84 protein-coding genes (1 of these 84 running past the window's edge) are annotated in these 114,805 nt (G+C 50.7%); 34 read left to right on the top strand and 50 right to left on the bottom strand.

The genetic code is table 11. The annotated features are described in order from the left end of the window. Positions 1-174: 174 nt before the first annotated feature. A complete protein-coding gene (gene hisC / locus H6F91_RS14465; RefSeq protein WP_190775411.1) occupies positions 175-1,236 on the top strand; it encodes a histidinol-phosphate transaminase in 1,062 nt (353 codons plus the stop codon). A 204-nt stretch (positions 1,237-1,440) separates the two neighbouring features. On the opposite strand, the gene H6F91_RS14460 is transcribed toward hisC, so the two are convergent. Then, positions 1,441-1,998, bottom strand: a complete 558-nt coding sequence (locus H6F91_RS14460; RefSeq protein WP_190775412.1) for a PadR family transcriptional regulator — start codon at positions 1,996-1,998, stop codon at positions 1,441-1,443. 286 nt (positions 1,999-2,284) lie between these two features. On the opposite strand from H6F91_RS14460, the gene H6F91_RS14455 reads away from it, so the two are divergent. Continuing rightward, entirely contained in the window at positions 2,285-2,665 is a 381-nt protein-coding gene (locus tag H6F91_RS14455) for a DUF4188 domain-containing protein (protein ID WP_347280039.1), read from the top strand. A gap of 92 nt (positions 2,666-2,757) precedes the next feature. Then, on the top strand, positions 2,758-3,672 hold the full coding sequence (locus H6F91_RS14450; RefSeq protein ID WP_190775414.1) for a YihY/virulence factor BrkB family protein: 915 nt from the start codon (positions 2,758-2,760) through the stop codon (positions 3,670-3,672). A gap of 268 nt (positions 3,673-3,940) precedes the next feature. Here H6F91_RS14450 and argC read toward each other — a convergent pair whose 3' ends face one another. Next, positions 3,941-5,005: an N-acetyl-gamma-glutamyl-phosphate reductase gene (gene argC, locus H6F91_RS14445; RefSeq protein WP_190775415.1), complete on the bottom strand. Its 1,065-nt coding sequence runs from the start codon at positions 5,003-5,005 to the stop codon at positions 3,941-3,943. A 326-nt stretch (positions 5,006-5,331) separates the two neighbouring features. On the opposite strand from argC, the gene ribBA reads away from it, so the two are divergent. Further along, the gene (gene ribBA, locus H6F91_RS14440) at positions 5,332-7,077 is read left to right on the top strand and encodes a bifunctional 3,4-dihydroxy-2-butanone-4-phosphate synthase/GTP cyclohydrolase II (protein WP_347280038.1); all 1,746 of its coding nucleotides are present in this window, start codon (positions 5,332-5,334) and stop codon (positions 7,075-7,077) included. Positions 7,078-7,127: 50 nt separating this feature from the next. Here ribBA and H6F91_RS14435 read toward each other — a convergent pair whose 3' ends face one another. Continuing rightward, the gene (locus H6F91_RS14435; RefSeq protein ID WP_190775416.1) at positions 7,128-8,243 is read right to left on the bottom strand and encodes a saccharopine dehydrogenase NADP-binding domain-containing protein; all 1,116 of its coding nucleotides are present in this window, start codon (positions 8,241-8,243) and stop codon (positions 7,128-7,130) included. Positions 8,244-8,696: 453 nt separating this feature from the next. On the opposite strand from H6F91_RS14435, the gene H6F91_RS14430 reads away from it, so the two are divergent. Next, on the top strand, positions 8,697-9,581 hold the full coding sequence (locus H6F91_RS14430; protein WP_190775417.1) for a class II fructose-bisphosphate aldolase: 885 nt from the start codon (positions 8,697-8,699) through the stop codon (positions 9,579-9,581). Positions 9,582-9,809: 228 nt separating this feature from the next. On the opposite strand, the gene H6F91_RS14425 is transcribed toward H6F91_RS14430, so the two are convergent. From H6F91_RS14425 to H6F91_RS14390, 8 genes are all read right to left on the bottom strand, one after another. Beyond that, entirely contained in the window at positions 9,810-10,007 is a 198-nt protein-coding gene (locus H6F91_RS14425; protein WP_190775418.1) for a hypothetical protein, read from the bottom strand. 1,313 nt (positions 10,008-11,320) lie between these two features. Beyond that, positions 11,321-12,634 (bottom strand): S-layer homology domain-containing protein, encoded by a 1,314-nt coding sequence (locus tag H6F91_RS14420; protein ID WP_190775419.1) that lies wholly within the window; start codon positions 12,632-12,634, stop codon positions 11,321-11,323. A 611-nt stretch (positions 12,635-13,245) separates the two neighbouring features. After that, positions 13,246-15,999: a PAS domain S-box protein gene (locus tag H6F91_RS14415; RefSeq protein WP_190789390.1), complete on the bottom strand. Its 2,754-nt coding sequence runs from the start codon at positions 15,997-15,999 to the stop codon at positions 13,246-13,248. Between the two features lie 744 nt (positions 16,000-16,743). Next, complete coding sequence (gene gshA / locus H6F91_RS14410) at positions 16,744-17,895, bottom strand: glutamate--cysteine ligase (protein WP_190775429.1); 1,152 nt, start codon at positions 17,893-17,895, stop codon at positions 16,744-16,746. Between the two features lie 186 nt (positions 17,896-18,081). Then, positions 18,082-18,957 (bottom strand): DUF2993 domain-containing protein, encoded by an 876-nt coding sequence (locus H6F91_RS14405; protein WP_190775421.1) that lies wholly within the window; start codon positions 18,955-18,957, stop codon positions 18,082-18,084. A 112-nt stretch (positions 18,958-19,069) separates the two neighbouring features. Further along, positions 19,070-19,693, bottom strand: coding sequence for a TetR/AcrR family transcriptional regulator (locus H6F91_RS14400; RefSeq protein WP_190775422.1), 624 nt, complete (start codon positions 19,691-19,693; stop codon positions 19,070-19,072). 216 nt (positions 19,694-19,909) lie between these two features. Then, positions 19,910-22,432, bottom strand: coding sequence for a bifunctional diguanylate cyclase/phosphodiesterase (locus H6F91_RS14395; RefSeq protein ID WP_190775423.1), 2,523 nt, complete (start codon positions 22,430-22,432; stop codon positions 19,910-19,912). A 90-nt stretch (positions 22,433-22,522) separates the two neighbouring features. Then, positions 22,523-23,215 (bottom strand): N-acetylmannosamine-6-phosphate 2-epimerase, encoded by a 693-nt coding sequence (locus tag H6F91_RS14390; RefSeq protein WP_190775424.1) that lies wholly within the window; start codon positions 23,213-23,215, stop codon positions 22,523-22,525. Between the two features lie 380 nt (positions 23,216-23,595). Here H6F91_RS14390 and hemL point away from each other — a divergent pair, with 380 nt between their 5' ends. Beyond that, complete coding sequence (hemL, locus tag H6F91_RS14385) at positions 23,596-24,897, top strand: glutamate-1-semialdehyde 2,1-aminomutase (protein ID WP_190775425.1); 1,302 nt, start codon at positions 23,596-23,598, stop codon at positions 24,895-24,897. A 192-nt stretch (positions 24,898-25,089) separates the two neighbouring features. Here hemL and H6F91_RS27945 read toward each other — a convergent pair whose 3' ends face one another. The 12 genes from H6F91_RS27945 to H6F91_RS14325 all read right to left on the bottom strand — a co-directional run bounded on the left by H6F91_RS27945 (position 25,090) and on the right by H6F91_RS14325 (position 41,132). Beyond that, entirely contained in the window at positions 25,090-26,487 is a 1,398-nt protein-coding gene (locus H6F91_RS27945) for a calcium-binding protein (RefSeq protein ID WP_190775426.1), read from the bottom strand. Positions 26,488-26,744: 257 nt separating this feature from the next. Further along, complete coding sequence (locus H6F91_RS14375; RefSeq protein ID WP_190775427.1) at positions 26,745-27,983, bottom strand: S41 family peptidase; 1,239 nt, start codon at positions 27,981-27,983, stop codon at positions 26,745-26,747. Positions 27,984-28,351: 368 nt separating this feature from the next. Further along, positions 28,352-30,292, bottom strand: a complete 1,941-nt coding sequence (locus tag H6F91_RS14370; protein ID WP_347280037.1) for an FAD-dependent oxidoreductase — start codon at positions 30,290-30,292, stop codon at positions 28,352-28,354. 408 nt (positions 30,293-30,700) lie between these two features. Next, positions 30,701-32,263, bottom strand: coding sequence for a PAS domain-containing sensor histidine kinase (locus tag H6F91_RS14365; RefSeq protein WP_190774192.1), 1,563 nt, complete (start codon positions 32,261-32,263; stop codon positions 30,701-30,703). 361 nt (positions 32,264-32,624) lie between these two features. Then, positions 32,625-33,131 (bottom strand): hypothetical protein, encoded by a 507-nt coding sequence (locus tag H6F91_RS14360; RefSeq protein WP_190774191.1) that lies wholly within the window; start codon positions 33,129-33,131, stop codon positions 32,625-32,627. A gap of 238 nt (positions 33,132-33,369) precedes the next feature. Then, the gene (locus H6F91_RS14355; protein WP_190774190.1) at positions 33,370-34,353 is read right to left on the bottom strand and encodes an aromatic ring-hydroxylating dioxygenase subunit alpha; all 984 of its coding nucleotides are present in this window, start codon (positions 34,351-34,353) and stop codon (positions 33,370-33,372) included. Positions 34,354-34,454: 101 nt separating this feature from the next. Next, a complete protein-coding gene (locus H6F91_RS14350) occupies positions 34,455-35,447 on the bottom strand; it encodes an ABC transporter permease (protein ID WP_190789389.1) in 993 nt (330 codons plus the stop codon). Between the two features lie 56 nt (positions 35,448-35,503). Continuing rightward, positions 35,504-36,529 carry an ABC transporter permease gene (locus H6F91_RS14345; RefSeq protein WP_190774188.1) on the bottom strand — a complete coding sequence of 342 codons (1,026 nt, stop codon included), beginning with the start codon at positions 36,527-36,529 and terminating at the stop codon, positions 35,504-35,506. A 127-nt stretch (positions 36,530-36,656) separates the two neighbouring features. After that, a complete protein-coding gene (locus H6F91_RS14340) occupies positions 36,657-38,153 on the bottom strand; it encodes an ATP-binding cassette domain-containing protein (protein ID WP_190774187.1) in 1,497 nt (498 codons plus the stop codon). Between the two features lie 73 nt (positions 38,154-38,226). Beyond that, positions 38,227-39,504, bottom strand: coding sequence for a BMP family ABC transporter substrate-binding protein (locus tag H6F91_RS14335; RefSeq protein ID WP_190774194.1), 1,278 nt, complete (start codon positions 39,502-39,504; stop codon positions 38,227-38,229). A 181-nt stretch (positions 39,505-39,685) separates the two neighbouring features. Next, positions 39,686-40,144 carry a nucleoside deaminase gene (locus H6F91_RS14330; protein WP_190774193.1) on the bottom strand — a complete coding sequence of 153 codons (459 nt, stop codon included), beginning with the start codon at positions 40,142-40,144 and terminating at the stop codon, positions 39,686-39,688. 559 nt (positions 40,145-40,703) lie between these two features. Further along, positions 40,704-41,132 (bottom strand): peptidylprolyl isomerase, encoded by a 429-nt coding sequence (locus H6F91_RS14325; RefSeq protein WP_190774186.1) that lies wholly within the window; start codon positions 41,130-41,132, stop codon positions 40,704-40,706. Between the two features lie 455 nt (positions 41,133-41,587). Here H6F91_RS14325 and H6F91_RS14320 point away from each other — a divergent pair, with 455 nt between their 5' ends. Then, a complete protein-coding gene (locus H6F91_RS14320) occupies positions 41,588-42,352 on the top strand; it encodes a glucose 1-dehydrogenase (RefSeq protein ID WP_190774185.1) in 765 nt (254 codons plus the stop codon). Here H6F91_RS14320 and H6F91_RS14315 read toward each other — a convergent pair. Further along, positions 42,312-43,604, bottom strand: a complete 1,293-nt coding sequence (locus tag H6F91_RS14315) for a glycosyltransferase (RefSeq protein ID WP_190774184.1) — start codon at positions 43,602-43,604, stop codon at positions 42,312-42,314. The genes H6F91_RS14320 and H6F91_RS14315 overlap by 41 nt on opposite strands. A 4-nt stretch (positions 43,605-43,608) precedes the next feature. Then, positions 43,609-44,346: a DUF2993 domain-containing protein gene (locus H6F91_RS14310; protein WP_190774183.1), complete on the bottom strand. Its 738-nt coding sequence runs from the start codon at positions 44,344-44,346 to the stop codon at positions 43,609-43,611. A 465-nt stretch (positions 44,347-44,811) separates the two neighbouring features. Between H6F91_RS14310 and H6F91_RS14305 the strand changes: the two genes are divergently transcribed. After that, positions 44,812-45,984 carry a protein-glutamate O-methyltransferase CheR gene (locus H6F91_RS14305; RefSeq protein WP_190774182.1) on the top strand — a complete coding sequence of 391 codons (1,173 nt, stop codon included), beginning with the start codon at positions 44,812-44,814 and terminating at the stop codon, positions 45,982-45,984. A 54-nt stretch (positions 45,985-46,038) separates the two neighbouring features. Here the strand turns inward: H6F91_RS14305 and H6F91_RS14300 are convergent, their stop codons facing one another. Then, complete coding sequence (locus tag H6F91_RS14300; RefSeq protein WP_190774181.1) at positions 46,039-46,686, bottom strand: chemotaxis protein CheB; 648 nt, start codon at positions 46,684-46,686, stop codon at positions 46,039-46,041. A gap of 223 nt (positions 46,687-46,909) precedes the next feature. On the opposite strand from H6F91_RS14300, the gene H6F91_RS14295 reads away from it, so the two are divergent. Continuing rightward, positions 46,910-47,593, top strand: a complete 684-nt coding sequence (locus tag H6F91_RS14295) for a Crp/Fnr family transcriptional regulator (protein WP_199307828.1) — start codon at positions 46,910-46,912, stop codon at positions 47,591-47,593. 250 nt (positions 47,594-47,843) lie between these two features. Here the strand turns inward: H6F91_RS14295 and H6F91_RS14290 are convergent, their stop codons facing one another. The 8 genes from H6F91_RS14290 to H6F91_RS14255 all read right to left on the bottom strand — a co-directional run bounded on the left by H6F91_RS14290 (position 47,844) and on the right by H6F91_RS14255 (position 60,128). Then, positions 47,844-48,224 (bottom strand): response regulator, encoded by a 381-nt coding sequence (locus tag H6F91_RS14290; RefSeq protein ID WP_190774179.1) that lies wholly within the window; start codon positions 48,222-48,224, stop codon positions 47,844-47,846. Between the two features lie 1,018 nt (positions 48,225-49,242). Beyond that, complete coding sequence (locus tag H6F91_RS14285; RefSeq protein ID WP_190774178.1) at positions 49,243-50,184, bottom strand: MBL fold metallo-hydrolase; 942 nt, start codon at positions 50,182-50,184, stop codon at positions 49,243-49,245. Positions 50,185-50,474: 290 nt separating this feature from the next. Further along, a complete protein-coding gene (locus H6F91_RS14280) occupies positions 50,475-52,094 on the bottom strand; it encodes an NAD(P)/FAD-dependent oxidoreductase (RefSeq protein ID WP_190771500.1) in 1,620 nt (539 codons plus the stop codon). Positions 52,095-52,191: 97 nt separating this feature from the next. Further along, positions 52,192-53,316, bottom strand: coding sequence for a THUMP domain-containing protein (locus H6F91_RS14275; protein ID WP_190771501.1), 1,125 nt, complete (start codon positions 53,314-53,316; stop codon positions 52,192-52,194). A 373-nt stretch (positions 53,317-53,689) separates the two neighbouring features. Then, complete coding sequence (locus H6F91_RS14270) at positions 53,690-56,704, bottom strand: DUF4347 domain-containing protein (protein WP_190771502.1); 3,015 nt, start codon at positions 56,702-56,704, stop codon at positions 53,690-53,692. A 554-nt stretch (positions 56,705-57,258) separates the two neighbouring features. Then, positions 57,259-58,620: a trypsin-like peptidase domain-containing protein gene (locus H6F91_RS14265; protein ID WP_190772413.1), complete on the bottom strand. Its 1,362-nt coding sequence runs from the start codon at positions 58,618-58,620 to the stop codon at positions 57,259-57,261. 293 nt (positions 58,621-58,913) lie between these two features. Next, complete coding sequence (locus tag H6F91_RS14260; protein WP_190772412.1) at positions 58,914-59,483, bottom strand: hypothetical protein; 570 nt, start codon at positions 59,481-59,483, stop codon at positions 58,914-58,916. Positions 59,484-59,702: 219 nt separating this feature from the next. After that, entirely contained in the window at positions 59,703-60,128 is a 426-nt protein-coding gene (locus H6F91_RS14255) for a hypothetical protein (RefSeq protein WP_190772411.1), read from the bottom strand. 360 nt (positions 60,129-60,488) lie between these two features. On the opposite strand from H6F91_RS14255, the gene H6F91_RS14250 reads away from it, so the two are divergent. Together H6F91_RS14250 and H6F91_RS14245 are read left to right on the top strand one after the other, a co-directional pair. Next, complete coding sequence (locus H6F91_RS14250) at positions 60,489-61,928, top strand: bifunctional orotidine-5'-phosphate decarboxylase/orotate phosphoribosyltransferase (RefSeq protein ID WP_190772410.1); 1,440 nt, start codon at positions 60,489-60,491, stop codon at positions 61,926-61,928. A gap of 105 nt (positions 61,929-62,033) precedes the next feature. After that, complete coding sequence (locus H6F91_RS14245; RefSeq protein WP_190772409.1) at positions 62,034-62,492, top strand: hypothetical protein; 459 nt, start codon at positions 62,034-62,036, stop codon at positions 62,490-62,492. 336 nt (positions 62,493-62,828) lie between these two features. On the opposite strand, the gene H6F91_RS14240 is transcribed toward H6F91_RS14245, so the two are convergent. The 3 genes from H6F91_RS14240 to carB form a co-directional block, all read right to left on the bottom strand. Continuing rightward, on the bottom strand, positions 62,829-63,347 hold the full coding sequence (locus H6F91_RS14240) for a DUF6174 domain-containing protein (protein ID WP_190772408.1): 519 nt from the start codon (positions 63,345-63,347) through the stop codon (positions 62,829-62,831). A gap of 383 nt (positions 63,348-63,730) precedes the next feature. Then, positions 63,731-65,194 carry a HEPN domain-containing protein gene (locus H6F91_RS14235; protein ID WP_190772407.1) on the bottom strand — a complete coding sequence of 488 codons (1,464 nt, stop codon included), beginning with the start codon at positions 65,192-65,194 and terminating at the stop codon, positions 63,731-63,733. 272 nt (positions 65,195-65,466) lie between these two features. Continuing rightward, positions 65,467-68,763, bottom strand: a complete 3,297-nt coding sequence (gene carB, locus H6F91_RS14230; RefSeq protein WP_190772406.1) for a carbamoyl-phosphate synthase large subunit — start codon at positions 68,761-68,763, stop codon at positions 65,467-65,469. 275 nt (positions 68,764-69,038) lie between these two features. Here carB and H6F91_RS14225 point away from each other — a divergent pair, with 275 nt between their 5' ends. Beyond that, positions 69,039-69,353 (top strand): DUF3593 domain-containing protein, encoded by a 315-nt coding sequence (locus H6F91_RS14225; protein ID WP_190772405.1) that lies wholly within the window; start codon positions 69,039-69,041, stop codon positions 69,351-69,353. A gap of 133 nt (positions 69,354-69,486) precedes the next feature. On the opposite strand, the gene H6F91_RS14220 is transcribed toward H6F91_RS14225, so the two are convergent. Both H6F91_RS14220 and H6F91_RS14215 read right to left on the bottom strand, forming a co-directional pair. Beyond that, the gene (locus tag H6F91_RS14220; RefSeq protein WP_242035789.1) at positions 69,487-71,115 is read right to left on the bottom strand and encodes a DEAD/DEAH box helicase; all 1,629 of its coding nucleotides are present in this window, start codon (positions 71,113-71,115) and stop codon (positions 69,487-69,489) included. A 357-nt stretch (positions 71,116-71,472) separates the two neighbouring features. Beyond that, a complete protein-coding gene (locus tag H6F91_RS14215) occupies positions 71,473-72,660 on the bottom strand; it encodes a glycosyltransferase family 4 protein (protein ID WP_190772404.1) in 1,188 nt (395 codons plus the stop codon). A 937-nt stretch (positions 72,661-73,597) separates the two neighbouring features. On the opposite strand from H6F91_RS14215, the gene H6F91_RS14210 reads away from it, so the two are divergent. From H6F91_RS14210 to leuS, 9 genes are all read left to right on the top strand, one after another. Continuing rightward, complete coding sequence (locus tag H6F91_RS14210) at positions 73,598-74,800, top strand: histidine kinase (protein WP_242035788.1); 1,203 nt, start codon at positions 73,598-73,600, stop codon at positions 74,798-74,800. A gap of 331 nt (positions 74,801-75,131) precedes the next feature. Next, entirely contained in the window at positions 75,132-75,227 is a 96-nt protein-coding gene (gene psaM / locus H6F91_RS14205) for a photosystem I reaction center subunit XII (protein WP_190772403.1), read from the top strand. A 551-nt stretch (positions 75,228-75,778) separates the two neighbouring features. After that, the gene (locus tag H6F91_RS14200; protein ID WP_190772402.1) at positions 75,779-76,186 is read left to right on the top strand and encodes a hypothetical protein; all 408 of its coding nucleotides are present in this window, start codon (positions 75,779-75,781) and stop codon (positions 76,184-76,186) included. 480 nt (positions 76,187-76,666) lie between these two features. Continuing rightward, positions 76,667-77,443, top strand: coding sequence for a hypothetical protein (locus tag H6F91_RS14195; protein ID WP_190772401.1), 777 nt, complete (start codon positions 76,667-76,669; stop codon positions 77,441-77,443). 450 nt (positions 77,444-77,893) lie between these two features. Next, on the top strand, positions 77,894-78,361 hold the full coding sequence (locus tag H6F91_RS14190; protein ID WP_190772400.1) for a DUF2996 domain-containing protein: 468 nt from the start codon (positions 77,894-77,896) through the stop codon (positions 78,359-78,361). Positions 78,362-78,520: 159 nt separating this feature from the next. Next, positions 78,521-80,350 (top strand): M48 family metalloprotease, encoded by a 1,830-nt coding sequence (locus H6F91_RS14185; protein WP_190772399.1) that lies wholly within the window; start codon positions 78,521-78,523, stop codon positions 80,348-80,350. A 474-nt stretch (positions 80,351-80,824) separates the two neighbouring features. Continuing rightward, positions 80,825-81,901, top strand: a complete 1,077-nt coding sequence (gene acsF / locus H6F91_RS14180) for a magnesium-protoporphyrin IX monomethyl ester (oxidative) cyclase (protein ID WP_190772398.1) — start codon at positions 80,825-80,827, stop codon at positions 81,899-81,901. A 703-nt stretch (positions 81,902-82,604) separates the two neighbouring features. Further along, positions 82,605-84,992 (top strand): GAF domain-containing protein, encoded by a 2,388-nt coding sequence (locus H6F91_RS14175; RefSeq protein ID WP_190772397.1) that lies wholly within the window; start codon positions 82,605-82,607, stop codon positions 84,990-84,992. Positions 84,993-85,143: 151 nt separating this feature from the next. Further along, positions 85,144-87,723: a leucine--tRNA ligase gene (gene leuS, locus H6F91_RS14170; RefSeq protein WP_190772396.1), complete on the top strand. Its 2,580-nt coding sequence runs from the start codon at positions 85,144-85,146 to the stop codon at positions 87,721-87,723. A gap of 155 nt (positions 87,724-87,878) precedes the next feature. Here leuS and H6F91_RS14165 read toward each other — a convergent pair whose 3' ends face one another. Both H6F91_RS14165 and H6F91_RS14160 read right to left on the bottom strand, forming a co-directional pair. Beyond that, entirely contained in the window at positions 87,879-88,313 is a 435-nt protein-coding gene (locus tag H6F91_RS14165) for a heavy metal-responsive transcriptional regulator (protein WP_190772395.1), read from the bottom strand. Between the two features lie 255 nt (positions 88,314-88,568). Continuing rightward, positions 88,569-88,745: a hypothetical protein gene (locus tag H6F91_RS14160; RefSeq protein ID WP_190772394.1), complete on the bottom strand. Its 177-nt coding sequence runs from the start codon at positions 88,743-88,745 to the stop codon at positions 88,569-88,571. 352 nt (positions 88,746-89,097) lie between these two features. Between H6F91_RS14160 and ald the strand changes: the two genes are divergently transcribed. The 4 genes from ald (at position 89,098) to H6F91_RS14140 (ending at position 93,868) form a co-directional block, all read left to right on the top strand. After that, complete coding sequence (gene ald / locus H6F91_RS14155; protein WP_190772393.1) at positions 89,098-90,186, top strand: alanine dehydrogenase; 1,089 nt, start codon at positions 89,098-89,100, stop codon at positions 90,184-90,186. 510 nt (positions 90,187-90,696) lie between these two features. After that, the gene (locus H6F91_RS14150) at positions 90,697-91,704 is read left to right on the top strand and encodes a hypothetical protein (RefSeq protein ID WP_190789388.1); all 1,008 of its coding nucleotides are present in this window, start codon (positions 90,697-90,699) and stop codon (positions 91,702-91,704) included. Between the two features lie 143 nt (positions 91,705-91,847). After that, the gene (locus H6F91_RS14145; RefSeq protein WP_190772391.1) at positions 91,848-92,870 is read left to right on the top strand and encodes a trypsin-like peptidase domain-containing protein; all 1,023 of its coding nucleotides are present in this window, start codon (positions 91,848-91,850) and stop codon (positions 92,868-92,870) included. Between the two features lie 569 nt (positions 92,871-93,439). Next, positions 93,440-93,868 (top strand): hypothetical protein, encoded by a 429-nt coding sequence (locus H6F91_RS14140; RefSeq protein WP_190772390.1) that lies wholly within the window; start codon positions 93,440-93,442, stop codon positions 93,866-93,868. A gap of 360 nt (positions 93,869-94,228) precedes the next feature. On the opposite strand, the gene H6F91_RS14135 is transcribed toward H6F91_RS14140, so the two are convergent. From H6F91_RS14135 to H6F91_RS14125, 3 genes are all read right to left on the bottom strand, one after another. After that, complete coding sequence (locus H6F91_RS14135; RefSeq protein WP_190772389.1) at positions 94,229-95,146, bottom strand: MBL fold metallo-hydrolase; 918 nt, start codon at positions 95,144-95,146, stop codon at positions 94,229-94,231. 210 nt (positions 95,147-95,356) lie between these two features. After that, entirely contained in the window at positions 95,357-95,869 is a 513-nt protein-coding gene (locus H6F91_RS14130) for an inorganic diphosphatase (protein ID WP_190772388.1), read from the bottom strand. Positions 95,870-96,103: 234 nt separating this feature from the next. Further along, positions 96,104-96,304 (bottom strand): hypothetical protein, encoded by a 201-nt coding sequence (locus H6F91_RS14125; RefSeq protein WP_190772387.1) that lies wholly within the window; start codon positions 96,302-96,304, stop codon positions 96,104-96,106. A 640-nt stretch (positions 96,305-96,944) separates the two neighbouring features. Here H6F91_RS14125 and ahcY point away from each other — a divergent pair. The 5 genes from ahcY (at position 96,945) to H6F91_RS14100 (ending at position 102,863) form a co-directional block, all read left to right on the top strand. Further along, the gene (gene ahcY / locus H6F91_RS14120) at positions 96,945-98,219 is read left to right on the top strand and encodes an adenosylhomocysteinase (RefSeq protein WP_190772386.1); all 1,275 of its coding nucleotides are present in this window, start codon (positions 96,945-96,947) and stop codon (positions 98,217-98,219) included. A gap of 206 nt (positions 98,220-98,425) precedes the next feature. Beyond that, on the top strand, positions 98,426-99,034 hold the full coding sequence (locus H6F91_RS14115; protein WP_190772385.1) for a DedA family protein: 609 nt from the start codon (positions 98,426-98,428) through the stop codon (positions 99,032-99,034). Positions 99,035-99,151: 117 nt separating this feature from the next. Then, on the top strand, positions 99,152-100,879 hold the full coding sequence (locus H6F91_RS14110; protein ID WP_190772384.1) for an ABC transporter ATP-binding protein: 1,728 nt from the start codon (positions 99,152-99,154) through the stop codon (positions 100,877-100,879). A gap of 331 nt (positions 100,880-101,210) precedes the next feature. Then, positions 101,211-101,813 (top strand): 5-formyltetrahydrofolate cyclo-ligase, encoded by a 603-nt coding sequence (locus H6F91_RS14105; RefSeq protein WP_190772383.1) that lies wholly within the window; start codon positions 101,211-101,213, stop codon positions 101,811-101,813. 234 nt (positions 101,814-102,047) lie between these two features. Beyond that, a complete protein-coding gene (locus H6F91_RS14100; RefSeq protein WP_242035785.1) occupies positions 102,048-102,863 on the top strand; it encodes a gamma-glutamyl-gamma-aminobutyrate hydrolase family protein in 816 nt (271 codons plus the stop codon). On the opposite strand, the gene H6F91_RS14095 is transcribed toward H6F91_RS14100, so the two are convergent. Next, on the bottom strand, positions 102,835-103,377 hold the full coding sequence (locus H6F91_RS14095) for a pentapeptide repeat-containing protein (protein ID WP_190772382.1): 543 nt from the start codon (positions 103,375-103,377) through the stop codon (positions 102,835-102,837). The genes H6F91_RS14100 and H6F91_RS14095 overlap by 29 nt on opposite strands. Before the next feature lie 1,293 nt (positions 103,378-104,670). On the opposite strand from H6F91_RS14095, the gene H6F91_RS14090 reads away from it, so the two are divergent. After that, positions 104,671-105,069, top strand: a complete 399-nt coding sequence (locus H6F91_RS14090; protein WP_206754939.1) for a hypothetical protein — start codon at positions 104,671-104,673, stop codon at positions 105,067-105,069. 229 nt (positions 105,070-105,298) lie between these two features. Here H6F91_RS14090 and H6F91_RS14085 read toward each other — a convergent pair whose 3' ends face one another. The 4 genes from H6F91_RS14085 to H6F91_RS14070 all read right to left on the bottom strand — a co-directional run bounded on the left by H6F91_RS14085 (position 105,299) and on the right by H6F91_RS14070 (position 110,678). Then, entirely contained in the window at positions 105,299-107,533 is a 2,235-nt protein-coding gene (locus H6F91_RS14085; RefSeq protein ID WP_190772380.1) for a glycoside hydrolase, read from the bottom strand. Between the two features lie 311 nt (positions 107,534-107,844). Then, positions 107,845-108,075, bottom strand: coding sequence for a NifU family protein (locus tag H6F91_RS14080; protein WP_190772414.1), 231 nt, complete (start codon positions 108,073-108,075; stop codon positions 107,845-107,847). A gap of 89 nt (positions 108,076-108,164) precedes the next feature. Continuing rightward, a complete protein-coding gene (locus tag H6F91_RS14075; RefSeq protein ID WP_199307831.1) occupies positions 108,165-109,754 on the bottom strand; it encodes a serine hydrolase in 1,590 nt (529 codons plus the stop codon). 132 nt (positions 109,755-109,886) lie between these two features. Continuing rightward, positions 109,887-110,678, bottom strand: coding sequence for an RNA methyltransferase (locus H6F91_RS14070; protein WP_190772378.1), 792 nt, complete (start codon positions 110,676-110,678; stop codon positions 109,887-109,889). A gap of 62 nt (positions 110,679-110,740) precedes the next feature. Between H6F91_RS14070 and H6F91_RS14065 the strand changes: the two genes are divergently transcribed. Further along, entirely contained in the window at positions 110,741-110,896 is a 156-nt protein-coding gene (locus H6F91_RS14065) for a DUF2256 domain-containing protein (protein WP_190772377.1), read from the top strand. Positions 110,897-111,066: 170 nt separating this feature from the next. Then, the gene (locus H6F91_RS14060; RefSeq protein ID WP_190772376.1) at positions 111,067-112,002 is read left to right on the top strand and encodes an isoaspartyl peptidase/L-asparaginase; all 936 of its coding nucleotides are present in this window, start codon (positions 111,067-111,069) and stop codon (positions 112,000-112,002) included. A gap of 12 nt (positions 112,003-112,014) precedes the next feature. Here H6F91_RS14060 and H6F91_RS14055 read toward each other — a convergent pair whose 3' ends face one another. Continuing rightward, positions 112,015-113,421 (bottom strand): 1-acyl-sn-glycerol-3-phosphate acyltransferase, encoded by a 1,407-nt coding sequence (locus tag H6F91_RS14055; protein WP_190772375.1) that lies wholly within the window; start codon positions 113,419-113,421, stop codon positions 112,015-112,017. A 1,086-nt stretch (positions 113,422-114,507) separates the two neighbouring features. On the opposite strand from H6F91_RS14055, the gene H6F91_RS14050 reads away from it, so the two are divergent. After that, a protein-coding gene (locus tag H6F91_RS14050) for an HAD family hydrolase (RefSeq protein ID WP_190772374.1) crosses the window boundary here: on the top strand, positions 114,508-114,805 show its 5' portion. 1,970 nt of this gene lie beyond the right edge of the window; only the first 298 of its 2,268 coding nucleotides appear in the window; its start codon is at positions 114,508-114,510; the stop codon falls past the right edge of the window.

The following is a 114,805-nucleotide window of genomic DNA, read 5'->3' as shown; positions in this document are numbered from 1 at the left end:
CGCAGAATGGTGTGTGGGACGCTACGCGTCCCACACACCATTCTGCGCAGCTTTATATTGATTTGGCATGAACTAACAAGGTTAGCTTATGCGTCTAAAATAATTAGGTTGTTGGTGCGAACAATCGGGTAATCAGACAACACACACATCTGACAGGAATTCTTGCGATTCATTATGAGCTACTTTCGTCCTGCTATTGACAACATGGCTGGCTACGTTCCGGGCGAACAACCCAAGCCGGGAACGAAAATTATTAAACTCAACACCAATGAAAATCCCTATCCACCCTCTCCAAAGGTGATGGAAGTATTACGCGACTTAGATAGCGAGTATCTAAGACGTTACCCCGACCCTTACGCAAGAGACTTTTGTCAGGCGATCAGTGATGCTCTGGGAGTACCCGCCGATTGGATTATTGTGGGCAACGGTAGTGATGACGTGCTGAATCTGTTGGTGCGGGCCTGTGCAGAAGGGAGCGATCGCAAAGTCGTATACCCCATGCCGACCTACGTGCTCTACAAAACGTTGTCAGCCATGCAGCCTGCGGAAGTGGTTGAAGTTCCCTACGCGGATAACTTCCAATTACCCATTCAAGAACTAATTGCAGCCAAGGGAGCGATTACCTTCATCGCATCTCCCAATAGCCCTTCCGGTCACACCGTACCGTTGAATGATCTACGGGAATTAGCCCAAGGGGTATCCGGTGTTCTTGTAGTTGATGAGGCATACGTCGATTTTGCAGAATCTTCAGCATTGCCCTTAGTTCAGGAATTTGACAACGTTATTGTCTTACGCACCTTATCCAAAGGTTACTCGCTAGCAGGTTTGCGAATGGGCTTTGGTGTGGCAAACCCTCAACTTTTAAGTGGATTATTCAAAGTGAAGGATAGCTACAACATTGATGCGATCGCCATCATGTTGGGTGCTGCTGCGATGCGAGATCAAGCTTATAAAAATGCTTGTGCAGACAAAGTGAAAGTGTCGCGAACAACGTTAACAGCAGACTTGAAGAATTTAGGATTTACGGTGTTGGAGTCGCAAGGAAACTTTGTTTTGGCAACTCCTTTAGACGGAAATGCAGAATTCCTCTACACCGGCTTGAAAGAACGAGGGATCCTAGTTCGCTACTTCAAACAACATGGATTAGAGAATAAGCTTCGTATTTCTGTCGGTACAGATGAGCAAAACCAAATACTGATGGAAGCATTGGTCAGCTTGCTGAACAAGAGGGCATGAAACACTAGCACTCGGCGGCTTAATACCTATGTTAGGTAGTGTGGGGTACTTGGCATCTCATATCATGTCGGGTTAAATACCACTTTTTATCATGGTATTTAACCTTACTTGTTATCACACTACCCAACATAGGTTGATGTCCGGCATGCAGTATTAGCCTGATTTTTTGTTATGGGGCAAAGCCTCCACAACAAAAAATCGGGTTTAGAGGTTTTGTCCGCTACTGAGATGGGTGTCTAAGAATTGCAGAACTTCATCGCACCAGTTAAGCCACTCGATTTCAGAGCGAATGCCGTAGCGCAGGGTGAGGTATTGGAATTGATGCTCGCTCGAAGCCTCCTCAATATCCTGAAAATAATTTTGCTCAATGGCTCGATAGGTCGCGAGCCTCTCCTGATGCTGCTGTCGGTGATGTTCGAGTTCTGCGCGGATAGTTTCTCTAGAAACTAAAGCCCCCGCAAATAATTTGACGAGTAGATCATCTTTAATCGGCCCCATTTCTGCAGGCTGCGCAATCCACTCCCGCAGAAACTGCTGCCCTGATTCAGTCACAGAATAAATCTTTTTATCAGGGCGGCTTTCCTGTTGAACTTCTTGGGCATGCAGCAAGCCCTGTTCCTCCAGCTTGGTCAGTTCACGGTAAATCTGCTGAAAGCTAGCTTTCCAGAAAAAACCTACAGAGCCTTCAAAACGCTTCCGCAAGTCATAACCACTGCAGGGTTCCTCCAGTAGCACTGCCAGAATTGCATGAACTAAGGCCATAGGCTCTCACTTGACATAGTCACTTTATTGAGTACAAGCTGTCCATATATTCAATTAAGTGAATAGTTACTTTCTTGAATATACAACTTATCTATTTCATTTAGCTTGCTCCGCAGGGGGGCTTGTAGGGTTCGCTTCAATCCGGTTTAACCCTAATACAGCAGCTATTCAGACTATCCAGGCTTTTCCCAGAAGGAATAATCGATGAAATCCGTAATACCCGGACGGTTTACAGCGCAGATCGATCGGTCTTTTGTCGTTTTTCTAAGGAGGTTTCTGCATAAGAATTTACCCAGAATGTTGGTGCTTTGCCCGCTTCGCGGGCAAAGCACCAACATCTGGGGGTAATTTCATTACTGGAAATCTCCTAATTGGGATGCGAGTGAACCAGCTCACTGCCTTCTCGGAATGGATGCCGGTTGCTCAAGCCATGGGACCGATGTTGCGCACCCTGCGCGAGCATCCCGAAAAGGGATTTTTAGGGGGTAAGAAATTTTTCCGCTTATTCCCCCATTACGACATTGATGGTGTCCTTTACGAAACGATCTACGGCAAAATGTCCATCTTTGGGTTGGCCGCTGCCACACAACATGTTCCTGCCCAAAGCCACCATGAAACAGAGTCTATGCGGTTAGCTCGTAGTGGCTCTAAACATCTACCCGAGTGAGATGTCGGGGATCAAAGACAGCGTTAGTGTCAATGAGGATAGCTGTATCGAAATCCTACAAACCCACTGCCCGGTATGGCGTGCTGACTTCAATGGAACGGCCCAGATTCTTTCAGTTTTGGAGACATCTTAATCGAAGGACAGTACGCACGTTGATCCAGCGATCGCTTCAACAACGGTTGCCGGGTTTGGCTGCGGAAATGGCCTACAGTCTGATCCTGGGTTTATTTCCGGGCATCTTAACAGTGTTGTCAGCGGTTGGGTTAGTGGCTCCGTTGCAGTTAACGCTGCAAAATTTAGTGAGACAGTTGCAAGATGTCGTACCCAGCGAAGCCATGGTGCTGATTGAAGATTTTGCCAACGATATTGCTACCCGCCGGGATACAGGCTTGTTTTCGATTAGCTTCATCATTGCCTTCTGGGCCACATCCGGGGCACTGAGTGCAGCGATGGTTGCGTTAGATCAGATCCATGAGATTCCGCAATCCCGTGTTCGTCCTTATTGGCGATCGCGTTTTCTCTCGTTTTTACTCACGATTGGGGCTCTGCTTCTTGTCACACTGGCCGTCTATCTGGTCTTTGTGAGCAATCTGCTTCTGCGGCGGGTGGTGGGCTATAGCGGTCCCTTTGATGCCTGGATTCTATGGGCTGCTGAGCTGTCTAGCCTACCGGTGGTGCTGGTAGTGATGTCTCTCACTTTTGGGTTCATCTATCGGTTTGGGCCAAGCCATTGGAACCCAGGACAACCCATTATGCCGGGTGCGATGATAGCCGCTGGTCTGTGGGCTATGCTGTCAAATCTATTTCGGCTTTATGTGGAGAGTTTTGGGAATTACAACCGGGCCTACGGGGCGATCGGGGCGGTCATCGTGCTATTGCTGTGGCTCTATCTGTCGTCTCTGGCCTTGCTGTTGGGCGATCAGTTAAACGTCGTCGTAGGAGAAGCCATGATGAAAAAGCGGGCGGGTGAGCCCTCCAAGGAGAGTAAAACCCCTTTAAAGCGTTAACGATGCAGCTTAGTATTTTGGATGAATCAGAGACTCAGTCAGGATGGTTAAAGCTCAGGTATCTGGCACTTCCGGTTCAAGCTTCTGCATGAATCAGTTTTTAAGGGCGTAAATCGTTGCATAGCTTCGCTATGCAACGATTCACACAGAAGGTCTGTTGCTAAGGATTACAAACAACACAACCCGTCATTCTTTTTGTGGGAGTGGCGGCGAAGTCGCCACTCCCACAAAAAGAATGACGGGTTGTTAAATGTATAACCCTAAGACGTTATGGATAGAAGGTTAATTGAGGTAACCCTAACGTTTCTTCCCACCCCATCATCAAATTCAGGCATTGGATAGCCTGCCCTGCCTGACCCTTTAGTAGATTGTCGATGGCGGACATGACGATCACGCGGCTGGTACGGGGGTCAACTTCAATGCCGATGTAGCAGAGGTTTGTGCCTGCAGCCCACTTGGTTTGGGGGTAAGTACCACTGGGAAGGATCTTGACCCAGGGGCATGAGCGGTAGAAGGCGTTGTAGATCGTGATTAGATCATCCCGTACTAGCCCTGGATCACGCATAGTAGCGTAAACGGTAGAGAGGATACCGCGTACCATCGGCACCAGGTGAGGTGTGAATTGAATCAGGACTTCGTGACCCGCCAGATCACTGCATACCTGTTCAATTTCAGGAGTATGACGGTGACGACCGCCGACGCCATAGGCGCCAAAGGAGCTGTCGGCTTCGGCTAGGAGCATATTCACTTTAGGCGGTTGGCGGCCTCCACCGGAGGTTCCAGACTTGGCATCAATGATGGCGGTCTCAGGAATAATCAGGCCCTGCTTGAGCAAGGGGGCTAATGCCAGCAAACTGGCTGTGGGATAGCAACCGGGACAACCCACCAGTTGAGCTTCTTGAATGCGACTGCGGTACAGTTCTGGTAAACCATAAACAGCTGTGCTGGCAATTTCATAATCATCGCGCTCGACGCCGTACCAGGTGCTGTAAGTGCTCAGATCACTGAAACGGTAGTCTGCCGATAAATCCAATACTTTGCACCCCTTCTCTAAAAGACGGGGGGTCATTTTATAGGCAATGCCATTGGGCAGGGAGAGAAAGACAACCTGGCAGCGATCGCCAATCACCTCCGCATCCACTTCCTCCACCGTCAGCTTTACCTGATGGCCTAAATGGGGGTAAAGGGCACCAAACTCCTGCCCCACAGTGCTATTACCGCCGATGTACACCAAATCTAGATGAGGGTGATCTTGCAGCAGCCGCACCAGTTGTATTCCGCCATAGCCGGAGGCTCCTACCACGCCCACCGACACCCGTTCTGCATCACCCATAATACCGACCTATACGACTCAACAAGGAAACCGATAATCCTCGGTAGCAATACAATAAACTAACCTGTTCGATTGTGCTAATTGAACGCACGTTTTCTTCAGGTTATCGCTAAGGTCAGGCGTTATTATGCCTGTTGCCTCTAACGTTAGCCTCTGATCCGGTCTACTCCAGCGTTAACTTCCCTCAGGCTGTTGCAGGGGGCCTCCCCTCCCTAGCCTGCCCCTTTCCAAAGACCCAGGCAAAAATCCCCAGGTAGATCGATGAAATCGATAAGATGGGGATCAGACTCATTACAAAAAGTTAACATTCCTTCAGAGAGTTTCCCGTGGAACCGCTTCACTCACCCCAACTGCTCAATGACTTCAACCCGACTTCGGGCTTTACGTTTGACTCCATTGAAGATGCGTTAGCCGATCTTAAGGCTGGCAAAATGATCGTGGTTGTGGATGACGAAAACCGCGAAAACGAAGGGGATTTAATCGGTGCGGCTCAGTTTTGCACCCCAGATATGATCAACTTCATGGCAGTTGAGGCTCGGGGGCTGATCTGCCTGGCTATGACCGGGGAGCGTCTGGATGAACTGGAACTGCCCTTGATGGTAAGCAATCAGGCCTTTGAGGATAGCTACGAACAAACAGCCTTTACCGTTAGTATTGACGGGGCTCTGCACCTGGGCGTAACAACCGGAATTTCTGCAGATGACCGGGCAAAAACCATTCAGTTGGCCATTAATCCCAAAACTCGGCCCGAGGATCTGCGCCGTCCGGGGCATATCTTCCCGTTACGATCGCGCGAAGGTGGTGTCCTCAAGCGAGCAGGCCACACCGAAGCGGGAGTCGATTTACCCAGGATGGCTGGCCTCTATCCTGCCGGCGTCATCTGTGAAATTCAGAACCCTGATGGCTCGATGGCGCGGTTACCCGAGTTGATTGAGTATTCAGCCCGTCACCAACTGAAAATCATCAGCATTGCCGACCTGATCAGCTACCGGCTGCAACATGAGCGGTTTCTCATTCGCGAAGCCATAGCCGATCTGCCCAGCCAGTTTGGCCACTTCAAAGTCTACGGCTATCGCAACCTGCTAGATAACTCCGAGCATGTAGCTATTGTCAAAGGCGACCCAGCTACCTTTGCCGAAAAACCTGTGATGGTGCGCGTTCACTCCGAATGCCTGACAGGGGACTCTCTGGGTTCCCTGCGCTGTGATTGCCGGATGCAGTTGCAAGCCGCGCTGAAAATGATTGAGTCCGTAGGTGAAGGGGTCATTGTGTACCTGCGCCAGGAAGGACGTGGCATCGGCCTGATCAATAAACTCAAAGCCTATTCCTTGCAGGATATGGGCCTGGATACGGTGGAAGCTAACGAGCGGCTGGGGTTCCCCGCCGATCAACGCAACTATGGAATTGGGGCCCAGATTCTGAATGATGTAGGGGTTAAACAATTCAAGCTAGTAACGAATAACCCTCGCAAGATTGCTGGCATCAAGGGCTACGGCCTGGAGATGGTGGATCGTGTACCACTGCTGATTGAAGCCACGAGCTACAATGCCGCTTACCTGCAAACCAAGGCTGAAAAGCTTGGGCACTTACTCCTCAGCTCCTACCTGGTAACGATCGCCCTCGAATGGCAGGAAGATGCACAATCCCCAATTGATCGCTACGAGCGGTTAGAGAAGATTCGTCACCTGGCTCAACAGCACGACTTGCTATTGCAGGAAGAGGCACGTCCGGTGGCGATCGCTCTCTTCAACCCAGCTTCCTTGATCGTCCATCTGGGCCTCGCTCAGTCTCAGGGAATTGCACCCGATTGGTATCAGCATCCGGACCATCCGTTGGTGGAGGCGATCGTTCCCATTCTGGACGAGCTTGCCCAATGGCATGACCTGCAACAATTGGAATTTCTTATTTCATCGGGAAGCGACCCGATGACCAATTTGCAGATTCAACTGTGCCGCCAGGTGTTCTCTTTGAATCCTGTAGCCCAGAAGGATGCGGTGCTCCCCTCCTCCCTCCGCTCGTCCTTAGAAACGCAGCGGATCTATGTCTTCTCCCACCATGGGCAAGATGACTAATCAGAGACATCGATTTTTCGTGCGCATAGCGCACGAAAAATCAATTGAATCTAGGCAAACACCTTAGAATCAAACGTCTCGCTAATCTGTAGATTGCGGCGCTTCATGGTTTCCTGGAACTGGGGCGTCGAGAGAATTTGCTCCACGGCATAAACACCGGGTTGCTTCAGTTCGCCCTTCAGCATCAGTTCTGCGATACTGCCTGTGCCTAAGCCTGTGGCCACTGCTGCGCTTTCGTGGGAAAAGGTGCTGCAGTAATGGTGAGTAGCACCGTCCTTCTGGCCCCGAATGTCACAACGCATGGCGACTCCAGTACCACTAAAGCGATCGGTCACACTGGTCATGGAATAGCTGACATTAGCGAGAAACTCCACCGTTGCAGGATGCTTCAGGATGGGCGAGGGTACCAAGTGAGCCATGCTCCAGGTAGCGTGGTTGTAGAAGTCGGGCACAACACCAAACTTGGTCACCACATTCTTCACCTCAGGGAAGGTGCGTTGGAGGGTAATCGCCTCTGGCATGTCATACCAGTACACGCTGGCTTTCCCGTAGGCAGGAAATTCCAGAGTTTCACGAGCTGAGTATGGTTTCACCGTTTGCCAGGTGCCATTTAGCCAGGCTGGGAAAGAGTGCTGTAGCCCAATAAAGGTCGTTCGCATAACGGTGACGCCTGCGCCACCTGAACCAGCCACTACATAGCTAAGCTGTATGGAGTCGGTCTTGTCCATCATTTCGACCCCCTGGCGCACCATGCTGTTAGAAATACCGGGAAATACTCCGGTATTTACAACAGCCGTAACGCCGGCGGCTTCAGCTTCCGCGCTGTAGCTTAAGGCCTTTTCGGTGAAGGTGCGCTCATCACTCACATCGGCATAGTCGACCCCGGATTCAATGCACATCTGTAGGACACGGGTGTCGCGGTAGTGGAAGGGGCCGGCGGAATGGAGGACGAGATTGTGGTTGGCGATCGCCTGCCGTACCCGCTCTGGGTCGGATAAGTCTAATTGCAAAAACCGCACCTTTGGCCCCAGTTGCTCTGCCAAGGCAATACCGAGATGCTCTTGGCGGCCTGTAACGGTCACCTCAGCATCAGTATGAGCAAGGATATCGCGAGCAATGCTGCTGCCGATGCGTCCGCATCCTCCAATAATCAATACCTGTTTCATGTTTTATATAAAACTCAACAGTTCAGGCCAATCTCAGCATTTGGGCACAGAAGTAGATGGTAGGCGAAGGGTGCCTGTCCCCTTCCAACCTCTCCGCTGCCTTATCCTGACGGTATCGGACGTAGCATTTCCTGGCATCAACCAAACGACAGGAGTTGAAGTCCTTATAAATGTGGGAGAAATTCTATTCAAACTTGCCCTTAAAATTCCAGCCTTTCTATTAGACCTCCTGTGTAGAGCGTGGTGTAGCTTTGCCAGACCTACGATTTAACCTCCAAAAATCAATTTATGTAGGGTGTCTTTTGAATCACCGCAAGCAGGGATCGTGAGTGCTAGGGTGTAATTTAAGACTTGCTGAAAGAGTTATTTTTTCATCCGTTCCGTACATGAAAGAATAACTTTTAGAGCAGCTCCTAGTGCTTTGTCAGGTTCTCAATTGGATTAAACAGTTCTATGCTCACCTCTACCCAAGAACTCCTTGAAACCGCTCGACGGAATATTTATGCCATTGGAGCCTTCAATGTGTACAACTTAGAGGGGGTAAAAGCAGTCGTGATGGCAGCGGAAGAGGCTCGTAGTCCAGCTATGTTGCAGCTTCACCCTAGTGCTCTAAAGTTTGGTGGTTCTAGCCTGGTAGCCCTTTGTCTGGAAGCAGCTCGGGGGGCAACGGTTCCGATGTCTGTACATCTTGATCACAGTACCTCAGAAACTGCGATTCAAATGGCTCTGGCGGTAGGAATGCGCTCGATCATGGCGGACGGTTCTCCCTATCCCTATGAGAAAAACTTGGCTTTCACGAAATCGATGACGGACGTTGCTCACACCGTTGGTGCCGTGGTCGAAGCCGAGATTGGCCGAATCAGCGGCACAGAAGATGGATTAACCATTGCCGAGAAAGAGGCCAAAATGACCGACCCCGATCAGGCCAGAGAATTTGTTGCAGCAACAGGGGTTGATTCCCTGGCGGTCACCATTGGCAATGTTCACGGCAACTATCAGAGTGAACCCCGCTTAGATTTCGATCGCCTTGCTAAAATCCGCCGTCTGGTGGATATTCCCCTGGTGCTTCACGGTGCATCGGGTTTACCCCCTGCTATGATCAGCCGCTCTATTCAGCTGGGGGTTTGCAAGTTCAATGTCAACACTGAAGTGCGACAGGCCTATATGCGTATCCTTCAGTCTGAGCCCTGCGCTGATCCCGATGCTGATTTGCTGGACTGCATGGACGATGTCATCGCCGCCATGAAAGAGGTGATTCTAGAAAAACTTGATTTATTTGGGTCCGTTGGGAAAGCTCATCTACATCAAGCAATCCCTGTAAATGCTGAAAAACGGTAGATTTAATCACCTGTACAAGAAGGCCTGAAGCAAAGCTCGCACTCTTGCCACAATAAGAATCTAGAATAGGCAGAGCTTACGTAATTGTTGTGAGGTATGCGAGGCACACCTCACAACAATTACGTAAGTCCTAACATATTTAACGGGTGGAATAGGCTCACCCTACTCCACCCGTTAAGGAATATTTCAAAAACCATAAAGGAACACTACAGCACGAGTTCACAAAGTTTAAGAACGGGCAATCTTCCATTGCATACGTTCCATCGTTTTCTGCCGCCCGTAGATTGTAATGCCATCACCACAGTGAATAACGAGCTGACATCCATCGATTCGCCGAATGACACCTTGGTCTCCAGGTTCTGGGCCTTCGATGCGATCGCCCACTTGCCACCCATTACATCGTTGATCTTGATTAGACACCATCATTCTTTTTCCCTCATATCTAAAAATATTCAGTTTGAATAAAAGCGAGCAGACCATTAAGCATTAACTTGCTGGTCGAAGCTTATAGTTATGTAATAAGCCCATTATTGAAGGAAGCGGACTCACCTCTACATAAGGTTAGATATATGACTATACAGTCAAATACCTAATCTTTGTCTAGAATATCGCGAGTACTCACAATTTCTGCAGATAACCTTGAATTGAAAACATTTCTAAAGAGCTATAACTGAGCGATCGATGATGAAAAGCCTATCCTATTGGCCTCAAACAGTTGCTCTAGCTTTGTATGTCTATTGTATCGTGAATCCAGGATTTGAGAACCTGTAGCGGGTAAGGCATTATTTTGCATGGGTCATTCATTTTGCTAAAAGCTATTCTCGTTAATGCTTCTAGGAAAATCAAGAATCACTTTCAAGGCTTCTTAGCAAGCTCAAGCGAATGAATAGGTTTCAGCCCTTTAGTAGAAATCAAGCTACTTATACCTTCTAGGGATTGTGTATCTAATAACCTGTAATTCTTTGTGGAAGTGGTGGCAAAGCTACCACTTCCACAAAGAATTACAGGTTGTTTTATTTGTGGTCTTAAGGCACCGCTCTAAAACCAAACCCCCGAGCCCCTATTGCCCCGCCACTTCATAACAAAAAATAGGGGTGCGGGGGTTTGCTGCAAAATTTGAATTGAGCTACCTATTAGAGATAATATCTAAGCCATTGCAGGCTCATCAATGATAAAGCTTTATTTCGTTTGCAATCCCAAGAAAGAGTTAATTCTTCTAAAAGTTTGCCAGACAATATAGCACTACACGTTTATACCCCTCTCGTACCTCATTCGATACAGAAAAACTTTTCTTAAAAGGTATCAGAACAGTACATTGCTATCTCAAAGCATTTTTTAAGGTAGGTGTCATATCCTATACACAAAAAGGACAGTAGAAATAGTCTTTTCCTGTTATTTAGACTGCTTCTCTATCAACATTCTGGACTTTATATGGATATCTAATCTAGTTGAAAACCGTTATGAGTGACAGCCCTGCACAAAATATGTTTTATCCTTGATTCACCTCAGTTCGAGATAAGCTAAAGTGCCCATTTTTATACGCGAAACGTACAGAATCAGCTTCTGGATTAGAAGAAACTCAGGGGTGCATCCCACTTTTGGAGGTGAAGCGGGCTTCGCCCGCTTCACCTCCAAAAGTGGGTTTCCAAATTTGCAAAAGTGGGATGCACCCAAACTCAGAAACCCGGCATTTTTAAAAACGCCGGGCTTCTGACACCTATTACGTAACCTTAATCAGGTTATGGGCGGTTGCCAGGAGTACGGCCACCTTCATCGTTGCTGCCGCCGTGGGGTTGCGAGTTGCCGGGATCACACCCTTCTGCACCGTTACCAATGCCCTGGTTACAGTTTTGGCGTGGGGGGCGGGATGTGTCTGTTGAATCTGAATCAACGACCGTTTCGGAGTCGACATCGGTGACAACAGTCGTGTCTTGAACCACATAGGGCGAGTCAATACGGGCGACATAACCCATGCTGTAAAGGGTTTGATAAACCAGTACCGCTACCTCGGCACGAGTTGCAACCCGCTCCAGGTCCAACGTATTGACGTTCGGGTAATTCGTCATAACTCCCCGATTCGTCAGGGCTGCCAGGAGAAGACGAGCCTCCGCAGAACTGACGGTTACATCGGAGTAGCGATTTAGAATGCTGACGTTGGTTTCTTGGGTGGAGAAGTTGAAACCCCGTGCGATCGCAAACAGTACATCACCCCGATACAGCTCCGCTAACGGACGGAACTCACGGTTACCCACTACATTCAAAAAGCCTCGTTCATAGGCTGTATCAATAGCCGCAGCAGCCCAATAATCCTCATCCACATCTACGAAGGCAATGGCATCGCGAATGTCTTCGACATTAAAGGCACGCCGAATAATGGCAGCAAATTCTGCCCGCGTGACAGGCTCATTTGGCCGATACAGCCCATCGGGATACCCTGCAATAATATCGAGAGCTGCCAGTTCTCGGATGAATCGCGCTGCCCAATAGTTCGACTGCACATCCGAGAAGGAGATTTGCGTACTTTGTACCCGTAGTTGAGCCGTACGAATCTCTGTTGCACGCTCATCGTAATACACGGCCGAGCCATTAGCATTCGTGCGGCAAACCCAATAGCGTTGCCCATCTGTCACGGTGACCAGGTAACCCGGTGTAATGACTTGGCTACAGTTTTCCTGAGCGTTCAACCCCAGGCAACTATCACGCCAAGAACGACGAGATACCTCAACAATACGCAGGTTGCTGGCACTCACATTGGCCCGTTGGGCGACCGCTTGAAACACAGCTACTTGAACTGTTTGAGTAAAGCTAGTTTGGGAAGTTTCTACTTCAACGGTTTGAACCTGAGTTTCCGTTGTTTGAACTTCAATAGTCTGGCTCTCGGTGCGCTCAATGGTTTGTGTTTCCATCTCAACTTCCGTTGCACCACTTTGCGCCAGACGTGTATTGGACGCTTCTGCTGTTTGAGATTGAGCGGGTGTTGAGAAAAGGGTAAAAGCGGTCAAACCGGCGATCGCTAATGACCACGGAGCTGTGATATGCATTGCCTTACTCATCGTCAACGGTTCCTCTTTCAGGTGAACGTAACTTAACTGCAACAACGTAGGGATAGATGTAATAGTTTCTGAATTTTGGGGATTTTACAGTCCCTTTATAAATTACGAAGTTTCCCTGATCCGACTCACGTAGTGTTCCACAACTCGATTGAAAACTATCAAAGCTTTAAATTCTTTTTGGCCTAAAATCGTCCTATTTTTATACATTACTGTTTCAATTCAATGAGAAAACTTAGTGCATTACTCGTAAATCTACACTAGTTATCACTACTAAAAGATAGATCTCTTCCTTTCTGATTCTCTGCCTAAAGAGAGAGGCAAAAGCGATCGCCCAAGAGTTAAGGCCTTAATAAACCTCAGTTCGGGTTAAGGGCTTTTTCGAGTGCCGCGCTTCGCGCGGCACTCGAAAAAGCCCATTATTGCGTGTGCAACGCGCACGTAATAATGGGCGGTTCGGCTTATCCCGAACTGACGTTAATAAAGGTGACAGCGTTCTAAAAAGACGCCCTAGTAAAATCACCACCAGGATTTTGAGAGGCCACAATGACAGGTGAGATGTAGCAGGTGAAGCCTGTTACATCTCACCTGCCAAAAATTGGTGTGGTGAAATATTAGTTCAATACCGTAGGGCGGTTGACCAAATAAAGAATCAGGCAGGTTTGATTATTGCCACTGTCTACCTCGATGACACCCCCTAACTGTTCGGCAAGTTTTTTGACGAGGGCTAACCCCAAGCCAGTACCACCATGCCGCCAGGGGTCATTTTTAGGAATGCGGTAAAATTTTTCGAAAATGCGATCGCGCTCTATCGCTGGAATTTCAACCCCGGTGTTTGTAACGCGAAGCCGGAATATTTGAAGAGGTTGGTTCCCCAGGCGTAAAATTGATTTCTGTTGCCATAAGGCGGGAGGAATATTCATATCCCTGCCCTCAAGGATATTCCCGAAAGAAGGCTCTAAGCCAGGGGTCAATTGGCGTTGAACCCATACCATTTGGGTTTCTAAAATAATTTGGCCGCCCGAAGGGGTGTACTTGCAAGCATTATTGAGCAATTCTGAGACAATACGCTCCAGGTAGGATAGATCCGTTGTGAGAAGCGGTAGATCGGGAGCCACATGCAGCTCCAGAGCCTGTTGCTGACTACAGGCCCGTTCCCGAAAGGCATTGACCAGAGTGGGAAGCCAGCTTTGCAGGCTGATGGACGATAGAGCCGGGGGTTCTGTGCCCGCATCAAGCCGGGACAGATCCAGCAAGTCATTGATCAGGCTGATTTCTCGCTGGCATTCGTCATGAAGGATGCGGAAGTAACGCTCAATTTCAGGATGCTTTTGCAGGACGGTCTCGTTCACAATGCCGGTGCGGGTGAGCACCAGATCCAACATTTGAGCAGCAATTTTGAGGTTGGCCATCGGCGTCCGCAACTCGTGAGACACCGTACTCAAGAAGTCATCCTTCAAGCTATTCAAGCGTTCCAGTTCCGTCACCTGAGCCTGGGCAGTCTGATAGAGGCGGGCTTGACGGATAGCGATCGCACACTGGTTCGCCACTTGCTGCACCAGCCGAATATCCTGCTCACTATAGGCATGGAAACTGGGGCTAATCAGCCATAGATCGCCCAACACTCCCTGATTATCCTGAATCGGGCAGGCCAGCATAGAAACGCGATCGCGCACTGGGTTATCCAGAATCGAGCAGAACTGAAAATGTTGCCCCTGAAGTAAAGGCTCGTAGATCTCCGGAAAGTCGGCCATCCGAGATATACGGCCACGGGCAGGGGTGAGGGTTTTGGTGTACTCGTAGCGAATGGTGGAAATGCCTTGTTCCAGGTCAAACAGAGCAGCGTTGCAGCACAAAACCCCCATGCCCATCGCCAATTCCTTGACGGCAGTTTGCAAAATCTGGGTCTCATCCAGGCTGTCGCGCACCCGGTCGGTAATGCGCTTAAGGGTTGCTTCAAATTCAAAGGCCAGTTGCAGTTGAACCGTACGCACCCGCACTTGCCGTTCTAAGCTGGCGTTCAGGTGTTGCACTTCAGCGTAGAGCTGCGATTGTTGAATGGCGATCGCCAATTGGTCTGCCACCAGGCAAGCCAACTCGACTTCCGAGGATTTCCAGGAACGGGAGAGGTCAGAATCATTTAGACAGAGAGCTCCCCACACCTGCGACCCCACCAGCAACGGCACCATCACCCAGGTGCCTGTAAAGCGTTCAGTTATTTCCTGGGAAACCGGATCTTGCCAGGGGCTGGGGGTAGGAAGCGTGACCACCTCGGCACGTTTGAGGCGATCGGTCAGAGGATTGTTTAACCCAGAAACTTGCAACCGGAGCACCGGAAGCAATTCTTCGGAGGGACAAAACTCCGCTCGCCCTAGCCATACCTCCGTCTCCTCTAGATACTGAAACATGGCCGCCCGATCTACCCGTAGCAGTTGAGCAATTTCCTCGGTTGCCGTCGAAAATACAGTATTCAGATCCAGGGAGTTGCGAATAACCTGGATCACGCGATTGAGGGTGCGTTCACGCTCAATTCGCTGACGCAAAGCAGCTTCTATTTGCTTGCGATCATGAATGTCGCGCCCTACAGCCTGATATTCGATAGGCTCGCCGTTGTCGTTCAGAATGGATTGGGTTGTCCATTGCATCCAGCGTTCGGAACCATGGGGGGTGATGAGAGGCACCTCCAGAGTGTCGGTATCCGCCGGGTGGGCATTTAATTCGGCTAGCCGTTCGGTAATCCGGCTGTGGTAGTTGGCGGGTACCCACGTCAGGATCGAAAACCCCAGAAGAGCGGTGCGATCGCGCTCTAAAAGCCGGCAACAGGCATCATTTACAAAGGTCAAAGTACCATCTAGATTAAACCGGCACACCAGCTCTACCTGGCTATCCAACATGGCGCGGTACCGGATTTCACTCTCACGGAGTGCCAATTCTGCGAGCTTCAGCCGAGTAATATCCCGGCTGATGAGCAACACAGACATTAATCGGCGATCGCTTCCCAGTTCTGGTACGACCCGGGCGTGCCAGAAGAACGCTCCACTGCGAGTTGGTAGATCAAACTCAATAAATTGTTCTTGTCCGGTTTGTAGAACCTGTTGGATTGCTGCTTTCCATCGGCTCGCTACATCCTCCGGTAAGCCAACCTCTTCCAAGGTTTTGCCGATCATGTCCGCCGGCAGTAACCCCAATTCCTGGGTAATGCGCGAGTTAGCATACCGGAGCCGCAAATTTGGGTCAATTTGCAAAATGATGTCCGGTGTATTCTCAACCAGGGCCTGGAACTCTGGATTGTAGCCTTGCCCGGGGTGTTGCAACAATGAGTCACTTCCGGCACCAATATTGTCCATGCGAGGAGTTGGAGATGGCATATCGGGTAAAGGTCGTGGGTTAGGCGCGGCCCAGAGGTAAGACGGGGATAGTTTGAGTATTGAGCGCGAATCCCAATGACCTCATGCTGTCGGCACAACCCGACAACCCCATAACACGATGCCCACTAGACGTAACGGATAGAAATAGAATCAGGGACTCTTGCTGTTTTCAGCGTGCCCAAACCCTAAACCGGACACTAACCCAGTTCATAAATGAAGAAACATCTTTCATTAGGTATTCCAGGGAACACTTCTTTAATCTAACGCGATCCCCGCTCCATCATTTGAAGCTATAGCAATGTGCAAGTGCGTTAAGTACAGCAACGGTGTTGTGGGGCACGAGGTACCCCTCAACACCTTACTTAATCAACGCACACAGCGCTATAAAATTGGCAGTCCCTGCGGTTACCCCTTCAACCTCTATTTCTACTAAGACTTCTACCAACGTTCAGCTCAATAACCCCAGTTCCGGATAAACTGAAGTGCCCATCCTGGCACGAGTGAAGCGTACGCAAAAATAGACGTATTTGGACCTGAGTTCGGGTTAAGGGCGTTTTCGAGTGCCGCGCGTTGCGCGGCACTCGAAAACGCCCATTTTGGCGTGCGCTTTGCGCACGCCAAAATGAGCACTTCAGCTTATCCCGAACTGAGGTTATTTGGCAAAAGCCCAACCCCTAGGATAGGGGCTTTTCATAAAACGCTCCTATCCCAGGGGTTGCATTGGCACGATCGATTAATCTAATTTTAGGCAACCAGGGGAGCGCAAATATCGGCAGCTAAAGCATTCTCTTGAAGGGCAGTCTGCTCGATCGCTTGAATCACTACCTGGCGTGGGTCATACCCTTGCTCAACCTGCTTAAGCCAGCGCTGGGCTTCATTACCCTCCCGCAAAATTTTCTTGACGGGTTGCAGGAAGCAGCCAAATCCGTACCGACGAGCGGTTTCGTCCACCTCTTGCAGAATTTCTAATACCCAATCCCGAGCGAGGATTTTTGAGCCATCTTTCCAGTGGCGCAGCTCCGCATCCAGGCTGGCAGCGGCAGCAGCCGATTCATTTTCGTCGGTGAGGGTAATCAGGTCTTCAGCACGGGTGCTAGCCGGAAGTTGACTCAGCAGCAATGGGTCAAGCTCTGGTTGATTGAGCAGTTGTAACAACCGGGCTTCGAGAAGAGCAGAGATCGCTAACAGGGCAATTGGGTCACTGACCAGGTCACAAATCCGTAACTCCAGGCGGTTTAAGTTGTAGGGGCGGCGATCGCCATTCGGCCGAACGGATGACCACAGGTGCCGGACGTTTTGCATCGTACCCAGAGCCAGTTGTTCCTCCGTCCATCGAATAAAGTGAGCATGGCTCTCAAATAGGGGCACATGGGCGGGAGTTTTGGGGAAGACTTGCCAGCGACTTGAGTGGCTGCCCGTGGGTTGACTATTCAAAAAAGGCGAGGCAGCACTGAGGGCTAAGTATAACGGAGCCTCCAGCCGAACCAGCCGACAGGCGCGCATTAACTGCTCTGGATCGTCAATGCCGATATTAATGTGAACGCTAGCGGTGACAACAGTGGTGCCGTAGCTCTGCTCAATATAAGTGTGATAAGGATTTTGAGGGTCAGAACGGTAGAAGCGATCGCTCCCCCCCAAAGCCAGGGTACTGCCAGGGATTAGCGTATAGTCCCCTAACTCCTGCAAGAACTGGCGCAACCGCATACGCGGGCGGACCAGTTCACACAGTAATCGCTCATAGCGGTAGAGGGGGGGCGTGGTGTACTCGACATTACGGCTGTCGGGTTCTCGCACAAACCCGTCCAGAGATGCCACAATCTTGTCCGAAAACCCCACGATGTCACCCTGGGGCGTGCCGGTGTACATCTCAATTTCAAACCCTTTCGACAGCATAATAAAGCCTCTGGCAGGTCAGTATTTTCGAGCCATTTCATCTTCCCATAGACCGCTAATGGGCGATGGGTTGTTGATTATAGGTATGGAGAACAGCGATGGGACGTGGATAACAGACCACCCTTGCTAGTGCCCTTACGCTCAGCGAAAGAGCAGAAGATATCGTGCCCATTTCCATTACGTATTTCCTTATCCCGCTTCAATGCCATCCTCTGCGTACACATTAAAGCGTCCCCGGAAAATCAGACGGCCCTCCTCAAGGACTAAATCTTGCACTTGCACATCTGTCCCCAGTTCGACCGGATAGCCATCCAGATCATCCAGCGATAACCCCCGCTTAGCCCGCAGGCTCGTTAACCATTCCGGTTTTTCCAGCCGCAATCGACTGTCACCAATTACGGCCAGCCCTGTGCGAATGGCTAGAGGGAAGTTGGTTCCCTGGGCCGCTGATACGAGCTCGGCAGCGAGGGTTAGCTTGCCACCCCGCAACCGGGCAGTAAAGTTATCCAGAACAATAGGCTTTTTAGAATTTGGATCAACCAGATCGGGTGCAATCCCAGCTCGCAGTAGATGTCCCAGCACATCATTAAGCAGGGTCATCATCATGGGAGTCTGCAACGACTCATTTAAATCTTCTTCCGTCAGGATGGCTTCGCCCTGGACGGGAATGGTGCGAGAAAGCTGTAGCGGTTTCCCTCGCAGAATTTGTCGGAAATTTACCTGAATTCCTCGCCCCACCAGCCGTACCTGGCTCAAGGCCAACCCCTGGTATAAAACATTGCGACCTGTCAGAGTGAGACGCGGCACAATCCCCTGGAGAAGTTGGCGATCGCCCCCCTCAATCTCCACATGCAAGTCATCCACAGATTCCACTTGTGATCGCAGCCACAACCGCAAAGCTGGAGTCAGAATCCGACTAATGATATGGCTCTGTCGAGGTACAGGCAAATTCCGATCCGGATCAGCCCAGCCTGGATTCCCTCCCTCAGGGGCCGTGACAGGCGGAGCCTCATCATAATCATCGGTATACGAAGTATCAGGGGACGGTGATGGCTGCTGGGTCATAGAAACGATTGCACAGTGTCCCTGCATTATACAGGGGCGTTCTATCGCTACTTTAGCAACGGAACGGGGCAGATAGGTTTAGAGCACCCTAAACCCACCTACCCACCTCAAACTACCCCTCCGCTCCCGGAGCTAACACTCCATGCAGAAAAATACTGGCGAGATCCTCGGCCATCGCCTGCATCTCCTGGGGAGAAGCGTCAGCGGGCATGAGGGTATCGCGGCTGAAACCCGCAACTGTGAACATGCCAAGAAACACCTGGGCAACCGTGCGAGGATTCATGGGGCGATAAATGCCGCGGTCCATAGCCGTTTGAAAGAAGGCTTCGGCAACGTCCGACATCTTGGAGATGACCTCGACCTGAATGCGATCGCGCAGATCCGGGTGAAACTGCGCCTCCAGGAAGCAGACCCGCAGCATATCAGCGTTCTGGTGCAGGTTCAGCATGCGCTTGCGCATGACCTGGGCGATCGCCTTATAACTGCCCATTTCGCTTAGCTCAGTCAGCAGATCCGTCAGTAGCTCGACCCAGCCCTGGGTCACCACCTCCACCAAGATCGCCTTCTTGTTCTCAAAATGGCGGAACAGGGTGCCTTCCGCAACGCCTGCTTTTTCTGCCAGGTCGTGGGTTGTAGTGCCGTCAAACCCGCGCCGTGCAAAGAGCTGTTGAGCGGCTTTGAGGATGCGGGTGCGGGTTTCTTGCTCAGTCTGCGGTTGGCGATGATAGGTTCGCATGGCCCTGTCTCCCACCGTCTGGTGTCTAAAGGTTTAGGCAATGAAGCGTTACAAGAAATACAGAGAGCAACCCCCACTTCCGTTGCTGGGATTGAGAAGGAAGGCCGGTCAGTATTTGCCCATCATTGTCGTATGGGTGACTGGATAATCCGCAGAACCGTTACAGATGTTCAAACTTTTGGTGCTGGCAAAATCAACAAATTAGAGGGGTGGCAACTACGATCGCATAAATCGTTCATGCATCTGGCTTTCTCCAGCGTCCAGTAACGCTTCGACAGCTTCTGTTGCCAGGGGCTCTGAAAAGTGAAAACCCTGGCCGTATTCACATTGCAGTGCAACCAGTTGAGCCAGTTGCTTGGTCGTTTCGACCCCTTCAGCAATCACTTCAATGCCCAAATTCCAGGCCAGAGTCATGATCGTGCGGACGATCGCCAACTGTTCGGCATCCTGGTCTAGCTTGTTGACAAAGGAGCGATCGACCTTCAACGTATCGATGGGGAAGCGGTGCAGGTAGCTGAGGGAAGAATACCCCGTGCCGAAGTCATCAATGGAGAGTTTCACGCCCAGTTGCTTCAGTTGATTGAGCAGAGAAACCGCCAGTTCAGCATTTTCCATCAACATGCTTTCGGTTATTTCCAGATTCAGGCGGGTGGGGTTGAGGCCGGTTTCTGCCAAAACCGTTTGAATTTCGCCAACCAGATTGCCATCAAAGTGCTTGCTCGAAAGATTAACATGCATTGTTAACGGTTCCCCCAGGGGAAACCGACTCTGCCATTGGCACATTTGCCGACATGCCGCACGCAACGTCCACCGTTCCAGAGGACGAATCAGCTCGGTCTCCTCAGCAACGGGGATAAACGTGCCGGGAGGGATTTCGCCGCGTACGGGATGTTGCCACCGCAACAGAGCTTCAAACCCCACCAGGCGGAATGCTCGCAGGGAAATGATGGGCTGGTAATGGAGGAAGAGTTCCTGCCTTTCGACCGCTCGGCGCAGGTCGTTTTCCAGTTGCATCAGCACTACCACCTGCTGGTGCATGCCGGTATTGAATATTTCGTAACGGGCACGGCCCTGAGACTTGGCCCGATACATGGCGGTGTCGGCGTCGCGCAACAGATCTTCTGCAGCCCGGTAGTCGGCACTTCCCAAAGCCACCCCAATACTTGAGGTAATAAAGATCTCTTGATTCTCAATCGGAACGGGAGCTTCTAGAGCTCGTTGAATGCGCTCCGCTACCATCAGTGCGCTATTAAGGTCACGAATATTTTCTAATAGAACCACAAACTCATCCCCGCCTAGCCGGGCAACCGTGTCACCCGGCCGGATGCAGGCGATGAGGCGTTGGGCGATCGCCACCAACAAGACATCCCCCGCCATATGCCCCAAACTATCGTTGATCACCTTAAAGCGATCAATATCCAGAAACAGCACTGCATAGAGGTAGCGACTATTGCGGCGGGCCAACTCCACCGTATGCCGTAACCGATCCATCAGTAGAGCCCGGTTGGGTAGCCCAGTGAGAGTGTCGTGCAGGGCATCGTGCATCAACTGCGCTTCAATTTCTTTGCGATCCGTAATGTCTGTCAGCGATCCAGCTAATCGGGTTGCCCGACTGCTGCCATCTCGCACCGCCAGGCCTCGCGTCAGCACCCAGCGATAACTGCCGTTGTAGGCCCGCATGCGATGCTCATGCTCCAGATGGGATGTCATCCCTGCCAGGTGGGCATTGAGTTCGCGCTTAAAGTTAACCAGATCATCGGGGTGTACGCAGTCAAACCATGCTTCCAGGGAGTTGGGGAGGGTGTTATCTGAGTAGCCCAGGATGGCTTTCCAGCGTGGCGAAAAGTAGATTTCGTCGGTTTTCAGGTTCCAATCCCAAATCCCATCGTTAGCTCCTTGCACGGCCAGGGCATACCGTTCCTCACTTTCCCGAAGTGCCTCTTCGTGGCGTTTACGTTCGGTAACATCCTGAAATACCAGCACCGACCCCAGCATTTGCCCATTGTGCAGAATTGGGGTGCGGGTATATTCCACCAAAAAGCGGGTGCCATCCTGCCGGCAAAATTCTTCGGTGTCACTGTGGTAAAGCTCGCCAGACGGTAGAGTAAGGGGCGACGCATTCATCTGAGGCGTTCCCATCGGTAGGGCTCCCCCTCCCGGCAGAATGCGGTCGATAGATTGGCCCACCAGGTCTGGTACTGACCACCCCAGCATCCGTGCCGCCGCAGGATTCGCAAAGGTGATGCAACCTTGCAGGTCAAGGCCATAGATGCCTTCGCCAACAGCATTAAGGATGAGTTCGTCGGGCTGCGATCGCTCAACCCCTGAGAGCATCTGCTCCTGAAACAGGCCTAAATAATGATTGCGGTGTCCCTCTGCATCCAGAATGGGATACAGACTGAGGGCAATCCAGACCGTGCTGCCATCATACCGGGCAATCGGCATGGAGCTAGAAAAGGAATGCCCATTGGCGATCGCTTCCTCCAAACTTGCCCACGAGCCGCTGGTATCGCCCCCCCGTAGCACAGCCAGCGGTTGCTCCAACAAGGCCTCCAGGGAATGCCCGGTTAAAGTGGTGACGGCAGGATTGATAAAGCAAATGGGATAGTGCGGCGGTTGCGCCTCAAACAGCAGTACCCCCGTGTTTAAGTGGACAATCGCCGCTTCCATCCAGGGTAGAACTGAGTGGATTGGGGGAGGGGGGACGTTACTCGGATCTAGGGCTACGCTGCCACTCAACGCTTTGACTCCATGGGACGAGAGTTGGGGGAGAGTTCCTTAAAAATACACGTTTGCGACGGTAAAGCCCTGAAATGTTGAGCATCAACACTACGGTTGCTGTATCGCTTCGCAATAAGCACGCACCTGAAGGTCAATGCCCGTGATAGCAGTACCGACCACAACCACATCTGCTCCTAGCTGGAGAGCACGGTGGGCCATAGCCGGAGAGGCAATGCCTCCTTCACAAACCAAGGTGCAACCCCGAATCTGCTGAGCCATCGCGGTAAGAAGGTCAAATCCTGGGGGAGAGAGGTGCTGAGTTTCCTGGGTATAGCCGTAAAGGGTGGTGCCGATGAAGTCGGCTCCGGCGTTGGCAGCGGCGATCGCATTGTCCAGGGTATCGATATCCGCCATAACAGGTTTACCTAGGTCCTGATGGATCCGTTTAATCAAGTCTTGCAGGGTTTCGCCACCAGGGCGAGGGCGCTGGGTTGCATCAATAGCGATAATATCGGCTCCAGCAACGGCAACCGCCTGAGCCTGCTCAAACTGAGGCGTGATATAGACATCGTAACCAGGAAATTGGCATTTCCACAGGCCAATAATGGGCACGGTAACCCGCTCCCGAACGGCCTGAATATGGGCTGGTGTGTCCAGACGAACCCCAATCGCCCCCCGTTGAACGGCAGCCTGGGCGATCGCCGCAATAATATCTGGCTGATGCAAGGGCGAATCAGCAGGTGCCTGACAGGACACGACCAGACCATTGTGTAGATGCTTGAGTATGGATGCGATCGCCATAATTTAATTCTACTAACTCTTGCAAATTGTCTATCGTTAGGATTGTGGCATTTAATAAAACGGAATGGTTTTGGGGGAGGAACAGCGAGGCTGTTCCTCCCCCAAATGTAGGTTTGTAATCGTTAGGATGGCCATAGCTTCATCTAACAGAATGGTTCGTTGACCACTTCCGTTACCCTCATGGAATAATGAAGGATGGTTCTTACGGCCCCTACCCTTAACCGTGAGCGGCTTCCGGCCTTAGATGAGGTTGCTGCCCTGGCGACCCAAGGTGTTGGGCGACTCCGTTCCTTGTGGGGTCGGGTAAGTACCTCTCACCCTGGCCACTCTAAACTTCTTTTCAATCCGTACACTCGCAACAATATCAATAGGAGCCTATCTTGACGACCCACACCTCTTTGAAAACCACCCGTTCAGAAGAAATTTTTGCGGCTGCCCAAAACCTCATGCCCGGTGGCGTTAATTCCCCCGTACGGGCATTCCGTTCTGTGGGTGGCCAACCCATCGTATTTGATCGGGTTCAGGGTGCCTACGCCTGGGATGTGGATGGCAACCAGTATATTGACTACATCGGCACTTGGGGGCCAGCTATTTGCGGCCACGCTCATCCCGATGTCATTCAAGCTCTCCATACTGCTCTGGAGAAAGGCACGAGCTTTGGTGCCCCCAGCTATCAGGAAAACGTGCTGGCGGAGATGGTGATCGATGCCGTTCCCAGCATTGAAATGGTGCGCTTCGTCAACTCTGGCACCGAAGCCTGCATGGCCGTACTGCGGCTGATGCGGGCCTACACCGGTCGGATGAAGGTGATCAAATTTGAGGGCTGCTACCACGGTCACGCGGACATGTTCCTGGTGAAAGCCGGTTCCGGTGTTGCGACCCTGGGTCTGCCCGACTCGCCCGGTGTACCCAAGTCCACCACGGCTGACACCCTTACCGCTCCCTACAACGACCTGGAAGCCGTAAAAGCTCTGTTCGCTGAGCACCCTAATGAGATTGCCGGGGTTATCCTTGAGCCCGTTGTTGGTAATGCGGGCTTCATCCCCCCCGATGGCGGCTTCCTCGCGGGTCTACGGGAACTCACCCGTGAGCACGGTGCGCTCCTGGTGTTCGACGAAGTGATGACCGGCTTCCGCATTTCCTACGGCGGTGCTCAGGCCAAATTTGGCATCACCCCCGACCTCACCACCCTTGGCAAGGTCATCGGTGGCGGGCTGCCCGTAGGTGCTTATGGTGGCCGCAAGGACATTATGCAAATGGTGGCTCCCGCTGGCCCCATGTACCAGGCCGGTACTCTCTCCGGTAACCCCTTGGCCATGACCGCTGGCATCAAGACCCTGGAAATTCTCCAGCGCCCCGGTACTTATGACTATCTAGAGAAAATCACCACTCGCTTGGCCCAGGGCATGTTGGACGTCGCCAAGGAAACGGGCCACGCTGCCTGTGGTGGAGCGATTAGCGCCATGTTTGGCTTCTTCTTCACCGAAGGCCCCGTCCACAACTACGAAGATGCGAAGAAGTGCGACCTGCAAAAGTTCGCTCGCTTCCATCGCGGCATGTTGGAGCAAGGCGTTTATCTGGCTCCTTCTCAGTTTGAAGCAGGCTTCACTTCCCTGGCGCATACGGATGCGGATATCGATCGCACCCTGGAAGCCGCCCGTACCGTGCTGAGCAGCATCTAAGATCTGTTGATTATTTTTGCGTGCGTTCCGCTCAGGCAACAATAATCCTTCAGGAAATGGCTCAGTGCTGTACATTGAGCCATTTCTTTATCTGTATTGAGACAGGCACAGCATCATCAATCTTTTAGGAAATGGTTCAGTGCTGTGCACTGAACCATTTCTTTATCTGTATTAGGACAGGCACAGCATGATCTACGCAACAACTGCGAAGTTTGTTCGGCTCAGGGCCAAACCGTCCGCAAAATCGGCAAATCGTCCACCAATGCCAAAGCCTGCACCAGCCCGGTTCTCGTTGTAGTACAGTGAACCCGATGAGCGGATGTAGGTAAACAACGCGGTACTGCTTTGGGCCTGTTGTAGATTGCCGACGGTTGCGAAATTAGTGGCACTGAGAGCTGTGCCACTGAGGCGCGTAAAAGTGGTGCGATCGAGAACGACCGTATCAGTACCGCTGACAAAGTCGGTGACACGATCGATACCGATGGATGTGCGATTGAATCGGGTATTGATATCAAACACAAAGCGATCGCGTCCCCCCTGCCCAGTCAAAACATCAGTACCCGTGCCACCGTTCATGGTATCGTTTCCGGCCCCTCCAATTAGAGTGTCATTGCCACCCCGCCCGAGGATGAGATTGGCACGGATGTTTCCAACCAATCGGTTAGCGGCGTTGTTGCCAAAAATGTTGACGGGTAACTCAGCGCGAAAGATTCTAGCCCAGGGGTCAAAGGAGTGGGATGCATCATCGTCAGCAACAATCACCAGACGAGTTCCATCTGCATTAACTGCAATATTTGGGTTGTCTTCAAAACCATGGGTAATGTCATATTGTTGCCGTAGCCCAACTGGTGATCCGTTGGCTGCATATTCCTGAAATTTAATGCTCTCCGTTACATCATCTTCATAGGCAATAACGAAGCGCCCATCCCCAGTCATCGCAATTACAGGTTCATCCTGATCACCGAGGGAAATATCAACATTGATTTCTCCACTCAAGGCAGTCAGTTCGTTGTTAAAACGACGAAAATGAATATCGTCATCGTTAGCGCTATAGGCATGAGTCCATGTCACGACAATATTGCCATTGGCATCCATTGCCACATTGGAGAAGTCTTGAGCCAGTGCAGTATTTGTATTGGCTGTTGTGTATGTAAAGGCATTCGAAGAAATGCTGCTGGAAAGAGCAACCACAATGTCAGTATCGGTACTACCGCTAGGTCCCTCGCTCCAACTGACGACGAAGTCTGTAGGGGCTGCGGGGTCATTTGTCGTGCGGAAAGCCACAGAGGGTGCGAAAGCTGTGCCGTTGAAGTTGTTATTCAGGGGTATACTGGCTGTCTCGAAGGGATTGCCGTTGCTATCGTAGGCCCGATATCGTACCTGGGTGTTATTGTCGCCAGTAAACGCTTCGTCCGTCCATACCACGACAAAGGAGCCGTTGGCATGGACGGCGATCGCCGGATCTGATTGGTCTTGAGTCGGAAACTGGGTTGTATCGACATTAATATCAGAACCAATTTGGTTACCATTACTATCGAAGCGGCGCACAATGACATCTTGATCGCCGTTTACGTCACATTTAAAGATCAAACTCGTCTCTACAGAAATCTGCAGCGATCGCTGTTTAGATTGGCATACTCAAGTGTAGAAAAACCATTATTTATTAAGGCAAAAGGATAGGGCAACATGTTATACCTCCTATCCTTTTGCCTTAATAAATAATGGCTACACCTGTAAAATGCTATTGTCTGTCATCAGAACTTACGCATTTTTGTTGTGTGGTGTGTTTTGCACACCACACAACAAAAATTACCCAATTTAGTGGAGTCGCATAAGCTCTATGTATTTCAAGAAGCTGCTTCTAAAGCTTCAATAGCTTCCTGATACTGTGGGTCTTGAGCCGTACCAATTTCATCTGGATGGCTCATCAGTTCTTTCTGTTGTTCGTCGCTGAGAGGTACAACTTTGTCGGGGCTAATACCACGATGGTTAATATCCAGCCCGGATGGCGTGAAGTAATGAGCAATGGTTACGTTCAAACCGGAACCATCGGCGAGAGAGTTCACTGATTGCACCAAGGCTTTACCGAAGGTTTGGGTGCCGACGATAGAGGCGCGATGGTCATCCTTAAGGGCACCTGTGAGAATTTCACTGGCACTGGCAGAATGGCCATTCACCAGAACCGCTAGAGGTAAGTCGGTGAGAGCTGTATGGTTAGCGCGAACTTGCTCGGCATCGCCGTGACGATCGACTGTGCGCACGATGTCACCGTCATTAATCCACATGCGGGCGATCGCCACCCCCTGATCTAACCGCCCGCCGGGATTATCGCGTAAATCCAGCACAAACTCATCCACATTCTGCTGTTTGAGGCTTGTAATAGCGGCTCGCATTTCATCGGCAGAATGAGCGCTAAACTCACTCAGGCGGATATAGCCTACCCGATGATTATTTTCCTGATGTACGGCAGAAACAACTGCCGGAATCTGAATCCGGGCGCGGGTCAATGTGACGTCAAAGGGGCTCGTGTTTTCTCGTTGAACGGTGAGCGTTACCTGAGTGCCAGCTTCACCCCGAATCTGTTGGGCAGCATCCGCAACCGTCATACCTTCAGTAGTTCTGCCGTCAATTTTGACAATTTGATCGCCAGGTTTAAGACCCGCTGCGAGGGCGGGAGACTGGTCAATGGGTTTAACGACAGTTAATGCGTGATCAGGTGCTTCTGTGAGCTGCAAGCCAATGCCCACGAGTTCGCCTTGAGTTTGCTGCTCAAACGCTTGAAATTCCTGAGGAGTCATGAACCGGGTGTAGGGGTCATCGAGCTGCTTCAGGGCATCTCGCAAGGCATTGTAAGCCTCATCGGGGGAGGAATAGTTGCGATCCAGCAAGGAATAGCGCACTTCCTGCCAATCAACCTGATTAAAGTTGGGGTCAACATAATCGCGATTGACGATCTGCCATGCCTGATCAACAACCGCTTTGGGGCTGTCACGATACATGGCTCGTGCCGTTAGGGCACAAACAGAAACTCCGGAAAGGGCAATGGTGGAGGCTAAAACGACACGATGATGTAAGCGCAGCTTCATAAGTGAGGTGTGAAGGGATTCACGAAACGGATGCGAAGGCACGGACATAAGGAAATTTAGTTATAGAAAAGGCATAGCTGATTCAAGTTAGACGCTCTATGTGTCAGCTAAGTGACAAATGAATGTCTGCTGCGTGAAGACTCTATTACGCTGCATTAACTAACTTCGTGGGCGATGATAGCTTTGCCACCAGACGCACTCACACTCTTCGCCGTTTTGGTTAACACATCAGAAGGAAGCGCCCTTCTGATGTGTTAACCAAAATGGCTATTGCTATATGCAAATTCAATTGAGGAACCATAATGTGCAGTGGTGCAGGGCGCTGCGCTGCACCACTGCACATTATGGTTCCTCAATTGGAGGTCATATTACCACTCCAATCGCAACCCTTGTTTTACTAGATACGCCTGCACTTCAGATATGAGCCCGTTCGGAACAATATCCCCCGGGGTAAGCGTGGGAGATGTTTGCAGGTAGGCGGCGATCGCCCCTGCGGCCCCACCAACCGTCCATTCACCGTAATGAACGCGTGTTACTGCATTGACAATGTGCGTCACCGCAATGCTTTTGCCCCCAATGAGTAGATTGTCTACCCCTTGGGGAATCAGGCTTTCCAGGGGGATTTGGACCGGATGGATTTTAGTTTCGTGGGCCGGAGCAGTGCTAGCTTCTCCAGAGGGTTGCCAGTTGCGGTAGCGGCAGCCGTGCATATCGAGGTCATAGTGCGTGATGCCAATCTTGGTGGCACTGAAATCACGGCCTCCCGACATATCGCGTCGCAGGTCTGATTCCCGTATCATAAACTCCTCCTGGCCATAGGCCTTGCGCCCTAAAATCCGCCGTCCTTCACGGATGTAAGGCACCATGCTGAGACCGGATACCGTCCCCATTGGGCTATCCGCTCCCATTAAATAGGTCAATGGAAATTCAGGGTCAACCTGGGTTTCCAGGAGCCATTCGGCAAACAGGAGAGCATGGTCTTCCCCTTTGCGAAGTGCAATTTCCGAGATACCACCCAACCAATTTTGGCGTTGACCCGATGCATCCAATTGTTCATCAGTCAGAATGAGCGAAGGGTTCATCCAGTTCCAGTCATTCCCCTGATTCCAGTTCACCATGGTGACATCCCCCAGAACCGGCGTTGCGGTGAAGGGATCATTCCGCACGGAACTGACAATGCGCCTGTAATTGAAAAAGCTTTTCCCTGAGAACGTGGGCATGTTTTGCAGGTCATATTCCCGGCGGTGCTCATGCCGCCCATAAAGCGGCTGAACTTGACGCAGTTCGGAGTGGCTGGTTCCCCCGTCATCGTGGAGAGCAAGCGCAAACGGGTAGGTAAATGCCTGAGTACATTCTGGATTATCCAGAGATGCTGCATTGGCCTCCTGAGTAGTGGCCTTTGACTCTGACCCCAATCGATGGGGAATGCCTGCCCATCCCACCAGTTCTCCCGTATCCGTTGCATCAATCACCATCAACCGTTTACCTGAAAATGCCTCCAGGCGTAGCGGTATTTTTTCAAAGATGGCATCATCGGACCAGGAATACCAGTAAGCCAGCTCCTTGGAAAAGCGGCCTGCGGGCACGTAATCTGGACTGTGCGGCACCCGCCGGAGGGCATGGATAGCAATAATTTCTCGACCTGTGGCATCAAACGTTGCGCCTTTGAAGGCGATCGCCGTCTCCCATCGGCTTCCCGGAGCCTTTTTGGCAGCCGCTTCAAGCGCTTCTCGGGCCGCGATCGCTCCTGCTTTTGGCGGGAAACACAGCTTCCCGACCCAGCAGCTATTGCTTTCCTTCACTGTCCTGGATTCAGAGTGCTCTAACCATGCAGGCAAGTGTAGGGGCTGCTGGGCAATGCGCTGCTTAAATTTAAGCCAGCTTTGGGAGTGATTTTGCCGAGTTTGCATCGCCCGGGATTCGTCAATGGCCGAAACGCCTTGCGAACTAATCTGCCCACCCAGCCAGGGCGTGAGTTCGATGAGACAGGTGACAGCGCCCGCCTGCATCGCATGGGTAGCGGCAGCGATTCCTCCCAGAGAACCACCAATCACCACGACATCGCAGGCCCATACTTCCTCGGCTTCAGGTAGAGGAGAGAGCTGAGGTCTGCCGTTCTGGATGGCAGCAACAGGTTGAGCTTCCTGCTGCGAAACGACCTCTGTAGCTTCAGGTGGCTGAGAAGGGTTCCAGAAAACCGTCCCGGCTGTTAAGCCCAGGCTAAAGCAAGCGCAGGCCACCAGGCAGAGAGTTTTCCAGAGGGATCGTCGAGGGTGCGATCGCTTCCGGGCAGGTGAACGTTTTATCACGACTTCTTGACAAGGAGCGTCACCCAGAGTTTTAGCATGGAATTAGAATCATCGGTGGTATGTTGTGGCCATCCTCAAAATCTGTCCCAAAGCTTAGAAGGGTGATTTTTCTGTCGCGAAGCGACAGAAAAATCACCCTTCTAGTAATACTGGAGTTTGGACTAATTCTGTCTGCCGCGCAGCGAAACGTGCTCACAGAGCACGTTTCGCTGCGCGGCAGACTTTCGGGTTTCGCTTGGCTGAAATGCTTTCTACGCAAGCATTTCAGCCAAGCGAAACCCAATTTCGTTCAAAGTCGAGGTAATAAACGGCAGGAATCAAACCACCTCAAAGATGAGCAAGCTTAAGCTGTTGAGTACCTATGCTTCATCATGCCAATGGCAGGTGGAATGAACTACCAGGTTTTGGTTATTCAGGCCTTGTTGCTTCAGTTGAGGCCGGTAATGTGACTCGAAATAGGGTTCCAACATTGGGTGTACTTTCAACACGAATTTGGCCTTTGCACAGGTCAACACAGTTTTTAACAATAGCCAATCCCAGACCTGTCCCAGGGGTTGTTCCCACGTTATTACCCCGATAAAAGAAGTCAAAGAGGTGAGCCTGATCTTCGATGGGGATGCCAATTCCTTCGTCTTGAATGATGAACGTCAAGTTGTCTACATCTTGCTCAAGATCAAAGCGAATTAAGGTGCCCTGGGGGGAATATTTTGCAGCATTGGACAGCAGATTGGAAAGAATCCGCTGGAGCAGTTTTTGATCTAGAAACGCGTAAGGCCGGGTAATCTGGCTATCAAACGTAATCAGGTGTTCTCGGCCTACACTGTTTTGAATAGAGCTAGTCAGTGTGTGGCAAAATGTCACCACATCAAACCAGACTGGATAAACTTCCAGTCGGCCTCCTTCTGAACGGCCAATGAGCAAAATGTCGTCCAGCAATTGCGTCATGTGCTGCACCGTAGATTGAATCAGGTGCAATTGTTCCAGGCGTTCCTCCTCCGTCCAGGCGTGGCCGTAATGTTCCAGTAGTTCCGATGCCGACAGGATGGACGTGAGAGGTGTGCGAAACTCGTGGGAGGTCATGGATACGAAGCGCGATCGCATCTGGCTGACTTCGATCTGTTGCTGTAGAGTATTTTGCAGTTCAGTTTCAACCCGTTTGCGCTGATTGATGTCCCGTTGTACGGCAATCCAGTGGGTATAGCGCCCCTCCTGATTCATGACAGGAACCACACTCAACTCCACCCAGAATTCAGACCTGTCCTTGCGGTAGTTCAGCAATTCCACTACGGTCGCTTCCCAGTTATGCAGCGAAGTTCGCAGACGGGCCACGGTAGCCGGATCGGTATTGGGGCCTTGCAGCAGGCGGGGTGTCTTCCCCAGCACTTCCTCTGGCAAATACCCAGTAATCCGTGTAAAGGCAGGGTTGACATAGAGAATGCGAGGACCTGGCGACTCCAGGGGCTCCGCTTCTGTAATGAGGATGGAATCATTGGCGTGCACCACGACAGATTCTAGTAGGCGCAACCGTTCCTCTTGAAGCTGCTGTTCTGGACTATTGGCAGGGGGAGTTGGCAGCAGTGTTAGCAGGAAACTGCGATCGGGATAACCTGTGAGCTTCAGCCGTAGCGGCGGGGATTTTGAGTACCTGGATGCATTCAGGTTAATATCAGCGTTCGGTGTGAGTGGTTGATGGGGCGATCGCCAGGCCAGCTCCAATAACTGTTCCATTGTTTCCCGTTGCTCGGGTAACCACTGCTGCTGCTGACTCACAGTTTGTAAGAAATCGGACCAGGTAGGCTGCGTTTGTAGCCATTCTGAATCCAACTCCCAACGCTTAACCAGGGATTGATTAAAGCAAACCAGCCGCAGATCTGCCGAGAAGAAGGCGATCGCCTCGTCCAGTTGATCCAGTAGCCACGGAGCCAGCTCGGACAATGCCACCGGAGGAGACGCATGGGTGAATGAAGTCATGAGGAACCCGCGGAAAACCGATAGAAGTTCACAGCAGAGGCGCTGTAGCTTTGTATTATTCCGCTTTAGAATTCCGCAAACCGCAAAAATCTTAACATTGAGTAATCACTATTATGGGGTGCATTCCACTTTTGCAAATTTGGAAATCCACTTTTGTAAGTGAGGCGGGCGAAGCCCGCCTCACTTACAAAAGTGGGATGCACCCCTATTACAGCACTTTGCGCTTGAAACAAGCAGATTTTATATGACTCAAAAATGCAGAATTTACCTACTTTTTGTTGGATGTGGGCTGGTAAAGAGCCCATACCCAACAAAAATCATGCAGTCTATCAAGCTTGCGTATGCCTTGAACGAGTAGTGCCTACTTGGATGAGCGGCCCGATGATGCACTTCCTGAATCCGACTTCAGTGCTTGATCAAGAATGGTTCGGGCTTCCTCAGCTTGTTCCCGAGCCTCACGGTAACGCAAGTTTGCCTGAGCGAAGGTCTTGAGTACCTTAAACCCTTCCTTTAAGGTATTGACCTCGTCTTCTGTGACTTCCTCATCCGTAAATAGCTTGTCAATTTGGCCGCGGATTTCTAAAGCTTCGGAACGTGACGACTGCACCTTCAGCTTTAACGTTGCTAGATTGCTTAATACTTGAACCGCTTGGTTAATTGAATCTTCGGCAGCAGGATTCAACGGAACACTCTCCTTCACTTCAATAAATTGTTGAGGACTGAACCCATCAGAAAGATCGGTGGGCAACTGGCCGGTTTCCATCAACTCGATGAGCTGATCCATGGCCTTCTCGCGGGCCTTGGCCGAATCTTTGCCAGCCACTGTAAGAATAACCTCAGGGCTTTGGGCAAGGGTGTATTGAACCATAGGAGTTTCAGTCTTGGTATTTATGTACTAATACCTATACTATCTAAGTATACCGCCAGTTTCCTTCGCTTAGTACTATAGCGCTGCGCGGGTTGATTAAGTACGGTGGTGTGGGGCACTTCGTGCCCCACACCACCGTTGCTGTACTTCACGCACTTGCACATTGCTATAAAACTCGCTGGACGGGTTATTTTCCCGAGTGTAAGACGCACGGAAAAACAACCATTACAAGAAGTCTCTAGCTAAGCGGTTCAGCGATCGCTCCATAGGTTAACCCCAATTGCTTGAGCCATTTCCGATAGGCTAGAGAGCCGCGATCGCAGGGCAGATGAAACTCAAGCTGAAGATCCAGGGGTAGGCGTTTGGGGTTGTGGGTTTCCAGCAGGACAAAATCTTCAACAATCAGGTGGTCCTGGAATTTCTGTACTTCCTCAGTAGGCGTGTCGTGGGCATAGTTCATCGCAACCCACATCCATCCCACACACTCCTCCTCTTCAACGGGGGTGACGTGGAACAAAATTGCCAGGCAGTTGCCATTGGGTGTTTCTTTGCGGAAGTAAGCTGTGAGAGGCCGAAAAGCCCGGTAGTTGTAGGTCACAAACTCACCCTTTCCCTGCCCGTCAGGGTCAGGTTGCCAGACGCGCACATTATGCAACGCCACACCATCCTCGTCTGTTGAAACGGTGTAATCTTCGACGGCTGTTTGGGCGCGATCGCCTAATGTACCGGGATGCACAAAGGGAAAATGGGATACATCCAGGAAGTTTTCGATCGCACGCAAGCCACTGGTATGACAGTGATAGGGGCCACTGAGACAGAGCCGATAGCTGGGATCATTCCACTCTGAAAAAACCGGGATTTCCCTGACCGGTTCACCTAACGAGGCATAAATCAACCCATACTGTTCATGGGTTTTGAATGCCTTAACACAGGCCTGTTTGGGTGGCGTATAGCCAGGATGTGCCGGAGCTTCGATACATTGCCCTACATCATTAAATACCAGCCCATGATAGGGACAAACCACAGTATCGTTCACGACTTCCCCCCCTGACAGTCGTACACTGCGGTGGGGACAGCGATCTTGCCAAACCAAAACTTGAGAAGCTGTATTCCGCCAGATAACCAGATCGACACCCAGTAATTTAGCCTTCGTTAATGTACCGGGTTGTACATCTTCTGAACGGGCAACAACGTGCCAGTCATTTAATAAAACAGAATCCATAGGATATAAGAACAAGTAAAGGAAGGTGATGAACGCTGTATGGCGAGTAATACTATCGCTGATAAAGGGCGGATTATGAACTACTGATTACCAGCAAAGCATCAATCCTGCTGAAAGGTACGCCCCAGTGAAGCCGGTGGTGAACTGTGAATCGTTTGGACGATCGCCCGCCCCATACCTGGAGGTAATAACTTCAATAAACGCTCTAACCACTCGCTTGAAGTCAGAACGAGAAACACGAGCATCAAGGCAAAAGGAGCGACCGTGAATACTTGCGTAGGTACATTGGGGATAGTACTTTGCGCCACACTTGCGAGGGATTGAAGAATACCAAATAGATAGCAGCTAAACGCAACTCGTAAGGGATTCCAGCCACCAAAAATAACGATCGCCAGTGCAATCCAACCATAACCTGCCGTATGGCGATGGCTCCATCCAGCCCTGAAATCCAGCGAGAAGGCAGCCCCTGCAATTCCAACGAGAGCACCTCCCAGCAGCGTGTAGAAGTAGCGCATCAAGACCACATTGGTACCCCGCACAAAGGCTGCCGCAGGTTGTTCACCAATCGCCCGTAACATCAACCCAGGACGGGTGCGATAGAAAAAAATCCAGGTTGCAATGACTAAAACGAAACTCGCGTAGACCAGCAGATCACTCTGGAAGAACAGTGGCCCAATGACCGGGATGCTTTGCAAGATGGGGACCTTAAAACTGGGAACTGTGGGGCCGGGAATTCGCACAAAGGGATTGCCCAGAAACGAGGATAAATCTGCACACAATAGCGTCAGCACAAAACCGATCGCCACTTGAGATTGGCGTAGGGTCAGCGCCCCAAAAGCAACAATCAGGGCGATCGCCGCACCTGTCAATGCTGCCGCCCCAAACCCCAACAATAGACTGGGGACGGTACCCAACCCCTCCGCCGTTTTGGCGACGGCGAACCCCACCATGGCGGAAAGGAGGATGGTGCCTTCCACGGAGAGGTTGATGACTCCGGCACGTTCGGTGATGGTTTCGCCAATGGAGGCAAAGACCAGAGGTGTTGATGTGGCGATCGCCACCGACAATATTGAGATCAGTTGGGAAGTTTCCATAAGAGCAAAGCTAGGGTTCTTAGGCGGCTAATGGGTTGCGCAAAGAGTATCTCATTCTATGTTTTGGCGGCTTTATTCATTTCGCTAAACCCTCGGCCCAGTAGGGCAAATAGCACCAGGGTTCCCTGGATGACGCCCGATAGGGAAGACTCCAGATCCAGGGAAAGGGGAAGTTGAAGACTACCGATGTTGAGGGCACTAAAAAAGAAGGCGATCGGCAATAAGAGCCACGCATTTGAGCCTGCCAGCAGCGCAATCAACAGAGCCAAAAATCCCAAATTGCTGGAAATGCTGGGAATGAGGCGGTGAAACACGGCTAACACTTGCAACGAACCGGCAATGCCGGCAAAGACCCCACAAATAGCAAACGAGCTGAGCAACTGCCGAATCGAAGGAATACCCAGGACGTAGGAGGCCCGCAAGCTATGGCCCACGGCTCGGAGGCGTAAACCGAAATAGGTGCCCCGCATCACAACGATAGTCAGGATAAGCACAGCAAGGGCGATCGCTAACGCCACCGGACTGGCCTCTGTCTTCCCAAATGTTGGCAGCCAGATCGCCTCGTTAAACTGCTCAGTACCACTCATGGAAGCGACACCCGGCTTCTTCCAGGGGCCAAAAATTAAGTAGAGGGCCAAACCATCGGCCACAAAATTCAGTCCAACCCCGGCAAAAATTTCGTCAATGCGTCCATACACTTTGAGCGCACCGGCCAGTAAGCCCCAAAGCATTCCTCCCAGAGCACCTGCGGCGATCGCCAGCACAATCACCATTGGTGCTGGCAACACATCCTGAAACAGCCGGATCGGCACCATGGAGGCAATTCCTCCCAGCACAATCTGCCCTTCAATGCCCAGGTTATACAGCCCTGCCGTAAAGGTAAACAACAAACCGCTGGCACACAACAGCAGGGGAGCCAGGGTTGCTACCACTCGGGCAAACTGGTCGGCTGTGCCAAAGGCCCCCGACCACATATAGGTCACCACTTCCGTAGGCGAGCCGCCGACCAGCACGATGACCACAGCGATAAACACCAGAGACAGTGCCAGGGAAGCCGCTTGATAGTAGATAGATCTGGACATGGAGTAGGAGGGCAGAGGGCAGAAGGCGGAGGGCGGAGGGCGGAGGGCGGAGGGCAGAGGGGAAGGCATGTGGAAGGGGTGGCGACGATAGATGCAGTCGAGTAGTCCTTACCTGCCGCCCTCTGATTTAAGCTCGGCTCTCTTCTAAAGCAGGGGAATCATAATCAAGTTTGCCGCCGATCATCTGGCCTAAGCGATCGACCGTTAGTTCTTTCACATCTATCGGTTCAGATACGCTGCCGCCGCTGAAGACGATGACGCGATCGCTGTACTGCATGATCTCATCCAGGTCGGAGGACATGAACAGAATCGTGGTGCCGCCTTCGCAACGGGCGATGAGTTGTTGCCAGACCCATAGCGTTGAGCCAATATCTAAGCCCCGCGTCGGATGCTCCATTAGAAGTAGGTTGAGGGGCACGGGTAAAAGTGCCAGTTGGGTGCGTTGCTGATTCCCGCCGGAAAGCCGTTCGACTTTGGTGTTGGCCTTGCCCCGAATATTGAAGAGGGCGATCGCTTCTTGGGTCCGCTTGAGTGTTCCTTTCCAATCGACAAACCAGCCCTTCGGCGGAGTTTTGAGGGCAACATGCTCGTGAATCGTTAACCCCTGAACCAGACCTTCTCGCAGGCGATCGGCGGGAGAATATCCTACCCCAGAATTCAGGTACGCTGGGTAGGGTTTATGCGTCATATCCACGCCGTTGATCTGCAAGCGGCCTGTGCTGGCGTGCAGCAGACCGGCGCATAGTTGAAGGAGCAGTTGTTGACCGCTTCCTTCCAGACCGGCCAGACCGATGACCTCGCCTTCATGGGCCGTTAGGTGATCGATTTTGATGTTGAAGCGACCGCGACTCAAGGTCACTTTCTCAAGCACCAGAGCCACTCCAGATTTACGGGTGTGGGGCTTCACAGGGGGTGCCAGTTCCCGTCCAAAAATCAGCTCAATCAGCTGTTCATCAGAGGCTGGAATGGGCAAATCTCCGACCACCTGGCCCTGGCGCATGACCGTGACGCGATCGCACAATTCATTCACATCTTCTAACTTATGCGACACAAAAATGACGGATTTTCCCTGGCTTGCCAGTTGTCGCGCGGCATCAAACAACGCATCTTTTTGAGAGGCAGAAATGCCTGTGGTTGGCTCGTCCAAAATTAATGTATTCACACCTAACGACAATAGCCGGAGAATCTCGACCTGTTGCCGTTCCCCTACTGTTAAGTCACCAACGCGCTGATAAATATTCAGCGAAAAACTAAATTGGTCAGCTAATCGCCGGAATTCCTTGATCACCTGCTGTCGGCTGGTAAACAAGCGACCAGGCTTGCCCACCATAAAGTTATCCAGCACCGACAGGGGCGGAAAGTCGAGGGGGTCTTGATGCAGCATCCCAATCCCCATCTGCATGGCATCAGCCGGGGTTTTAATATCAACCTCGCGTCCATCCAACAGCATAAGCCCTTGATCCCGCGTGATAAAACCGCTCAGGATTTTGACCAGAGTGCTTTTACCTGCGCCATTCTCACCCAGCAACCCGTGAATGCTGCCTGCCTCAACGGTCAGCGAGACGTTGTCATTTGCCTGGACGCTGCCAAACCGTTTGGAGATGTGGTGTAACTCGACTTTCATAAGTCTGCTGCTCAATGTTAATTGACAGAGGAGTGCCGCGCAAAACGCGGCACTCCTCCGTTAGCTCGTTAGCTTATGTGCTTGGCCCTTCCATGCCTTCCAGGAGTTGAGGCATGTACCAGACTTGCTGATCCGTTGCCGTTTCTCCATCCTTCAGGAAGACGCTGCCATCTTGATAGTTGAGCGGTCCCTGGTAAGGGTTGATACTGCCGTCACCTAAGCCTTTCACAAACTCATCGATGTACTTCTGGTTTTCGCCCAGCGCTTTTCCGGGGAGGAAGCCAATCATCGAGGTTTCTGTGCTGTTAATGTCCTTCCAGTCGGGGCCGAGCCAGGTGAAGGGCTCCAACTGTTTGCCATCCAGTAGGTCTTTGAGAACGCTGGTGTAAGGCACATTCCAGTTGTAGTAACGCACACCCAGACAAGAATCAGGAGCCAGGTCACAGCCGCCCTTGAAGTCGATATGAACGTATTTCGCGGCTTTCCCTGCTGCTGCTGCCTTTTTCGCCTGCACAGCGGCCTCAGGAGTATCAATGCCTGACATCACGACATCATAGCCGCCGTTGTAGTAATCATCTGCAACTTTGGTGGGGTCAAGCGTTTTGCCGGGAATGTTGAACCAGAAACCAATCCAGGTCACTTTAAACTGCAAGTCATCCACGGGTTTCTGGCGATAGTTTTCCCAACAATGCTTAGCACCGAGATAGGCCGCCGAGGCATAGCGACGCGTTTCGTCATTGATGAGAGCACCCAAAAATCCAATTTTCCCAGTTTCCGACGAGAGAGCCGCTGCACATCCCCCTATCATCTCGCCATACTGCATCTTGCCCATGATGTTGGACAGATTCGCCTGATCTTGAAAGTTTTGGCCCTCCTTCCAGGAGTAATCGCCTGAGGCATGGATGATGGGAATATCAGTATGCTTTTTAGCGGCTTCTAGAGCATCGTCTTTGAAGTCATCGGAGTTGAAGATGACGAGTTTTGCCCCTTTGGCAATCAGATCATCGGCAACCTGGGCTCCAGTTACGTTAGGGCGATCGGCTGGGTTTACCTTATCGACGTACTCCAGCTTGGCACCCGGAAATTGTTTAATCGTCTCTTCAATACCCTCGTAGTGAGCCTGGTTCCACCCGGCATCGTTTTTCGGCCCTACTAACACCATACCAATCGTGAAGTCTTGCCCTGCTGCGGCTGGTGAAGATGACTCTGCTGGAGTTGGTGAGTTAGCCGATGGGTTACCACAACCCACAATTAACCCACAGGTTGCCACAAATAAGGCCAGCACCCGCCAATATCGCCGGAAGGACACCCGTAATGGGCGGAAAAGGGAACGTTTGGGAAAATCAGCCATTTTGTTCATAGTTCAACGGATTTAAGACAAAACTTCTCGTTCACATCACACACCTTGACGTTGATGGTTAGAGGCAATCCAGTTGGAACAGCAAAGCGATCGCCCATTCATCAACTCAAACACTGACAACTCGAAAAATCTGGCAAATTGAGGCATCTGGATGACGAGCAGCCTCCGGTTCCTACACTCTCCAGAAATCGCGATGAATTGCTACAATCTCTTCCTCAACGTGAGGAAGTGGTCCCCAAACTTTTATCTTTTTCTGACCTCGTTCAAATACCAATCGACAGGGTAGATCCAACGTAGGATTTTGCTCATGGTTCCCGGTTAGGATTAGCAATTGTGTTTCTGAAACACCGTAAACCAATCGCCCAATGTTGGCCCAATACTGGGTACCAGCACACATGACGCAGGGTTCTACCGTGCTGTAGAGTGTGCAGCCCCATAAATAACCAGGAGTAAACTTCTCCCAAGCCTGCCGAACGAGCACCGCTTCAGCATGGTTCACTGTATCCACGTTGCCCTGCTCGATTAGGACTGTTTCGTGATCTGGGGCTACTAAGAGCGCGCCAAAGGGATGGTGACCCGATTGAGCGACACGCATGGCAATCTGGTTGGCGTGCCGCAAATGCCGAACCATTTGTTCACGGGTGGGATCAGCCCCCGGGGGCGGGAGATGATAGGGAGATGGCTCTGAAGGAACAGTTTCCACCAGAGGATCGCTCACACTCTTCTCCTTGCGAATACGATAGGCAACATTAACAGTGGAGAACACAACATGGAGGCAACCAAGTATCTGCTTTCCAATTAAGGCGATCGCCGTCCCAGACAATGTATCTTATGTAACAAATAACGTACAGTACTGAGTTCTTAATTTCGTTGTAAGCATTTTTCCGTATAGTTGTGTCCGCTTCATCTGATAAAAAGTGGTGCGGCGCAAAGCGCCGCACCACTTTTTATCATCGGCATTTAACCTTACTTGTTATTAGAACACTATGACTCACTGGAGTTTGGACTAACCAAGTACTTGCAATGCGATCGCCCTCCTGAGCCATGTTTCAAATTCATGAATGGGATGTGGTGAAAGGGGCACTTCATACCCCTTTCACCACATCCCATTCACACGTCTAGAACACTATCCTCCCCGGTAGAGTGTGCTTGCTGAATAGCAAACACACCCTACAACGTGAGTTATTGCACTAAGCGATTTCAACTAGCTGAATATCAAAGGTCAAGTTCTCACCGGCTAGCGGATGGTTCGCATCCAACGTAACGGTTGAGTTCGAAACTTCTGTGATCGTCACAGGAATAAGTTGACCATCTGGTTGCTGAAGATGAAGCTGTTGCCCAACCTGAGGTTCAATTTCAGCAGGCATCTGTTGTCGATCAACCGTCAAAACCATCTCGTCAATGTAGGGGCCATAGGCGTTCTCGCTGGGGATGGTCTCAGTCTTAGACTCACCCGTTGACATCCCAAGAACTGCCTGCTCAAAACCGGGAATAATTCCGCCTTCTCCAAGCGTGAACTCTAGTGGATCGCGGTCTACAGAGGAATCAAACACTGTACCATCATCCAATTTGCCAGTGTAATGAACCTTAACCGTATTGCCGCGCTGTGCTTGTACCATTCTATGTCTCCTTGATGACTCTCTCGCGTTAAGTATGGTCGATCGCCCAACGTCTGTCCCATTACTTAAGCTTGTTTTTTGATTGCAGCCTGGTTACTGCTTGTTTTACTTCCTTCATGTTAGATGACATCCGATTGAATGGGGAAAAGCCAGTGCAATGCGCCACAATACCTTCATTTAATCGAACTTGATATAGCCTTTATTACGTTAGTTGGGACACCAGAAGCGAGTGGAAGCATTACGCCTGATGCCCTAACTAACACAACATCAACAATAGTAATTGCAGTGATCGCTATCGGGTGGGATGCGCCAACATACATTTCGGTTATTAATAGAACTTATGCAAGTTCTCTATTACTGCATTCTTGTTGTGCGCTGTGCGAAGTACGCCAACGCAACAAGAATCTGTAAGTCTTGATTAAATTGGATGCAATGTAAGGATTGGATGATTGGTAATGAATGCTGAAAATCGAGTGGCGATCGTAACCGGGGGCGGTCAGGGCATTGGCAAGGCAACCGTGCTGAAACTGCTGCAGGCAGGATATCGGGTGGCGATCGCCGAGATTGACTCTGACGCCGGCACAGAAACGGCGGAGGAGTATAGCTCCCTGGGAGAGGCCCGTTTTATCCCCACGGATGTGAGTGATGAAGCCTCTGTTCGGCAACTGGTTACTGATACCATTGCCGCTTATCATCGGCTGGATGTTTTGGTGAATAATGCAGCGATCGCCCATCCCAACAATGCGCCCGTTGAGGAACTGGACTTGGTGCAGTGGAACCGTATCATCACGACGAATCTAACCAGTGCGTTTCTGACGAGTAAGTATGCTATTCCCCATCTCCGAGCCTGTCGAGGCAGTATCATTAACATTGCCTCAACCCGAGCTTTCATGTCGGAACCCCACACCGAAGCTTATTCCGCGAGTAAGGGTGGCATTGTTGCGCTCACCCACGCCCTGGCCAATAGTTTGGGGCCCGATATTCGAGTCAATTGCATTAGCCCTGGCTGGATTGCTGTAGAAGACTGGAAGAAGGCTGCGAACAGAGGGACGCCCCAGTTGACAGAACAAGACCATCAACAGCATCCAGCCGGGCGGGTTGGCGTACCTGATGATGTGGCCGCTATGGTGGTCTATCTTGCGTCGGAAGCGGCAGGCTTTATGACAGGGGAAAATTTCATCATTGACGGAGGGATGACGCGAAAGATGATTTACCTGTAGATTCTCTCTGAACAACTTGCTCAATCAGGTCTGCGGCCCGTTGAACGCCTCCCGCTTGCTGAATCGCTTGCTGTACCCTTGCGGCATTGGCAGCGTAGGTGGGAGAGTCACTTACCTGCTGAATGGCCTCTCGGAGCCGGGGCGGCGTGAGCTTCGTTAATGGAATCACCTCTCCGACACCTGTCCAGCGAATGCGGGCTCCCGTTCCTGGTTGCTCAAAGGTAATGGGAATCGCAACCAGAGGCACACCATAACTCAGAGAATCGAGCACGGTATTCATGCCGCCATGGGTAATAGTCAGGCTGGCTCGGGATAGAACTTCTCGCTGAGGAGCGTACTCAACGACCAGGGGATTGCCGGGTAGACTGGCGATCTGTGCAGCATCCATACCGCCGCCGTGGGGCATGACCAGTTGCACATCTAAGCCTTCACAGGCTGTGGCAATTTGGTGAAAGATTTCATACTTACGATTTTGAACACTTCCTAAAGAAGCGTAGATCAAGGGTTGGCCCGTCAAGCGATCGCTCGGAAATGAAACGGACCGAGGAGAACGGTTCCGCAAAGGGCCAACGTAATGAAAATAGTCAGGGAGGTTGGGGTTGGGCAGATCAAATGCGGCAACCTGCTGGCTCATGTGGAGCAGGCGTGTGTTGGAGCGATACATTTGCCGATAGGGGGGCAAATTCCAGCGATCGCGGTACTCATTAATCACCTGCAAAATCGGACGGCAATTGCGATCCAGAATGGTGTAGGCAACCTGATTACGAAGTCGTGCCCACCATTGGTCTTCGTAATTCCAGGGCATGAAAAAGGGAGGAATATCGGCCCGGCGGTGAATGGCTTGCCCACAGGAAACACAGATAAATGGGAGCCCCAGCCCTTCTGCTACGGTTTCTCCGGCAGGCTCCAATTGATCAACCAGCAGGGCATCAATGCCGAGTTGAGCGATCGCCGCCGGGGCATCCCGACAAATAATTTCCGTCACCTCGCGGCAGAATTTAACAGAGTACTGAAGTGCCTCAATTTCACTCAGCCGAGCCAGTTGCACAAAGGTTTGTGCGAGAGAACCGGGTTGATAGGTCGATTGCCCGATCGCATGAAAGCCGACTCCTTCCGATCGCACCAGAGGTTCCACGTCAGAAATTTGAAGCACCGTAACACGGTGACCACGCGACTGAAGTTCTCGTCCTAAAGCCGTCTGGGGATTTAAATGACCGGGATAGGGGGGGCAGATAATTCCAAAGTGAACCATAGGTCTACCGGGTAGGAAACTGGTCGATTGTCGCGGAGGCATGCAGAGTCAGCTTCTCGGGCATCGTCTCGATCTGCTGAATTTGAAAAGATGTGCCTCGCTGTTTGAAGTCTTGCAGGCTAAGAATTTCATTAATCGGAGACAGAATTGCAGTGGTTAATTCGGCAGGTACATCCTCTCCGGAGGTCGATTGCACAGCCAGGTTAACGATCTGTCCTTCAGATGCAATTTCTGGTGTCGTCAGCAGCGTACTGGACTGTACCGCTTCAATAGATGCCGCCGTCCAATCCAGATGAAGCTGAAGTTGATTCTCTGGCAGAAAGGCCGCATGAATTTGATGAAGTCTGTAGTTTTGAGTCGGGTTTGCAGAGGCTGAGGGTTGCGATCGCTCTCCCACAAATTGCAGGCTCAAAAAGTCAGAAAGCTGTTTCTCAAGGAGCGTCAGCGTGAGTTCTCCGGTAGATGGTTGAAGCAGTTGAATCGTACCCTTCATAGCCAGCTTTGGTAGGACAGTCACCTGCCCGATCTGAAGCTGAAAGGTTTCAATTCGCAAATTTTTCCGCGCTAAAAACTCTTGGAGTTCGATGGCTAGCCCATCAACCTCCCCACGCATCGCTTTGGATAGTGTTGCGTTAACCCAAACATCAACCCGCTCTGCTTCTACGAGCCTGGATATGGCAAGCCCAACAATCCGATTAACCGTTCGCGCCTTCCACCCCGCCTTTTCTCTTTCATCCTTCACAACGCTACCGATGCCAACGTCCGTAATGCACTAATATTGGTCTGGGACGGCAGGAATTGTATCGATCCAATGGCAGAAGCCCCAAGGGTCGCAACGAATAAACGTAGGGCATATAACACAATATGCCGTTTGGGTTATGTCTTTAATCTCTGAATAGAGTAGAACGCTACTCTATTCATCAATCCAGTATTCAGCAACTTCATTTGCCTAGATTTTAGTGCGCTCCGCACCCCCCATATCAAGGTTTCTTGTAGCGAATACGGGTGCTGTTTTAGTGATCTATCAATGTTCAAATGTGGGTTAACCCCACACTTGAACATAAAATTACCCACCACACCCTTGAAACCCAACCTGAGTAATGGAGATGACTTGTACGCTACTGGACAGTCATCTGCCCGAGAAACGCCTAAACTCAAAAATATAGAATTTACTCTATGAACGCCCAGCTAAGTTGGCTATCTGTTCATGCATAACCTTTCTGTTAGCACTACATCACCATCTCTAAAAGCAACAAATTTAGAAGATTTACTTAATCATCTCAAGCATGTTCAGAAGGCTGACCTGACGAGTTACAAGCGTTCTAGCTTAATGCGTCAAATCAAAAAGCGCATGCAACATGTTGGAGCGCAGCATTACCAGGAGTATCTCGACCACCTAACGCAACAACCTGATGAAGTTACACATCTTTTGAATGCTGTTTTTATCAACTGTACATTCTTCTTTCGCGATCGCCCCATCTGGGATTATCTCAAAAGCACCATCATTCCCCAAATTATTGCCAACAAAGCTCCAAACGAACTGATCCGTATCTGGAGTGCAGGGTGTGCGTCAGGGGAAGAAACGTATTCCCTGGCAATCCTACTAGCGGAAGCTTTGGGGGTCGAACAATTTCAGCAACGCGTGCAGATCTATGGCACTGATATTGATGCCGATGCGCTGTGGCAAGCGCAACGCGGCTGCTATTTCCCCTACAAAGTTACAGGAATTCCACCAGAACTTTTAGAGCGATATTTTGAGTGCACAGCCGAAGGTTATCGCTGGCGACAAGAGCTTTACCACTCCGTCACCTTTCATCAGCATGACTTAATTCAAAGCCCACCGCTATCACACATTGATTTGCTCCTTTGTAGAAACACACTGATGTATCTGATACCACAGGCGCAACTTCAAGCACTGGTTCGGTTTCATTTCAGTTTGCAGCAGCAAGGGTTTCTACTACTGGGTATGCCAGAAGGACAAATTCCTTATTTACGACAGTCTCTCTTTGAATCGAAGAATTCAAAAGTAAGGTTATTTACAAAAGGGTCAACTATTCATGATTACTATTCATTACTCCCACTCTCATTTTGTCCTATACCTGCTGTAAATAATGCACTAACAGATATGAACGAGGCTGGTTTGAAACATCTTTCCGATTCGACTAACGCTTCACAAGACTATGAGCAGCAACACGTCCAGTTAGAAATGTTGCAGCTTGAAGTGAAGCGGCTACAAGATCAGGTGCGATCGCTTCAAGATGCACTCTCTGTGCAGATTCAGCAACGGCACGATATTGAGCAAGAACTACGGGCAACCCAGAAGGAATTGGAGCTCATGAATCAGGAAATTCATCGTCACCTGCGAGCTAAATCCGCCTGATTGCCTGCACACATCATCAGCTCATTCATACAGAAGAGGGTAGGGGCGTTGCCCTTACCCTCTTCTGTATGACGTAACAGCTTCTGACGTTACCAGGCGCACCAACATAGAAGCGATCTCCTCCAAGGGCAATACCTGATCTACGTTTCCAGTGGCGATCGCGGCCTGCGGCATATGGAAAGCTTCAGAAGTTAAATTATCCTGAGCGATCACCGTGCCTCCATGTTTCTTGATGGCTAGCACGCCCAGCGCACCATCAGACCCTCGGCCGGTTAGAACGACAGCGATCGCCCGCGATTTGTAAGTGTTTGCCACTGACATCAACAGTTTATCGGCAGCAGGACGCACAAAGTTCATCTTAGGTGCATCCGATAACAGTAGCGTACCATTGGGCTGAACTATTAAGTGGTGATCTGGAACAGCCACATAAACGGTGCCCGGCCGCAGAACATCTCCCGTTGCAGCACTTTTAACCCGAAGTTGAGTTCGCTGACTCAAGATTTGAACTAATTGGCTGGGAAAACTGGGGCTGAGATGCTGAACCACCAGAGTAGCAGCCGGGAAATCTGCGGGTAAGGTAGACACGATAGCACTCAACGCTTTTAACCCACCTATTGAAGTTGCCAACACGACAACATTAAATGCAATATTCGGAAAATGAGAAAGGATCCGAGATTGCGGTATGCAGGTGAGAGAGTTCATGAGAGTACGAACCAGGAAATTATCAGATGAAAAGACTGTACTTAGCCGTACACTCCTCTCTCCCTCTATTGTACTCTTTCGTACAAACCGCACCGAGAGCTATACTCCTCCCTATGCCAGAGGGCTCCTTACCAGCTTTGTGTTATCCCAGTGCATAGAGATCACCTAACTAACCATTAAAGTAGTGCGTGAAGGACTTTCAAATACTGTCAGAAATCGACTCTTGGCCAGCTTACCAATAGAAGAATACGAACGGCTTGCGTTCTACCTAGAGCCCGTTCCCTTAGAAATTAAACAAGAGTTATACCAACCCAATGAACCGATTGAGTTTGTCTACTTTCCGCTAGAAGGAGTTTGCTCGCTACTGTCGCTAACCGCAGCGGGTGATCTGATCGAAGTAGGAACAGTGGGCTATGAAGGCATGGTGGGGCTGCCTGTATTTCTGGGAGCTAAGCAAATTCCAGGGGTGGCAATGGTTCAAGTTCTGGGTAATGCTTTGAGAATGCGAGCCGAGGCAATGCGCACTCATGTCACCCCCGACACTGTGCTTTATAACGTTCTACACCGCTATACACAAGCATTGTTTAATCTCATTTCACAATCTGTAGTATGTAATGGGATGCATTCGATCGAGCAACGCTGTTGTCGTTGGCTGCTCTTGACCCAAGACCGGGTCGGAGATAACCAATTTGCACTAACCCATGAGTTTCTATCTCAAATGCTTGGGGTGCGCCGGGCGGGGGTCAGTGAGGTGGCCGCTAAGTTACAGAATGCAGGCTTCATTTCTTATCGATATGGCAAAATCACGATTCTGGATCGAGAGGGATTAGAAGCAACAAGCTGTGAGTGTTATTCACTGATCAAAGCCGAGTTTGAGCGCCTGATTGGTGGGAACACCATGATGTAATCGCAATGATTCAGCATGAGCCCTAAACAACACTGATTCTAGAAATATTGAGGAAAGACCATGACTTATTCTGGCGATCGCTCCAATGACGATGCCAATCCAGGGCAGCATGTCCTGCACTGAGGGCAAGATTAAACTCGGTTGATCTTTAGTGCACTTCCGACATTTGAGACCTGTTTGAAAGGTTATTTTCTTGTGCAAAACGCACGAGAAAATAACCTTTCAAACACGTACTAAAAATCAGCAGAGGTTAATCATACCAGCCCAAAATCGAACGCATCTGCCTGGCTAACTCACTTACTCTGAAGGGCTTGGTGATAATTCCAGCGATCACCAAGTGGGAAAATCGTTCTCGTTCATTAGCCTGGCTTCTTGTCATAAGTAAGATTATGGGAATGTGTCGAATGATTGGATTTGTTTGTATCTCCTGAGAAGCTATAATGTCATCCATTTCAGGCATCATCACATTCAGCAAAATAGCGTCGGGTTGCTCAGTTTCGGCAAGGGCGACTCCAGCCTGATAGGATTCTACTATTAGGGTTTCCCAGGAAGTTGTAACTTTAAGTGCAACTTGAACCATTAAGCGAATGCTAGGTTCATCGTCAATCAACAGAATGCGCCTCGTTGCCATCAGGTTTATCTTCTAAAACAGGTGTAATGAAATAGAAATTGCTTTCCTGCCCTAAAGTGCTATTCAGCTCGGTCTGCACCTTGCCGCGCTGCAAGTCGTGGGTGGTGTTGTGAAGGGGGCACTAGGCGGCCCCTCTCACAACAACCCATCACACGCCTAGAACAGCACCTACCTTCCAACGGTGACCAGGGTAAGCAAACCTGTGATGTAATATATTTCCTCTAAACAGAAGACCATTCAGGAAACACAGGTCCCAAGCAAATTGCTAACATAGGCTGCCTGAAAGGCCATCCGTAGATTCGCTTTACCCTGAAATCGCGTCTCTATCGTTCGCCTACATTTGGTAATTTTAAGGACAATGCCACCTATGGCAATACTGCCACATACCCGAATGGTAAGGGACAAGCAGGAGAGAAGTAAGCTTCGCGAACTACTAAGTTGGTTAGCCATATACCTTCTTTGAGTCTCTGGGTAGAAACAGGTGAGCCTGTTTCAAGTACCGATTGTGTTTCAAATACCCTCTTAGCCCATCGGGAATCTAAATTCCCTCTAAGCACTATATAACCTTTAGGCACCATTTCTAAAATCTTTGGTGCTGAACAAGCTTCAAGCACCAAAAAATCAGGAACTTAGCCGTACTATACGGGATTAAGACATTTAAATTCTTGATTTTTGAAGAGCTTGGGCATTTAGTTACTCGCATCTTCCTTATTTCAAGGCTTTCTGAGTATTCTGATATACCGCACAGAAACCAAACCCCTTTTCTTGTTTCTTCAAAGCAGGAGAAAAATAAGAACTATTTATCAAAGGCTATTTGAAAGGATTGGCTTTTCATACCTAGGTTGCACCAAAAATCAACCACCTCAAACAGCTTTCGAAGAATGGTAGGCTGAGGTAAAAGCTTAATACAAAGATTTTTAGGTATATTCGTTTTGACTAAGTCGAAACCAAGACTTACCCGAATCGAACATACCTGGTGCGTCTTTCGGGTCTGCTGAATTTGTAGGGAAACATCCTCTTAGCAAAGATCACCAGGTTCAACGTTCGGATCGATGCTTTCATAGCTGAAATAGCGGTCTGGTACACCGTTATAAATGATGTAATCGTCAAAGATATAGATACCGAGTTTGCCGTCAATTTCGGCGATCGCCCCGCGCAACGACTTGAGCTGCTCCACCGTCATTTCTAAAGGTCGTTCGTGGGGTTGATAGCTGGTACGAATTAAATAGTCCAATTTTGGATAGATGGACATTTCAATATGACAACCCAGAATATGAGCGATGGGATGTGTCTCACAAAAGGCAATCATCCGCTCGATGCTGTCAACAAAGTCAGCCCAGTCTCGCACATAGAGGCGACCAGGATAAAACAAATCACCGGTGAAGAGAAGTTGAGTATACGGATCGTAGATTGATACTTCCGCTTCTTCGTGCCCTGGGGTCGCTAATACCTGAAGTTGTCGCCCTCCCAGGTCAAAGCTCACCTGTTCCTGTGGCCAATTCTGAAAGCCATAAAACTCCATTGTTTCAGCTAAGCTTTTCCCAACGATAACGGTGTTGGGCCGGTCGAGAAATTGCGGATCTGCTTCATAGTGATCGCGGTGCAGATGGGTATGGGCTACGACCAAGGCGTAGTTTTCTCGTGGATACTTTTCTAGCCATTGGTCAATTAAAGCATCCACGGTTTGCCGTAGGGGAAAGTATTCAGGCGATCGCGTCGCTCCCGTATCCAGCAAAATAGCGCGATCGTTACCAAACAACAGAAACATAAAGGGGGCTTCTGGATGCACCGCCATGTTCTGCCGCATGATCATGGTGTGTTCATTATAGAGATGCACCTGGATATCCGGATCAGTATTATGTTTAGCTGAAACTGAACCATGAATCCAGCGCACATCCAAACTTCCAGGGGCAACTTCAGGAAGATGAAAGTTAATAGATTCAGCAACAAAAGAGGACATAAACTCAAACTCCCTTTCGATCAGCGGATAAAACATTCAACAATCCAGACAATACATAACCTGAGTTCGGGTTAAGGGCTTTTTCGAGTGCCGCGCGAAGCGCGGCACTCGAAAAAGCCCTTAACCCGAACTGAGACTAAGTAATTACCCAATGATTTTATAGGGTTACTCATTATGTCCATATTCGGCGTTGCTGTATTCATACAGGTATTTCCCAACCCCTATTGCTGAAACGGGAGGGAAAACCAATCGTTTCTCCTCCCGTTTCATTTCAGCAACGCCAATATTAATTACCGCCGCGCCCCAACCAATTGCACCATACTCAACGCAACGGCCTCTGCAACTTTGATGCCATCGATACCAGCCGAAAGGATACCCCCGGCGTAACCCGCCCCTTCCCCTGCCGGGAAAAGGCCTTTGGTATTCAAACTCTGATACTCATCGTTACGCTTGATCCGAATGGGCGAGGAGGTGCGCGTCTCCACCCCCGTTAGCACAGCGTCGGCCATGGCGAAGCCCTTGATCTGTTTGTCAAAAGCGGGCAGAGCTTCACGGATAGCGGCGATCGCATATTCCGGCAAACTCGTACTCAAGTCCCCTAAATGCACCCCCGGTGCGTAAGACGGCAGCACAGTCCCAAACGCTTCAGAAGGACGACCCGCCAGAAAGTCTCCCACCAGTTGACCCGGTGCGTTATACGTGCGACCGCCTAGCTCAAAGGCTCGTTCCTCTAACTGTCGCTGAAACGCAATACCCGCCAGGGGATGCCCTGGATAATCATCAGGGGTAATGCCCACCACAATAGCACTGTTCGCATTGCGCTCATTCCGCGAGTATTGGCTCATGCCGTTGGTGACAACCCGCCCAGGCTCAGACGTAGCCGCCACAACCAGACCACCCGGACACATACAAAAGCTATAGACCGACCGACCATTTTGACAGTGGTGAACCAGCTTGTAATCGGCAGCACCCAACAGCTTGTGTCCCGCCTGATCGCCAAATCGACAGCGATCGATCAACGGTTGTGGATGCTCAATGCGAAAGCCAATGGAGAATGGTTTCGGCTCGATGTAAACGCCGCGATCGAACAACATTTGAAACGTGTCACGGGCGCTATGGCCAACCGCCAATACCACATGCTGACTGGCAATATACTCGCCGCTGGCAAGGGTTACACCCTGTACCTGCCCCCGCTCAATGTGAATGTCAACAACCCGGCTTTGAAAGCGAATTTCACCCCCAAGAGCCTCAATTCGGGCACGCAGACTTTGGACGACACCCACCAGCTTGAAGGTACCGATATGGGGCTTGTTGATATAGAGAATTTCCGGGTTAGCTCCCGAATTCACCAGCTCGGTCAACACCTTACGGCCATAGTGATTAGAATCCCTCACCTGGCTGTAAAGTTTGCCGTCGGAAAAGGTGCCTGCCCCGCCTTCGCCAAACTGCGCGTTGGATTCGGGGTTCAACGTGTCTTTCTTTTTCCAGAAGGCAAAGGTATCTGCGGTGCGATCGCGCACTGCCTTCCCCCGTTCCAATATGATCGGACGAAACCCCATTTGTGCGAGCAGCAGCCCTGCAAACATCCCACAAGGCCCAGTACCAATCACGATCGGACGACTGGCCAGATTGCTGGGAGCCTGCGCCACCAGGCTATAGCTCATATCTGGCGTTGGCATCACATGCGGATCTTTCCTTAGGCGTTGCAGCAATGCCTTTTCCTGGGGGGTCTCCACATCCACAATGTAAACGAGAGAAATCTCCCCCTTCTTACGGGCATCATGGCTCCGCTTGAAGATGGTGTAGCCAGTTAATGCCTCGGGGGAAATTTGCAGCTTTTTAAGAATTGCCGCCTTGATGGCGTCTTCAGGATGATCAAGCGGCAGCTTAATTTCAGTTAATCGCAGCATATTTAATATTTTGGGGCGTAAGTTTGCCTACCAGTTGATGCGGTGGGCGCTTAACGCCCACCGCATCAACTGGTAGGCAAACTTACGCCCAATTGAACTAGTACAATTCATACTTCATCAACTGGCAGGGCAACGTACCATTATAAACCGCAAACCGCTGAGACGATTTCAGTCCAATCGACTGTGCGAGTGCGCGGTTACCGCTCAGCACAAACGCCGTCCAGCCTTTGAAGCGTTGCTTCAGCACATCGCCTAAACGTTTATAAAACGCGCCCAAATCGCTATCTCGACCCAGCCGTTCGCCATAGGGGGGATTACAGAACAGCACGCCACTATCGGCCGGCGCGGCAACATCTTCCAGGTCGATCGCCGCAAAATAAACATGGTTCACGACGCCACAGGTGGTTGCATTGGCGATCGCCTGTTCAACCACATTCTCATCGCGATCGCTACCCCAGATCGGCGCAGGCAGGCTCTCTCGCTGGCTATCCTTCGCTTCTTGTACCAGGCTTTCTAGCAGCGATCGATCTGCGTCGAGCCAGGTTTCAAACCCATATCGCTCGCGAAATAGCCCCGGTGCAATATTTAGCGCTTTCAGACTCGCTTCCAGGGGTAACGTGCCAGAGCCACAAAGCGGGTCGTAAAACATCTGCTCAGGCTGCCAGTCCGATAGTTGAATTAACGCCGCTGCTAACGACTCCTTCAATGGTGCAGAGCCAACCGCTGGACGATACCCACGACGATGCAGACTCTGCCCTGAGCTATCAAGACTGACGGTACAGACCTCCCGATCAATGTGTACAGTGATTTGCACATCTGGGGATTGCAGATTGACATCGGAGCGATCGCCCAAACGGTCTTGCTGCTGATCGACGATTGCCCGTTTCACCTGTAGCGCCGTGAAATGGGTGTGGTTCAACTGCTCACTTTTGCCCGTCGCATTCACCGCTAACGTCAGATCAGGGGTGAGATACTGCGACCAGTCGATTGTCTGAATACCCCGATAGAGATCCTCGGCGTCCTGGCAGGGAAATGTATGCAGTTTCATCAGGATGCGGAACGGTAACCGAGCCCAGAGGTTAACGCGGTAAAGGAGGGTGCGATCGCCCTCGAATGAAACGCCACAAAAACCTGGCTCTACAGCATTCGCACCCAATTGTTCTAACTCCTGCGCCGCCAGCGTTTCTAGCCCCCGCGCCACTGTTGCAAAATACTGATTCATTCATGCGGCTCATAACTGTAAGGCACTGTGAAACCCAGTTGCCCTTAACAATTATAAGACTTGCGCAAGTCCCCATAGGTAACCTCAGTTCGGGATAAGCTGAAGTGCTCATTTTGGCGTGCGCAAAGCGCACGCCAAAATGAGCGTTTTCGAGTGCCGCGCAACGCGCGGCACTCGAAAACGCCCTTCACCCGAACTGAGGTTAGGTAGAGCATTCTTGTTGAGTGTGGTGTATTCCACACTCAATATTTAACAAACTATGCGTCAGTGGCAGCAATTCTCATTTTGGAATCAGGCCCGAAACCGCGTGCCAAGGGCACGAACTCTCGGCTTTGATGCCCATACTGAGAACTGCTGAGTCAGTGCACGATCCTTAAACAACCATGAAATTTTGGCTGCTAAGGCTAAGACCTGGTTTGAGAGTTGCGAAGGCGATCGCCCCCCCGCGACCAGCACCATCCGCATCAAAAATTAGGCTTCCTGTTTGACGATTGTAAATGAACCGATCTTCAGCTCCAATCGCTCGACTACCTACATGAAATTGCGTTGCAGCAAGGGTGCCTGCTCGTAACCCACCCCCAAATGCGGCAGCTGAAACCACCATTACATCTGCTGCTGCATTGAAGTCTGTGATGATGTCATTTCCACTAGTCAAATTCGCAAAGCCCACCTTATCTCGACCTGTGCCCGTGGTGATGCGATCGCCGGTTCCACCACCGATCAAGATATCGTCTCCCGTACCACCCACCAGGGTGTCACGACCCGAGGCCCCAAAGATCAGATCATTTCCTGCACCACCATTGATAATGTCATTTCCTCTGCCACCCGCCATGAAGTCATGGCCTCCCTGGCCCCAAATTTGGTCATTTCCATCCCGCCCGAAAATAGCATCCTTACTACCTGTGCCATAGAGCCTGTTTGCATTCGCTGTACCATTGCGGAGCAGGAAAGAACTACCAGATCTAAGGGTTTCGGGGTTCAGGTTCAGCAAAGCATTCGACACCACAAATTTATTGTGAGGTGTATCAAATAGCGACGTGACAGTGGAACCAATATTAACGGTCAGGGCGAAAGTCTTTTGTGTCTTTTCACCACTCGTATCTTGAAGGGTTAGGGTAATGGTTGCATTGCCTGTGTACCCAGAATTTGGTGTAAGGGTGAGAACGCGATCGCTCCCCGTACCCGAGAATGCAATTCCCCGTGCTCCAATTAAGGTTGTGTTACTGGAAACAGCCGTTAGCGTTAATCCTGCCGGATCATTATTACCTCCTGTATCAAGATCACTGATGGATAGATTCAGCCAGAGCGATCTATCTGTCGTAGTCGTTTGGTGGGTGATCGCACTCACAAACGGTGCATTATCCAGGTTGTAATCAACAATCTTGTTACCCAGTTTACTGACGATACCCTCTGGTACTTCTCCACTCAGTTGGTTGTTATTGAGGTGAAAATATTCCAGATTAGCCAGGTTACTCAGTTGTGTCGGAATGGAACCACTCAGTTGATTGTGAGAAAGTTCGACCAATGCTAGTTTGCTGAGGTTGCCTAACTCGGTTGGGATAACACCACTCAGGTTGTTATTGTTAAGGCTGAAGCTTTGCAGGTTACTCAGATTGCCTAACGCTGTCGGAATGCTGCCGCTAAGCTGGTTGTTGTCCAGGAGAAGGCTAGCCAAGTTGGTTAGATTGCCTAACTCTTCAGGAATGCTGCCACTGAGTTGATTTTCCCTCAAACCAAGATTAGACAAATTAATCAGGTTGCCCAACGCAGGAGGGATGCTACCACTTAACTGGTTACCTCTCAGGGCAAGGTTAGTCAGCTTGCTGAGATTACCCAACTCAGGTGGGATAGTACCACTCAGATGGTTGAAGCCAAAACTAATGCTGGTTAAGTTGCTGAGATTGCCCAGCTCAGGTGGGATAGTACCGCTCAGGTTGTTGTTAGGTAGGCTCAGCGCTACAACTCGATCGCCCGTTACTGTTACCCCCCTCCAGTGGCTAACCACACTCATATCGGGTGGCGTATTACTGCTAAAGTCCCAGTCTTTCCAACCTTTCTTGTTTGTCCAATTGGCTCCACCCGTATTTTCATAGAGCGCCTTCAAGGCTGCATAATCCTGAGCATTAAGCGGCACCCCGACCACATCCAGGGTGAAAGTTTTCGCCGTTTCTTCACCATTTCCATCTTGAAGTGTCATTGTGATGGTGGCGCTTCCCCCTTGCCCAGCGATTGGCGTTAGAGTCAGAACGCGATCGCTCCCCGTTCCGCTAATAGAAATGCCATTGCTATCAATTAAAGCAGTGGCATTAGAGGTGACACTCAGTGTCAAGTTAGTATCGTTACCCGCTGTGTCAATATCACTAATCGACAGATTTAATGTGAGTGACTGGTTGACATTAATAGACTGATTGGCGATCGTTGTCACAAACGGTGCATTACTTAAATCATAATCCGTGATGCTATTACCGAATTGATTAACCAGTGGCTGGGGTACCTCTCCATTCAGTTGATTATTATTGAGATAGAGATGTGTCAGGTTGGCCAGGTTACCTAACTCCGATGGAATGCTGCCAGTCAACTGGTTGCCATAAAGATTGAGCGATTGCAGTTCACTCAATGTCCCCAATTCAACAGGGATGGTACCACTCAGGTAATTCGAGCTTAGGCCAATGGAGGTGACGCGATCGCCCATCAAGCTCACACCTTTCCATTGGCTCACCACACTCACATCCGGTGGTGTGTTGCTGTTAAAGTCCCAATCCTTCCAGCCTGTATTGTCTGTCCAATTTTCCCCACCCGTACTTTGATAGAGGGCTTTTAAGGCAGCATAATCGTCCGCATTCAGAAGTTCCAGAACACCGGGGTAAAGCTGCTGTATTGCCTCATCGAATGCCAAAGGTGGTTGTGGTGTTCCAATCGACACCTCCAGTCGCCAATTTCCACCCAGTGCTGCACTTCCAGTTTTAGTGGTGGATGCAGCGATCGCAGCTCCTGTTAAACAGTGGAGCTTCTGCAAAAATTCCATGCCAACATTGCCCAGGCCAACTTGGCAACCATAAATAAATAGTGATTCAATCGTCCAATACCGCAGTTCCCTTCTGTAGTGTTCAAGGGATTCTATTTTTAATGGTTTGTTACCGACGAATAACACGCCAGGGGCACCATGAGCCAGAAGGTGTAGGGTTTTAACTGTAGGATGCTGTTGTAACGCTGCTGTGATTTGGTTAATGACATCCTGTTTATCATCAAGCACAATCACGCTGACATCTGGAAGCACACCTGAAACAAGGATTTCATAATCCGAGACATTCGGGTCGATGGCAACCAATGTTGAGAAGGTCGGCGAAGATGCGATATGAGGTGCAATCACAGCAGTTAAAGCAGACATAGGTTCTAAGAGATGGCTGGATAAACGATTGGGAGATCAGACAGTAACAAGATTTAGAGATTGATATAAAGCCTCAAGTTGCTCTACTTACCTTGCCAAATGAGAAGGCACTGGGAAATACCCTAGGAAGCAGGTTGGGGCGAGGGTCGCTTCGTAGGGGGTAATTTTGTTGGATCCGTTGGAGAGGCTGCGATCGCTAAAGCGCAGGTTCTAACTCTTAATTTCTAAAGTGCCCATCAGTAGCAAAAATCACCCTTGCAATATCCATACTTCACATCTTTTAAGTACAGCGCTTTGCACGTGAATCAGCCACGGTTGTTTTTGTAATAACAAGTAAAGTTAAATGCTTATGATGAAAAGTGGCGCGGTGCATTGCGCCGCGCCACTTTTCATCATAAGCATTTAACTTTTGTAAGTGAGGCGGGCTTCGCCCGCCTCACTTACAAAAGTGGGATGCACCCGATTCAAAATCTGCTAGTTTTGGGTGAGATGCCCGGGGGATGCGCATTTCACCCAAAATTAGCCGCCTTCATAACAATAGAGCCCGTGTCAAGTTACTTGTAGGCCATCAGTGGGTTGCCACAGGAATCCAGTTTTGAATTCGCCGGTGGATCTATCGAAACATTTAAGCGCTGCAAAACTTCGCCAATGGGTAAAGCAAAGCCCAAACCCTCAATGCCCTCACTCGCAATTTTTTCCGTCACAATGCCAATGACAGTGCCATCCCGATTGAGCAGCGGTCCACCACTGTTACCAGGATTCACAGCCGTATCGGTTTGAATCAAGCTGCGGGAGGGGTTGCGTCGAAAACCACTGACAATTCCCTGCGTCACGGTATTGGCAAGGGATAGCGGGTTGCCGATCGCCACCACCGATTGTCCTACCCGCACGACATCGGTATGACAAATGGGTAGACCAGAAACATTCGTCATATCGCCTTCCAGTTTCACCAGGGCAGCATCCGAAACCGTATCCCGCCGCAACACATGACCATTCAAGGTAGTGCCATCATAAAGTCTGATTTTGACCGAGAAGGCTGAACCAACGACATGCTCATTCGTCATAATCAAACCCGATGAATCGAGCAAAAATCCACTTCCTCGTCCAGTTGGGGTGCGAATACCAACGATAGAGGGAATGGATCGTCCGACCAGCTCCTCCAAGGTGAGAGGTTGGCTGGTTGAGGCGATCGCTTCAATTTTGTAAGGCTTAGCCGGAACAGGCGGGTCTTGCGGTGCAGGATGATTCAGGACCGAGATAAAGCGGGGTTCGTGCAGAAGCTGCCTGAAACTTGCACGAATGGCTTCGTAGGTTGCAGCAGGATTATCAATTCCTTCTACCTGGGCGCTCCCGTCAATTTCTTGACGGTACACAATTTTATTCGCATCTCGATCGAATAACTCCCACCGAATGCTGCGTTCAGTGTTGGTATATTCATTAAAAAATGAACTGTAAGAATTGAGATGCTCTTGAGTAATCGTTCCGCCGATGAGGAAGCGTCCCGGTTCTGAGGACTCAACGACTTCTGCGAAGAGGGAGTGAGGATGCGATCGCATTACCTCAAAACCTGCATCACTCAGTTCATTCTCCAATAGATCGTAAACAGAGTTCTCCAACTGTTCGTCCAGACGTCCAGATGCCACATAACGCTGTTGTCGAATCTTTAGTAAACCGTCATAGTGACCACCAATCACAACACCCGGCAGTACTCCAGAACGAATTTTAGCAATCTCAACCTTTGTGCTCGGTTCCCATGGATCCTCCACCTCTTCCCAGGATGCTCTGGAAACATCGCTCATAGAAGTCGGTATCAAAGGAGACAAAGCATGTAGCGGTTCAGCCCGGGCAGGAAATTGCAGTATAAAGAAGCACAGTACAAGAGTGGCGATCGTGCTCCAAATGGATACCTTGGCCATAACTGAAATGGATCCCAAAAAGCAGATCATCAGATCGTCTGATTAAGTCCAGCTCGCTGCATATAGAGTATTTACTGAGAAATCAGTAACTTGTACAAAGCAACCATGATGATTGTACGGACATCTGTGTCAGCACTTCGTGTACAGTCTTGGCGTCTAGTTTTTTCTACCAAGGCTCCCAAATATCAGGAAGTCCATAGGACAAGGCTACGAAACTATCGTTGCAGACAGCAACTTTCATTATGAGCTTCAAGCCTGGGAGTCCTGAAACAGCCCACCGACGATGAACTGTTTTAGGACTTCATTCCAAAATGAGAATTGCTGCGTTGCAGATACGCCCGCTCATACGTATAGATACCCGTTCGTCTATTAATAAACAAATGCTCTTGAATGCTGGTAGTCAAGGAGAAATGCCAAGTATCAGCCTTGTCATGCTTCTCCTGCTTGACAGTTCCAATACGGCCAATGCCTAGTAACAAGTCCTGAGCCATGTTCCAAGCCTTTTGTTTGCCTACCATTAGAGGATGTTGCTGGTAAATCAACAAGCGACGTACGTAGTGTTGCCAATCCAGCACAGAAGGTTCTGTGGATTGCAAGGCATGAATAATCTGCTCTAAACCCTGCAAGTCATGCGGCTTACGGTGGAGTGCTGCCATCCGCGCAAATTGGCTAATAATGCACAGCGCATAGCTCTGTTTCGGGCAGGCTGGGTCTTGCGCTAACTCCAGCAGGGCAAGCACATAGTCAAGACCGTAAAGTAAAAGGTCTTCATCCTGCTCCATAAAGTAATAATCTTCGTCATAGCCCCACTCCAACACGTCGTCATAGGTAGGGTTAACGTTGTTGGTTATTCTTGCATTCATATAGCCTTCGCAATCCCATTAGAAGGGTTATTTTCGAAGAGACGAGTAGAGCACAGCTTTTCAAAAATAACCTTCCTGGTGCTAAATGCGTAGTGCCAAACTGTGGCTAATTCAAACGCGAAGCGCTGTATTGAATCAGACTGCCTAAAAAAGTGGCTGAGAACTAGCTTAGGCTAGGTTCTCAGCCACTATTCAACAAAGCAGATAACTGACTAGTTCTTACTTGGTGAACGCGTCTTTGATGTTGTCAACAGTGCGCTCAATAGCATTGACGTTGTTGTCAATTGCTTTTTGAGTCCGATCCGCATCTTCATCAGCTCTCTGTTGAATGCGGGCTGCATCTCGCTGAGCTTTACGTTCAACAACGCCACCGTCGTCGCCTGCTGCTCGCTCAACTCGGCTAGCATTTTTGCTAGCGGTTTCCTTTACCTTCTCAGCCGTATCCCGAACAAAACCCTTGTTCTCCCGTTGAACCTTGTCACCTGCATCCGTTGTCGCCGCAAGTACAGGATTACCAGGAGCAGCTACAGCTGCCGTATTGGAGAAGAATGCGCCTTGCCAAACAAACGCGGTTGCCGAGACAAAGAGAAGAGCTACAGCTACCAGACGTCCCAAAGTAGCAAACAATTTAGTAATTGTATTCATGGAAAGAGTTTCTACGAAATTTGTCATACTTACTTCTACTCCATTCCATTCGTTAGCAAAATAACCTTTTGACAGAAGCCATAAGGCATAGACTGCGAGCTGTTGCTATGAGATAAGATTCCAGAAAACACATCTGTCCTATGTTTCGCCGGGCGAAACCGTTGTCCGAGTGCATCAGGTACGAGAGAGGAGCGTAGAACGAAGTTCTACGCTCCTCTCTCGTACCTGGATAAACTTAAAGATGCTGTAGAACCTTGATCTTGTAATTGTGAAGCAATAGCAAAATCAAAGTTCTGAGTTTTGTTTCTAAAGGTATGGAATATGAGTATATAAATAGAACAATCAATCGATAAGAATCTGATGGCTTTCTTTGAAGCGTTAGAAACAGCGATCGCCCACCACCAATCCCTCCTCTTCGTTAGTCTCGATCCTAACCCTGAACTGCTACCCGATCGCTTCAGGAAATCAGGACAGGACGACCTTCAGGGGTTATATGAATGGTTGTTGTGGGTTATTAACCAAACCGCCGAATCTGTCTGCGCCTATAAACCCACCCTTGGGTTTTACCAGGCTCTCGGAGCACCTGGATTAGAGCTATTGCAGAAGGTGCTACAGGCCATTCCTCAAAATATTCCCGTCATTTTGGACGCTAAACATGGCGATCTAAACACCAGCACAACGCTCGCCCACACGGTATTCGAGGAATGGCAAGTCGACGCCATTACCCTCAGCCCTTTTACAGGCCAGGATTCAGCCGCCCCTTTTTTGGTATATCCCGGCAAAGCCGTTTTCGTTCTCTGCCACACCTCCAATCCTGGCGCGATCGCTCTGCAACACCATCCCAACACGACCAATCCTTTCTACTTGCAGGTTGTTGAGGAAGCGCGCAATTGGGGGCCTACCGAGCAGGTTGGGTTGGAAGTGGGAACGACGCAGCCAGAGGTGCTCGCGAAAATTCGAGCGATCGCCCCAGAACGCCTTATTCTAGCTCGTAGCATCTGGCAGGAGGCAGCCAGCGTCAACGCTATTGTGACGGCTGGGCTGAATCAGAATGGCAATGGTCTTCTCATTCCAATACCACAAGATTGGTTGAGCCAGGAGAATTTGGCGGAATTGATGCGATCGCTCAAAACTGAAATTAACGCCATACGCAACCAGGCTCAGCAGGGTGCTTCAAGCTGCGAGTTGTGGACTGGCAATGGCAGTTCCTCGGAGCAAAATTCTCATGTCGATCTGATTCTGCAACTCTTTGACGTAGGCTGCCTGCTATTTGGAGAGTTTGTACAGGCATCCGGTGCAGTCTTTCCCTATTATATCGACCTGCGAAAAATTATTTCTAATCCCCAACTGTTCCATCAGGTGCTCAACGCCTATGCAGGGATTCTCAAAACACTTCAGTTTGATCGCATTGCCGGCATTCCCTACGGTTCTCTCCCTACCGCAACGGGATTAGCCCTGCACCTCAACTACCCCATGATCTACCCCCGTAAGGAAGTGAAGGCTCACGGCACCCGTCGCGTTGTGGAAGGCAACTTTCATCCCGGAGAAACCGTTGTCGTGGTAGACGACGTTTTTATCAGTGGCAACAGCGCCATAGAAGGAGCCGGGAAGCTTCAATCGGTGGGGTTGGAAGTCAAAGACATTGTGGTGCTACTCGACCACGAACGGGGTGTAAAGGATCGATTGCGGGCCCATGGTTTCCGGGGGTACTCCGTCCTGACCATGTCTGAAATTACCAAAACACTCTATCAGGCAGGACGGATTGATGCAGAGCAAGCGAAGTTTTTAGTAGAAGAATAAGAACGAATCGGAGAGCGTGGAAACGTATACTGTTCACAGTTACGTTAGCCAAGCTATTCACTTCTTGTTCACCTAGCTGTTAGCTGTCAATCTAATCGGCTTCCAATGAAAACTATTGCTCATTCTTGTGTTCTTGCGATCGCCCTGTTATGTGCAGCTTGTACCTCCACATCCCAAAAGCCTTCGGCAAAAGATGCTCAAGCTCTCTTTAATAACTATCAATTGCTAGGGTTAGCCTACGATCCGGCCATAGCGAACCTTTATTGTGACAGCGGACGAATGCTGAATACCCGCACCTATCCGGATGGACAAAAGCGCCTGATAGAAATGAAGGCTCCAGAATGGAAGGCGTTAATTATTACGGCTATGCCAGTTGCTAAAGCAAGAGGTGATTACAGCACCTTCTCCAATGTGACCTATACCCCAGAAGGAGATAATATCCGTATTACAGCAACCCGCTATTCGGCATTAAAGAAGTATTCGAGTCCCTTCTCTTTATTAGTAGGCCAGTGCGACGATCAAGATTGGGCCATTTTGGAAGAAGTGGGTGAGTCAAGGCCCTAATTGATAGTGTGAGCAGGTCTAACGCATTCTTGTTACAGCGCTTTGCGCTTGAGTCGGCCACGGTTATTTTTGTGAGAGCCGCGCGGCGCACGGCTCTCACAAAAATAACCAGATTTCAAGCGTTTGAAAAGCGCTGTATGTATAAAGCACATCACACAACAAGAATGCATCACTAGTAGGCTGCGGCCTAAGTTTGCATACTATGTTTTTGTGTGGGGTGCTTCGCACCCCACACAAAAACATAGGTGATGGATTTCCGCCTCAGCGTACTAGACATGAAACAGCACAGGAAACTGTAGTTCCCTGTGCTGTTTCATCTGACAGCAATAACGGATTTTATTGCTGTAATGGCTGCAAATCACGAATGGTGAGATAAATCTCCTCATCAGCCATCATGGCCGAATAATCGATCGTAATTTGCGTGGGATACCCGAACTCTGGATTAAACTGCACATTCAAAGAATTGGGGTTGCGATAGAGTGCAGCCCGCACCAAATTAAACAATTTGGGAACGGTGCTGTAGTTTTCAAAATAGGTAGGGTTGGCAGGCTGTCCTGTCGACTCATAGGTGTAAGAGGTGGGAATCCCATCCCGCACTTCAATCACCACAGGTTGCCGCACTTCTTCAGCGCAGAAGCAACTCACTTCCAGGACATAGCGGTAGTCGCGCAGGCGTTGCCCCGTCCAAAGACGCTGCTGAGCCCGGATATCCCGTGAAGCTCGGTTGATAACTTGAGATGTTTCACTTGGGCCTATCTGTACTTGGGTACGACTGGGTGCCTGAGCCAGGGCTGGCGCTAGCAGCAGAAAACTTTGCACCCCAATACAGGTTGCTAAACAAATAATTTTTCGCATGGTGGTTGCTCGTGAAATCGTAATGATCAGCTCACTCCCTGGTCTTGCGCCTTTAAGAGGCTTGCATTAGAGCGATCGCCTCTACCCTCCTCGACCCAAAAGATTCACTAATAGTTCCACAGAAGCACTTTTCAGCCAAGTAACTTTTAGGCTGGGTACTAAGCGATCGTCCCCTCATACCCAACAAGCGAGCGCCCTTTTCCAGCTTTAGCAAGCGATCAGCCTCCTCTAACCCCCATCACTGGTGTTTATCTGGTGATCTCTCCCTCAATTCTTCATGCAAGAAGTTGACTGCGGAATAATCAAAATCTATCTTTTCAAATACTCCTTCTAAAATATGTTGAAATTGATTTTAACCACCAAATTTCATTTATCTTAAATTGTCAAACAGGTATTACCTCCTTAAAAGCAAGGATTTTCTCTTTTAATAAATACAAGCAATCATCATCAATTAATGAGTTGTCAATTTGAGCGACAAAATCCTTTTTACTAATTTTTAACATTAGATGAAGGGCAATGGATATACGTAAGTACCCAAGAATAACAAGAAGAAAATGGTTTATATCCGGGACATAGTTTTTAATCTTTTTCGGCAAATCTTTATTCGGTTCATCACCATGAACAAATGCACTTCTAATATCATATGCATAACTTATTAACAGCTTGATTTTACCTGGACTAAAGTTGGAATTCTTATCAGACCAAATGCTCAGAACTCTCGCTGCTCTGACACTTAAGCGGTACTTTAGCTCCATACTCTCCGTTAGGTAGATACTTTCAAGTCCCATAACTGCAGACGCTATCCGGTATTCCAAAGACTGACCATCTAGCAGAGCAGTTACATATCTGTCATATGATATGCTTAAGTAATTCTTTTTAAGATCACCGCCATAAAAGTTATGTGGAATTTCTAAGTATATCATCCCTAAAAAAGCCTCCAGAGATGGTAATTCTTCTTCCTTTATTTGATATGTATCGAAGGCCCTATTTAGATTTCCAACATTACTAAAGTATTTAATCGTTGCAGTTTTGTAGCCATACTCATTAAGACTAAGAAATTCCTCATCCGTTAGCGAGTTGGAATACTCTCGCATACAGTTATAATCAACACTTCCAACCCTGAACAGCCTAAGAGCAGTTATAATTTTTTGCGTTTTCGGGTATATATCTCCCCTTGAAAAGCCGTCAAACTCTACTTCTAGTTTTGCTAATGGAATTCTTGGAGCAAAATTTCTCTCTTTCTCTAATTTAATTAGTTCATCAACCGAGCCCTTAAATTCAAAATCTTCATTAGTTAATTTACTGATCCTTACTTTGATTTGGTGGACTTCAAGCTGAATGTTACCCAGCTCAAGTTCAATTCCATATATAAAACTCTCAGATCCATATTTAAAGGGTCTTCCATAAAAACTATTCAAACATAAACTTGAGAGCTCATTTAATTTTTCATCAGTATCTTGTTCACCCTCTAGCAAAGTTCTTATCACTCTCCTAACGAAGAGTGGAAAGTTCTTCTGAGCTTCTGTAAATTGATAAAGATTTTCTAAATCATTAAGCAGCGTAAGGTATTCATCCGAATTTAGAATACAGTCTTCAAAGATATACTCTACTGACCCCCAGTGTGGACCAAAAAGTACTGATTGCTCTAGCTTTAGATTTCTCAGCTTACCTTCTTCATAGCTAACATTTGTAGCTTTGACTTCCACAACGACATTAGAGGCCAAGCGAATGTTTCCTTGGTATTTACCACAGTCGATTGCCCTAGTGTTTTTACAGTTCAGGACAAATTCTTTAAGAGTATTAAGGAAACCGCTTATTCTTTGGAGAATTACAGATTCTTCTATCATGTCTTATGTATCCAGCTTAATGAGTAGTACAATTGTAGTTTAAGTTTTTATTTGCCGTATAATTCTCCTAATATCCTGTCTAATATCAAATCTGGTCAAAGAAACCAAAGGCGGGAAGTGTGCAATGAGAAGCATTACACACTTCCCGCCTTTGGTTTTATGGTTAATCAACAGAGTTGACATAACTCATAAATTCCTTGTACCAATAATAAAACCCTCTATTTCTTCAATAAGAAACAGAGGGTTTAAGAATTGATAGCTAGAGTTCAATCTTACCGGATGTAATCCTGAATGGCTTTTACGTCGAGCGGGTTGGCCTGGAGGGAGCGGATAGCAGCGGTCGTTGCCTTGGCTCCAGCGATCGTTGTCACCGTCGGCACCTTGTAAACCAGGGCCGCGCGGCGGAGCGTGCGATCGTCTAACTGAGCCTCTTGACCCAGGGGAGTGTTCACGATCAACTGGATGCCGTGGTTCTTGATGGCATCCATCACATTAGGCCGACCCTCATGCACCTTCAGCACCAGTTCCACATCCACATCGTGTTGTTTTAACACCTGACGTGTGCCCGATGTTGCTACCACATGGAAGCCCAACTCCATAAGACCCTGGACGACGGGAACGGCAGATACTTTGTCGCGATCGTTCATCGACACAAACACCGTACCCTTTAGGGGGAGTAGCTGGGATGCAGCCAGTTCTGCCTTGGCAAACGCTTTACCAAAGTCTGTATCGATACCCATCACCTCACCCGTAGAGCGCATTTCTGGCCCTAAAATGATGTCGGTGCCAGAGAACTTCGAGAAGGGAAGCACCGCCTCTTTCACCGCCATATGTTTGGGAATAATTTCCTCGGTAAAGCCCAGCTCTTGCAGGGTTTTGCCCGACATAATGCGGGAGGCCATCTTCGCCAGAGGTACGCCGATCGCCTTCGACACAAAAGGCACCGTCCGGGATGCGCGGGGGTTTGCCTCCAGGATGTAGACCTTGTCTTCCCCATCAGCCGTACCCTGAATCGCGTACTGCACATTCATTAGGCCGATTACATTGAGGGCCTTCGCCAGCTTCTCCGTCCAGATGCGGATGGTGGTCAGCACTTCATCGGAAAGAGAGATAGTGGGAATAGAGCAGGCAGAGTCGCCGGAGTGAATTCCGGCCTGTTCGATGTGCTCCATGATGCCACCGATGACGACCTGGCCAGTGTGATCAGCGATCGCATCCACATCCACCTCGATCGCGTTCTCCAGATATTGGTCAACCAGGATGGGGTGGTCGGGTTCTACCTGCACCGCATAGGCCATATAGCGCTCCAGGTCTTCGTCCGAGTAGACGATTTCCATCGCGCGACCGCCTAGCACGTAGCTGGGACGCACCACGACGGGATAGCTAATCTGTTTCGCGATCTGGAGCGCTTCAGCGGTACTGCGGGCAATCCCGTTAGCGGGTTGGCGAATATCTAGTTCCCGCAGGATGTGCTCGAAGCGTTCGCGGTCTTCAGCAGTGTCGATGGCATCGGGAGAAGTTCCCCAGATTTTGAGGGTGGGGCTTTCCAGGGAGTTGAGGTATTGCTGCAACGGTACCGCCAACTTCAGTGGAGTCTGACCACCAAATTGGATAATGATACCTTCGGGATTTTCTGCCTCAATAATATTGAGCACATCCTCTTTCGTGAGGGGTTCAAAGTAGAGGCGATCGCTCGTGTCATAGTCCGTCGAAACGGTCTCTGGGTTGGAGTTGACCATGATGGTCTCAAACCCGTCATCCCTCAGCGCGAAGGAAGCGTGACAGCAGCAGTAGTCAAACTCAATCCCCTGCCCAATCCGGTTCGGGCCACCCCCCAGAATCATCACCTTGCGACGTTCGGAAGCCAGTACTTCCGTTTCGACAGAGGCGATCGGGTCGTCACCATCAGTCAGGTTCTGGTACGGCGTTTCGTAGGTGGAGTAATAGTAAGGGGTGAGGGCTTCAAACTCGGCCGCGCAGGTATCCACAGTTTTGTAGACCGGGATGATGCCGAGGGATTTGCGGTAGGTCCGCACTTCGTCTTCGGTGGTCTTGGTAGCGTAGGCGATTTGGCGATCGCTAAACCCTTGCTGCTTCACATACCGCATCTTGTCCTCGGTCAGTTCCTTCAGCGGTGTGCGCTTGAGGAACTTCTCCGTTTCCAAAATTTCCTGGAGCTTGTCGAGGAACCAGGGGTCGATGCTGGTGAGTTCGTAGATTTCCTCCACGCTCATACCCATAGACATGGCATGGCGTACCGTAAAAATCCGGTCAGGGTTCGGGGTACGCAAGCCTGCCTGGATTTGGGAAATGTTGGGGAGCTTTTCGGCGCGATCGCATCCCCAACCGGCTCGTCCCGTTTCCAGCGATCGCAACGCTTTCTGGAAGGACTCCTGGAAGGTTCGCCCGATCGCCATCGCCTCACCCACTGACTTCATCTGGGTAGTCAAGACCGGCTCCGAACCGGGAAACTTCTCGAAGGCGAAGCGGGGAATCTTCGTCACCACATAGTCGATAGTTGGCTCAAAGCTAGCCGGGGTCTTCTTGGTGATGTCGTTCGGAATTTCATCCAGGGTGTAGCCCACCGCCAGTTTTGCCGCCATCTTGGCGATCGGAAAGCCTGTTGCCTTAGACGCCAGCGCCGAACTACGGGATACACGCGGGTTCATCTCAATGACGATGACCTCACCCGTAACAGGGTTCACCGCAAATTGAATGTTGGAACCACCTGTCTCTACCCCAATTTCCCGAATGATTTTGATAGAAGCATCGCGCAACCGCTGATACTCCTTATCCGTCAACGTTTGGGCAGGGGCAACGGTGATCGAGTCCCCGGTGTGAATCCCCATGGGATCAAGGTTCTCGATGGAGCAGATGATGACCACGTTATCGGCCAGGTCACGCATCACCTCCAGCTCGTACTCTTTCCATCCCAGCAGAGATTGCTCCACCAGGATTTGCGAGACAGGGCTGGCATCCAGACCACTCTGAGCGATCTCCTCAAATTCTTCCTGGTTGTAGGCAATACCGCCACCCGTACCGCCCAGGGTGAAAGCAGGGCGAATAATCAACGGATACTTGCCGATTTGTTGGGCGATCGCCCGCGCCTCTTCCATCGTCTCCGCCAAACCGGAGGGGCACACCGCCACCCCAATCCGTTCCATGGCTTCCTTAAAGAGTTTGCGATCTTCCGCCATTTCAATGGCCGGAAGCTTGGCTCCAATCAGCTCCACACCATACTTATCTAATACGCCATTTTTGGAGAGGGCTACGGCCAGGTTGAGGGCGGTTTGGCCCCCCATCGTTGGCAGCAGGGCATCCGGGCGTTCTTTTTCGATGACCTTTTCGACGATTTCTGGGGTGAGGGGTTCAATGTAGGTGCGATCGGCCATCTCCGGGTCGGTCATGATGGTGGCCGGGTTCGAGTTAATCAGCACTACTTCATAGCCCTCATCCCGTAACGCTTTACACGCCTGAGTGCCAGAGTAGTCAAATTCGCTGGCTTGTCCAATCACAATGGGACCAGAACCAACCAGCAAAATTTTGCGGATGTCATTACGGCGGGGCATAGGCTGTCTTTACAATATGCAGTGAGTCCAAAACATTTTAGAGGTATTCCTGGATCACCGAGTGTGTTTCACAAGCAATCCTTGGGATCATGGGAAAAGATACACCCTGCTAGGCTTGCCAAGAACGATTTCGAATATGTATCTGGCGAGGATCAAGCTTTCTTTATGTTAGGGATCTATGAATATATATGGCGCGCAGTTAATATAGGCAACGCCGACAACGGCCCTTTGCTCAGGCAGTATTCTAAGAAATGGACAATCTGCCTTAACTTTTAATGTTTGCAAAAGAAAACCTGTTTGCCCTTTCCCTCTTCCCGTATCTCGGATTTCTCTGGTTTCTCACCCGTTCCCAGCAAACCCCACGGCTTGCCCTGGTTGGGTTCTACATGACTCTGGTATTCGTTGCCATTACCATCCCTGCGGGAATCTATGCCAAAGTCGCCTATCATGATGAACTCGCGAATGTCGACTGGCTCCACGGCAGTGCAGAGGTTTTCCTGACCCTCGCCAACATTCTGGTCGTCCTGGGTTTTCGCCAGGCCATTCAGCAGAAGCGAGAGGCGATCGCCCCTGACACCTCTGCCAAATAACGACTGGCAAGGATTGCAGGTTGGCAGTCTGCTCCACCCTACAATCTAGTCCTAGCGTCGGAAACCAACCCATGTTGGAAGGTGCAAAGCACCTTCCAACATGGTCGACTTAAGCTGCCGAGTACTTGAGTCTTTATGCCATGCGATCAAAAATGATTTCTTGCCAATTGGATGAGCCAAATTCCTTTTGATATTCGCTAACGACCCAGGAAATAGATTTGCCTTGTTGTTGGGCTAATGTCATCAAATAATGCTTGTATTCATACTTGTTATCCGTGCTGGGATGCTTGCCAAAGATCGATCCCAGGCACCACACATCCTTAGGCAAACAGTTAAATTGTTCGAAGAATTTGCGCGTTGTCCAGGCTGGGGATGCCCCTTCGCGGAAATGGCGTTTGCGTAATTCATGGAATACCCGCAGCATCTCCTGTTCCTGGAGCATAGCCATTTGCTCCTCACTGAGAACTTCTGCCAACTCGGTTAGAGGAAGGGGAGCTTCATTCACCCACTGATGCTCACATTCCGGGCAGGTCATCACGAAAATCCACACGATGAAGCCGCAGCACGGACACATTTTGGTGGGTGCGCTACCCACGCCCTGGTTTTCGGCATCCTCTCGGTTGGGCAGGGTGTACTCGCGAATATCTTCGGGGAAGCCCAAACGTTCCAGGTTGCCTGCCTGATCCAGGATGGTGCCGTAGAGCTTGCCGGTTTTGGGCGAGATCCGCATTACCCGACCAATCTGCTGAAAGTGCAGGGCGCGAGATTGGGTGGGACGGAGCAGTAGGCCCGCTTCCACACTGGGTTCATCAAAGCCAATGCTGATAACGTTACAGGAGGTCAAGACCAGCAATTCGTTATCTCGCAGAGCATGATAGAGCTGCTGGCGCTCCTTGATCGGAGTGTTGCCGTCTACAGTAGCTGCTGACACCCCGGCCTGGTTAAAGGCATCGGCAACGTGACGGGCGTGCTCTACATCCACACAGAAGGCGATCGTGCGCTTGTCGGGCACCAGGCGGTGCCATTCTTCCACAATGCGTTCGACGAGTTCGGGGCGATCGCACGCCACCTTTAAATCTCGCTCATCAAAATCCCCCGCTACCGTTCGCACATCGGCCAGGTCAACGCGGTCCTCCTGGGTCATACCGTAGTACTTCATCGGTGCCAGGAAACCCATCTTCTGTAACTCGGAAGGTACCGGGGAGGAAACCAGGGTTTCCATGTGATCCCCGAGTTGATCCTGACCTAAACGGTAGGGCGTTGCGGTCAGTGCCAGGTGTACAGCATCGGTATGGGTGTGATAGAGCAACTGCTGCCCTACCCGGCTAAAGACAGTCGTATGGGCTTCGTCGTAAAGCACTACATCAGCGTGCCACTTCTTCCACCAGGTACGCTTGCCCATGGTCTGCACGCTGGCAATTTGGATAGGGGCACTGGGGTCTTCCTTCCAACCAGCTTTGATGAAGCCACAGTGCAACCCAAAATCTCGCATCTTTTCGTAGGTCTGCCCCACCAGCACATCTAGGTGCACCAGGAACAGCAGACGACAGCCTCGCGACTCGGCATGGGCGCAGATTTGCCCCGCAATAATGGTTTTCCCAGCTCCCGTTCCGGCGATCACGGCTACTCGCTTGTAGCCCTCCCCCAGCTTGTCATAGAGGTCTTTAATCAATTGCACCTGATAGGGGCGCAATTTGGGAACGTGGGGCGACGGATCACTCATCCAGACGGGCAGCCAGAACTTAATAGGAGGGATAGGCAATGCCTATTTCTATGGCTAAATCTAGCAGAGTTCACCTGTACTTTCGACCTCAACCCCATCAATGTTAGTGGTGGAGTGCGCCGCCCCCATCACCAACATCGATACGTAATATCATGTCGGGTTAAATACCGATGATAAAAAGTGGTGCGGCGCAAAGCGCCGCACCACTTTTTATCATCGGTATTTAACCTTACTTGTTATAAGCCCTGAACTTCAAGACACGCGTGTTTTTGGGGTGCATCCTACTTTTGCAAATTTGGAAATCCACTTTTGTAAGTGAAGCGGGCGTAGCCCGCTTCACTTACAAAAGTGGGATGCACCCTGTTTTTGAAACATCGGGGTGTCTTGAAGTTCAGACTACCAGGCCACCAGTTGCCGCTCCAGGGCAACCCGCTTGTATACCTCAATGGTCTGTGCTGCCAACTCTGCCCAGCTAAAACGCTGATAAAGGTCAATGTAGGCGTTATCTACCAGGGTTTTAGCGAAATCAGGTTGTTCCAGAATTTGCAGAATGCCACGGGCCAGCGATTCAGGGCTATTAGCCTGGGTCACAATGCCCGTTTGACCGTGCTGTACCACCTCGGGCAGGCCACCCACATCGGACACAACCACAGGCACCTGGGCTGCGAAGCTTTCCAGCACCACAATGCCGAAGGGCTCATAGAGGCTAGGGAAGACAGCACAGTCCGCGATCGCCTGAAACAAATTCAACTGATCATCGGGCATAAACCCGGTGAAGTGGCAGTAATCCCAAATTCCCAAATCCCGCACCTGTTGCTTGAGGGGGTCAATCTGACCACTGCCAATAATCACAAACTTCACAAGCCCTTCCATGGCTCGGATGATGCGGGGGGCAGCATTGAGCATGACCTGCACTCCCTTCTCATAGGTCATCCGGCCCACGTAGTACACAATCTGTTCATCATCCTTGGCAAACTGCCGGCGGAAGCTCAAATAGTCGAAGGTGGCGCGAGCCGGTTTCTTCTCAGGACGAATGCCGTTGTAGACCACATCAATTTTGTCGGCGGGGCTGCGGAGCGATCGCTCCACCTCTCGCTGCATATAGCGCGAACACACCACCACTCGCCAGGCTTCGTGGGCCAGCCGCAACTCTTTACCGTGGATGTAGTGCTGGGTGGAGTTATGTAGTCCATTGTGGCGGCCTGCCTCGGTAGCATGAATGGTAGCAATGAGGGGAATGCGGAAAATGTGTTTGAGGGCGATCGCCGCATCTCCTACCAGCCAATCATGGGCATGAATCAGGTCAAATGGCCCATCGTCCAGTAGCAGCTTACCCCCATGCTGCCCCATGCTGGTGTTCATATTGTCTACCCAGTGGAAAAAGTCGTGGCCGGGTCCCACTCGCACCCGATGCACATGGATGCCTTCCACAACTTCGTAGTGAGGTGCCTGCCCAAATTCCACCGTCAGCAAGTGAACCTGATGTCCAAGCCGGGTAATTTCGGGATATAGTTCTGCAACGTGGCGGGCAATCCCTCCCACAATGCGGGGAGGAAACTCCCAGGCCAGAACCAGAATTTTCATTCCCCTGCAATCCGTCCGATGAGAGTACACCTGTTTTGAAGTGGCGAGGTTACTATCGCTTCGTCGCTGGTAGTGCCTCGCAAAAGCATAGAGCCATAAGGGGCATCGCGAACATTATCCAAGCGTTTTAGTTTAGCCGAAACCCAGCTCCTACCGTAGAAATTACCAGGTTTTCTGACTGAGCCCCCTGACCCACATGTGCCGAATCGATGAATCGACCCCAAGATCCAACAGGTCTTCCTTAATCTTATGCTCCCCCATTTCTCCACTGGCGTCTCTATCTCAGACCGTCTCTTCGCACAAATTTATCAAACCAGAAGTGTACGCCTTCCCATCTTCCCAAAACTTCTATAGCCTTCATCATGCTACGGTCAGTTACAGGGTGGCAAAAGCCGGTAAAGCTTGAGCCCATATTCTGCGCTACAACAGCCAACCACACGTCGAGAACAGCATCTTCATGCCTTACCAGTACAAACTCTTGGGAGATTTTCAGGAATGACATTGCCTCCATCATGTGGGGGCTTTGCCTGCGACTGCGTAAAGCCCCCACATGATGGGTAAATTCTTATGCGGAAATCTCCGCTTTAGAGTCCCTAGCGAAAAATGCAGGAAAGTGAACATGATTACGCATAGAGACAAAAGTTTTAAGGTATAACCGAAGCTAGATTAGGTTCAGAAATTTAGTGGGTATAGTAATCAGCCCCTCCAAAAACGGAGGATTGGCTAGGCACTTCTCCACTTCTCTCTGATCTGCTTGGCGGCAACCCGCCATTTTGGGCAACCTAAAGCCGGATACCGCGAAACTAACCAGGCGCTTCAGATGTGATTTGGGAATAGAATAGCCCTAAGGCTCCTGGGTAATGTTTGGCACGTTCTGCGGTTCTATCAACGTTGATAATTGTCTTAGTCGTTCAGGTTGCTGAAAGTTTGGTATCCAATGACTTCAAGGTCTATGGAAACGTTGCCCGTCGCCACTGATAGTTCTGAAGTTCCCTTACAACTCCTGTTGTTTGTGGACAAACGCCCCGGATCGAACGAGAAGATCCGGCAGATTCGGCTACGGCTTAAGGAGCTCGGACAAGATTACCCCTTTGGGTTAGAGGTCATCGATGTGGGTGAGCAGCCCCATCTAGTCGAACATTTCAAGCTAGTGGCTACCCCTGCCCTGATCAAATATCACCCTGAACCCCGTCATATTTTGGCGGGTAGTGATATTGTGGCGCAGCTCGACCAATGGTGGCTGCGTTGGCGGCAATCTGCCGAAGAGTTTTCGGAAGACCAGGACGTTCAGGAAACAACGCTCAAGCCTGAATATAATCCCCCTTCCGCTTCCATCTCTCACCTGACCGAGATCACCCACCTCTCTGACGAAATTTTTCGCCTTAAGCAACAGAACGAAGAACTCCAGGAACAACTTCAGTTTCGGGAGCGATTAATGTCTATGCTGGCTCACGACCTCCGGAACCCTCTGACCACAGTTTCGATCGCCCTGGAAACTCTAGAACTGGGCCTTGATACTCGGAGCGGCATTAAGGCAGAAGAACGGAAAGAACGTCTGAGCCGAGAAACCATTGCCCAGCTCATCCGCCATGCTCGCACCCAGGCGAAAGTGATCGATCGCATGATTACTGATGTACTGCAAGCGGCTCAGGGCAGCGGCGGCAAGCTCGAAATTCAACCCCAAAAGCTAGACCTGGGGTTGCTCTGTCTCAGAATTTTGAATGACCTGGAAAACCAGTTTGAAGTCAAAGCGCAACACATCAAAACAGATATCCCTACGGATCTCCCCACAGTTTATGCAGATCCAGAAAAGGTACGGCAGGTATTAATTAACCTATTAGATAACGCGATTAAGTACACCCCTAAAGGCGGTAGTGTGCAGGTGGCCATCCTGCATCGCACCACTCAAAAGGTACAGGTGAGCGTCTGCGACACAGGACCGGGTATTCCTGAAGAAAACCGGGAACGCATTTTCGAGGACCAATTTCGCCTGGAGCGGGACGCCGGAAAAGATGGCTATGGCATTGGACTGGCCCTCTGCCAACGTATTGTACGTGCCCACTATGGCCAAATTTGGGTAGATTCAACCCCCAGCCAGGGAAGTTGTTTTCACTTTACACTGCCGGTTTATCGCTCCTGAGAATCTCAGATAAGGTTGTGCGCGCTGTAGCACACAACCTTGTCTGAGATTCCTAGAGCCTACGGGAGGGTGGGGTGCGTATGCGCCCCACCCTCCCACAATTAGGCTTTCGGAAGGTTGTTAGGGGAAGGATGGTCGATGGGTGCGCTGGGCGTATTGCACATCATCCCTGACGGAATCCATATCCTCAGCCTCTGCCAAATATTAAGCTGTATAACAAGATGTTCCAGAAGGGGCCGCGATCGCTGAAATTAATGTACGTTGGTGCCATTCAACTCATGAATGGACAACCGTTCTAGGGTATTTATCGTTAAATACAGGAGTTTTCACGATGGCTCTTTCAGATACTCAAATCTTTGCAGCTCTGGTTATTGCACTACTGCCTGGGGTAATGGCATTCCGCCTCTCCACCGAGCTATACAAGTAACTCCGTTTCCAGGATCTTCCTGGGCGGCTCTTTCATCCTATTTTGTGGGTTTACTCCCATGAAATATTTCAAAATCTAGAGCGGTTTCGCTTTGGTTGAAAGCGACGGGGTGGGGTACAGTGTACTCCACCCCATCGTTTTGAATGTCAGCCTCATCTTTATCGCGCTGTGCTTGTTGATTAAGTAACCTCAGTTCGGGATAAGCTGAAGTGCTCATTTTGGCGTGCGCTTTGCGCACGCCAAAATGAGCGTTTTCAAGTGCCGCGCGTTGCGCGGCACTTGAAAACGCCCTTAACCCGAACTCAGGTTAACGTACTTGTACATTGCTATAGCCTCACGATGGGCCATGCTGGGTTAAGGTATTGTGCCGCTACCAAGCAATGGCAAAAGGCTTTAACCCAGAGTGGGAAGGCATCGGCGAATTCTATCTTCAGGAATAACTACCCATTGCGATCGTAAATGGGAGATGTATTTTTTTCGCGATTGCAACAGACAACCATTATATTGGGGTAGGCTTTCATGCCATTCGCTCCTCCGTCAGGTTTGCCCCCATGAACGCGCGTTCCCCTCAAAACTATCCTCCCGCTCCCGGCTCTCAGCCCGGGGGTGTGCTTCGGCGGCGACGGCGGGTGGCTCGTAGAGCCAATCCTCATCGCGCAATGGCGTTCGAAGTGGGGAGTAAATTAGTGGTCAGTGTGGGTGCGGCAATCGCCGCCTGTGTTGGTCTGGCTCAACTCATCCCGATGGCGGTAGCACAGCAAACCCAGCTCAAAGAAATTACCCAGGAAGTTTCTAAACTCGAATCTCGCGTTAATCAGCTTCAGGCTGACTTTAATTACCGTTTCGACCCGGAACAAGCTCAGCGCATTATGCAGGAGCAGAGCAATCGGGTTGCACCTGGCCAGGTACGAGTTATCTGGAAGGAATCCTCGCCACATCATGCAGATGTGCCCAGATAAGCCGTACCTAACCTGCAGTATGCCTCAGGCTTAGCGTGAATTTAGGAATATACAGGCCAGGGGGGCGCTAAACTCCTACATCAATCTTTCAAGGCTAAACCGAGCTACATTTTTCGAGTGTCTAGGCTCTGAAAAACGGGATTTTTGAGAAGTATTCAAATTTGTTGGGGTTTTAGAAGCTGACCCGGTCGGTTGCGATACAGTGATGGGCGACATGAAATGTCTGTAAGTTTTACAACCGTCCTGTTTTAGAAGGGATCAGTCGAAAACTGAATTTCCTTCAGTTTTCATTAGCCGAGGCTTCTGGTCCCGAAGAAAGCTTACGATTCTTCGCTTGGTTTCAATCCCGTGCTTTTGTCTGGGCACTCTAACTTCAAGAGACATGCGGGGATATCAAGATCCCTCAGCACCAGGCACCGAGCGATAACTCCCCCTGGTAAAACCCAGAAACCGTGTCCTGAGTAGGATTCCCGCCCGGTTATGACCATTAAAAAATATCCACTGTCATCCCTTCAAAAGGTCAAGAAATATCTCCTCCAATCCCTTGCTGTACCCAATACAGAACAAACCGGGGAGGAGCAAACATCGGATGAAATGCCAGAACCAGAATCCCTGGACGAACTGAGTGGGGTTTTCACGTTTGGTGGTACACCTCTAGCCCAACATCCTCCCGCTACCGTGCAGGATGAATGGTTTGTCAGCACGGTGAATCCAGGAGCCTGCTTTCTGAAGCTACCAGGCTTACAGATGAAGCCAGATTATCGCCTGGTGAGCTACCTATTTCGCTCTCAGGGGCAGGGAGTAGGAGTCGTCTGGGCGGTGCCAGAGGCGTACAGTACCATGACCATTCTGGAGAAGGCGTTGACGGGAAAGCAAACCATGGCACAGCCGCCTAAGCCGGAAAAGGCTCTGGAACATTTTATGGAGGCCGTTGAAGGCGATCGCACCCCTGCGTCCTTTCTGATGGCATCAATTCTACGGCGGGAGTTGGAGGAGTTTGGGGCGATGGGCGATCGCAAAAAATGGGGTCAGCATGAACTGATCGATGCAGCCCCAGCCGCTAACTGGAACTGGCGCACAGCACAGCCCAAAGATCTGTGGCCCAAGGTGAAAGTGTTTGATGATGGACAGGCGGCTGTTGAGTTTTTCTCTTGCCGCTACTCAAAGCCCCGCATGCTTTACCGTCATCTCGATCAATACAGCCCAAGCACCTACCAGTCAAAAAGCATTGATAGCCCTCTGGCGGTGCTTCAGTAAAAGATTTTGGAAAACGCCCATTTTTGCAACACGACGCGCACGCAAAAATGAACGATTCGGTTCTCCCTAAATGGGGTTACAGCGTTTTTCAAGCGCTTAAAATCTGGTTGTTTTTGTGAGAGCCGCGCGGAGCGCGACTCTCACAAAAACAACCGTGGCTGATTCAAGCGCAAAGCGCTGTAAGTAGACTCAAATCCTGTAGCAAATTCCAGAACCCTTACTCTTTTGGCGCTTTGCGATGAAAAAGTAAGGGTTCTGGAATTTGGTTTTGGAAAGGCGCAAGATGTGAGTAAGGCTATAAAAAGCATCAAAATCTTTGCAGGGATTCCTCCGCCGAGGCTGAATTTTTGCCCGGTTAAAGCCTGTACTATGGAAGCAACTCCAGCATTGCAGCTCTGTTGCAATCGCTTTTTGTCTGCTGACTCCCATACAACCGTGAGAGCGTAAGCTATGTCTGAAGAAACCAAACCCACCGAAGCTCCGGCAGAAGCAAAAGCGGAAAAGCCCGCTGCTACCGCTGCAAAGCCTAAGAAGGAAAAGCCGCCAGCGGTTGAAGACAAACCTTTTGCTGAGTTTATCACTCAGCACTTTTTGCCAGCTCTGACCCAAACTCTGCAAAAGTTTGCCGTCAACGACCTGGATCTGAAGTTTGAAAAGCAACCCGTTCCGATTAAAGGCCTCACGGATGTGGATTGCTGGCAAGTGATTGGCCATATGAAGGGAGGCCAGCGGCAGTTCCGCATTGGCTTTATCAAGGAAGACATTAGTGGGCAGAAGTTTTTCTGCTGGGCAGACAAGGGTTCAAATCCCAGCCAGATGGAGTCTTTCATGATTGATGAGCGCAAGATCACTCTGGATCTGATGGTGCTTTACACCATTCAACGGTTGAACGGCCAGAAGTGGTTAACGGTGAACTAAACCTAGTCAAAGAAGTTCCTTATTTAGGGAACATCAATCTCTGTAGTCCGTCTACCTGGCCAAGAAAATTTTGAGGAGCTTTTGGCTCCTCAAAATTTTCACCGGCACTGGATATACGGTACTTAGGAATTAGCAGCCCACCAATCGAGGAAGGTTGTTATGAATCGGATGGGAGTTATTGATTGGCAGCGATCGCTCCACTGGAGCCACCCTCTCCTGGGGGCGTTAGTCTGGGCGATCGCCGTTCCCAGCTTGGCCCTACAACCTTCTCCAACGACCTCTGGCCCTCAGTCTGTTGCCAAGTTTGAGGCTATTGCATCAGACGGGCCTAAGTTGTGGGTCGATTCTGACGAGTCAACAGAAATTGAGACAAGTCCTATTGCGGCGGAAAAACTGAGCACTCCAACAGCTCAACCCGTTGCAAAATCTTGGGATATTTTGGCAACGCCCCCGACAGCAACCGCAGCAACGCCTGCACTGGAATCTCCTTCAGATCTTCCAACAGCACCACCAATTCCGGAGTCCCCCTCAGAGCCTGCGGCCGCAGCACCATCAACTCGGGAGTCCCCTTCAGAGCCTGCGGCCACAACACCACCAGGCCCAGCCCCCTCTGATACCAAACCACCCGACGAAGCAGCATTAGATGCAGCAACTCGGCGGCAATTGCTGATTGAGGGCGATCGCCTCTGGTTGGCAGGTCGTTACGACGAAGCAGAACGGCTCTATCGCAAAGCGAAAACTCCTGGAACGGCGATCGCCTCTCCTGCTCCGGAAGTGCAACCCTTCTCAGACCCCGCCCTGCTATCTCCTGAAGGAACTGTGTACTGGCGTGAGGCCCAGGAAGGGCAAGCACGCGGACAGGACAGCCGTGAAATGGTAGGACTGGAGCTGTTGGTGCAACAACAGCCCGAATTTATTCCCGGACAGATTCGGTATGCTGAGGCACTACTGGAGCGCGAGCGCCCGGAGGATGCCTTGAGTGCTATAGAACAGGCAGCCGGGCAGTTTGGCGACAATCCCGAACTTACGCGGACCAGGATTTCTGTCCTGGCCCGCACAGACCATTTACTGGAAGCCTCCATTGCGGCCCGGCAGTTTGCCCTGCTAAATTCCGAAGATCCAATAGCAGCTGAATTTGATGCTCAAGCCAGTGAGTATCTAGATGAGTTCAAGGACGACCTGCGAGAGGATATGGCGTTGAATGCGATCGCCAACACCCTCACCAGTGCCCTTAGCTTTGTCGTGACAGGCAACCTTTACGGCCCACTCACCACTCTACAAACCAACCTGATGCTGCTGGAAGGGGAAGATGGCATGGGCGAAGCCTTCTCCAACCAGGCCGCTGACCAGTTGGAACTGGTAGAAGACGAAATGGTGGTGAATTACGTCAATGAGATTGGCCGACGGTTAGCCGAGATGACCGGGCGGGACGAGTTTGAATACGAATTCTTTGTGGTCGACAACGAAGAATTGAACGCGTTCGCTTTTCCAGGCGGAAAGATTTTCATCTTTTCAGGAGCCATTCTCAACAGCAACTCCGAAGCTGAATTGGCTGGCCTCATCGCTCATGAACTGGCGCACACTGTGCTGTCTCACGGCTTCGAGCTGATGATGCAGTCAACCCTGGCAGGTAATACAATCCAACTCCTACCCTATGGCGGCATCATTGCAGACCTGGCCTTGCTGCGCTACAGCCGTGATATGGAACGCCAAGCGGATGCCTTCGGTACACGTCTCCTAGCTACCGCTGGGTATGCTGCCGATGGCTTGCACACAATGATGGAAACCCTGGAACGAGAAAATCCCGACGTCATTCTGGAATGGCTCTCTACTCATCCTGATACGGACGAACGCCTGCGCAACATGGCTGTACAGATTGAACGCAGTCGCTATAACATCTTTGCCTATGAAGGCGTAGAGCGCCACGAACAGGTGCGCCAGCGCCTTCGCGAAGTTGTAGGACAGCCCGAAGAATCTCAATCAAAATAATTGTGTGTAACAGGCCAGTTTCAAACATGTAGATGGGTGGTGAAAGGGGCATGAAGTGGCCCTTTCACCACCCATCTACATGTCTAGAACACTACCTGTGTGGCGTTAAGCACTACACCCAATCATTTCGATGCCTAGTAGGCTGCGGCCTAAGTTCGCAACCTATGTTTTGTGTAGGGTGCTTCGCACCCCACACAAAACATAGGTGATGGATTTCCGCCTCAGCGTATAGTTCCGCAGCCAGAGGTACAGAAGGGGCATGAGGCTAAGCCCTATGCCCTTTCCACGCCGTAATAAATCTGAACATGGCTCAACAGGCGATCGTTAAGAGTTGCAACTCTTAACAAAGTCCCGATGAATTACACGATTAGAGCCTGATAGACTGATGGACGTGAAATAATGACTATAGGCTAGGTTCAGCCTTATCCTATTTGAAAAAGCGGTAACGCATTAGCAAGCACCCTACGAGTAGCAATGGTAGATTCCCTCAGAAAGCCCGAATTTGATGAAATCCGTCCGGGGGTTAAGGTTCCTGCCAAGGAAACCATCCTCACTCCCCGCTTTTACACTACGGACTTTGACGAGATGGCCAAAATGGACATCTCCGTCAACGAGGATGAGTTGCTAGCCATTCTGGAAGAATTCCGGATCGACTATAACCGCCATCACTTTGTACGGAATGAACTCTTTGATCAGTCCTGGGATTCCATGGATGAGGAAACCCGCCGGCTGTTTGTTGAGTTTTTAGAGCGCTCCTGCACCGCTGAATTTTCCGGCTTCCTGCTCTATAAAGAACTGGGCCGTCGTCTAAAAGACAAAAGCCCGGTGCTGGCCGAGTGCTTCAACCTCATGTCGCGCGACGAAGCGCGCCATGCAGGTTTTCTGAACAAAGCATTGTCAGACTTCAACCTGTCGCTGGATCTGGGCTTCCTGACGAAGAGCCGCAGTTACACCTTCTTCAAGCCCAAGTTCATCTTCTACGCGACCTACCTGTCTGAGAAAATCGGGTACTGGCGTTACATCACCATCTATCGCCACCTTGAATCTCACCCCGAAAATCGCATCTATCCTATCTTCCAGTTCTTTGAAAACTGGTGTCAGGACGAAAACCGTCATGGCGACTTCTTCGACGCAATTATGCGGGCCCAGCCCAGCATCCTGAACGACTGGAAAGCGCGCCTCTGGTGCCGGTTTTTCCTGTTGTCGGTGTTTGCCACCATGTACTTGAACGACTTGCAGCGTTCTGGATTCTATGCGTCTCTGGGCCTGAATGCCCGTGACTATGACATCCATGTCATCAAGAAGACCAATGAAAACGCAGGCCGCGTCTTTCCTCTCGTTTTGAACGTTGAGCACCCCGATTTCATTCGTCTGATGGACGATGCCGCTGCTCACAACATGGAGCTGGTGGAGGTTAACTCCCAGCCCGGTTCTAAAGTTGTGAAGTTACTGAAGAGTGTGCCCCATATCGTCTCGATTGGGGTTGATATGTTGCGCCTCTACCTCATGAAGCCTATCGATACCGCTCGTCTTGAGGGCAGTGTGCGCTAATTTGCACAATTCGCTTTGAATTCCTGCATAGAGCGGCTCCTGGTTAACCAGGGCCGCTTCTTTTATTTTTTGTCTACATATTCTTTTTAAGTGTGGTATCTAGTAGGCTGCGGCCTAAGTTCGCAACCTATGTTTTTATGTAGGGTGCGAAGCACCCTACATAAAAACATAGGTGATGGATTTCCGCCTCAGCGTACTAGTGTTGTGTTCGTTAGGACATCAGGAGCAAATGGGGCAGTGCGCCTATTCGCTCTTGATGTTCTAACGAACAAAGCTCTATATTTCGCGCGCCACTCTCCAAAAAAGGCATCTCTATAGAAATGGGCACTTCAAGAGGCTTAGAACAGTCCTTGTTTACACTTGACCTTTAGTTTAGAAATGGGAGCGTATGATAGGGTAGGGCTCGAATTGTTTGAGCCTTATTAACGGATGTGTCATCCGGAAATGTACTTGGGTTCATTGTTCATACTCAGCGCATCTCAATCCAGATTTATCGCCATATAATTCCTCAGTGAACTTCATGCTTCTCCAGGGGATTGCATAGGCACAACAGATGGTTCTACCGCGACCACAGAATGCAATCTGTTATCTACCGTGACGTCTTCAGTCTCCAATTGCTCCTTTTAGCATCGCAAGAAATGATGGGGTGCTGCCAGGGGTTAAGTCGGCTCAACGAGATGCTCCCTACTAACGGAGGCCAGTTGTGAGAAAACCAGAGAACCCTCAATCTCCTCGCATGGCTGTTCCCGACACGTCTGACGTGAAACTAGGGGAGCTAGATTTGGAAACAGGCTTTCCCAATGGTGATAAGGCGATACTGCGATCGCCCGAGAAAGCGGTCTTCAAAACCACCCTCGCGGCACTCCAGCAAACCATTCTTAAGCTGTATCACAACTACTCTGACCTGGTGGCCCGCGCCGATCACCAGGAGCGCGAGCGAGTGGCCTATCAGCGGCTCTTTGACGATGCGCCGATGGCCTATCTGGTTACCGATTGGGAAGGCCAACTTTTGCGGGTCAACCAGGAAGCCCTACGGTTTTTCGGTTTGAAGGCCGATGAATGGTCGGGGCGATCGCTCACCGAGCTCATCACCATAGACGCCCAGCCCGTGCTCAAAACCAATCTGGCCCACTTGCAGCAACAGGGGGGGCACTGTGAGTTAGAGATGTGTTTGCGCTCTGAGTTGGATCGTGCGGTCTATGGGGTCTTCCGTATTCGGACGGTAGGTGATGCTGAGGAGCCCTTACACTGGCAGGTCTGGGATGCCTCTCAGCGCAAGCAGGCCGAGTTTGACCTGCACCAGCGCATTGAGCGAGAACACCTGACCAATTTGGTGATTCAACGAATCCGCCAATCCCTTGACCCACGACAGATTTTGCACAACACCGTTACCGAAGTGATACGGGTGTTACAGGCGGATCGGGTCGTGATCTACAGTGACGAGTCGGGTAGTTTGAAGGCGATCGCCGAAGCCGTCAAACCCGGGTGGGATTCGCTGCTGGGAGCCGACCTGCAACCCCTCGCCGTTGATCTGGCAACCCAGCTCGAAGCTTTGGGAGAACCCTGGGTGTTGGATGATGTGGCAACATTGCCCAACCTTATGGAAATGGTCAAACTTCTACAACGACAGCAAATTCAGGCAATGGTAACAGTGCCCATTACCCGTGAGGGGCATCTGCTGGGAGTGTTGTCGGTGCATCAGTGCGAATCGATGCGGGTGTGGCAGGGGTTTGAGATCGACCTGCTGCGGCAATTGGGGGATCAGGTCGCGATCGCCCTGCACCATTCCCGCATGTATGAGCGGGCACAACAACTCAACGCCAATTTAGAAGAAGAAGTTCAACGACGCACTGAGCAGATTGGGCGGGTGCTGAAGTACGAATCGATGTTGAAGCGCATTACTGACAAGGTGCGTGACTCCCTCGATGAGAACCAGATTCTACAGGCAGCAGTGCAGGAACTGACGGTCGTGTTGGAGCTGTCCGGTTGTAACGCGGCCCTCTACAACCTGGACGAAAACACCTCCACCATCCTGTACGAGTACACCGACTCAATCCCGGCTTCCTACGGCAAAGTGTCGCGGATGGAAGATTCCCCCGACATTTACCGCCAGCTCAAGGATGGGTTGTCGTTCCAATTTTGTTCTCTCTACCCCAACCCGATGCGGGGATCGCTGGCTATGCTGGCCTGTCCCATCTTCGTCGATCCTGATTCTTCTGAGGGTATCGACCAGACGGTGCTGGGCGACCTGTGGTTGCTCCACGAGAAGGGGTATGTGTTCAATGATTCCGATATTCGGTTAGTGCAACAGGTGGCGAACCAGTGTGCGATCGCCATCCGCCAGGCCCGCCTCTACCGTGCCGCCAAAGCCCAAGTTGAGGAGTTAGAACGACTCAATCAACTGAAAGACCAATTTCTCAGCACCGTTTCCCATGAACTGCGAACTCCCATCGCCAATCTCAAAATGGCGCTGCACATGCTGCAACTCTCGACGAGCCAGGAGAAGAAGCAGCAATACCTGAAGATTTTGGAAAGCGAGTTGGCCCGTGAAGCGGATTTGATTAACGACCTGCTGGATTTGCAGCGGTTGGAGGAGTCAGTGTCGGCGATCGCTGTAGAACCCATCCACTTACCAAGCTGGGCACTCAAGGTCGTCGACCCCTTCCGTACCCGTATGCAAACTTACCGCCAAACCTTCTCCATTCACTGCCCGCCGGAGCTGCCTATCCTGGCCTCCGACCCCCAAATCTTGCAGCGCATCTTGGCTGAACTGCTGAACAATGCCTGCAAATATACCCCCGTTGAATCTGGCATTCACTTGGAAGTTACAGGTGGCATGACGACCCCATCCGGCATCCCAGGGATTCAGTTTCGGCTCTCAAACCAGGCTGAGATTCCAGCCAGCGAACTTCCCCACATCTTTGAAAAGTTCTATCGGGTTCTCCAGGTCGATCGGTATAAGCATGGGGGAACGGGCTTGGGATTAGCGCTGGTGCAAAAACTGGCCGAGCAACTAAAAACTACCATCACCGTTGAAAGCGAGGATGGTTGGACGCACTTTACCCTGTTGGTGCCTCAACAGGCGACCTAATGAATTCAAAACCTGGCTTTGCGAGTGCCGTGGGCATAACCACAGCACTCGCAAAACTGGGATGCAACCTCACACGAATTTATGGGCGTCCTGAGTGTGTCACAATAGCCTAGAAATGTATCATTGAGAGTCCACTAGAGGAGAGACGTTCGTGGAGTCGCGCTACACCCCCGCAACGATTGAGGAAAAATGGCAGGCCGTTTGGGCGGAACAGGGGCTCGATCGGGCCGTGGAAGATTCCGATAAGCCGAAGTTCTATGCCCTGTCCATGTTTCCCTACCCCTCTGGCAACCTGCACATGGGTCACGTCCGTAACTACACCATCACGGATGTGATTGCCCGTGTTCGCCGGATGCAGGGCTATCGTGTGTTGCATCCCATGGGTTGGGATGCCTTTGGTTTGCCCGCGGAGAATGCTGCGATCGATCGCGGCGTTCATCCCGCTAAATGGACGTACCAAAATATCGAAACCATGAAAGGCCAGCTCAAGCGGCTAGGTCTTTCCTATGACTGGGATCGGGAAGTGACTACCTGTGCTCCCGATTATTACCACTGGACCCAGTGGATTTTTATCGAATTCCTGAAGGCAGGTCTGGCCTACCGCAAAGAAGCAGCGGTGAACTGGGACCCAGTGGATCAAACCGTGGTCGCCAATGAGCAGGTAGATAGTGAAGGGCGATCGTGGCGTTCCGGGGCTCTGGTAGAGAAGCGTTTGCTGAGCCAGTGGTTCCTCAAAATCACCGCCTATGCCGAGCAATTGTTGCAAGACCTGAAGACGCTTGATGGCTGGCCCGATCGCGTCAAATTAATGCAAGAAAACTGGATTGGCAAATCTACGGGGGCCGAAGTCACCTTCACCACGGAATCAGGGGATGACCTCACCGTCTTTACCACCCGCCCCGATACCCTCTGGGGCGCCACCTTTATGGTGCTCTCTCCCGAGCATCCTCTGGTGGAAAAGCTGACCACTCCTGAGCAATTGGCAGCGGTACAGGCTTACCAGAAAGAAGCCTCTACGAAGAGCGAAGTCGATCGCATGATGGAGGATCGCGAGAAAACGGGGGTGTGGACGGGCAGCTATGCCATCAACCCCGTCAACGGCGAGAAGATTCCCGTCTGGATTGCAGACTATGTGCTCATGGGTTATGGCACAGGTGCCATCATGGCGGTTCCGGCTCACGACGAACGTGACTTTGCCTTTGCCCGCAAATTTGACCTGAAGGTGAAAGTTGTCGTTCAGCCAGAAGGGCAGGAATTAGATGGCGATACCATGGCAGAGGCTTGGCCCGGTGACGGTGTGATGGTTCACTCCGGCCCGTTGGATGGAACACCTGCCGGAAAGGGCAAAGGCCAGAGTGTGGAGGCGGCCATTCAGTGGTTGGAGTCCAACGGCAAGGGGAAGGGAACCGCCACTTACCGCTTGCGGGATTGGTTGATTTCCCGGCAGCGCTATTGGGGTGTACCCATTCCCGTGATTCACTGCCCAAGCTGTGGCATTGTACCCGTCCCTGATGCCGACCTGCCCGTGCTGTTGCCAGAGAACGTGGAGTTCTCAGGACGAGGCGGATCTCCTCTGGCCAAGCTGGAAGAGTGGGTGAATGTGTCTTGTCCGTGCTGTGGCACAGCAGCCAAGCGGGAGACTGACACGATGGACACCTTTATCGATTCTTCGTGGTACTACCTGCGCTACACCGATGCGCGGAATGGGAAACAGGTGTTCGATCCCTCTAAGGCAAACAACTGGATGCCGGTGGATCAGTATGTGGGTGGGATTGAGCACGCGATTTTGCACTTGCTGTATTCGCGGTTCTTTACGAAGTTTTTGCGCGATCGCAACCTCCTCAACTTCGATGAACCCTTTCAACGTCTGCTGACCCAGGGCATGGTGCAGGGCCTCACCTACCGCAACCCCAAACGCAGTGGTAAAGACCAGTGGATTCCCTCCGATCGCGTCACTGACCCCAATGACCCCCGTGACCCCGAAACCGGCGATCCTCTAGAACGGCTCTACGCCACTATGTCCAAATCCAAGGGCAATGGGGTTGCACCGGAGGATGTGATTGCGAAGTACGGCATTGATACGGCGCGTATGTTTATCCTGTTCAAAGCTCCTCCTGAAAAGGATTTGGAATGGGATGATGCCGACGTGGAAGGCCAATCCCGCTTCCTCAATCGCGTCTGGCGCCTAGTAACGGAATACAGCGAAAACCAGCCCCCTCGTACAACTCCCGTAGCAACCACGAAACCAGAAAAGGATGTGCGGCGCGCTGTCCACACGGCCATTAAGGAAATCACCGAAGACATAGATGGTGATTACCAGTTCAACACCGCTGTGTCGGAATTGATGAAACTGAGCAATGCTCTGGCAGATGCAAGCTGCAAGGATTCCCCTGTTTACGCTGAAGCTATCGAAACCTTGATTGTGTTGATGGCTCCCTTTGCCCCTCACATTGCTGAGGAACTATGGCATGGGCTGGGCCATACAGAATCGGTTCATCTCGCTCCTTGGCCTCAGGTTGATCCGGAAGCCCTGGTGGTGGATGAAATTTCTTTAGTGATTCAGGTGATGGGTAAAACGAGAGGAACAGTTCAGGTACCTGCTACGGCCAGCAAGGACGACCTGGAGAAACTCGCTACTGAATCTGAATTAGCTCAGAAGTACATCGCCGGGAAGGAGATCAAGAAGGTGATCGTCGTACCGGGTAAACTTGTAAACTTCGTTGTGAACTAAACAAGAGGGGTGGCAATGCCACCCCTCTTGTTTTCTAAAGCGAGAACCGCTTAAAATCTGGTTGTTTTTGTGAGAGCCGCGCTCCGCGCGGCTCTCACAAAAACAACCGTGGCTGCTGCAAGCGCAAAGCGCTGTAAAGAAGATTTGTAGGCCAGTTAATCCTTTTGTAAGTTAGGGCAAATGGTGTGAGCCAGGCGATCGCCCGATGGATGCTCGTCCCAACCCGACAAAATGCCTTGCAACTCAGCCCGCAACAATATGAGTGCCTCAATTTGCCGTGTGATCGCATCAACCTTTGCCTCCAGGTGCTGGCGTACTTCACCACAGGGCAACTCGCCGCGATCGCGAATCTCTAAAATATGGTGAATTTCAGCCAGACTCAGCCCCAGAGCCTGAGCCTGTTTAATAAAAGCTAGCCGATTTAATACATCCGTCGAAAACAGCCGATAACCTGTTTCTGAGCGTTCAACCGTCGGACTCAGCAAACCAATGTCATCGTAGTAGCGGATCGTTTTAGAGGGAAGGCCCGTGCGTTCGGCGACATCTCCGACCTTGAGAAGAGGGTTTGTGGGGGAAGAGAGGGAAACCATTGGCGTGTGCTCTATAGCTGAGAGATGCAGGCTTCTTGACCTTTCTAAAACTATAGCGTTCAGCCCCAAAATTCATTGGCTCAGCCGTATTCGTAGACATAGGACTTATACATTTTTATTGTGTGGGGTGTGCTTCATACACTCCACATAATAAAAATGTATAAGTCCTAAAACAACTATGAGAGCGTGGACCACGCCGACGCTCTCACAAATAGCTGGACAGAGGGCGATCGCCCTTCCATAACAACTAAATCTCTAGAGGAGACCCAGCCAGGACATAAGCCCTTGTCCCGTTACATATTCAATGATCAGAGTAATGACAAAACCAACCATAGCTGCACGACCATTTAACCGTTCGGCGTAGTCATTGAACCCGAACTTAGGAACGTCTAGAGTAGGAGTGACAGTGGGTTGAGGAGTAGACTGAGTCATCTTTATTACAAAACTTTACATTCCCTCTTATTGTAGAAGGGTTGGGAGAATCGTCAAGCCCATGTAGTCCCTTTTACATAATGGAGCTACAGCCATAGGTAAGCTGATGTCGGAGCCAGGGCTTTTCCGAGGGGTGCGCTTTGCTCGCCCCTCGGAAAAGCCCTGGCCCGAAAACTTTAGTGGTTGACATACAGAGCCAGGCGGGAGTACAGCACCCACCCGACTCTGTCTATTCCCATCGGTATGAGATTACTGGCTCATGGATATGGCTCAATCCCTTGGGTGAAGAAGGGCTGCGAAATTATGCCTAAGCTAGAAGTAGAGCCAGTTTTACACATCATCGAGGTCTGCTATGGAAATCGGTGTCCCCAAAGAGATTAAAGACCAGGAGTTTCGCGTAGGATTAAGCCCGGCTAGCGCTCGCGCATTGGTTGAAGCCGGGCATGGCGTTTTTGTAGAAACCAACGCGGGTCTCGGCTCTGGTTTTAAAGACGAAGATTATGAAGCAATCGGTGCCACCATCGTTCCTGCCGCCGAAAGTGCCTGGAACCGCGAGATGGTGGTCAAAGTGAAGGAGCCATTGCCCGATGAATATGGCTATATGCAAAAGGATCAGTTGTTATTTACCTATCTGCACCTGGCTGCAACTCGCGAACTGACCGAGCAACTGATGCGGGCTGGGGTCACGGCGATCGCCTACGAAACCGTCGAACTTCCCAATCACACTCTACCCCTGCTCACTCCCATGAGCATCATTGCCGGCCGGCTCTCAGTCCAGTTTGGAGCCCGCTACCTGGAGCGCCAGCAAGGGGGTCGGGGCGTATTATTGGGAGGCGTACCCGGAGTACAAGCAGGCCATGTTGTCGTACTGGGGGGTGGCGTTGTGGGTACAGAAGCCGCTCGCATTGCCGTTGGCATGGGTGCCCGAGTGCAAATTTTTGACATTAATGTCGAACGGCTAAGCTACCTGGAAACCCTATTTGGGTCTCGGGTCGAGTTGCTCTACAGCAGCCCTGCCGCCATTGAACCGGCGGTTCGAACAGCGGATCTGGTTGTAGGTGCAGTCCTGGTGCCTGGTCGTCGGGCCCCGATCCTGCTCTCAAAAGAACTGGTTAGCCAAATGAGACCTGGCTCGGTCATTGTGGATGTGGCGGTCGATCAAGGTGGTTGTGTAGAAACCCTGCACCCTACATCCCACAGCAACCCAACCTACACGGTTTCGGATGTCGTCCATTACGGAGTGCCCAACATGCCGGGAGCCGTTCCCTGGACAGCGACTCAGGCGCTAAATAACAGCACCCTTCCCTATGTCGTGAAGTTAGCCAACTACGGTGTCAAAGCATTGGAGATGGATGCATCCTTAGCCGGAGGGCTTAACGTTCGGCACCATGAGCTGGTTCATCCTGCTGTTCAGCAGGTATTCCCTGATCTAGCTCAGTAGTAAGGATGTAGAGGTAATCTGGGCAGATAGGGGTTGGCAATTTTAGGCCACTCCCTACTGTATCTCGTCATCTACTATGCGATTTTGACAGGCTGACTTGTCAAAAGCAGCATGGTAAACAGCTAATACTCAACGACCTAGTTTGCCCCTGTTTAAAGCTGGGATGCTTTGATCCCCCGGCTTCAAACAGAGGTTAATTTCTGCTGCTTAATACTAGTATGCTGAGGCAGAAGTGTACAACCTATTTTTTGTGGTGGGGTGCTTCGCACCCCACCACAAAAAATAGGCAACGAACTTAGGCCGTAGCCTACTAGAGTTCTAGGTTTTGGTCACGTAGCAGAACGTATATGATAAATCTGATGAGATAAATGTAGTGATCGCCTCTAAAGTTGTAATTCTTAATAGGAGGCATGTAACGAAGATCACACCTAGTCTCGGTATAATCCTAAAAACCATTGGGATTTGCCCAAAATTCAGCATTCATTCTAAGTGAATATAACGAAGGTTTTTATGCAGCCAGGGTTTAATTCGACCGACCATCAGTCTTTAGCTGGCCTTTGGGCAAAAAAATATATCGAAAACCTGTGTGACCCTTCAGAGCGCGAAGATCGATCGCCTCCTGTAGGCGATCGCACCAGGATTGCGGCTAAACTGCGCGATCGCCTCAGATTTTGCAGTTCCCAGGCCTGGACAAAAACTGAGAATCTTCTTATCAAAGAGATTGCGAGACATCGGATTGACCCCAGCCATATTAATCCCTGGCGTATTGCTGAAGACTCCCACCAACTGTTTGAAAAAGCATGTGAAAACTATCAGAATCACATCACCCCTGAAAAGTTTTCCGTCATTATTTCACCTCAATGCGGTCAAGTTCGTCAGCATCATACGGCGGTTGACCCCCGGCTTTTAGGGTTTCTAAGTATGCAGTTTCATTTCACAGGCAAATTCCTTCTTGAGGAATTGACCCCTGTGGAACGAATCTTCATTGCTGACTACTTCAAGGTGATGGATGATCACCTTTATATGCCCCTACAAAGAGCCTATGATGCAGCCGCTCAACATTCCTTAAATGCGCCTGCATTGCTCGCAGTACGGCAGCTTCTGCCCCTATCGACTCGCATTGCTGAGTTTATTGCAGCCCATGTAGCGGAGCAAAATTCTAGCTATCGAACCTATAGTGGCTATTTGAGCAATACCGTCGTCAAAACTTCCAGCATTCGGGACATCGAAATGTTCCAAATTTACCTTTGTTTGTGTGTACTGGAAGAAAGCATGACGAGTGTTCAGGAAGAACTCTTTCCGCTTTGTGTCATGCTCTATCCCCCACTAAAGGTGCAGTGGAATTTAGTGCGTCAATTAGTTGAAGGTTTAAATCAGGAATTGCAACGGCGCCTTAACCCCGAAAACTACAAAACATTTTCGCCCTACTTAACGGCGTTGCAGAGCATGTTTTCTATCAATGTTTTTCCAGAAGAGGGTGAAGTTCTGCCCCACGCGTTAGAAACCAAAAACCTGTAGACATTTCCCAGCAGACTCTTTAACGCTCAAGTCGCGATTTCCGTTCCTGTCAGGAGAGACGACCGTACCATTCTTGCACCCCCAATGTTGAGGGCGCTCGGCACAATGGAAACACCCTTCTCATCGTGCCAGGGAGCAATCACATGACTGGTTTGCAGTTCGTCTCAAATTCTGGCTCCGAGTCTCATGGTCCGGCACAGCTACCCCGAGTGAACGACGGCCCCTTGTTGGATGCCTACTCTGAGGCCGTAGTCAATGTTGCCGAAACCGTCAGTCCATCCGTTGTGAACATTGAGGTGTGGGGACGGCGTGGGCAGCGAAGTGGCCTCGCTGGCAATGGTTCGGGGTTTGTGCTTACACCAGACGGATACATTCTCACCAATAGCCACGTTGTTCAAGGAGCAAGCCGTCTGGAAGTCACCCTACCCGACGGACAGCGGGGTGCTGCTGATCTAGTGGGCAGCGATCCAGAAACAGATTTGGCGGTCATTCGAGTTCATGCGCCAACGCTGGTGCCTGTTACGCTGGGAGATTCTGATCAAGTACGAGTAGGGCAGATGGCGATCGCCATCGGTAACCCCTATGGCTTCCAGGCTACCCTGACCGCCGGAGTTGTGAGCGCTCTGGGGCGATCGCTCCGTTCCCGTACTGGCCGCCTGATTGACAACATCATTCAAACCGATGCAGCTTTGAACCCCGGTAACTCTGGTGGCCCCTTAGTTAATTCTCGAGGCGAGGTTATTGGTGTGAACACCGCCATTATCCTTCCAGCACAGGGGATTTGCTTTGCGATCGCCGTCAACACAGCCCGTTACGTGGCTGGTCAGCTCATTCAAAACGGACGTATTCGTCGGGGCTACATTGGGGTGGGTGGCCAAAATATTTCGCTTCCTCGTCGGCTCGTGCGATTGCTTGACCTCACCTTCGAGAGCGGCGTTCGCATCTCCTCCATCGAAGCCAACAGCCCCGCTCAACGAGCTGGGTTACGGCTGGGCGATATCATCATCGGGTTCAACACCCAACGTGTAACGGGCATTGACGACTTACACCGCTGCCTCACTGAGGAGCAAGTCGATCAACCGGCTACTCTTACCGTGATACGTGACGCAACCCGGCAGAGCCTAACCATTATTCCTGCAGAATCGCCCCAGCGATCGCCGGACTAAAGCATCTAATGAAAGTAAAACACCCCTACCTTACCCCTACGTCCACCCAGCAATTCTCATTTTGAAATCAGGCCCGAAAACCGCGCGCCTTCGCGCGGTTTTCGGGTATCAAAGCCAAGAGTTCACGCCCGTAGGGCGTGAACTCTTGGCTTTGATACCCATACTGAGAATTGCTGACGTCCACCCCACAAACTTGATCTAAACCCTACAGATGCGAGCGGCCCATTTTGGCGTGTTCGGAGTGTACGCCAAAATGGGCTCTTGGCTTATCTCGAATTAAGGTTAACAACTGTGCTTAAGTCTCATACCACATGAATAACGGCGATCGCTTCGAAAAACTTCATCCGAAAATCTCCTAAGTCAGTTCATCCAACCTGTCCCTTGATAGGGATAATAAGGAATAGCTGAGACATTATGAGTCACCCTGGTTTGGGATGCAGCGGCCTTAGGGACGCATCTGCTCATCAATGTCCCTCCGGCGTAATAAGCACTTGAACGAATTGCTGATTGAAACAGCGGTTGAATCTGATCCGTGACCTGGTAGCGTAGCATTTGGAGCAGTCAAACAAATGGGTTTTATCAATAAACTATTCGGTGGTCTTTTTGCCGTCCTGGGGGCAATTTTTGGGGGCCTCTTCAAGCTCATCGGTTTAGGTAAGAAATCAGAATATTTCCTGGAAGCAGATACAGCCGCAGGTGCTTCTACGGAAGCAAAAGCACCTGCTCCCGCTAAAGTCGAGGCAAAGCCTGCTCCGGCCAAGGCCGAGGCAAAGCCTGCAGCAAAAGCTAAAGCAGCTCCTGCTGCGGCCAGCACGAATGGGAAGGTTGCTAATCCCGCTCCCACGGTTGCTGCAACCAAGCCCGTCGCTGTAGCTGAACCTCAACCTACCAACTTTGCCACCAATTTTTCCGTGAATGGGACTTCAAGCCGTCGCCGTCCTGGCCCCAGCCTGAATCCATTCCTAGATATGGCCAAGCAAATTAAGCCTCAAAGTTAAGGCAGTTAGTTTCACATAAAAAACAGGGGTGAAATTCACCCCTGTTTTTTTTCGCCATTATTAGACCTCCTACATGAGGCAGTTTTTGAGGGCGTGAATCCCTGCGGGGCTAAAAACAGGACTTCTCATATTGACGATACGTAACCCCAGTTCGGGATAAGCTGAAGTGCTCATTTTGGCGTGCGCAAAGCGCACGCCAAAATGAGCGTTTTCGAGTGCCGCGCGTTGCGCGGCACTCGAAAACACCCTTAACCCGAACTGAGGTTACGTAGCACCAACAATATAAGGAGCCGTCGCTCCAAACTTTGACAGCGATACAGTGTTGTTCGACTAAATCCAACCTGCCACTGAGTTAATGAGCTAATCGGATTTCCCCTGAGTCTTAACTAGAGGAATGGTCATCCCCTCCCGAGCTAGAAGAACATTAGGAAACTGCTGCTGAATATCCTTTTCAACCTGCTCCAGGAACTGGTCGTCGTGCTCCGGGTCATGATGGAATAAGACCACCTTTTTGACGTTAGCGGCGATCGCTAACTCAATTCCTGCTTGCCACATGGCTGGGCGATGCTCTGCCCCTTGATCCCCTTTGTAAATATGCTCTGTATAGAAAGCATCGTATATTAGTACATCGGCTTCATGAGCCAGATAGAGTAGCCCCTGGTCCAGCGCACCCGATTCATGATCCGTGTCAGTGGCATAGACCACAGAATGGCCATCCCAGGCGATCCGATAACCCAAAGCACCATGGGGCCGGTTAAGGGAAATTGTTTCCACTGTTACCCCATCAATGGGAATAATCGAACCAGCCGAAATATCGTGAAATTGCAAACTAGCCTGCATTGCCTGAAGTGGCACCGGAAAGTTGGGAATCAACATTTGGTCACAGAGCCGCTGCTTAATGGATGCGCCATTTGGCCCCACAGCTCCATAGATGCTGAACTGATTCCCCTCCACAAAGGCGGGCATGAAAAACGGGAACCCCTGGATGCGATCCCAGTGGGTGTGGGTGAAAAAGATGTGGGCCGAGACGGGCGATCGTGGCCGGAGGTACTTACCTAGAAGCCGTAATCCCGTACCGCCATCAAAAATGAGGCGCTGGCCAGCTACCACAACTTCTACGCAAGAGGTATTACCCCCAAACCGTGTAGTTTCTACACCGGGCGTTGGAATGTTGCCTCGCACACCCCAAAACCGAACTTGAAAGTCGTCCGGCACCGGATTGAAGGAGGTCGTTGAACCAGTGTTGGCTTCAGCGTTGGTCGGGTCAAAACCTAACATTTGGGAATCGGCCTAATCGTAGTGGGCAGGGCAAGTTGTCCCCTGGCTATAGAGTTCCCTGATGCCTGGGATTGTCATCCAACCCGGGCTGAAGACGCGATGAAGATATCCCAGATTCTCTAGCATAGCAATTCTGGCAGAAATGGTGTTTATTTCACGGTGCCGGCGGATGAGATTGTTACAAAGTCTCATCCGCCAGACCCCATTGGATTAAGCTTGGTAAGCTTTTACACACTTCTCGACCAGGGGCATAACTAGATCAACATCTTTCCACCCCAGAATTTCGGTCACTTTCTTCTCCAGATTCTTGTAAGTTCTGAAGAATTCGGCAACCTCTTCAAGCCGATGAGGAGCGACATCCGCTAGGGTCTTGACCTGGGCATAGCGGGGGTCTTTGTCGGGAACGCAGAGAATTTTCTCGTCGCGATCGCCGCCATCAACCATTTCCAGCATTCCAATAGGACGTGCTGCAATCACGCAACCCGGAAAGGTGGGCTGATCCATAATTACCAGGCCATCCAGGGGATCGCCGTCGTCAGCCAGAGTGTTGGGCACAAAGCCATAATCAAAGGGATACATCAGGGAGCCGTAGAGCACCCGATCCAGGGCCATCGCGCCCAGGTCTTTGTCAAACTCATACTTATTTTTGCTGCCCGCAGGAATCTCGATCAGGACATTAATTAAACCCGGTTTCGGTTGAGCCGGAATGCGCGATAAATCCACAATAACTCTCCGTCTTCTGTGCTTCGGTTGAGTATGACCAGCCAAAAGCTGTGACAGGATAACCAGCCACAGCCATAAAAACCAGCCTACCCGAATAGCATTTTATGGGAAGACGGGAATTAACTTGTAAAAGAGGACATTTGATCCGCTGATGTTTCGCTTAAATACCGCATGAAACACTGCCCTCACGGGGATGGATCGAATGCCTCTAAATCCAGAGGTGGTTCTCAAACCCTATAGACCTTGGTGGGTGGCAGGAGCCGACGTTGGCGAGATCGTATTAGGGGTGGAAACAGGGGGTGGACTGGTGGAGTAGTAGGCGATCGCCGCTACAGGTAGAATTAACGTCACCAGGGCGATCAGCGTACCTGCGATGTTTGCAAGACGATGCGGAGGAGGTTCAGTAAAAGTCTCGACTTGACTACCAGATTCCATAAAGCTGTATGCGAGAGGACAATGGAGCCAACCTCTACCGTGATAAATCAGTTGATTCACACGGGGTTAGAAGATACCCACGTTTAGAGCCAGAGCTCAAATGGATGGGGTGGGGCGGCTCCTAGCCAGGACAGACGTGCCACCAGCTAAAAAGATTCTTCCTACCTTATATTCTAGCGAGGTTAACCCAAGCAGACAGGGTCGTAATTTCCTAACTAGAGTTTTTTCGGTTTCTCCAGGGATTTGACAGTAAACCCCCTAAAACCGTGAACGGTTCTGTTCTACACCGCCGTAGACGGTAATTCCGGATGCGTTCCCAAAACCTAGTTACAGGTTAAATATTCCAAAGGGTAGCAACAACCGCAGCTTCCCGGACTTCTCAAGAGGTAAGGTCAACGATTTTACAAACCTCAAAAAAACCATCCTCTGAGTTAGCCCATTTGAAGCTGTAGCAAACCCTGAGATAGCTTACAAACTGGCACTTCTGTGGGCATGAGTTAAAAATTCGCTGAATTCACCATCAGCCTCATTCTTTAGCAGGATATTCGCTGCTAACGGTGTAGATCATTTGTCGGATTGGACGAAGATGGGTAGGCTAGTGAAAGCAAATTCTCAAGATTTCTTAAGACGGTTCCCCTAAATGACCACCACAACCATTGTCAAACATGAAGTGAAAGATCTGTCCCTGGCAGATCAGGGGCAGCAACGGATCCAGTGGGCAGGCCGGGAGATGCCGGTATTGCGCCAAATTCAGGATCGCTTCGCCAAAGAAAAGCCCCTGGCGGGTCTGCGCCTGATTGCCTGCTGCCACGTCACCACTGAGACGGCTCACCTGGCGATCGCCATCAAAAATGCTGGGGCAGATGCCCTGCTAATTGCCAGCAACCCCCTCTCCACTCAAGATGATGTGGCCGCTAGCCTGGTGGTACACCATGGCATTTCCGTTTACGCCATTAAGGGCGAAGACAACGAAACCTACCACCGCCACGTGCAGACCGCTCTCGATCATCGCCCCAACATCATCATTGACGATGGTAGCGACGTGGTAGCCACCCTGATTCAGGAGCGTCAGGACCAAATCGCTGATGTAATTGGTACCACCGAAGAGACAACCACCGGTATTGTGCGCCTGAAGGCCATGCTGCGGGATGGGGTGCTGGCTTTCCCTGCGATGAACGTGAACGATGCAGACACCAAGCACTTCTTTGACAACCGTTACGGGACGGGCCAATCCACGTTGGATGGGATCATTCGGGCGACCAACATTCTGCTGGCCGGTAAGACTGTGGTGGTCGCCGGTTACGGTTGGTGCGGTAAGGGCACCGCTCTGCGGGCTCGCGGCATGGGTGCCAACGTGATTGTGACTGAAATTGATGCCATCAAGGCGCTAGAAGCTGTGATGGATGGCTTCAAGGTGGTGCCCATGGATGTAGCGGCTCCCCAGGGCGACATCTTCATCACCGTGACAGGCAACAAACACGTCATCCGTCAGGAACACTTCGAGCGGATGAAGGATGGGGCGATCGTTTGTAACTCTGGCCACTTCGATATCGAAATCGACCTCAAGTCGCTGCGGTCGATGGCCAGCGAAGTGAAGACTGTCCGTTCCTTCACCGAGGAATATCGTCTGACCAACGGCAAGTCTGTGGTGGTTCTGGGCGAAGGCCGTCTGGTGAACCTGGCCGCCGCAGAAGGCCACCCCAGCGCTGTGATGGACATGAGCTTTGCGAACCAGGCTCTAGCCGTTGAATACCTGGTGAAGAACAAGGGCAAGTTGGCTCCTGGCATTCACTCCATTCCTCGGGAATTGGATGAGGACATTGCTCGCCTGAAGCTGCAAGCCATGGGCATCGCTGTGGATACCCTCACCTCTGAACAGATCGAGTACATCAACTCCTGGACTGCGGGTACCTGATCAAGCGTATGGGTTGTGTGCTCAGCCCGCACGACTAAATCTTTTGGAGAAGGGTCGAGAATTCGGCCCTTCTTCAATAAGGATTTACAGCAGATGCAAACCTCAAAAAGTTTTTATGAAAACTCGATAACCTGTCCATTCAGGTTCCTTAAAGTACCTAGGATTGACTCAACCTTGACTCTTCTACCCATCGCCCCACTGACGCTATGACTGAATGGATTACGCAAATGATGGAATCTCTGGGATACCTGGGGATTGGCATGTTGATGTTTCTGGAAAACCTGTTCCCCCCAATTCCGTCTGAGTTGATTATGCCGTTAGCGGGCTTTACCATCAGTCAGGGCAAAATGGGATTTTTACCAGCGATCGCCGCTGGCACCATAGGCACCGTGTTAGGAGCCTTCCCCTGGTACTTCGTAGGGTACTTCTTTGGAGAAGCCCGGCTCAAAGCATGGGCCGATCGCTATGGCAAATGGATCACGGTTTCTAGCAAAGATATTGACAAGGCAGTCAACTGGTTCAACCGACACGGCGGTAAAGCCGTATTTCTGGGTCGTCTGGTGCCAGGGGTACGGACCTTAATCTCGTTGCCTGCTGGGCTAGCCGGGATGAACTTCCCCCTGTTCCTGCTTTACTCCACCATTGGAACTGTCATTTGGACAACGTTGTTGACCTGGTTGGGCTATGCTCTTGGCGAGAACTACGACGAGGTTGACCATTATCTGGGCCCCGTTTCCAAAATTGTGCTTCTGTCGCTAGGGATCGGGTTTGGCCTCTGGATCTGGCGGCGTCAGCAACGCACAAATCATCCATAAGTCAGTCAAAAACGATGAGAGGGTGAGAGCTGTGCTCTCACCCTCTCATCGTTTTTGGCGGTAGGGTTTTGAGGGCGAAACCTGATAGCCTAGCTAAGCAAGCATCTTGGTAGTGGTTTGAAACAGCGTTCGAGTTATTTAAGGCTTCTCCCTTACCTTCGCCCACACTGGCGAACCATTGCGTTTGCTTTGGGCTGCACCGCTGTTTTTACTGCTGCCTGGCCGTTGCTTGCCTGGTTAGCCGGAAAAATGCTGGGCTTGTTGGTGCAGGGGCAAGTGGGGCCGCTGGCTCGCTGGTCACTGGTGGTAGCCGGGATATTTTTAGTGCAAAAAACCGCACAGTATGGCCAGGATTCTTTAATGGCTAGAGCGGCGCTGGCGATCGCCCTCGACCTGCGCAACCACACCTATGCCCACCTCCAAACCCTCAGTCCCAGTTACTTCGAACGCAAGCAAACTGGAGATCTCACCTATCGCTTAACCGAAGACATTGATCGCATCGGAGAGGTGGTCAATAAAGTCTTCCATGACTTTACGCCCTGCATTTTGCAGTTGATCGCCGTGTTTGGCTACATGGTGTACCTCAACTGGCAACTCACCGTCGCTAGCCTGGTGCTGGTGCCCTTTATGGGATGGCTCATCGGTTGGTTTGGAGAACAGATGCTCGTGTTTTCCCGCAAAAGCCAGAGCTTAATCTCTGACTTGTCATCCCTATTAACAGAAGTATTTAGCGGCATTCGTCTAATTCGTGCCTTTGCCGCTGAGGAGTACGAGATTGCCCGGTTTGCCCGAGAAGCGGAGCGAAATCGGCGGGCAAAGTATCGGGCAGCCTGGTTGCGATCGGTGCAGTTTCCCGTCGTCGGATTCCTCTATGCCTTGAGTGTATTGCTGCTGCTGTTGCTGGGGGGATGGCAGATTAGCCTGGGCAACCTGACCGGGCAGGAATTTGGTAGCTACGTCGTAGCGGTAGCCATGCTGATCGATCCCATTGCCCACCTGACAGAGAACTACAACGAGTTTAAGCAAGGGCAAGCCTCCGTCGATCGCATCTTTGAATTATTAGATATGCAGCCGTCGGTGGTGGAAGCACCCAATGCGATCGCCCTCCCCCGAGTTAGCGGCAAGGTGGAGTATCGCCAGGTCACCTTTGGATATGAAGCCCATCAACCAACGCTGCGTAATCTGAGTTTACTAGCGTTTCCGGGAGAGGCGATCGCCCTTGTCGGTGCATCAGGAGCCGGAAAATCCACATTAGTCAATTTGCTGCTGCGGTTCTACGATCCTCAATCGGGCCAAATTCTCATCGATGGTACGGACATCCGTCAGGTAACCTTTCAAAGCTTGCGTCGCCAGATTGGGCTGGTTCCTCAGGAAACCATTCTGTTCTCCGGCACGATCGCCCAAAATATAGCTTTTGGTCAAAAAGTATTTGAGCTGGAGCGGGTCGAAGAAGCGGCAAAGATTGCCAATGCCCACTCCTTCATCCGTCAGTTCCCCGACGGCTACGACACCTGGGTCGGAGAGCGGGGTATGAATCTATCGGGTGGACAGCGTCAGCGGATTGCGATCGCCCGCGCCGTCCTGCTTAATCCTAGAATCCTGATTCTGGATGAAGCAACTTCCGCTCTGGATGCTGAATCAGAAGCGCTGGTGCAGGAAGCGCTAGAGCGATTGATGCGCGATCGCACCGTCTTCATCATTGCTCATCGCCTTGCCACTGTTCGCCGGGCCGATCGCATTCTGGTGTTAGAACAAGGCCAGGTGGTCGAGTCAGGCACCCATGCCGAACTGCTAGATGCAGGCGGACGTTATGCCCGCTACTATGCTCAGCAGTTTGATACCTGAGGGTCCTTACAGAGATAACTGTTTGGAAGAGTGAGGTTCTGCCTTACTCTTCCAAACAGTTATCTCTGTAAGGACCCTAAATCTGTGATGTAGGGTGAACTGAGGTCACTCTACATCACAAAAAAGCAGCAGTTCTCAGTATGGGCATTAAAGCCAAGAGTTCACGCCCTACGGGCGTGAACTCTTGGCTTTAATGCCCGAACGGTTTTCGGGCCTGATTTCAAAATGAGAATTGCTGACAAAAAAGTGTGAATTAAGCCGACCGCCAAATTTTCAGGTAAAGTGGTTGTCAAAGGCTGTCAATCCCTTACCCTACGACAGTTTCATCGCAGTGAACGCAGCGGATCCGCAATCTCAAAAGGCTGACCTTCGACGATCGCTTCTCCGGGCCAGACAGGCCATGCACCCAGATCTTTGGCATGAAAAGAGCGATCGCCTCTGCGTGCACTTACAAAACTGGCCCACCTTCCAGCAGGCGCAAACTGTGCTGGCCTTCTTCAGCTTTCGGAAAGAACCCGAATTAAGACCCCTTCTTTTTCTACCGAAACGTTGGGGATTTCCACGTTGTGAGGGCAAAACTCTCACATGGCATCGCTGGGCACCGAATGCCATCCTCCCCCTCCAGCAGGGTGCCTACGGCATCACCGAGCCCCACCCCCGAGCCCCTGTTATTTCTCCCCATGAAGTTGATTTGATTCTGATTCCGGCAGTTGCCTGTGACGTACGCGGCTATCGCCTGGGCTATGGTGGCGGCTTTTACGATCGTATGCTCAGCTCTCCTGCCTGGTTAAACATTCCCACCATCGGTATTGTGTTTGAATTCGCCCGTCTTCCCAAGCTTCCTGTCGCCCCATGGGATCGAAAGCTGCATGGTATTTGCACGGAAGCTGGGCTATTCATGAGCGGCTCTTCATCAACGCAAATTGGAGCATAAAGTTTATAGCCTTACAGCGCTTTGCGCTTGAATCAGCCACGGTTGTTTTTGTGAGAGCCTGACTCCACGCAGCTCTCACAAAAACAATGAGATTTTAAGCGCTTGAAAAGCGCTGTAGGCAACTGGGTTAGGACAATTTACTTTTGAAAAGCGGCGCTGAGTACGGTTTTTCAAAAATAAACTTCCTGGTTCTAATCGCGTAGTGCTCTACGGGTTTTCCGAAGGGAAGCTCGCATGACTTCAGCAAATACAACGATTGCCCATTCGGTACCTCTGGGTAGCCTGTGTGTATTCCTGATTCGTCTCTCTGCAATTATGGCAGCTCCATTGATTGGCATTACCACGCCCGGGCAGGATGCAACGGGCAACATTCAACTGAACATTGCCTATATCAATGCCGTCCGGCGAGCGGGCGGCATTCCAGTTTTATTGACTCCGGGTGAAGAAAAGAGCGATCGTCTATTAGCTCATCTGGATGGGGTATTGTTTACGGGAGGCGGTGACCTGCACCCCCAGCACTACAACGGAACAAGTCATCCCACCCTGGCCCGTATCGATTTGGAGCGCGACCAGTTCGAATTAGACTTAGCCCGTCGGGCGCTCCAGAGCGAGCGGGCTATTTTAGGAATTTGTCGGGGATTACAAGTGTTAAGTGTGGCCAGTGGTGTAGCCCTTGTTCCCCATGTACCCGAACGGTTTGGAAGCGAGGTGTCCCATCTGGTTCTACAGGCTGAAACCCCCATTCCGACACGCCATGGGGTAAGCCTTGTAGCGGGAAGCCAGATGGCAGCTTTAGTGGGTAGCCTGTCGATCGAGATCGTATCGTGGCACCATCAAGCCATTACAACAATTCCCCCGGGGTGGAGAGTAGCAGCCTATGCTCCCGATGGACTGATCGAGGCGATAGAGCATGGGTCGCATCCGTGGGCGATCGCTGTTCAGTGGCATCCCGAGCTATCTGCTGAGAAAGACCCTCATCAGCAACGGATCTTTCGAGCATTTGTTCGGGCAGCCCAGGGGCTTAGTTATGGATTGTCCCGTCCGGCATAATTGTTTGATCCAGAATCGCTCCGGATAAGTCAGCATTCGTCAGGTCAGCGCCTCGCAGGTCAGCACGACTGAGATTTGCACCATTCAGACGAGCCTCCTGCAAGCTAGCACCACCCAGAAACGCACCACTGAGATTTGTGCGAATTAAGTTCGCCTTCCGTAGGTCAGCCTTCCACAGGTTAGCTTCCGTCATATCAGCACCACTCAAATCAGCACGGTACAACTTTGCATCACTAAAATTGACTCGCTTCAGCAATGCGCGGGAAAGCCCAATTTCCCATAACCAGGCTCCTTGCAGGTTACCTCCACTTAAGGTAGGTGCTTGAACAAAGAACTTACCATCCTTAACCAGAAGACGAGTAAAGGTTTTTTTCCCATTCTCGTACTCTCTCAGGAAATCGGTTGCACTGAGTTTGTAGATTAGGGTGGGCTGCTCACGAGGAGGCAGTGCCGAGGAAGAGGTAGAAACCGTAGGAGCAATAGACTGAGGGGAACGCACGGGAGAGTCGGTCATAGGTGTCTATGTCACGTTTGCTACCTCATTTTTCGAGCGGTTCCCAAGCTCAGCCGGAACGTGAAATGCAAGTTATTGTGAATGATTGGACTCTTTTATAAGCGCCACAGGCTTTAAATCTATATATTTCAAGTGAAGAACTGCGTGAAATTACCTACAAGTTGTCAAGAACCTTAAATCTTGACACATTCGGTGATAGAAGCTCCATCAAGGATCAGCACCATTTATTTGGTCTACAAAACTTGTTAGATGTTCCTCATGCTTTATCAACGAGACAATTGAAAAACCTTGATACTGCTATCGACCCTTACGCAGATTAAACGGAGAATCCGGAAAAACCTGGTTCTACCGAAGTGAATTACCGGGCTAGAAACTTTGTTACTAAGAGCCTCGAGAGCACCAAGCTTGTATCAGAAGGAGCGAAGCTCTACCTCTCTCCTTTTGATACAAGATAGCTGGTAAGGGTACATCCCACTTTTGCAGATTGAAATCCCAGTTTTGTTAATGTGGCGGGCTTCGCCCGCCACATTAACAAAACTGGGATGCACCCGCTGGTGATAGTTATATCTAAAATTTCTATATCAAAGTCGATTAAGTGCCGTACTATTCAATCGAATTTGCGTATTTTCAAGGAGAAGAACGGCTTTGCTAATAAAACACAAAAGGCTGTGCCATAAGCTTTATAGGCAGCACAGCCTTTTGTGTTTTATCGCCCTTCTTTAACAAGCAGCCGTATGGCTGAAATACGGCCTGAATACGGGAGGAAGCTTTTGAAAACAATACGTATTTCTACCCTTGTTTTGACTTTAGAAGAGTACGAATTGAGACTCGCTTGGATACCAGGTAAGCCGTGTTAAATTTATCACCTCATCAGTTTAGAAAGCCCGTAAGTTTTCCCTACCCATTTTTTTCGAGTGAGGCTTGAATAACGCTAGATCAGAATTTATCCCGATGTCTTCTTGAGGTTGAAATTTATATCCTTAATAGCACTGAATACCTTTTCAGAGGGTTTCGTTAAACGGCAAGTTTTGCTGTACTCTGGACAGCGTATCCGGCCATCCTTTTCTCTCTTGAAGTTGAATATTTTCTTTAACAACGCGTCATAAGTTGTTGTAGAAATAAGGGATGATTTCTGTTTCTTACCCTGTTGATGTTTGATCTGCTTTGGGTTGTTTTAAGATAACGCCCATAATGCGTTACTTTTATTCAATAATGCGGGTGGTTTATGTAAATGATTTAGCCACCACGAGTGCACTTAACTAAATCTTTTCAGGAGTTCCAGGAACTATGCAAATGTCATCTACCCCTCGTTCTTCTCAACCCAATAATTCGTCTCCTGCAATAGTTATGAAAGTGCCTTTTGCAGCGCAAGAACGTGCTCGGGGACATCTGCAACGGGCGCAGGAACAGTTCAAAATGAAGCGCTATAACGAAGCCGTAGCCGAGTTACGAGACGCCATTAAAAACGACCCAACCCAAAGTGAATATCATGCCTGGATGGCAAAGGTAAACCTTGCAAAGGGACTGGTCGGAATGGCAGCAATCAGTGTGCGTCAAGCCCTGCAAATCAACTCTCAGGACGCCCTCGCCCTCGAATGTCAAAAGCTGGTTGAGGCGAAAGCCGATCAGAAGCCACCCGCCAAACCCGAGAAGCCTGGCTTAGGTGGTTTGCTATCACGCAAATTGTTCTAGGACGTACTTTAGAGCTGTCTGAAAGGGTCACTTTTTCGTGCGCTTCTAGAACGAAAAAATGACTTTTAAAACAGCTCCTGGTTTCATACTCATAGTTATCTACTTTAAAAAAGAGGAGTGCTTCGTACTCCTCTTTTCCAATCTGGTTGCGTTTTTATGAGAGCCGCGCTACGCGCTGCACGGCTCTCATAAAAACAACCAGGTTTTAAGCACTTGAAAAGCACTGTAGTTATGGCACTTCAACAGGAATCAGGGCATTCTCAGGAAGATAGCTGACATAGTGGCCGTCCTCTGCAAGAATCACCACAACCCTTAGAGCCCAGTCAGGTTCTATATCCTGGAGGTCAGCCCAAGGAATAGCGACTTCCAGGCACGTGTCTATAGCTACTTGTGCCGTAGTGGGACAGGAATGCCATTGGAAGTACTCCCCTGCCTCCTGAAGCCAGCGATCGCCCGTCACCAAATTAATTCCCAGGTGATGGCGAAAATGGTAATTCATCGGGGCTTCGTCTGGCAGTTCGGCCAAGGGAGCCGGGGCATTGAAGGTAGTACGGTCGGGGTAAAACCATAGCAGATGCAGTTCTGAGGGGAAGTCTACACCCGGCCGACTGCCAGCCGCAAAATCCAAGCGGAAATAGAAGCTTTGGTGATCAACCCCATACCAGAGGCGCTGAATTTTGCTGCTGCGATGCATGGTACCTCGAGCTCCGGCCACCTCAATGCGTCCCGCTTTATCCCAATCCTGCTCATCAGCGCGCCCGTCGATTAAGGGGTGAATAAAGCTTTGAGGGGCATGATCGCCATGGACTGTGTGGTCTTCCACAGGGCGGCGCACTTCGGTCGGAACAGGCTCATTCAAGGCCATGTATAGGGCAGCAAGGTGTTCCCGAAAAAGTTGATCGAACATGGCATCCTGGTTCGAGGTGTGCCCTTCGCCGAACCACCAGAACCAATCAGAACCTTCAGCCGCATACAGCGCTTCCCAAGCTTCGGGGTTGTTCTCTTCGGTTGCCTCAGGGTGGTTGGCAAGAACCTGACGTGCTTCAGTCAGCAAATCCCAGGCACGATTTTTAGCAGGGTCGCCGATCCAGGTCGTGAAGCTGCCATCAACCCAGGAGCCGCTATGTAACTTGTTGGCAGGCAAACTTTCCGTTGGGGGAAATTGCTCTAGAAATTCTGACACAGTGACGAGACGAATATCTTCGTGCTCACTCAAGCGACTATAAAGGTCTTCCAGAAAAGGCTTTCCATCTTCGGGGTAGAACTCCCAGCAGTTCTCACCGTCAAGGGCAATCGTCACCAGCCAGGGTTGCTCTAAGCTCGTAGTGCCTTCAGACTGGTGAGAGATGAGCTGCTGAGCGATCGCCTCCAACTGCCCTACCATATCAGCTGCTGCCTTTTCCGCTGGCATCGCTCCGTAGGTGAATCCAATCAAATCCGACAAACGATGATCTCGGAAGACAATTGCCAGATCTCCCTGAGGTGTTTCTAGACGGTAGGGACGATACATTAACTCGGGTTCCTGCACAGTGCCATGTTGGTCACGGTGGAAGAAGTGATTCAGCGTCCAGCCGAGCACCGCTTCATCAGACACAATCCAATTAAAACCCTGCTCGGCTATATAAGGCAGGATGGCAGGACTGACAGACTGTTCTGAAGGCCACAACCCGCGAGGTTCGCAGCCAAAGCGATCGCGGTACATCTGCCTTGCCCGCTTTAGATGGCGGGGGATGTCCTCCTCCCATTGAAAGCGGTTTTGGGGCAGTACCATATCGGGTACAGCTACCCTTCCGGAATCCGTATCGGCGAGGAGGGGCAGGATGGGGTGGGTGTAGGGAGTGGTCGTAATTTCGAGTTGACCCGTCTCCTGCATGTGGCGATGTTGCGGGATGATGCGGGACATGATCTCTCGTTGCTTAGAGTAGATGCGTTGGCGATCGCTCAAGGTAAAGCCACGGTCTTGTTTCAGCCAGGCAGCGATTTCAGGATCATCCCAAAACATCGGATCAATCCAGGCCAGGTTATGCCAGGCTAAAAGATCGCTGAAATCCTGCGGCGACCAGTTTTCGATACACCAATCCCCGCCCTTGTCTTGCCGTTGCTTGAATAATTCGACATAGCGGGGATGGGGGTCGACCAGCGTGTGGTGGTTGCCGTCAAAAAAGTGCTCGACCACAAACTGCTTCTGCTCTGGGTTGAGGGCATCCGCTTCAGACAGAGCCAGCGTCAAATACGGGTCGAAGGCCGTTCCTTCTACGTAATCCTCAATCTGCTGAATCAGAGATGGCACCAGGTTCACCGTCTGATGCAGTTTGGGAAACTTTTCCAAAATTAGGATCAAATCCAGATAATCCTTCGTCCCGTGGAGGCGCACCCAGGGAAGGCGATACTGACCCACAGCCCGACTTTTGTAGAGGGGTTGATGCTGATGCCAAATAAACGCAACGTAGAGAGGATGAGGCATGGGAGCAAAACGATGGATAAGTAAATGGGCAGAAGGAAGCGAAATCCGGTTTTGAGAACGGGCGATCGCGTATCTCTTGCAATGTTCTCGATTGTTTCAAAAAATCGAGAATGTGACAAAACGTTATAACTATCCCACACCCTACACCCTTCCCTCCGAATTTGCTTGAAAAGGTGTTTTTTTGTGCCCAAGAGTACAAAAAACACCTTTTCAAGTAACCAGGGTTATGCACCCATAACCTCATTTGCGCGGAAGGCAGCACGATACGTGCTGCCTTCCGCGCAAATGAGGTTATAGGTTGGCAAGTGAAATTAGAATACTTGCTCGACTTCGGCAATCTCGGGAATAGATTCGCGTAGCTTGCGCTCGATGCCCATCTTCAGGGTCATGGCGGAGCTAGGGCAGGAGCCACAAGCACCCTGGAGACGCAGACGAACAACGGGACCATCCAGCTCAACCAGCTCGACGTTGCCTCCATCCGACATCAGATATGGGCGAAGCTCATCCAATACTTTTTCGACGTTAACGGTTGTTAGTTCCATAATTTGAATCGACTGAAGGTTTTGCGCTCGCAACACCCCCATTGTAGAAGACGGGATTCATTCGCGACATAAAGTGATGCCGGGAAGCTCTACTGAGGAGCCGTCGTAGCGGGCATTGTTGCCGGCGTCGCTGGAGCGGCCGCTGGGGCTGAGGCTGCACCCGGGGCCGGAGCCGCTTTACCAAAGTATTCGGCAGCAACCCGGGCAACTTGACGGGCCAGTTCTTGGGCTCGTCCGTCATCTGTCGGGCGTTGCACCAGTACGGTGATGACGTAGCGTTTGCCGTTGGGCAAATCTACAATACCCGTGTCACCAACCATCGAATCGATGGTACCGGTCTTGTGGGCAACAACCGCATTGGGGCCCGTACCAGCGGGAATCAGGGTATCCGTCACAGTGCCTTGCATGATTTCCATGAGGCGATCGCGCGAGCGCAAGGACAGAAAATCAGCCTGAGTAACGGCCATCAGCAGCAGCGAGAGATCCCGAGCGCTGGTGGTATTGGTTCCAGCTAAGTCGGCCAGGGGGTTGCGAATCACCGTTTGGATCATCCCCCATGTGCGAAACCGTTGGTTCAGCATCTGCGCCCCACCCACTCGCTCCAGGACCATGTTAGTGGCCGTGTTATCGCTGATGGTGATCATCTTGGTAATCGTTTCTAAACTGGAGAAGCTGGAACCTGGAGGCAGGTATTGAAATTCGCCAGAACCCGTCGTAATATCCGTCGGCTTCATGGTCATGGCTTCGTCCAGACGGGCCTTTCCGGCATCTACATCCTGCAGATAGGCCACCAGAATAGGCACCTTAATCGTACTGGCAGCCGGAATTGCCTTATCGCCATTGATATCAACATAATTACCGGTGTCTAAATCCACGATAAAGATGCCGGGTTTCAGATCGGGTGACTGGGTGACCAGGGGCTGGATTGCCGACGCCAGCTCATTAATCGGTTGCTTCAAGCGAGCGGCTACGGGAGCCGGAACAGTGGAAGGGGGAGCTCCATCCAGACGGAACATCCCTTCTCCCAGGTCAGAAGGCTGCTTCGCGGCCTCCGATGCCGCAGCAGAACCGGGAACGGTACCGGCGGCGGTAAAGGAAGATTGGGCTGGCGTCCAGATAGAAAGGATGGTGCCGACGATCGCCCCAACACCCACTCCAAAGATTAGCAGACGAGTGATGTAGAGCAGGGGCGTGGCGGGTTTCTGCGATCGCCGTCGTCGCCGCCGAGGGCTGGGCGGCGAGATCACCGCTTCAGCAGGTGACTGAGGGCGCACGGGACGCGCCTGAATGGGAATAACGGTAGGTGGCAGGCTCGTTTTCTTGGACAGGACGGGCTGCACTGGGCGTAACCGTGTTAAAGCTCCATTCTCTTCAGAGGGGCGACGACGAGCGCTAGAGCCATTGCGCCCGGTTGGCTCGTCTAGCAGACGGCGCAGGTTCAGTTGGGAGTCAGGTCGGGGCGATCGCAACGAACGCCGCCGCACCAACGGGGCTGGAGTATCGCTACGATTGCTATCGGCTGAAGCTGACGGCAACCGAAAGAGGTCCGAAGATGAACTGCCCGAACCGTTCTGAGAGCTGCGTCGCCCATTCTCATTCGCAGGGGCGCTGGAGGATGTGGGAGGTCGACGACCAGGACGGCGGCGACGGGGAGGGCGTGAGGGTTTTCCAGATTCCATTGACATCAACACCTCTAACGCATCTCAAGAACAAGCAAATCAAGCTTCCAGAGCCAGTATGACTGATTAGATGCAACCCACCACTCTGAAATTATCCGCAAATTATCACCAGCATGGGGGAGATTCGTCAAATTATTCATCCTGCATTGACTCGTTACGGGGATGGCTTTGCTGCAACGCCCAGCGCATTTGGCTGATCATGCCTTGCAAAAGGGCCACATCATTATCAGAGGGTAGCGCTCGATTGTAGATCTGGCGAATTTTTTTCATGCGGCTGGCTACTGTATGTGGGTAAAGATAGCCAATTTTTAATAATAGGGACTCTAAATCTTGAAAATACTGATCTAAGCGATCGTGGGAGGCCGGGTTATGCGTGCCGACCGGAGCCGCTGCAATAGGGGCAGGTTCTAGCAACGCCATTCGCAGCTCGTAGCAGCAGAGGGCCACAGCTTGCGCCAGGTTCAGCGAGGTATAAGCCGCATCACTGGGAATGTAAAGGAACCGCTGTGCCCGATTAATTTCCTCGTTGGTCAGCCCCCGGTCTTCCCGACCAAATAGGAGAGCGGTTGGGCCATCGACAGCTTCCACGAGCCAGGGCAGTACAGCACGAGGGCCTTCCAGGGTAATGTTCAGAGTCGTGTCATCACGGCCAGTGGTGGCGATCGCCCGCCGACATCCCTCCAATGCATCCGTCAGCCTGGAAACAATACGAGCAGATTGCAGGATATCGAAGGCATGCACCGCCATCTGCCGCGCCTCTGCTCCTAAAGGATCGCACTGAGGATTGACCAGAACCAGTTGAGACAATCCCATATTTTTCATGATGCGGGCGATCGACCCCACATTCAGCGGCCCGGCTGGCTCTACCAACACAATCCGTACCTGATGCAATCGCGCTAGTCGACTGGCTTCTGTCTCTACCATTAAGCCTTTACAATCCTTTACAATTACCACAGTAATTCACCCACTGCACATTCCAGATTGCCATGGCGCGCACCCGTTCCAAATCGGATTTGCCCACAAAGCTCTGCCCTGTCTGTCAGCGCCCCTTCACCTGGCGTAAAAAGTGGGCCGATTGTTGGGATGACGTGAAGTATTGCTCCGAACGGTGTCGGCGGCGGCGGAATCAGGGGGTCGGGTAGAGTCACCCGATCGCACCTACTCACCCCTCAATATTTGTCAGATAATAGCCATCGTTCGTTTGGGAACTCTTTTTGTAGGCTCACACAGATAGGATCTCATCATTTCCTGATGGCCTAAAAGCGTTCGTTTGACTTCATTTTTCCTTTCACTTCTCTACACATTGACTACCATGCAACCTAAACTGATCATCCACGGCGGAGCCGGAAGTTCCTTGCGGGGCAAAGGCGGCGAGGAGGCCGTTCGCACGGCCTTGTTCGATGCCATTGATAAGGTTTATGCCCTGTTGAAGGCGGGGAGTTCGGCCAAAGAGGCAGTCGTTTTAGGATGCCGATTGATGGAGGACAATCCCCGCTTCAACGCTGGGACGGGCTCAGTGTTGCAGTCAGACGGGCAAATTCGGATGAGTGCATCGCTCATGGATGGGCTGATTCAGCGATTTAGCGGTGTGATCAACGTATCGCGAGTGAAGAATCCCATTGAGTTGGCACAGTTTTTGCAAGAGGGTAGCGATCGCGTTCTTTCCGACAATGGAGCTGCTGAACTGCTGCGAGAGTTAGGCAAACCCATTTATGACCCCCTGACAGATATTCGCTTACAGGAGTGGATGGCAGAACGGAACAATAATTTTTCCCATGAAATGGCTGGGGTCATAGCGGAACCCGAACTTGCCTCCGAGCCTGGGCGAGGCACGATCGGTGTGGTGGCGTTGGACTCAGAAGGTCGCTTGGCGGTGGGCACATCCACAGGAGGCAAGGGCTTTGAGCGCATTGGTCGGGTGAGCGACTCGGCCACACCTGCGGGAAATTATGCTAACGCCCATGCAGCCGTAAGTTGCACCGGCATTGGTGAAGACATTATTGATGAATGTTTGGCCGCTCGTATTGTGGTTCGCGTGACGGACGGTCTGCCCCTTGGGGAAGCAATGGGGCGTTCCTTCCAGGAGGCGGGAAGCCGACAGCGAGATTTCGGGGCGATCGCCCTCTCCCACGACGGAACGATTTCCTGGGGCAAAACCAGCGAGGTGTTGCTGGCAGCGTATCACACAGGCGATGCGAAAGGCGACACGTTGTCGTTGGATACGGGTGTTGTAACAGGATTTTGTTAAGGCGATCGCCCATCACGACTCAATCGTCGCTTCTAGAGCATGCTGGAGATCCGTTGTGAGTGTGTTGATGGCATCCCGTGCAGCCCGGCGACTGGTCTGGTAATCAGGAAAGCGATCGCTCACGCAAATAGGTTCACTGACGGTCATTTGACAGCGGCGGTAGCCCAAACGGGGACGGCGGGGATATTTGTCGCCGCGAATACGAGCTGTAGCGTCGAACAGTAGCAGAGTGATTTCGGCAAAACGTTCGAAGGAGGGTTTTTCTTTGACGTAGGAGCCAGTGACGGCCACCAGGCTTTCTACCAGGCGCATGTGAGTGTCGTGCAGGCTGGCTTCTTCGGCAAGCCAGTCACCCAGACCGCGATCGATGGGAGAGAGGGCGTTGCGATCGCTCACATCCGCTCGGTAAATATAGGTCCACGCCGCTTCCTCCAAGCGCCGGCAGCGTTCGGAAAGATTGCCCTTGGATGAAACACCGAAGTACTCTTCCGAAACCTTCAGGGCTTCGTCCAGGAGGGCTTGCAAACGTCGGGTGATGTTAGGTGCATCGGGGGGAAGGTCTTTAGGAGGAAGGGGGCGATGGTAGAAGCGGCTGTAGAACTGCTCCATCTTGGTCAGGAAATGCTCCCCTAGCCGGATAAGGCGCTTGTAATACGCATCGGGCCGTTGGTCATCGGCGAGGGGTTCGAGGGGTTGGGGAGGAAGGCCCATGTTGGTTTCCAACTGGGTCATCAGGCGATCGAGATTATGCCAGGGAGCGCCAATGTAGTGATATTGAATTCCAATGGGCACAATCCACACTGTTTCGGGGCGGCCAGCCTTTTGCAGATCTTCAGCGCACCAGAAACCCATTTGGGCAACACCCGGTTCCAGGGGTCCCAGGATCTCGCTGTGACCATTGGTGGCACCTTCGGGGGCGATCGCAAATGGAAGTTCTCCATTTAGCATCAACTCCCGAGAGGTGCGGAGAGCCTGCCAATCAGGATGCTTACCCCGATGCACCGAGACACCACCCATTCGGGACAGCAGCCACCCCAACCAGGGGCCACCCCAAAGCGGCATCCCGCGATCGAAAAGGAAGTGGACGTGCAAAGGGGAGCGCAGCTTCACACCTTTCTCCCGAGCTGCTTTGGGAATCATTCGGGAAAGCATATACAACCCGGAAAGGGGATCATCCACCTCCACATGGCGAAAGGCCAGCATGAAGCGAACCTTCCCAGCCTGAAATTGTTGATATAGGCTAGCCAATCGTTCTGGGTTGCTTACGTCAACCCTGGTAATACCTGCGGGTAACCAGGGCCGTGTGCGAAATCGCATCACGAGGGGCAGAAAGGCATGCACCAATCGCACCACAACCGGATTGTACGCAGAGGGCAGAGGATTTAATCCAGGATAAACCTGTCGAATGGTTTGAGGCATAACCCGAGTGCACGAAACATGGGTAAGAAACAATCATGAATCAGTCATTTTCGTATGTACAGCATACGGAAATTAACGTTCTAAATCCCCCCTCAAATTGGTTAAAAATTTCCTCCAACACAGCTTTCACGCCGTGGGGACGGATTTAAGAGCCCGCGTAAGGAACTTTGTTGAAGTGCTCGTACACAAACTGATCCGTCCATTCGACTGAATTTATCAGACGGCCAATGGGTACATCTTGTGCTTACGAGTGCCTGGGCGAAGTCTATTACAGGCACAGGATCGGGCTGAGCAGTTTCCAACCGGGAAACATGCCTGTTTTAGCTCCTCCTTATTCCATCAAAGGAGAAGAGTTACATTATGAATTTTGGTTTTCCCAAGGCCTATCATTTAGCTTTCCAAGAACAAGCAGAGTTGCCAAGCTCAGAACAGCTATACGGCACGTTGGTTCACAAGGAAGGTAGCGTGTAGGGCTAAGCTCCATCCACTACCTTGTTTAATTAACTCGAATATCTTTATAGAGAGGGCGGGTGGCACAGCATTTTAGAGTCTGGATTTAATTGAATTGAGCTACTGATATCCCTTTCCAATCTGTCGAGATACGAGAGAGGAATGAAATTCTACACCCCTCTCTTGTACCTCACTCGACCAACTATAGTATTCAGAAATACCGACTAAGCAGAAAGAGATTTCATACATCATTAAGCAATTCTTAAATTCCATAATTCTTAAGAGGAATTACGGGTTAATTGGCTTGAATGTAATAAATATGACACGCCTTTGTAGGGCACAAACACAAAAAAGTTTTTTAGAAATTTACCCTTCACGTTGCATCTATCGAGCTCAGCAACAAATTGTAATACATTCTCATCAAAGGTTGAATGCCAGTCTATGCCTCTGTTTCCGCGTGATGTATTTCCTTGGAGTGAAGCGAAACTAGCAAGATAACGGCAGAATCTTATCAAATCTATATAATTACCCGTAAATCCCAACTACTTTGAAAACGCACGGGCAACGTCAAGTTTCGGTGATCACAAAGTGACTGACGCTCTTCGCAGTGATTAGTCCAAGGAGGATAAAACACCTATGTCAAAACCCGCAGGGTTGTACATCTTACTTGTCAGCGTTCATGGTTTGATTCGAGGGCATAATCTGGAACTTGGCCGGGATGCCGATACCGGAGGACAAACCAAATACGTAGTAGAACTTGCTCAAGCGCTGGCTGAAAATCCCCTAGTTGATCGGGTCGATCTGGTAACACGTTTAGTCAACGATCCAAAAGTCAGTCCAGATTACGCGCAACCCATCGAAAAGATTTGTGAAAAAGCGCAGATTGTTCGTCTTAACTGCGGTCCTCGCCGCTACTTACGCAAAGAGGTTTTAT

This window comes from Leptolyngbya sp. FACHB-8 (assembly GCF_014695575.1).
Classification (GTDB): Bacteria; Cyanobacteriota; Cyanobacteriia; order Elainellales; family Elainellaceae; genus Vacuolonema.
Note: the sequence above shows the minus strand (reverse complement) of the source record. Positions and strands in the feature narration are given on the sequence as shown.

What these genes read in the sequence shown, in the direction of transcription:
- hisC (WP_190775411.1), top strand. Translation starts at nt 175, where the DNA reads ATGAGCTACTTTCGTCCTGCTATTGACAACATGGCTGGCTACGTTCCG.
- H6F91_RS14460 (WP_190775412.1), bottom strand. Translation starts at nt 1,998, where the DNA reads ATGGCCTTAGTTCATGCAATTCTGGCAGTGCTACTGGAGGAACCCTGC.
- H6F91_RS14450 (WP_190775414.1), top strand. Translation starts at nt 2,758, where the DNA reads ATGGAACGGCCCAGATTCTTTCAGTTTTGGAGACATCTTAATCGAAGG.
- argC (WP_190775415.1), bottom strand. Translation starts at nt 5,005, where the DNA reads ATGGGTGATGCAGAACGGGTGTCGGTGGGCGTGGTAGGAGCCTCCGGC.
- H6F91_RS14435 (WP_190775416.1), bottom strand. Translation starts at nt 8,243, where the DNA reads ATGAAACAGGTATTGATTATTGGAGGATGCGGACGCATCGGCAGCAGC.
- H6F91_RS14430 (WP_190775417.1), top strand. Translation starts at nt 8,697, where the DNA reads ATGCTCACCTCTACCCAAGAACTCCTTGAAACCGCTCGACGGAATATT.
- H6F91_RS14425 (WP_190775418.1), bottom strand. Translation starts at nt 10,007, where the DNA reads ATGATGGTGTCTAATCAAGATCAACGATGTAATGGGTGGCAAGTGGGC.
- H6F91_RS14420 (WP_190775419.1), bottom strand. Translation starts at nt 12,634, where the DNA reads ATGAGTAAGGCAATGCATATCACAGCTCCGTGGTCATTAGCGATCGCC.
- H6F91_RS14415 (WP_190789390.1), bottom strand. Translation starts at nt 15,999, where the DNA reads ATGCCATCTCCAACTCCTCGCATGGACAATATTGGTGCCGGAAGTGAC.
- H6F91_RS14405 (WP_190775421.1), bottom strand. Translation starts at nt 18,957, where the DNA reads ATGACCCAGCAGCCATCACCGTCCCCTGATACTTCGTATACCGATGAT.
- H6F91_RS14400 (WP_190775422.1), bottom strand. Translation starts at nt 19,693, where the DNA reads ATGCGAACCTATCATCGCCAACCGCAGACTGAGCAAGAAACCCGCACC.
- H6F91_RS14390 (WP_190775424.1), bottom strand. Translation starts at nt 23,215, where the DNA reads ATGGCGATCGCATCCATACTCAAGCATCTACACAATGGTCTGGTCGTG.
- H6F91_RS14375 (WP_190775427.1), bottom strand. Translation starts at nt 27,983, where the DNA reads ATGAAGCTGCGCTTACATCATCGTGTCGTTTTAGCCTCCACCATTGCC.
- H6F91_RS14365 (WP_190774192.1), bottom strand. Translation starts at nt 32,263, where the DNA reads ATGACTTCATTCACCCATGCGTCTCCTCCGGTGGCATTGTCCGAGCTG.
- H6F91_RS14360 (WP_190774191.1), bottom strand. Translation starts at nt 33,131, where the DNA reads ATGGTTCAATACACCCTTGCCCAAAGCCCTGAGGTTATTCTTACAGTG.
- H6F91_RS14355 (WP_190774190.1), bottom strand. Translation starts at nt 34,353, where the DNA reads ATGGATTCTGTTTTATTAAATGACTGGCACGTTGTTGCCCGTTCAGAA.
- H6F91_RS14350 (WP_190789389.1), bottom strand. Translation starts at nt 35,447, where the DNA reads ATGGAAACTTCCCAACTGATCTCAATATTGTCGGTGGCGATCGCCACA.
- H6F91_RS14345 (WP_190774188.1), bottom strand. Translation starts at nt 36,529, where the DNA reads ATGTCCAGATCTATCTACTATCAAGCGGCTTCCCTGGCACTGTCTCTG.
- H6F91_RS14340 (WP_190774187.1), bottom strand. Translation starts at nt 38,153, where the DNA reads ATGAAAGTCGAGTTACACCACATCTCCAAACGGTTTGGCAGCGTCCAG.
- H6F91_RS14335 (WP_190774194.1), bottom strand. Translation starts at nt 39,504, where the DNA reads ATGGCTGATTTTCCCAAACGTTCCCTTTTCCGCCCATTACGGGTGTCC.
- H6F91_RS14330 (WP_190774193.1), bottom strand. Translation starts at nt 40,144, where the DNA reads ATGGTTCGGCATTTGCGGCACGCCAACCAGATTGCCATGCGTGTCGCT.
- H6F91_RS14325 (WP_190774186.1), bottom strand. Translation starts at nt 41,132, where the DNA reads ATGGTACAAGCACAGCGCGGCAATACGGTTAAGGTTCATTACACTGGC.
- H6F91_RS14320 (WP_190774185.1), top strand. Translation starts at nt 41,588, where the DNA reads ATGAATGCTGAAAATCGAGTGGCGATCGTAACCGGGGGCGGTCAGGGC.
- H6F91_RS14315 (WP_190774184.1), bottom strand. Translation starts at nt 43,604, where the DNA reads ATGGTTCACTTTGGAATTATCTGCCCCCCCTATCCCGGTCATTTAAAT.
- H6F91_RS14305 (WP_190774182.1), top strand. Translation starts at nt 44,812, where the DNA reads ATGCATAACCTTTCTGTTAGCACTACATCACCATCTCTAAAAGCAACA.
- H6F91_RS14300 (WP_190774181.1), bottom strand. Translation starts at nt 46,686, where the DNA reads ATGAACTCTCTCACCTGCATACCGCAATCTCGGATCCTTTCTCATTTT.
- H6F91_RS14290 (WP_190774179.1), bottom strand. Translation starts at nt 48,224, where the DNA reads ATGGCAACGAGGCGCATTCTGTTGATTGACGATGAACCTAGCATTCGC.
- H6F91_RS14285 (WP_190774178.1), bottom strand. Translation starts at nt 50,184, where the DNA reads ATGTCCTCTTTTGTTGCTGAATCTATTAACTTTCATCTTCCTGAAGTT.
- H6F91_RS14280 (WP_190771500.1), bottom strand. Translation starts at nt 52,094, where the DNA reads ATGCTGCGATTAACTGAAATTAAGCTGCCGCTTGATCATCCTGAAGAC.
- H6F91_RS14275 (WP_190771501.1), bottom strand. Translation starts at nt 53,316, where the DNA reads ATGAATCAGTATTTTGCAACAGTGGCGCGGGGGCTAGAAACGCTGGCG.
- H6F91_RS14270 (WP_190771502.1), bottom strand. Translation starts at nt 56,704, where the DNA reads ATGTCTGCTTTAACTGCTGTGATTGCACCTCATATCGCATCTTCGCCG.
- H6F91_RS14265 (WP_190772413.1), bottom strand. Translation starts at nt 58,620, where the DNA reads ATGGCCAAGGTATCCATTTGGAGCACGATCGCCACTCTTGTACTGTGC.
- H6F91_RS14260 (WP_190772412.1), bottom strand. Translation starts at nt 59,483, where the DNA reads ATGAATGCAAGAATAACCAACAACGTTAACCCTACCTATGACGACGTG.
- H6F91_RS14255 (WP_190772411.1), bottom strand. Translation starts at nt 60,128, where the DNA reads ATGAATACAATTACTAAATTGTTTGCTACTTTGGGACGTCTGGTAGCT.
- H6F91_RS14250 (WP_190772410.1), top strand. Translation starts at nt 60,489, where the DNA reads ATGGCTTTCTTTGAAGCGTTAGAAACAGCGATCGCCCACCACCAATCC.
- H6F91_RS14245 (WP_190772409.1), top strand. Translation starts at nt 62,034, where the DNA reads ATGAAAACTATTGCTCATTCTTGTGTTCTTGCGATCGCCCTGTTATGT.
- H6F91_RS14240 (WP_190772408.1), bottom strand. Translation starts at nt 63,347, where the DNA reads ATGCGAAAAATTATTTGTTTAGCAACCTGTATTGGGGTGCAAAGTTTT.
- H6F91_RS14235 (WP_190772407.1), bottom strand. Translation starts at nt 65,194, where the DNA reads ATGATAGAAGAATCTGTAATTCTCCAAAGAATAAGCGGTTTCCTTAAT.
- carB (WP_190772406.1), bottom strand. Translation starts at nt 68,763, where the DNA reads ATGCCCCGCCGTAATGACATCCGCAAAATTTTGCTGGTTGGTTCTGGT.
- H6F91_RS14225 (WP_190772405.1), top strand. Translation starts at nt 69,039, where the DNA reads ATGTTTGCAAAAGAAAACCTGTTTGCCCTTTCCCTCTTCCCGTATCTC.
- H6F91_RS14215 (WP_190772404.1), bottom strand. Translation starts at nt 72,660, where the DNA reads ATGAAAATTCTGGTTCTGGCCTGGGAGTTTCCTCCCCGCATTGTGGGA.
- H6F91_RS14210 (WP_242035788.1), top strand. Translation starts at nt 73,598, where the DNA reads ATGACTTCAAGGTCTATGGAAACGTTGCCCGTCGCCACTGATAGTTCT.
- psaM (WP_190772403.1), top strand. Translation starts at nt 75,132, where the DNA reads ATGGCTCTTTCAGATACTCAAATCTTTGCAGCTCTGGTTATTGCACTA.
- H6F91_RS14200 (WP_190772402.1), top strand. Translation starts at nt 75,779, where the DNA reads ATGAACGCGCGTTCCCCTCAAAACTATCCTCCCGCTCCCGGCTCTCAG.
- H6F91_RS14195 (WP_190772401.1), top strand. Translation starts at nt 76,667, where the DNA reads ATGACCATTAAAAAATATCCACTGTCATCCCTTCAAAAGGTCAAGAAA.
- H6F91_RS14190 (WP_190772400.1), top strand. Translation starts at nt 77,894, where the DNA reads ATGTCTGAAGAAACCAAACCCACCGAAGCTCCGGCAGAAGCAAAAGCG.
- H6F91_RS14185 (WP_190772399.1), top strand. Translation starts at nt 78,521, where the DNA reads ATGAATCGGATGGGAGTTATTGATTGGCAGCGATCGCTCCACTGGAGC.
- acsF (WP_190772398.1), top strand. Translation starts at nt 80,825, where the DNA reads ATGGTAGATTCCCTCAGAAAGCCCGAATTTGATGAAATCCGTCCGGGG.
- H6F91_RS14165 (WP_190772395.1), bottom strand. Translation starts at nt 88,313, where the DNA reads ATGGTTTCCCTCTCTTCCCCCACAAACCCTCTTCTCAAGGTCGGAGAT.
- H6F91_RS14160 (WP_190772394.1), bottom strand. Translation starts at nt 88,745, where the DNA reads ATGACTCAGTCTACTCCTCAACCCACTGTCACTCCTACTCTAGACGTT.
- ald (WP_190772393.1), top strand. Translation starts at nt 89,098, where the DNA reads ATGGAAATCGGTGTCCCCAAAGAGATTAAAGACCAGGAGTTTCGCGTA.
- H6F91_RS14150 (WP_190789388.1), top strand. Translation starts at nt 90,697, where the DNA reads ATGCAGCCAGGGTTTAATTCGACCGACCATCAGTCTTTAGCTGGCCTT.
- H6F91_RS14145 (WP_190772391.1), top strand. Translation starts at nt 91,848, where the DNA reads ATGACTGGTTTGCAGTTCGTCTCAAATTCTGGCTCCGAGTCTCATGGT.
- H6F91_RS14140 (WP_190772390.1), top strand. Translation starts at nt 93,440, where the DNA reads ATGGGTTTTATCAATAAACTATTCGGTGGTCTTTTTGCCGTCCTGGGG.
- H6F91_RS14135 (WP_190772389.1), bottom strand. Translation starts at nt 95,146, where the DNA reads ATGTTAGGTTTTGACCCGACCAACGCTGAAGCCAACACTGGTTCAACG.
- H6F91_RS14125 (WP_190772387.1), bottom strand. Translation starts at nt 96,304, where the DNA reads ATGGAATCTGGTAGTCAAGTCGAGACTTTTACTGAACCTCCTCCGCAT.
- ahcY (WP_190772386.1), top strand. Translation starts at nt 96,945, where the DNA reads ATGACCACCACAACCATTGTCAAACATGAAGTGAAAGATCTGTCCCTG.
- H6F91_RS14115 (WP_190772385.1), top strand. Translation starts at nt 98,426, where the DNA reads ATGACTGAATGGATTACGCAAATGATGGAATCTCTGGGATACCTGGGG.
- H6F91_RS14100 (WP_242035785.1), top strand. Translation starts at nt 102,048, where the DNA reads ATGACTTCAGCAAATACAACGATTGCCCATTCGGTACCTCTGGGTAGC.
- H6F91_RS14095 (WP_190772382.1), bottom strand. Translation starts at nt 103,377, where the DNA reads ATGACCGACTCTCCCGTGCGTTCCCCTCAGTCTATTGCTCCTACGGTT.
- H6F91_RS14090 (WP_206754939.1), top strand. Translation starts at nt 104,671, where the DNA reads ATGTCATCTACCCCTCGTTCTTCTCAACCCAATAATTCGTCTCCTGCA.
- H6F91_RS14085 (WP_190772380.1), bottom strand. Translation starts at nt 107,533, where the DNA reads ATGCCTCATCCTCTCTACGTTGCGTTTATTTGGCATCAGCATCAACCC.
- H6F91_RS14080 (WP_190772414.1), bottom strand. Translation starts at nt 108,075, where the DNA reads ATGGAACTAACAACCGTTAACGTCGAAAAAGTATTGGATGAGCTTCGC.
- H6F91_RS14075 (WP_199307831.1), bottom strand. Translation starts at nt 109,754, where the DNA reads ATGGAATCTGGAAAACCCTCACGCCCTCCCCGTCGCCGCCGTCCTGGT.
- H6F91_RS14070 (WP_190772378.1), bottom strand. Translation starts at nt 110,678, where the DNA reads ATGGTAGAGACAGAAGCCAGTCGACTAGCGCGATTGCATCAGGTACGG.
- H6F91_RS14065 (WP_190772377.1), top strand. Translation starts at nt 110,741, where the DNA reads ATGGCGCGCACCCGTTCCAAATCGGATTTGCCCACAAAGCTCTGCCCT.
- H6F91_RS14060 (WP_190772376.1), top strand. Translation starts at nt 111,067, where the DNA reads ATGCAACCTAAACTGATCATCCACGGCGGAGCCGGAAGTTCCTTGCGG.
- H6F91_RS14055 (WP_190772375.1), bottom strand. Translation starts at nt 113,421, where the DNA reads ATGCCTCAAACCATTCGACAGGTTTATCCTGGATTAAATCCTCTGCCC.